Genomic DNA, 84,081 nt, shown 5'->3' on the forward strand with positions numbered 1-84,081 from the left:
TCCGCCCGATCCCACGCCGATCTGCGCCGCCGTCACTGGACCGAAACGCCTACCGCCGCCGCAACCGGATCGAGCGCTTCTTCTCAAAACTCAAGCATTACAGGGCGGTCGCGACCAGATACGAGAAACACGACGCCAACTTCCTCGCCCTCGTCAAACTCGCCGCCACTCGCATCTGGTTGCGCGTTTATGAGTCGGTGGCCTAGCCCTTTGACGGGCGGAACCAACACACTGCTCGGCCGGGAAATGGATCNGCCATGGCGCGCAATCGGGGAAGCCCTGCCCTTGCGAAACGGTCTCAGATCGCCTACATCCCGAGTCGAGAGGTTGGCGCGGGCAAGCGCCTCGCCAACCTGGTCAGGACCGGAAGGTAGCAGCCACAACGAGCCCCGCTTGGGTCGATGTCCAGCCTCTCACCAACACACCAGCCACCGGAGGATTCATGGATATTGTCACATCCCTCCGGGCCCGCGCTGCCTGACCCGTCAGACGATCTGACCCAGGCACCGTCCGCCCGGCCGTAAAGCGAACCGCCCCTTGGGGCTTTTCTTACGTGTGTTCCGGGAACCAGACCATTGAAACACCTGACTCTTGCCGACCTCGGATGGTCGGCCCATTTCACCGCGCAGATCGCCGATGATCCTGCGCACTCCACCCATGCCTGTCGCCTGTCCTCGGTCGCGCGCGACCGGTTGACGGGGCTATCCCCGGAGGGGGAGCACCTTCTGGTGCCGCCCTCAGACAAGACCACCGGCCAGTTCGCCGTTGGCGATTGGGTGCTGACCGACCCGACCGGCCAGAAGGTGACCCGCCGCCTCGATCCGCTGACGGAACTGACCCGGCGTGCGGCAGGCACCGGGGCGGAAAGGCAGCTGATTGCCGCCAATGTCGATACGCTCGGCATCGTCAGCTCCTGCAATGACGATTTCAACGAGGCCCGGCTGGAACGGTATCTGGCGCTTGCCGCCAGTGCCGGGTGCCTGCCGCTGGTGATCCTGACCAAGGCCGATCAGACGGACGACCCGCGCAGCTATGTCCGTCGGGCGGAACGTCTGTCCCCGCTCGTGACGGCACTGGCGCTGAACGCCACGGACCCGGAAGATGCCACGCTTCTGGCGCCATGGTGCAAGGGCGGGCAGACGCTGGCTTTGGTTGGGTCCTCGGGCGTTGGAAAATCCACCCTGTCCAATGCGCTGACCGGCAGCGACGTTGCCACCGCAGGCATTCGCGAGGACGACGCCAAGGGCCGTCACACAACCACCGCGCGGGGCTTGCATCGAACTCGCGCAGGCGGCTGGTTGATCGACACGCCCGGCATGCGTGCCTTGCGCCTGTCGGATGCGCGCGAAGGCGTGGATTCGGTGTTTTCTGATCTGGACGATCTGGCGCAGAGCTGCCGTTTCTCCGATTGCGCGCATGAGACCGAACCGGGTTGCGCCATCCGCGCGGCCATCGAGGCGAGGCAAGTGGATGCGGACCGGTTGAATCGCTGGCGCAAGCTGCAAGCCGAGGACGCCCGCAATTCTCGAACGCTGGCTGAGGCCCGCGCACGGGACAAAAGCTTCGCCAAGCTCATCAAGAGCGTGAAGCAGGACAAGGACCGCTACCGGCGCTGACCTGGGTCAGAGCACAACGGAGGAGGCTGCAAGGTACATCGCCACGAAGGCCAGCACCTGCGCCCCCGCCACAAGGGCCGGCACCAGCGCAAGCCAGCGCAGGGGTCGGCCCCGGTCCACCGCTGCACGCAGGAACAGGCAAACAAGCGCCAGAACGAGCCCCGCGATTTGCCAGCTGAGGAAACTGACCACCCTGTTCATACCGCGCGCGAACCCGTCGCCCTCAGGGTCGGTCAACGCGTAGCCGAACACCGAGATACCCATGATGATCGCCCAGATCAGCAACAGAAGTTTCAGGGCAATGTGGCGGTCCGGTGTGGTCATGCAAGAAGCCTAGCGCATCTTTCCAGCAAAAGCCCACTCCATCTGCGCTTGCGTTTCCACCGCGCAGGGACGCACTTCACGCAACCGGTTCAGGGCCTCCGGTCCTGTTTCACCCGCTTCGACCATGATCCGCAGCAGCGCCATGCCGGACCGCCCGCAGCCGCCATAGCAATGGGCCAGCACCCGGCCGCCCCGCGCCAGCAAAGGCACAAGATCTGGCCAAGCAGCCTCCACCTCACCGGAAGGACTCCCGAAATCCTCCACCGGCAGAGGGTGCCATGCCACCCCATGCCCCGCCAGATCCTGACCGAGCCGAGCCGCCCCGTGACGCTCCAGTTCCGCCAAAGTGGTCATCGTCAGGACAACGTCGGGTCGCCAGGCCAGCACGGTGGCCAGATCAGTCCCATAGTCACGGAACCGGCCCGGCAGGGGACAGATGCCAAGCATCCCTCCCCCGAGAGTCATGTCAGCAATCGCGAAGTCCGACATCGTTCAGAACGCTCCGTAATCCACCACCGCACCGGGATGATCTTCGGCCCAACTTTCCAGAAAATCCGCGATCTCATCCTCATTGGCAAAGTCTATGGCCGCACGCGGCAGGGCAACCCCCTGTTCCAGCGCCAGCGTCAGGCATCCGATATAGTCCCTTTCAGCGCGGTCCGGACAGTTGTCGGCCCCGTGCAGGATGGTCGACAGAAGCGTGCCCCCATAGCCATTCACATGGGACAGGTCTGGTTTGAGCGACAAAAGATAGCCCATCACCTCGGGCAGCCCTTCCCACCCTGCGACCTGAACCGGGGTCAGCCCCTCGGAATCGGGGCGGTCATATTCCACCCCCATGGCAACCAGCCGCTTCACATGGTCCAACTTGCCCGGAAGGTGCAGAATCATGCGGATGATGTTGCGATAGGCCTCTGGCAGCTTCGCCGGGTCGATGTAGACGCCCGCGGGCACCTGCCCGTCCACCGCCATGGCAAGCAGCTTTTCCTCCGCCGTCAGCTCAGGCACCTCGCCCCGCGCCTCAATGGCCCGTGCCAGACCGACATTGCCGAACACCCGCGCGTAGCCATAGGCGGTGCAGCCCTCGAACACCCGGCCCGGATCGGCACCTGCCTCCAACAGCAGGTCGATCATCTCCGCATCGCACATCCGCCGCGCCGCCTGATGCAGGGCCGGAACCACCCAGGGCGCTTCGCCCCCCACATGGGTGCCATCGAAATCATCGGCCCTTCCGCCGTGATCAAGCAGCATCCGCACCGCCTGATGGTCGTTGAAGTCCATGGCCCTGAGCAGCGCATTGGTGCCCTTCGGATCGGCCCCGGCCTCCAGCAACATCCTGAGCCCGTCGTGATGCCCAAGCTCGGTCGCATGGTAAAGCGACTCGCCATCATTTGGATCGGCCCCGTTGTCCAGCAGCCACCGCCCCAGAACCATGTTATCCGCATGACCAATAGCCCCATAAAGCACCGACAGGCGGTGATCGCTATCCGGGCTGACCGGGCGGCCATCGTTCACATCGGCCCCATGAGCCAAAAGCATCTCGGCAATGGCGAGCATATCGCTGACACGGTCGGGCTGCGCCTGCAACCGCTTTGAAAAAGCCAGGAAACACAGGGGCGACTGATGCGCCACGACCCGTGTCGCGCGGTCTGGGTCTTCGGCAAGCATGCGTTCCACGGCCTCGCGGTTCAGCAGCGCCACCTGCAACCCGAAGACCCCATCCGCGAGGTCCGGCGTGTCCGCCAGCAACCGGTCCACCCGGGCATTCTGTCCATGGGCCAGCGCGATCTTCAGCTTCTGCAGCTTCGCGGCCCGATCGAGCCCCTGCATCTCCTGCGCGTCCTTCAGCGCGGGCCAGCTGGCAAAGCCGGTTTCCCGGGCAATAACATGCAGATAGTCGGCATGTTTCAGGTCAGAGCCGTCACTGCGCGGCGGATGCACTTTCAGCCGTTGCAGGGCCAGCGGATCATTGGCCTTATGGGCCTTGCGCAACGCCTTGGCGTCACGGCGCAACTGGTCGAGGGATTTCATCGTCGGTTTCCTCACGATAACGCCCGCCGGTCCGCTGATCCGGGCATGAGAAAATCCGATATGCTCGGTCTTCCGATCATTGAGGGGCGCCGATGACGGCTTTCCGCGGACCTGGATGCCGCCCCTTGCGGCAGGACAACCCTAGCTCACAGCGTCCGCCTCGCCAAGCCCATCATGGTTACCAAACCACAACTCCCTATCCGTTAACCTTAACGCGGCACCCTGCCCCTTCTTCTTGGCCCAAATACTCCCGCCGGAGGCGTCCTGCCCTCTCCACACGCACAAGGGCAAACTCGCTGTTCACCCCCCGGACAAAACCCTCTAACCTGCCCAGGATCCATCCCGACGCGAGGCACCATGTCCGAGACCAAAAGCACAGGCTATCAGGTTCTGGCCCGCAAATACCGGCCCGCCAGCTTTGCCGATCTGATCGGGCAGGAGGCGATGGTGCGCACCCTGAAGAACGCCTTCGCGGCGGACCGGATCGCGCAGGCCTTCATCCTGACGGGCATTCGCGGCACCGGCAAAACCACGACGGCGCGGATCGTAGCCAAGGGTCTGAATTGTATTGGCCCCGACGGCACCGGCACCCCCACCACCGACCCTTGCGGCACCTGCGAACATTGCAAGGCCATTGCCGAAGGCCGCCATGTGGACGTGATCGAAATGGACGCCGCCAGCCATACCGGCGTGGGCGACATCCGCGAGATCATCGAAAGCGTGCATTACCGGGCCGCCTCGGCGCGCTACAAGGTCTATATCATCGACGAGGTTCACATGCTCTCGAACAGCGCTTTCAACGCGCTCTTGAAGACGCTGGAAGAACCGCCCGCCCATGTGAAGTTCATTTTCGCCACTACCGAGATTCGCAAGGTTCCGGTCACGGTCCTGTCGCGCTGCCAGCGCTTCGACCTGCGCCGGATCGAGCCAGAGGTGATGATCGCCCATCTTCAGGGCGTGGCACAGAAGGAAGGCGCCGAGATCAACGAGGATGCGCTGGCGCTGATCACGCGGGCTGCCGAAGGCTCGGTCCGCGATGCGATGAGCCTGATGGACCAGGCGATTTCCCATGGCGCGGGCGAAACCACCGCCGACCAGGTCCGCGCCATGCTGGGGCTGGCGGATCGCGGCCGGGTCATGGACCTGTTTGAAAAGGTCATGTCGGGCGATGCGGCCGGCGCGCTCGATGAACTGGGCGCGCAATATGCCGACGGGGCCGACCCGATGGCGGTGCTGCGCGATCTGGCGGAACTGACCCATTGGCTGTCAGTCATCAACATCACACCCGAGGCGGTGAACGATCCCACCATCGGCCCCGATGAACGCACCCGCGGACAGGCGCTGGCGCAGAAGCTGTCGATGCGGGTGCTGGCGCGGGCCTGGCAGATGCTGCTGAAGGCGCTGGAGGAGGTCTCGCTCGCCCCAAACGCGATGATGGCTGCCGAAATGGCGATCATCCGCCTGACCCATGTGGCCGATCTGCCCCCGCCGGAAGACCTTGTGCGCAAGCTCAAGGACATGACCCCGCCGCCCTCAGGTGGCGTTGGCGGCCATGCGCATGCCCCGCAGGGTGGCAGCACCCCCGCGCCCCGTGCATCTGCCCCGCGTGGCCCGTCCGGTGGCGCAGTGACGGCGCTGGCCGAGGCCCCGGAAACCGCGCTCGCCCACTACCACAATTTCGATACGGTCGTGGCGTTGATCGAGTCGAACCGCGATATCAAACTGCTGATCGAGGTAAAGACCTGCGTCCGCCTCGTGTCCTATGCGCCCGGTCGCATCACATTTCAACCGACGGACCGCGCGCCCAGAGATCTCGCCCCCCGGCTCGCGCAAAGCCTCAAGAACTGGACCGGCGCGCGCTGGACGGTGACACTGGCCAATGAGGGCGGTGGCGAAACCATCGAAGAGGTGGAGAACGCCAAGACCCGCGAACTGGAAGACGCGGCGCGGCAGCATCCGATGATGCAGGCGGTTCTGGCGGCCTTCCCGCAGGCGAAGATCACCGAAATCCGCAGCCGGGCGGAGCTGGATGCAGAGGCCGAACTGCAAGCGCTGCCCGAGGTCGAGGACGAATGGGACCCGTTCGAAGAGGATTGAGAGCCACCTTGCCTGCCACGACCGCCGACCGTATCTAGGCGGGAACCGATGATAACTCCGTAGGAGAGACGTTATGCTGAAAGGATTGGGCCAGCTTGGCGATATGGCCAAGATCATGAAACAGGCGCAGGAAATGCAGGGCAAGATGGCCGAGATGCAGGAAAGCCTCGCCACCATGACCGTCGAAGGCGAATCCGGCGCGGGACTGGTGCGGGCAACCGCGACCTGCAAGGGTGAACTGACGGCACTGAATATCGACCCCTCGATTTTCGATCCCAATGAAAAGGAAGTGGTCGAAGACCTGATCCTTGCCGCGATCAAGGACGCGCAGGCCAAGGCCGCTGACCGCAGCCAGCGGGAGATGGCCAAGTTGACCGAAGGGCTGAACCTGCCCGAAGGCATGAAGCTGCCCTTCTGAGGGCGCCCCCGGCGCATGGCAGGCGGCACCGAAGATATCGAGGCCCTGATCGACATCATGGCCAAGCTGCCGGGGCTCGGTCCCCGGTCGGCCCGTCGTGCTGTGCTGCACCTGATCAAGAAACGTGCCCTGCTGATGCAGCCGCTGGCCGATGCCATGACGGGCGTCGCAGCCACGGCGCGCGAATGCCTGACCTGTGGCAATATCGGCACGTCTGACACCTGCTCGATCTGCTCTAACAGCGAGCGTGCAAATGGGCAGATTTGCGTGGTCGAGGATGTGGCGGATCTTTGGGCCATGGAGCGCGGCCATGCGTTCAAGGGCCGCTATCACGTGCTGGGCGGCACCCTGTCGGCGCTGGATGACGTGGGCCCTGACGAGCTGCGCATTCCCAAACTGCTCGACCGGATCCGGTCAGATGGCGTCAGCGAAATCATCCTCGCGCTCAACGCAACCGTGGATGGTCAGACAACGGCCCACTATATCGCCGGAGAGCTGGAGGGCAGCGGTGTTACTGTCTCTTCTCTGGCGCAGGGCGTGCCCGTGGGCGGAGAACTGGACTATCTCGACGACGGAACCATCTCGGCCGCGCTGCGCGCCCGAAAGGCGTTTTGAAACTCGCCAATGGCAGGGCCTGTTACGGGGCGCCAGAAACAGGAAAAGGCTCAGCGATCAGTCGCTGAGCCTTTTCAATGGCGCGCTGGGGAGGATTCGAACCCCCGACCCCTTGATTCGTAGTCAAGTACTCTATCCAACTGAGCTACCAGCGCGTGAGGGCGGTGTTTAGACATGTCCTCGGACCGGTGCAAGTACGAAATCAGACTTTTTGCCCGGCAGGCAGATGGATTTCGAAGACGGTTCCCTCCGGGCTGGTCTGCTTCAAGTCCAGCCGTCCGCCATGGCCGCGGATCAGCTCGGCCGCAATGGCCAGCCCCAACCCGCTGCCACCTTTGCGCGTGCCGCCCTGAAAGGGCTGGAACAGATGGTCGAGCGCCCGTTTCGGCAGGCCCGGGCCGGTATCGGTGACGCGGATCACCCAGCCTTCGAGATCTTCAAAACCTTCCAGCGTGATCCGGCCCGGCTTGCCGCTGGTTGCGATCGCCTGCCGCGCGTTGCGCAAGAGATTGCCAAGCACGCGATACAGCTGCTCGGAATCGGCACGCACGATCATCCCATGCGCGCAGCTGGCTTCAATCTGTACCGCATCATCAGGAACGGCCAATTGCTCCTGCTCGACAACATCCTGCAGAAGCGGGCCAAGCTCGAACCGGGACAGCGCCGGTGGCGGCTCTTCGGCGCGGCCAAAGGCCAGAGTGCCTTCGCACAGGTTCACCGCGCGGGCCAACGACGACAACAGCTTGGGCGCGGTGCGTTGCACGGTCGGGTCGTCCGAGCCCTCCAGCCGGTCCGCCATCAGAGTGGCGACCGTCAGGATATTGCGCAGGTCATGGCTGATCTTGGCCACAGCCTCGCCCAGTTGCGCCAGACGCTCGCGTTGTTTCAGCGATGCGGTCAACTGGGTTTGCAGCTTTTGCAGTGTCTCCTCTGCGGTGTGGAGTTCCGTCACGCCGGCTGACGGCTGGATGATCCGGGTCGCGTCCTCCGGCTTCTCGGAATAGGCACGCATCGAATCGATCACCCGCTGGATCGGCATCACGATGGCATGGCGGGCCGCGAAGAACAGCATCATCGCGGTGATGACCGAGATCACGGCCGACAGCAGCAGAATGCGCAGCCCGTAGTCGATCATCGCATCCCGCATCGGCGCGGTGTAGAGCGTCACGTCAATCAGCATGCCCGCATCCTGCACCGGGTTGCCATAGACACGGATCACCTGGTTTTCAGGCTCTGCCAGCCGCAGCATGGCGTCACGGATCAGCACCCAGGCCGATGCATCGCGCAGGTCATACTGCCCGGCAATCGGCGGGATGCGGTCCACCGACAGAACCAGCTGGCTGACCGCATCGCGCCTCAGAACCACGTTCAGGACGCCCGCATTGTCCAGCAGCTCCTGCTCCAGCGCCTCGTCGATCATCATCGCGTCGTCGGCCAGCAGCGCCAGAGAGGCGATCTGCGCCCGTTCGATCCGCGCGAGCAGGTAGTCTTCCCGGAACCGCGCGATGGATGGCACGAAGATCATGATCTCTGCCAGCATCACGAAGATGACGGTCAGGATCAGCAATCGGCCTGAGAGCGAATTGAGCACGCGGTTTGTCTACCTTCCCTCGTCGCCGGGCTCAGAACCGCTGCACAAGGCGCACGATCCGCTTGACCCAGGGACTGCCGAACAGTTTGAGGCTAAAATAGGCGCCCGCGGCCCGTTTGTTAATCTCTCCCAGTGTCGGATAGGGGGCAACCATCGCGGCAATAGCGCCCATTTTCAGCTTGTTGGCAATGGCGATCGCCCAGAGCTGGATCAACTCGCCCGCCTGCGCGCCGACGATAGAGGCCCCGACGGGCCGCCCCTTGACCACCATGACCTTGATCAGCCCGGTGGTCTGGCCGGTGGCAATCGCGCGGTCATTGCCGGAATAGGGGACGCGGACAACGGTCAGCTTCTTGCCATGGGCCTCGCGGGCCTCGGCCTCGGTCAGACCGACCTGCGCCAGTTCCGGGTCCGTATAGGTGGCCCAGGGGATATGGTCAGTCCGCGCCCTGGACGGCAGCGCCATCAGCATCTGCCGGATGATCACACCTGCGTGGTAGCCCGCGACATGGGTGAATTGCAGGCCACCGGCGGCATCCCCGATGGCATATACCCTGCGGTTGGTGGGGGAGCGGAGAGAGGCATCGACCTTCACCCCGCCGCCTGCGCTCTCCACCCCGGCCTTGTGCAGGTCGAGCTGGTCGATATTGACCGTGCGTCCAACGGCAACCAGTAGATGGGTGCCTTCGTGCCGAGTGCCGTCTTCGGTAGTGACGGCTATTGTGCCTTCGCTGCCCGAAACCTCCGACACCATCGCGCCTTCGATGATCCGGATACCCTCGGCCCGCAGGGTTTCCAGCGCAATCGCCGCCAGTTCCGGGTCATCCTTGCCCAGCGCTTTGACTCCTTCCAGAACCGTCACCTCGCACCCGAGCCGCCGATGCGCCTGAGCCAGTTCCATCCCGATGGGACCGCCGCCAATGACGATCAGATGTTCGGGCTTGTCGCGCAGCTCGAAGATGGTTTCATTGGTCAGGTAAGGCACGTCCGCAAGCCCCGGAATCGGAGGCACGAAAGGGCGCGAGCCCGTGGCGATGACAAAGCGGCGCGCGGTGATCTCGGTTTCGCCTGCCTGCACCGTGTCATGACCGGTGAAACGGCCAAATTCGCGGATGACCTTGACGCCAAGTCCTTCGAACCGCTCCTGACTGTCATGGGGTTCAATGGCGGCGATGGTCGCCGCGACATGATCCTTGGCGGCGGCATAGTCGGCCGAAACCGCCCCCGCCGTCACACCGAACGCCCCCTGCCCCATCACATGGGCCTTGTGCCCCGCTGCCAGCAGCGCCTTGGAGGGCACACAGCCATAGTTCAGGCAGTCGCCACCCATCTTGTGGCCCTCCAGCAGCACCACATCAGCGCCCATCTGGACAGCGCCCGCAGCCACTGACAGCCCGCCGCTGCCCGCCCCGATCACGCAGATATCGGTCTTGATCCGGTTCATGGGTCAGAGCCCTTTCTGGCCGCGCAGGGCCTTGATGAGAATGGGAAGCGCCGCGAGGGCACAAAGCCCCAGAATGGGGCCGAGGATTGACGGGTCGAAGATGATCGACAGGTTCGGTGTTTCACCACGGGCAAAGACCTCGCCCAGACCTGCCCCTACCCATGTATAGACCGCCGTGCCCGGCATAATCCCGAAGAAGGTGGTGAAGACATAGCGATGCAGGCTGACGCCAACCATCGCAGGCAACAGATTGGCCACGAAGAAGGGCACCACCGGCACCAGCCGGATCAGGAACAGCATCGACAGCTCGTTTTCATGGATGCCCTCGCTGATCCGCCGAACGAGGCCGGAGGACGTATCCATCCGCGCCGACAATGCGCTGCCAAAGCCAAGCCGTGCGGCGAGGAAGATGATCGTTGCGCCAAAGGTGGCAGAGAACAGGACGAAAATCACACCGGGGAAGAGGCCGAACAGAAACCCGCCCGTCAGCGTGGCGGGCGTCGCACCCGGCAATGAGAACGCCACGATCAGGACATAGATCACCATATAGGCCGCCACCATTGCCCCATAATGCGAATCGCGGAAAGCGAGCAGCGCTTCGCGGTTGTGGCGCAGCGCCTCGAAGCTCAGGTAGTCCCGAAAGAAGTAGAAACCGGTAGCAAACCCGAGGATCAGGACAAGAATGGGCAGAAGGCGGCTGACCTTCGATCCGGGTTCTGTTGTTGCTTGGCTCATGTCAGGTCCGATCTGCGTGGCTGACCTCAACATGCGTGCTCCCCTCGCGCAGCAACAGCCCCTTCACGCGGCGTTGATCGCGCGTGACGGAAACGGGGGAAATATGTCATGATAAGGCGCGGCTTGAAGGAATCTGCACCCCCGATGTTTCAAACCGGGTTTTCAGGGCCTCGGACTTGTTGACATGGGGGGCATGAGGGCCTATTGCCCGGGCCTCATACGGATTCTCCGGCTGTCGATGCATGGGCCTTGCCTGCATCCGGCCTTGATGACAAGGAAACGAGACAGATGAAACGCACCTACCAGCCGTCGAACCTGGTCCGCAAGCGTCGCCACGGCTTTCGCGCCCGCATGGCCACCAAAGCCGGCCGCAAGATCCTGAACGCCCGCCGCGCCCGCGGCCGGAAGTCGCTCAGCGCATAATCGCGTGATGCAGCGCCGGGTCTTCGGGCCCGGTTGATGAGCCCCCTTCGGCCCCAGGCCCCGGGGGCTTTTCGTGTTTGAGGGACCGCCCTTGCCCACTGTCGAGATCCTGACCAAACGCCCCGATTTCCTGCGCGCCGCGCGGGCTGCCCGCGCGCCCGCGCCCGCCTTTCTGGTGCAGGCCCGGTTGAGGCGGGACGATGAGGGCGTGCCGCCCGATCTGGTGCGCGTGGGGTTCACCTGTTCCAAGAAGGTCGGCAATGCGGTCGCCCGCAACCGGGCCAAACGCCGCCTACGCGAAATCGCCCGTGCCATCCTGCCGCTTGAAGGGCGGCCCGGCTGGGATTACGTGTTGATTGGCCGCGCCAATGAAACCGCCGCCCGCCCTATGGAAGACATGGTCAAGGACCTGTCCCGCGCGTTGAGGAAGATCCACAAGTGACCCCGCTGGCCCATCTCTTCGCTTTGCCTATCCGGACCTACCGGCTGATCTTCAGCCCATGGGTGGGATTCAACTGCCGCTATCAGCCTACCTGTTCGGCCTACGCGCTGGAGGCCCTGCAAAAGCATGGGGCGATCAAGGGTTCATGGCTCGCTGCCAAACGGATTGGCCGCTGCCATCCCTGGGGTTCGGATGGCTATGACCCGGTCCCGAGACCCGGTGGTCCCGACGCCTGCTGCAAGCCTCGGGACGCCGATCAATAGGGCGCGACCTACCCGATCAGCGCCTGATTGCCCTCGTTCGTCGGCGCGCGCGTCGGCATGGTTGCCGCCGGATGGCCCGCCAACACAAGGGCAGCATCGCGGTAAAACTGATCGTCCAGGAAGTGCCAGTTGTGCGAGATCGAGGGCGTGTTCGGCCAGTCATGCTTATGCGCGTTGTAGTAGTGCTGCACATACACATCCGCATGGCCCGGCGGCACACTGTCCGGCATCCCCTCGAACCCCAGCCTCTGCGCCTGAAACAGCCTGTACCATTGCGACAGGCTCAACACCTCGTCGGCGCGGCTATAGTAGTTGGTGATCCGGTCTGCGTGGGCATAGAGCGCTGCGGATTTCTTTGCACCGATCTTCATGGACTTGGCCGCAATATCGGCCGCAACCAGCAGAACCTGACCGACCGAGATATCGACTGCCCCGGCCTTGCCCAGCTCCACCACCCGATGGAACGCGTGACGCGTCACCAGTGACCCCATGGAATGGGCCATGATGTCGAGGCTAATCCCCGGCGCGGCCATGCGCAGCACGGCGATGCCATCCAGCACCAGTTGCGGCGCCACCGTGTGGGCATCCGCCCGATCCTGCCGGTAGTCGAACAGTGCACCGTTGGTGGGCCAGTCGAAACTGACCACGACGCCGCCAAATCCATGCTGCGCCAGCCCGGCGGCGATCAGTTCATGTCGGGTGAGCGTCTCATGCTGTTCCAGATTGAAGCCATGGACATGCAGCAGCACGCCATGTCCACCCGCCACCGCCAGCACCTCGGCCAGCCATGTGTCCAACGGCAGGATCTGCACCGCGTAACCCGCCCCGATCTTCTCGACTTTCAGATAGCGCGTCACACCGGGCTTTCTGGTGAAGGCTCCATCCACGTAGCTGCGGGTGGTCATGGCGTAAATCATCAGGCGTCCTTGAATGGCAAACTGGTCAATCAGCCAATCATGCACCCGAATCGCCCAGATGCCAAAATCATTGCCTGTCCGGGGCATTCCGCGTAGATGCGGACCCGCAACCGGAGGCCCCCGATGCTAGACGAATCCGACGACATCCACCCGCTGTTCAACGGCGCGCCGAACACGACCGAGTTCAAGAAGCTGCGCAAGCGGATCATCCGCGAGACCCGCGAAGCGATCGACCGCTACGGCATGATCGAACGCGGCGCACGCTGGTTGGTGTGTCTGTCGGGCGGCAAGGACAGCTACACGCTGCTCGCGGCCTTGACCGAGCTGAAATGGCGCGGGCTGCTGCCGGTCGACCTGCTGGCCTGCAATCTGGATCAGGGCCAGCCGGGCTTCCCCGCGACGGTGCTGCCAGAGTTCCTGTCAAAAATGGGCGTGGAGCACCGGATCGAATATCAGGACACCTATTCCATCGTCATGGACAAGGTGCCCGCCGGACGGACCTATTGCGCGCTCTGTTCTCGCCTGCGGCGCGGCAACCTTTATCGAATCGCACGTGAGGAAGGCTGCTCCGCCGTGGTTCTGGGCCATCACCGCGACGATATTCTGGAGACATTTTTCCTCAATCTCTTCCATGGTGGCAAGCTGGCGACGATGCCGCCGAAGCTATTGAACGACGAGGGCGATCTTTTCGTCTATCGCCCACTGGCCCATGTGGCCGAGGCCGATTGCGAGAAATTCGCCACCGCCATGAACTACCCCATCATCCCCTGTGATCTGTGTGGATCGCAGGACGGGTTGCAGCGCCAGCAAATCAAGAAGCTGCTGGACGAATGGGAAACCCGCAGCCCCGGACGGCGCGGCAAGATGTTCTCGGCGCTGATGAATGCGCGGCCCTCGCATCTGCTCGATCCGGCGTTGTTCGACTTCGCCGGACTGACGCGTTCGGAACAAGTCGACACAAATCCGAAGGACTGAGCGCGGGGTGTTAACAGCCTGTCAGGCAGTTTGGCGTAGCGGTGAAGGCACCGTTGACCGAATTGCCAGGTTGAGAGGCTGCCATGAATGTCCCGATGTTTCCCCGGTTGGATTCCCTTGCCCAGAACATTCGCAGGGGCCTGTCGCGGATCGAAGTGCTGGCGGTTTTCCCGGCGCTGGCTTTGCTGGCCTTCTGGATGGGCGCGCCGGAGGTGATTTTCGCTACCTCCTTCCTGCTGCCCGGTCTGCTGGCTTTGCAGGCGATGCGCCCGCATGGAAAGGGCGCGGGCGATGATGTTCCACTGGACGGAAAGACCGGGTTGCCAATGCGCGAATCTTTTCTTGTCGCGTTGGAAACCACGCTGAGCGAAGCCGAGGCAAAAGCGCATTCCACGGCGTGCCTTGTAGCCGAGATCGACGATTTCCCCGACCTCGCGGCCCGTTGGGGCAGCGAGGCCAGCGACCGCATTCTGCGCCGCACGGCGGATCGGGTTCTGACGACGGTGCGCCGGGGCGACATCGTTGCCTGTATCGGTGAAGGCAGGTTCGCGATCACTCTGCACCCGGTTGCCTCCGTAAAGCTCGATATCGTGATGTCGCTTGTGGATCGGTTGCAGAAGGCGCTGTCTGAACCGATTGCCATCGCCGGGGCCGCCGCGCACCCCACGGTATCCGTCGGCTTCGCGACCCCGGCGCAAGCCGATTTCGGCGGCTCCACCTGCCTGCTTGACGCGGCGTTGACGGCCCTGATCGAGGCGCGGCGGCATGGCCCGGGGGGCGTGCGTGGCTATTCGGATCGGATCAAGTCCAGCTCTCAACTGCGCCACGGCTTGGCCGAAGATGTGGAAGAAGCCCTCGCTGCAGGCGATATCCGGCCCTGGTTTCAGCCACAGGTCAGCGCCGATACCGGCGCGGTGACCGGGTTCGAGGCCCTGGCGCGCTGGCACCATCCAGAGGCGGGTGTTCTGACCCCTGCCGATTTCCTGCCTGCGGTGGCGGATGCCGGCTGCATGGGGCGCTTGGGTGAATGCATCCTGGTGCAATCCCTGCGGGCGATCCAGGAATGGGACATGGCGGGCTGCGCGGTCCCCTCGGTGGCGGTCAATTTCTCGGCCGAAGAGTTGCGCGACCCGACGCTTGCCGACCGCCTGAAATGGGAGGCGGACCGGTTCGACCTGCGGCCCGCGCGCCTGACCGTCGAGATTCTCGAAACCGTGGCGGCCCAATCGGACGATGACGTGATCCTGCGCAATATCGAGCAGATGGGCGCGCATGGGTTCAATCTCGATCTCGATGATTTCGGCACCGGCCAAAGTTCCATCGCCAACATCCGCCGCTTTCGCGTGAACCGCATCAAGATCGACCGCAGTTTCGTCACCAGGCTGGATCAGGATTCCACGCAGCGCGCTGTTGTTGCGGGCATCCTCGCGCTGGCAGAGCGGTTGAACGTGGCCACCGTCGCCGAAGGCGTGGAAACCCCCGGGGAACGCAGCGTCGTCGCGCAACTTGGCTGCGATCACCTGCAAGGCTACATCATCGCCCGCCCGATGCCCTTCGAGGACACGGTCGCCTGGGTCCGGACCTATACCGCCGGGCTGGCCAAGACCCCCCGGATCGGTCGCCGCGCAGGGTAAATCACCGCGTCAATGCGGGGCCAAACCGCGCGGAAGGCCCAAAGAACCGGGAAAACCGCTTGACCTTTCCAGCCTCAGTCTGTTGAACCTGCGTGACTTCAACCAAGGCTGGATACGCGGGCATGCAAGATCAGAACCAGAACAAGAACCTCATTCTTGCAATGGCGCTCAGCATGGGTGTCATTCTGCTGTGGTCGATCATGTTCCCACCCGAGGAACCGGCCGTCGACCCTGCGGCCAATGATCCGGCTGCCGTTTCGATTGTCGATGAAAACGGCAACGAAGTCGCTCTGGTTCCGCCCGCCGCGGGCACCGCCGATGGCACCGTAGCCGAAGACGCCCCGGAGGCACTGGTTGAATCCCCGCGGATCGAAATCGACACCCCGTCGCTCTACGGCTCCATCGCGCTGACCGGTGGCCGCCTCGACGACCTGCTGCTGCGCAACTACCGCGAGACGCTGGACGAGACCTCCGACAATGTCCGGCTGCTGTCGCCCGTTGGCGAGGCCGGTGCCTATTACGCGCTCTATGGTTGGACCCCGGGCGGATCGCTCGATTACGATCAGGTGCCGGGATCGAACACGCCCTGGGAGCTGGAAGAGGGCCAATCGCTGACCGTCGAGACCCCTGTGACCCTGCGGTGGGACAATGGCAATGGTCTGATCTTCCGCCGCACCATCTCGGTCGATGAGGATTACCTGTTCACTGTCACCCAGACGGTGGAAAACACCGGCGATACGGATGTGCGCCTTGCACCCTATGGCATCGTTGCCCGCCATGGCCTGCCCGAAGACCTGCAGAATTTCTTCATTCTGCATGAAGGCGTCGTTCAGAACTCTGACGGCACCCTGAACGAGCTCGACTATGACGGCATGGCCGACATGGATTTCGTCCAGCGCGAAGGCGCGCAGGCCGAGGTGACGGAAGTGACCGAATCCGGCTGGATCGGCTTCACCGACAAATACTGGATGACCACGCTGGTCCCCGGATCCGGTCAGCCCTTCACCGCCGTCTCGCGCTATGTGCCCGGGTCCGAGATCTACCAGACCGAGGCGCGCCTGCCCGCCGTGACCGTCGCCCCGGGTGAAACCGCGGAATCCACCACGCGCCTCTTCGCCGGCGCCAAGGAATGGGAAACCATCCGCCGCTACGAAAACGAGGAAGGCATCGACGGGTTCCTCGATTCCATCGACTGGGGCTGGTTCTACTTCCTGACCAAGCCGATCTTCTGGCTGCTGCACAACCTGCACGCGCTGATCGGCAATATGGGCATCGCCATCATCGCGCTGACCCTGCTGATCAAGGCGATCCTCTTCCCGCTGGCGTATCGGTCCTATGTCTCGATGGCGAAGATGAAGGAACTTCAGCCAGAGATGGAAAAGCTGAAGGAACGCGCCGGCGACGACCGTGAGGCGATGCAGAAGGGGATGATGGAGCTCTACAAGAAGAACAAGGTGAACCCCGCCTCGGGCTGTTTGCCGATCCTTCTGCAGATCCCGATCTTCTTCTCGCTTTACAAGGTGATCTTCGTCACGCTGGAACTGCGCCATGCGCCGTTCTTCGGCTGGCTGAATGACCTGTCTGCCCCCGACACCAGTTCGATCTACAACCTCTTCGGCCTGCTGCCCTGGGGCACGCCGGAACCGGGCAGCATCATGGCGCTGATCTTCATCGGCATCCTGCCCATTCTGCTTGGCATCTCGATGTGGCTGCAGCAAAAGCTGAACCCGGCCCCCACCGACCCGACCCAGCAGATGATCTTTGCCTGGATGCCCTGGGTCTTCATGTTCATGCTTGGCAGCTTTGCCAGCGGGTTGATCGTCTACTGGATCACCAACAATACGATCACCTTCACTCAGCAATACATCATCATGCGCAGCCACGGGCATAAGCCGGACGTGTTCGGCAATATTCGCAAAAGCTTCAATCGCAAAAAGAAATCAGAGTGATGACAGCCAAGGTTGAGGCGCTCTGGCGTCACCCGATCAAGAGCCACGGGCGCGAAGCCCTGACACATGCCCGCCTGACCGCGGGCATGTGTTTTCCGTGGGACAGGGTCTGGGCCGTCGCCCATGACGCCGCCAAGACCGACGGCAGCGCATGGGCCTCTTTCGTGAATTTCTCGATCGGCGCGAAGCTGCCCGGGTTGATGGCCATCGAGGCGCGCCTCGATGAAGCAACCGAGACCGTCACTCTCACCCATCCCGACCTGCCCGACCTGACCTTTCGCCCGGATCAAGATCCGCAAGCGCTGATTGACTGGACCAAACCTCTGATGGATCCCAAGCGCGCGCAGTCGCAGCGGATCGTGCGGGTGCCCGGACGCGGCATGACCGACACCGATTTCCCCTCTGTCAGCATCGGCAACATGGCCTCGCACCGCGTTGTGGAACAGAAACTGGGTCAGAGCCTGTCGCCCCGCCGCTGGCGCGCCAATATCTGGGTGGATGGCTGGGCCCCGTGGGAAGAGTTGGACCTGATCGGCAAGACGATCCGCATTGGCAGCGCCGAGATTGCCATTCGCGAACCGGTGGTGCGCTGCATGGCCACCACGACGAACCCCGATACCGGCAAACGTGACGCCGATACGCTGAGCGTGCTGAACGACGACCGCGAATTCTGCGTCTATGGCGAGGTCGTGACCTCGGGCGATATCGCGCTTGGCGATCTGGCAGAGGTGATCTGAGAATGGAAATCCGCTTTCCCCTGGCCCCGAAACCCGAAACGGAAGAAGCCGAGAAGGGCCGTCTTCTGTTTGCAGCGGGGTCCGAGTTCCTCAAAGGTGTCGTCGCCATGGACGGCATGCCGCCCGGTGACAAGATCGAGGTCTGCTTCGCGGGTCGGTCCAACGTGGGCAAATCCACGCTGATCAACGCCGTGACGGGGCGCAAGGCCTTGGCCCGCGCCTCGAACACACCGGGCCGCACGCAGGAAATCAACTTCTTCACCATCGCCGACAGTCATTATCTGGTGGACCTGCCCGGCTATGGCTTCGCCAATGCGCCGGTGAAGGTGGTCGAGAAATGGCAGCGGCTGCTCAAGGCCTATCTGTCGGGCCGCGCCAATCTGCGCCGCGCCTTTGTACTGATCGACAGCCGTCACGGGGTGAAAGCCGTCGATGAAGAGATCATGGACCTGCTCGACCGCTCGGCCGTGCCCTTCCAGGTGGTGCTGACCAAGGCCGACAAGATCAAGCAGGCGGATATGCCCGGCCTGCTGGATCAGGTGCGCGGCGCGCTAGCCAAACATCCGGCGGCCTACCCCGAGATCGTGGCGACCTCGTCCGAAAAGGGCGTTGGCATCCCCACCTTGCGCGCCATTATCGCCGGCATCATCTGAAGCCCTTGAGCGACGCGCGCCCAAGCCCTAACAAGATGTGACCAGAGGGTCCGATCCATGAAGAAACAAGTGACCATGACCACCCGCGACTACGCTGCCACCGCCCGCACCCTGTCCGAAGCGCTGCCCTACATGCAGCGCTATAACGATGCGGTCGTGGTCATCAAGTTCGGCGGTCACGCCATGGGTGACGAAGACGCGATGGCCAGCTTTGCCCGCGATATGGTGCTGTTGCGCCAGGTGGGCATGAACCCGGTGATCGTCCATGGCGGCGGCCCGATGATCAACGAAATGCTGGCCAAGCTTGGCGTGAAATCGGAATTCGTCAAAGGCAAGCGGGTGACCGATGCCGCCACGGTGGACGTGGTCGAGATGGTGCTGTCGGGCATGGTCAACAAGCGCATCGTGCAGGCGATCAACGCGCAAGGTGGCCGCGCCGTGGGTCTGTCGGGCAAGGACGCGAACCTGATGATCTGCGATCCCTCCGACCCGGAACTGGGCTTCGTCGGTGAACCGGCAGAGGTCGATCCCGCCGTGCTGCTGAACCTTTTCGAGGACGATATGATCCCAGTCGTGGCCCCGCTTGGCGCGGGCCGCGCGGGCGAAACCTACAACATCAACGGTGACACGGCGGCGGGTGCCATCGCGGCGGCGCTGAAGGCCGACCGACTGCTGCTGCTGACCGATGTGGCGGGCGTCAAGAACGCGGCGGGCGAAGTGCTGACCCAGCTGTCCGCGACCGAGGTTGAACAGATGACAGCCGATGGCGTCATCGCGGGTGGCATGATCCCCAAGACCGAAACCGCCGTGAACGCAGTACGCAACGGCGTGCGCGCCTGCACCATCGTTGACGGGCGCGTCAACAACGCCGTTTTGCTGGAACTCTTTACCGCCCACGGCGCAGGCAGCATGATCCGCGCCTGACACTTGCCAAGTGCCCCGCGCGGACGCAGAGTTTCCCGCATGGACCTCACCGCGATTCAGGCGCTCGCCGCTCCGCATTTCCTGGATATCTTCGGCGCGTTCCACGCGACGCCTGAGGATGGCTGCGCCTCCGGCACCATGGTTCTGCTCTCGCCGCTGGAACCCGGCTTCTGGGCGCATTTTCAGAACCAGCCAGAGTTTTCCGGCCCCGATCCAATGGACCGCTGGTCCACCCGGGTCATCGGCGCGCTGGCAAGCACGCTTGGCGGCACCGCCCACTTCCCCTTTGGCGGCCCACCCTACGCCCCGTTCATCCGATGGGCCACCCGCACCGGCCGCGCCTGGCCCTCGCCCGTGGGGATGCTGGTGCATGACACCGCTGGCATGATGATTTCGATCCGAGGTGCGGTGCTGCTGCCCGGTCAACTTGACTTACCCGCCTTACAGGCCAGCTCCCCCTGCGCGGACTGCGCCCAACCCTGCCTGACCGCCTGCCCCGTCGGGGCGCTTGGGCCACAGCCCTATGACGTTCCGGCCTGTCACGCCCACCTGGACAGCCCCGAGGGTGCCGACTGCCTGACCCGCGGCTGCCTTGTGCGCCGCGCCTGCCCCATCAGCCAACGCTTTGGCCGAGACCCAGCCCAGACCGCCCATCACATGAGGCATTTTCACAAATGAGCCTGACCCTGATCCTGACCCGTCACGCAAAATCCGACTGGGGCGACCCGATGCTGGACGACCATGACCGCCCCCTTAACGCGCGCGGGCAGCGTGATGCGCCGCGGATCGGTCAGTGGCTGCAGGACAAGGGCTATGTGCCCGACAAGGTCACGGTGTCATCCGCGCGCCGGGCGCAGGAAACATGGCAAGGCATTGCGACAACCATTGGCGGGCGCCCCAAGGTCAACACCGCTGAAAAGCTCTATCATGCATCGGCAGATACGCTTCTGGCCTATACGCGCGGTTCTTACGCGATGACCCACATGATCATCGGCCATAACCCCGGTATGGCCGAGTTTGCCGAGAGGCTGCTGTTCAGCAAGCCAATGAACGCGCGGTTCGCCGACTTCCCGACCTGCGCCACGCTGGTGGTGGATTGCGACGAATCCGACTGGCGCGATGTTCAGTGGGGCAGTGGAAAGCTGCTGGACTTCGTTACACCCCACGACCTGCCCTGAACGAAAAAGGCCCCCGCGATCCACGGGGGCCTCTTTGAGTGCTGTCGGTCGGCTCAGTGGCCGAGGATCTGGCTGAGGAACAGCTTGGTCCGGTCAGACTGCGGATTGGTGAAGAACTCTTCCGGTTCGTTCTGTTCCACGATCTGGCCCGCGTCCATGAAGATGACCCGGTTGGCGACCTGCCGTGCGAAGCCCATCTCGTGGGTCACGCAGAGCATGGTCATGCCTTCCTCGGCCAGCTCGATCATGGTGTCGAGCACTTCCTTGATCATCTCGGGGTCAAGCGCCGAGGTGGGTTCGTCGAACAGCATGATGCGCGGACGCATGCAGAGCGAGCGGGCAATCGCCACACGCTGCTGCTGACCACCGGACAACTGGCCGGGGTACTTGTCGGCCTGTTCCGGGATCTTCACCTTTTCAAGGAAATGCATCGCCGTTTCCTCGGCTTCCTTCTTGGGCGTCTTGCGCACCCAGATCGGGGCCAGCGTGCAGTTTTCCAGGATCGTCAGGTGCGGGAACAGGTTGAAGTGCTGGAAGCACATGCCAACCTCGGACCGGATCTTGTCGATGTTCTTCAGGTCGTTCGACAGTTCGGTTCCGTCCACCACGATCTTGCCCTGCTGGTGTTCTTCCAGCGCGTTGATGCAGCGGATCAGGGTGGATTTGCCGGACCCCGAGGGACCACAGATCACGATCCGTTCGCCACGATACACCGTCAGGTCGATGTCGCGCAGCACGTGGAAAGTGCCGTACCACTTGTTCATCCCCGAGATGTCGATCGCGACCTCGTCAGAGACTTTCATATGGGACCGGTCGATTTCGCGGTTCTGGATAGCGGAAGTTTGAGCGTCAGTCATTTGGACGTCTCCTTAGCGATGCCCGGTGTTGAGCTTGCGCTCAAGCCACTGAGAGTAGCGGGACATGGAAAAACAGAAGATGAAGAAGCACAGGCCGATGAAGATGAACAGTTCCCAGTAGATACCGTTCCAGGCCGAGTCCGCGCGAATTGCGTTGGACAGGCCAATCGGGTCCAGAAGGCCGATGAACACCACAAGCGTGGTATCCTTGAACAGCCCGATGAAGGTGGACACGATCCCGGGGATGGAAATCTTCAGCGCCTGCGGCAGGATGATCAGCTGCATGGACTGCCAGTAGTCGAGCCCAAGGCTGTCGGCGCCCTCATACTGGCCGCGCGGCAGGGCGGCGAGCCCCCCACGGACCACCTCGGCGATATAGGCCGAGGAGAAGAGCGTCACCATGATGATCACCCGCAACATCAGGTCGAAGTTGGTTCCCGGCGGCAGGAAGTAGTTCAGCAGCAGCGATGCCGTGAACAGCCACACGATCAGGGGAACGCCCCGGATGACCTCGATGAAGATGACCGAGCACTTGTTGATGATGAACAGGTCAGACTGACGGCCAAGCGCCAGGAAGATGCCCAGAGGCAGCGACATGACGATACCTGCGACACCGATCACGATGGCCAGCATGAAGCCGCCGAAGCGATCGGAAGGCACCGCTTCGATCCCGATGGGAAGTGCGGCACCCAGAATGCCGCTCAGCGGACCGGCGACGAGCAGCCAGTACAGAAGCGGCACCACGATGGCCCCGATGGTTGCACCAAGCGCCCCGAGCGTGGCGGCGCCGTAGGTCAGAACCGCCCAACCGATGACGAACCCGAGGGCCGTCACAAGCGGACCCCAGATCGTGCCGCCCCACAGCAGCCAATAGGCCGCGAAGGGCATGATAGCCGTCACGATCAGCAGCTTGCGCGGGGCCGTGTCGAACAGGATCGGGGCAATGGCGACACCGAACAGGATCAGCGCCAGGATCGGACGCCAGTAGAGCTCTGACGGATAGAAGCCGAACAAGAGCTGATGCCAGCGATCCGCGATCACCGCCCAACAGGCCACGTCATATCCGATACCCGATGCATCGCGGATTTCACGGCATTCCGTCAGGGATTCCGCGTTCCAGATTCCACCGACCGACCAGGGCAGGATATGCGCCAGCACCCAGTAGATCACGTAAAGCGACACGATGGTCAGGATCGTGTTCAGCCAGCCCGAGAACAGGTTTTCCCTGATCCACTTCACCGCACCCTTCTCGGTGATCGGCGGATCCTTGGGGTCCAGCATCTGGGTGCGGACAAATGAAGGTGTATTTGTCATATCACCGCTCCTTCAGCTTGACGGAATTGTTGTAGATGTTCATCGCGCCCGAGATGACCAGCGAGGTCACAAGGTAGAACAGACCCAAAAGCAGCATGCCCTCCAGCTCTCGGCCGGTCTGGTTGATCGTGATCCCCCCGAGGGTGGAGCGAACATCCATGTAGCCCACGGCGATGGCGAGCGAGCTGTTCTTGGTCAGGTTCAGATATTGCGAGATGAGCGGTGGAATGATCACCCGCATCGCCTGCGGCAGGATCACCAGATTCATCGTCCGGTTCGGACGCAGGCCCAGGGCAAACGCCGCCTCGGTCTGGCCCCTGCTGACGGCCAGGATGCCCGCCCGGACAATCTCGGCGATGAATGCGCCAGTGTAAAGCGACAGCGCGAACCAAAGGGCAATCAGCGAGTTCCGCATATGGATGCCGCCAGAGAAGTTGAAGCCCCTTAGTTCGGGAAGATCCAGCGTTGCACCAAGGGCGATCATGACCAGAACAAACGGCCCGAGGATCACCCCGATCTGCATCCACAACGTGGCTGGTGGCCTGATGCCCGTCGCCTCCTGCGTCTTGGTGGCCCAACGTCCAATTGCCTTTGACGCAAGGACGCCGCCAACAAGCAGAACCAGTACAAGCAGCCAGTCCATCGCAACGGCCGACGGGATGATCGCAGCTTCGACGCCATCTGCCGCTTCGGTCATTTCATTGCCGCCAAGCGAGCGGGTAAAGACGACATTGGGCACATAGATCCCGCGGTTCGTGACAGCGACGCTGTCTCCGAGGATCATCGACGCTTCCGCATCCTCCCCGCGGAAGTCTCGCGGTTGCGGGGTGGCTTCGGTCATGACCGCGAAGATCAGGATGATCCACAGCAGCAGCGGGATGTTGCGGAAGCCTTCGACATAGACGGTCATCAGGCGGCCGACGATCCAGTTCTTCGACAGGCGCAGAACACCGGCGATGACGCCGAGGATGGTGGCCAGGATGCAGCCCAGAAAGGCAACAAGAAGCGTATTGAGAATACCGACAAGCGCGGCGCGCCCGTGGGTGGAGTCATTCGAGTATTCGATGAGGCGCTGGTTGATATCGTAACCGGCGCGAGAGTTCAGGAAGGCGAAGTTGAAATCTTTCCCGAGCTCTTCAAGATTGTGAACGATGTTCCGTCCCAGGAACCAGATCGCCGCAAGAATGAGGGCGAAGGCGACAACCTGAATGGTCATGGACCGATACCGGGTGTCGTAGATAAGTTGGCTAAGTCGGAAGGACTCGGCCGGTGGGTTTGTTGCTGATGACATGTTTGGCAACCCCGACTGTCGCTGGAGGAGCGACCCACGACCCCCCATTCACCTGTATGACAGGTGGTCCGGTCGCATGGTCAGTACTTGGTGAGGCGCAATTGGAAGAAGGGCGCGGCAATGCCGCGCCCCCCAATTCCGGCTATTCCTTAGCGGAACGGCGGCGAGTAGAGCAGACCGCCATCGGTCCACTGGGCGTTCAGACCACGCGCCAGACCGATCGGGGTGTTCTCACCGATGTTGCCTTCAAAGAGTTCACCGTAGTTGCCGACGGAGGAAATCGCGTTTGCCGCCCAGTCGGAGGACAGGCCGAGCATACCGCCCAGGTCGCCTTCGGAGCCGAGCAGACGGTTGATTTCCGGGTTCTCGGTGCCGGCGGCCAGTTCAGCCACGTTTGCCGAGGTCACGCCAAGTTCTTCTGCCGCGATCAGAGCGTTCAGCGTCCAGCGGACGATGTCGCCCCATTCGTTGTCACCATGACGGACGAGCGGGCCGAGCGGCTCTTTCGAGATGATTTCCGGCAGAACCACGTGTGCCGACGGATCTTCGAAAGTGGCGCGGGTTGCGGCCAGACCGGATGCGTCGGTGGTGTACACGTCGCAGGCGCCAGCCAGATACTGCTGCTGCGCTTCTGCGTTGGTTTCGATCGGAACCGGCTCGTAGCTCATGTTGTTGGAGCTGAAGAAGTCAGCCAGGTTGAGCTCGGTGGTGGTGCCGGTCTGGATACAAACGGTCGCGCCGTCCAGTTCCATGGCCGAGGACACGCCCAGTTCACGGGGAACCATGAAGCCCTGACCGTCATAGTAGTTGATGCCGGTGAATTCGAAACGCAGGTCGACGTCACGGCTGAAGGTCCAGGTGGTGTTCCGGGCCAGCATGTCAATTTCGCCGGAGGCCAGCGCGGTGAAGCGGGTCTGACCGGTGGTGGGGACGAAGTTCACAGCGGTGGAGTCGCCGAGAACGGCAGCGGCGACAGCGCGACAAACGCCAACGTCGAAGCCTTCCCATTCACCGTTTGCATCGGGCGCCGCGAAGCCGACGAGGCCAGTGGTCACGCCGCAGTTCAGTGCACCACGCGCGCGGACTTCGTCCAGCGTCTGCGCGGACACAGCACCAGCTGCAAGACCTGCCACGGCAAGCGTGCCGAGAAGAACGGATTTTTTCATGTTTACCTCTTCCTGATGGTTCGCCCTTTTGGGCGACTTGTTCGGCCATTGAGGCCCTTGAATTGGGAGGGGCAAACGCCATCGGCACCAGCCCCCGCCCTTTAATTGGGCAAATCTGGGTGATGAGGTCAAGGGTAGGGTTTGGTGAAACACACTGTTCCAAGGCTTACCTAGGGTAAATTTCCCAAGGTGCCCGCGCCCTGCGCAACAGCATTATCAATCTGCTTAGGGAAACATCACGTTCCTTGCGCAAGGCGCAGGAAATTCGCGGCATGCAAGAAAGCCCGGCGCTTGATCTCGGCGGCCTCGGTCGCTTCGTCGTCCTCGCCCCACTGCGAAATCTGCCAATCCTCATCGATTCGGCTCAGGCGCCAGGCCGTATCCGGCTCGATTTGCTCATTCGCGACACTCAACCCCAGCACAAGCGACCCCGACAGCGTCACAAGGTCATGCAAGGCGGTCAGGGAAAAGGGCCGATAGCCCGCCACGACACGGGCATAAACCGCAAGGCTTTCGTCAGGATGATCGGCGGGCAATATGCCAGACACCACCGCCAGCGGTGCAGAATAGGTCTTCTCCGCCCAGTCCAGAACCGGGTTCCAGCCCTTGTTTTGCTGATCTGCCAGCTCTTTGGGGGACTCTGCCCGATGACACAGCAGATCGGTCTCCGCATAGGCTGCCAGCATTGCGGCCACTTCCGCATGCTGGGTCGCCACCTTGTCGATCGCCGCGTTTGCCGAGCGCGTGAAAGGCATCGACAGCGGGTCGATCACACCCTCCTGTGCGGCCCATTCGGTGGCCACGGCGTCGGCCATGTCACGCGTCGGCAGCGCCATTGCGGATTTCAGCGGGGTGCGCACCGGGCGTCCGTCCAGCAGAACCTGCCAGCCGCCCTCGGCCTCGGCCACGCGGGTGTCCTTCCAAAAACGCCTCGCCTTCCATTCGCTCATTGCTCAGCCCCAGATCTCGTTCAGTGCATTGTCCAACTGGTCGAAATGAGTCAGCACTTTCATCGCCCCTGCGGTCACCAGATTTTCTGCCGGGTGATAGCCCCAGTTGACACCGATCGCGGGGATTCCGGCATTGCGGCCCATTTCCATGTCGAAAACCGTGTCCCCGAGAATCACCGCATGTGTAGTATCTACCCCGGTTTCGGACAGGCAAGCCGCGACCATCGAGGGGTTCGGTTTCGACGGGTGATCGTCAGCCACCTGCACGGTCTGAAACAGGCGCCGAAGCCCATGCATCTCCATCAGGTGATCCATCCCGCGACGGGATTTCCCGGTGGCGATGCCAAGCAGCAGATCGTCTTGCGCGGCCAGCCGGTCCAGAGCCTCGCGCGCCCCGGGATAGAAGGGCGACAACGCCTCGTCGTCTTCCGTGCGCATCCGCATGAAGCCCTGCTTGTACCCTTCGACCAGCGCCGATTGCGTTGCGGCATCGGCCTCCGGCATCAACCGATCCATCGCCACTTGCAGCGACAGCCCGACAATGGACAGGGTCTGCTCACGCGACGGCGGGGTCAGGCCAAGCCCGTCGAAGGCGGCATTCATCGCCCCGACGATATGCGCCTGACTGTCGATCAGCGTGCCGTCGACATCGAAGATGACCAGTTTCAGGGTCATTTCACCCCTTCGAACGGGTCTTCGGCGGCAAGGCTTTCATCCCAGCCGAACGTGTCCCAGCTTTGCGCCATATGTTCGGGCAAGGGGGCGGTGATCGTGATCTCTTTATGCGTGACCGGATGCTCGAACCGCATCATCCGCGCATGCAGGTGCAGTTTCTTCGAGATGATCCCGCCAAGCTGAGCGCCCCATCCGTCCCCCAGATTTTCCTGACCCGAGCCGCCATATTTCCCGTCACCGATAATCGGGTGCCCGATCTCGGCCATATGTGCGCGCAGCTGATGGGTCCGGCCCGTGATCGGCTCCATGGCCACCCAGGCCGCGCGCGAGGCGACACGATAGAGCGTGGCGTAGAGCGTATGGGCGCGCTTGGCGTCTGGATTCTGGTCCATGTCGCGCGGATGGATGGCGATCATTTTCTCGCCCTCGCCCTTGCGGCCATGGCCGGGCGCTTTCATCAGGCCGAAGCGGATCTCGCCCAGATAGGGCGTCGGCACACCGGCAACCAAAGCCCAGTAGATTTTCCGCGTCTCACGGTGGCGCATTGCGGCGGTCAGGGCCTTCGCGGCCTCGCGCGTGCGGGCCAGCAGAAGAACGCCCGAGGTGTCCTTGTCCAGCCGATGCACCAGCCGCGGCTTGTCCTCAAACCCGAATTTCAGCGCCTCGGCCAGCCCGTCCACATGGCGGGTCTGCTTGCTGCCACCCTGCGTGGGCAGGCCCGGCGGCTTGTTCAGCGCGATGATATGCTCATCCCGGTAAATCACCGCGTTCTGGATCATCCTGGCATCGGCGTCCGACACCTGTTCACGCTTGATAAAGGGTTTGGGCGCGGCCTCATCGGGCAGTGGCGGAATGCGCACAGTCTGCCCCGCTTCCAGGCGGGTCGCGGGTTTCACCCGGCCACCGTTCACGCGGATTTCGCCCTTGCGGCACAGCTTCTCGATCTGCACTTGACCGATATGGGGAAACTGCCGCCGGAACCAGCGATCCAACCGCTGATCGCCCTCGTCAGGACCAATTTCCAATGTCTGAACACCACTCATACGAACATCCCCCGTGCCAGCCACAGGCCCAGAAGCAGCCCGAAAATCGAACAGACGACGGAGGCCACGACATACAGAACTGCCCCGCTCATATCGCCGCGTTCATAAAGCGTCACGGCCTCCAGCGAGAAGGCCGAGAAAGTGGTGAAGCCGCCCAGGATCCCCGTCATCACGAAGGGCGACAGATGCGTCAGCCCGCGATGCGCCGCCGCCACCACGAAAACTCCCATCAGGAACGAGCCAATGATATTGACCGTGATCACGCCAAGCGGAAAGGCTCCGTGCCCCACCAGCCGGACGATTCCGACCCCGGCCGCAAAGCGCGCCGAGGCCCCGATAGCGCCGCCAAGGGCGACCTGAAGAAGCGTTGCAAACATGGGCGGGGTTTGTGGCTTTGGCCCACCGATGTCAATGGCTCAGCCGGTTCTGCCATAGAAGGTCATGCGCGCGGTTTCAGACAGTGCGACACCGGGTTTCGAATTATAGGCCAACACCGCCAGCATCCGTGTCCGCGCGCCTTCATTCGGCGCAACCCGGTGCATGGAATTGCGGCCCCGAAAGAACACCAGCGTTCCCGCCGCAGCATCCAGCACGTCAACCTGCGCATCGCCATCCAGCACGCTGGCGACGGTTTCAAACCCCATATCCCCGGCATCCGCATCGCGAATATCGGTCACATACTCGAATTGCCCGCCCTTTTCGGGGGCCTGCACCATCAGCGTGATCGAGAAAGAGGAATTGTCGAAATGCCAACCCAGTTCCTGCCCGGTTTCGTGGAAATGCAGGTTGATCGACGACAGCGGGTCGGCATATTCGAACAGCTGCCGCTCCCCCAGAACGTGACACAGAAACTCGCGGAACGCCGGGTCGTCGTAAAGCGCCCGCAAAGGGGAATCCGCCCCGATCTGATCATCGGTCAGGCACCCCTTGGACGAGGTCACCAACCGGTTGCGCGGATGGTCCGGGGCAAATTCCGGGTCGGGCTTGCTGAGATAGACCGTATGCGTTTCGGGCTTGGTATAGACGCGGTCGCGCCCGGCCTCTCCCTCGGCGCGCATCGCCTCCACCGCATCGGGTCGAACGAACCCCTCCATGACGAACACGCCAGAGGCATCGAACGCCGCTTTCGCAGCCGCGCGAAATGCCTCATCCGAAATCGGGTATTGCTCAAGATCGACGATATCCTGCAAGTCCATGTACGGCGTCCCTATCCTTGTCGTTTCGCGCGCTGGCGGGCGAACCAGTCCAGCCGTTTCCTGAGATCCCGTTCAAATCCACGTTCGACCGGCTGATAGAAATCAGCACGCTTCATGCCGTCGGGGAAGTAGTTTTGTCCCGAGAATCCGTCCTCGGCATCGTGATCGTAAGCATATCCGTCGCCGTATCCCTGATCCTTCATCAACCCCGTGGGCGCGTTCAGGATGTGTTTGGGCGGCGGGGCGGACCCGGTTTTTGCAGCCGATTTTCGCGCCGCCTTATAGGCCACATAGATCGCGTTCGATTTCGGCGCCAGCGCCAGATAGGCCACCGCCTGCGCCAGTGCCAATTCCCCTTCCGGGCTGCCAAGCCGTTCATAGGTCTGCCAGGCATCGAGGCAAAGCCGCTGCGCCTGCGGGTCGGCAAGGCCGATATCCTCCACCGCCATCCGGGTAATGCGCCGGGCCAGAAAACGCGGGTCTTCGCCCCCCTCCAGCATCCGCGCAAACCAGTAGAGCGCCGCATCCGGGTCGGACCCGCGCACCGATTTATGCAGGGCGGAGATCAGGTTGTAATGGGCATCGCCCGATTTGTCATATTGCGCCGCGCGGCGGCTGAGCCGCTGGCCAAGCGCCTTGGGGTCCAGCGGCGTATCCACTTTCCATGCCGCCACCTGCTCCACCAGGTTCAGCATCGCCCGCCCGTCGCCATCGGCCATTTCGCGCAAGGAAGCGCGGGCATCTTCGGTCAGGGGCAGCGTTGTGTTCAGCTCCGCCTCGGCCCGGGCGATCAGCTGATCGAGGTCATCCTCGCTCAGACGTTCCAGCACCAGGACCTGCGACCGGCTGAGAACAGCGGCATTCAATTCAAATGAGGGGTTTTCGGTCGTCGCGCCAACCAGAAGGATCGTGCCATCTTCCATATGCGGCAGAAAGCCATCCTGTTGGGCTTTGTTGAACCGGTGGATCTCATCCACAAACAGCAGCGTACCGCCGCCATTGGCGCGGCGATGCTTGGCGGCCTCGAAGACCTTCCGCAGATCCGGCACACCGGTGAAAATCGCGCTGATTTGCACGAAACTCAGATCCGTTTCCTGCGCCAGAAGACGCGCAATGGTCGTCTTGCCGACACCGGGCGGCCCCCAGAAAATCAGTGACCCGAGCGAGCCTGCATCCAGCATCACCCGCAGGCTGCCATCGGGGCCAAGCAGATGGCCCTGCCCGATCACCTCGGACAAGGCACGGGGGCGCAGCCGGTCGGCCAGGGGCCTTGGTCCGGCTGCGTTGGTGTCGGCGGATGGGGCATGTGCGAATAGATCGGCCATGCCCGCACCCTATGTCTGGATACGGTTGGGGAAAAGCCATTCCGGTATGCACCAGCCGATCAATGCATCTTGGTGGCCATGCTGATCGAGACCGCCACGCTTTTCTCGCCATCGAAATCCAGCTCGCGACCGGCGGGAACACAATCAAGCCCGACCCGGCGGGCAAGACGCGGTGAATTCGCGGGAATGATGCCAATCAGCTCGGACGCCCCCAGATCCCGCGCCGAGCTGACCATTTCCGAAATCAGCTGCATCTGCACCCGGAAGCGCAGTTTCGCCGGAACCTCTCGGCTGACGAAGACACGGCTCGACTCCCAGATATGGCTGGCGACGGGTGCTTTCCGATCCAGCAGATCCGCCGGAATCGACTCCAGCAACCCGCGCTGTGCGTCGCGGATCATATAGGTGTAGATGCCGCAACGATGGGTGGTCGGCGTCAGCCGAACCCCGGCCATGACATGGCCGTCTTCATGGACCGTGACCCACCGGCTGGCCGGCGTGTCGTATTGATCGAACTCCATTCCGTTGGCCTCTGGAAGATCCCAGCGGTTCTGGACAATGAACGTCTGGTGACGCGCACGGAGCATGTTCGCGAACAGCTCACCATGGTTGTGCATGTTCTCGAAAGACAGTGTAGTGACTTGCATTGAGGTGCCTCCTGGTTGGCGGTTGGTAAAACCTGAACCGCGAGGCAACTGCCTTTGCTGTCATAGTAATCGGAATTCCCGCGCTTTTTTGAGTGCTTCGGCCGTGGTTCGCGCACCCAAGCGAACGCGGGCGGACGACAGGCGCGCTTTCAACGCGCTCTCGGAAATACCCAGCTTGGCAGCCGCTGCGGTATGTCTGTCTCCATCGGCGATCAGGCGAAGCGCCTCGATCTGCGCCTTGGTAAGTTCGGTGGGTGGGGCAGCGGCCTCGTGAAGCGCGCGGGATACCACTGCAATCGCGTCAAGTTCGTCATCCGTGAATTCACGGTCCGAACGCGCGCACCCGATGATTGACCGAGACGTGATCGGCCCGCAGGACACCACCGCACCATAAAGCAGGCCATGGCGTTTGGCCTTCTGCATGATGCTGAACGGATCCGGCAGGCGGATTTCACTCCACCTGGTCTGTCCACTGATGCCGATCCCCCAGAATACCAGCGGGTCACGCAAAGCGTAGGCATTGTCCTGATACTCCTGCTGCCAGTCCGGCGGATAGGTGCTTTTCAGAATCATTGGCGACGCAAAACGGATGTGCAGCCCCACGGTATACCCCATTGGGGCAAGGGCTTTCAGCTGATCCAGCAAGGATATGAGTACTCTACTATTGGACATGTCTTTTTCGACAGGTTGTCGGAATTCGGGTGCTCCGTAAAGTCATATTATGACGAATGATGTTGTGTGTCGAATGGCTGAAAAGGTAAATCCGCATCTTTTTGCGCGGATCATGGGGCTTCCGGGGCCCATTCGCAGGGATATTCTGGAATTCATGGGGCAAACTCCTGTTTGTGAACGGGAATTGGAACGTCTTGTCGCAGTTGCTGCGGATCAGAATGGAAACGCAATATCGAAAGCGTCTTAACGGATCTTCAATTCGCATCAAGCACAACAAAAAAACCCCGCCACAATCGGCGGGGTTTCGTCGTTTAGATCCGGCCAAGCGGCCAGCTATCAATCTTCGGCGGCTTCTTCGGCCTCGACGCGGGCGCGATCGGCGGCGCCTTTGGCGTCAACATCGCGGTCCACGAATTCGATGATCGCCATCGGCGCCATGTCGCCATAGCGGAAGCCGGCCTTCAGGACGCGGACATAACCGCCCTGACGCTCCGCGTAGCGAGGGCCGAGCACCTCGAACAGTTTCGCAACATAGGCGTCCTGCTTCAGCTGAGCAGCAGCCTGACGGCGGGCGTGCAGATCGCCGCGCTTGGCAAGCGTGATCATCTTCTCGATGATCGGGCGCAGTTCCTTGGCCTTGGGCAGGGTGGTCTTGATCTGCTCGTGTTCAATAAGCGAACCGGCCATGTTGGCGAACATCGCCTTGCGGTGTTCGTGGGTGCGGTTGAGGCGGCGATAGCCACGTGCGTGACGCATGATGAGGTCTCCTGACTTTGTGCTTTGTCCGGGGCCGGTGCGTGCCGGTCCCTCCTTGGTGGGGCAGGATTGCCCGTGTTTTCCCCGCCATCGCGGGCATTTTTTGGGAAGGTGGGCAAACTGCCCACCTTCAAATCAAAAGTTGTCTTCGAACTTCTTGGCCAGATCCTCGATGTTGTCGGGGGGCCAGTCGATGATGTCCATGCCCAGGTGCAGACCCATGCCGGACAGCACTTCCTTGATCTCGTTCAGCGACTTGCGGCCGAAGTTCGGGGTGCGCAGCATCTCGGCTTCGGTCTTCTGGATCAGGTCGCCGATATAGACGATGTTGTCGTTCTTCAGGCAGTTGGCGGACCGCACCGACAGTTCCAGCTCGTCCACCTTCTTCAGAAGCAGCGGGTTGAACTCCAGATCGTCATCGTCGTCCGCGCGTCCTGCGGCCTCGGGCTCGTCGAAGTTGACGAAGATCGACAGCTGGTCCTGCAGGATGCGCGCAGCATAGGCCACCGCGTCATCCGGGGTCACGGACCCGTCGGTTTCCAGCTTCAGCGTCAGCTTGTCATAGTCCAGAACCTGACCTTCGCGGGTCGGCTGCACGTCATAGGACACTTTCTTGACCGGCGAATAGATCGCGTCGATCGAGATCAGGCCAATGGGCGCATCCTCGGGGCGGTTCTTTTCCGCCGCGACATAACCCTTGCCGGTATTCACGGTCAGTTCCATGAACAGGTCGGCCCCCTCGTCGAGGTGGCAGATCACGTGATCGCGGTTCAGGATCTCGATACCGGCGGATTCCGAGATGTCACCGGCGGTGACGACCTTGGGGCCCTTGGCCGAGATGGAAATACGCTTGGGGCCTTCCACATCCATGCGGATGGAAACGCCTTTCAGGTTCAGAACCACGTCGGTCACGTCTTCACGAACGCCCGCAATGGACGAGAACTCGTGCAGCACGTTGTCGATCTGGACCGACGTGATGGCCGCGCCTTGCAGCGACGACATCAGAACGCGGCGCAGCGCGTTGCCAAGCGTCAGACCAAAGCCGCGTTCCAGCGGTTCGGCGATGACCGTGGCCTGACGGGCCGGGTCGTTGCCGGGGTTAACCACCAGTTGCGTGGGCTTGATCAGCTCTTGCCAATTCTTATGGATCATGTGTCGCCTCCATTCTTGTTCGCGGGCGGATCCCTTGCCCGGAACGCTCGAGGATCAAAATGACAAACCTGCGGGCCGTGTGGGATTCACACGGCCCGCAGGCAAGTAGACATAATCAGACGCGGCGGCGCTTCGGGGGGCGGCAGCCGTTATGCGCGATCGGGGTCACATCACGGATCGAGGTGATGTTGAAACCGACAGCGGCCAGGGCGCGCAGCGCGCTTTCACGGCCGGAACCGGGGCCCTGAACTTCCACTTCCAGCGTCTTGACGCCGTGTTCCTGTGCCTTGCGGCCCGCATCTTCTGCGGCCATCTGCGCGGCATAGGGGGTGGATTTCCGCGACCCCTTGAAGCCCATCGTACCGGCGGACGACCACGAAATGGCGTTGCCCTGCACGTCGGAAATCAGGATCTTGGTGTTGTTGAAAGAGCTGTTCACATGCGCCACGCCAGCGGCGATGTTCTTGCGCTCTTTACGCTTCGGGGATCTTTTGTCACGAGCCATTATGCGAACCCTCCCTTATTTCTTCTTACCGGCAATGGCCTTTGCGGGGCCTTTGCGGGTACGAGCATTGGTGTGGGTACGCTGACCGCGAACGGGCAGGTTGCGGCGATGACGCAGACCACGATAGCAACCCAGATCCATCAGACGCTTGATGTTCATCTGGGTTTCGCGGCGCAGGTCGCCTTCAACGGTGAAGTTGGCGTCGATATGCTCGCGGATGGCCAGAACCTCGGCATCCGACAGCTCGTTCACGCGACGGGTTTCGTCGATGTTCACGGCTTCACAGATGGATTTCGCGGAGGAGGGGCCAATCCCGGTGATATAGGTCAGCGCGATCGGAACGCGCTTGGCGGTGGGGATGTTTACCCCGGCAATACGTGCCACGTAGTCTTCCTTTTCCGTTGCGGTTCCGTAGCTCCAGAACCTTTTTTCACAACCGAAAGCCCGAGGCGGTCAGCCTGCGGGCCATCGAACAATTCGGTACGAGGGGGATGCAGGACTGATTCCCGCAAGTCTCGCGATTCCCGGATGGGAAGCCTGCTGTTAGGCGGATTTCCCCACCGGGTCAAGGGCGTTCGGCTTTTGTCAAGAACTTTCTGGAAAGCCCCTGCCCAGCCCGGTCAGATGTCGCACAGATCGAGCGTCGCCATCTCTTCCCCGCCGCGCATCACGGCCACCTCGTCGGGATGTTCCGGGTCGAGAAGGAAGGCCGTTTCGCCGTCCACGCCCTGCCAGCGGCAACTGCCCAGCTCGGCACCGGTCTCCGGCACGTCCATCCCCGGCAGATCGAGCTGAAATACGCAATGGCTGGACTCGGCATTGTCCGGTTGCTCCAGGGCCTCGAACGCCTCGATCAGCAGATCTTCCAGATCCCACTGAGAGAACGCCGCACGGCAACTTTCCTGCGCCAGCACGCTTGAGGGGCCTGCGATCAGGACCGCGGTCAGGGTCAGCACCACGGCCCGCATCGGGATCACGCGTCCAGAACGGTACGGATCGCGCCCGCGACCTCGTCGATCTCGCCCAGGCCATCGACCACCGACAGATCGCCCTTGGCATAGTAATAGCCAATCAGCGGCGAGGTCTTCTTGTAATATTCCATCAGGCGCTGCTTGAGGCTGTCCTCATTGTCATCGGCCCGGCGCTTGAACTCGGTGCCACCGCAATTGACGCATTTGCCATCGGCGGGGATCGGCTTGGTGATGTCGTTGTAAACCTCACCGCAATCGCCACAGGTCGACCGCGCCGTGATCCGCGCAACCAGCGCCTCGTCATCGACGCGCATCTCGATCACGGCATCCAGGCCCTGACCGGTCTTCGCCAGCAGCGCGCCAAGCGCATCGGCCTGCGCCAGCGTGCGCGGGAACCCGTCGAAGATGAACCCGTCCGCCTGTACCGTGGTCAGCTGTTCCTCGATCAGCCCGATCACGATCTCGTCGGTCACCAGTTCCCCTCGGGCCATCACATCGGCCACGCGCTTGCCCATCTCGGTGCCCGAGCTTTGGGCGGCGCGCAGCATGTCTCCGGTCGACAGCTGGACCATGTTGCGCTCATCCACCAGGATCCGCGCTTGTGTGCCTTTGCCGGCCCCCGGGGGCCCGAGTAGAATCAGGTTCATCGGCGCGCGGGTCCTTTCCGTTTGGCGCGGCCACCGCCGGACTTGCGTCCGCGCAGCTGCGATTTCTCGATCAGCCCTTCATACTGGTGCGCCAGCAGATGCGACTGCACCTGTTGCACCGTATCCATGCCCACCGACACGATGATCAGGATCGAGGTGCCGCCGAAATAGGCGGTGATCGACAGCTGAGTTCGGACGATCTCGGGCAGCAGCACCACCAGTGCCAGGTATCCCGAGCCAAGAACCAGGATGCGGTTGGTCACGTATTCCAGGTATTCGGCAGTCTTCGGACCGGGGCGAATGCCGGGAACGAACCCGTTCTGGTTCTTCAGGTTGTCGGCGACATCATCCACCTTGAACGACACGTTGAGCGTGTAGAAATAGGTGAAGAAGACGATCATCGCCGCGAAAAACAGCAGGTAAAGCGGCTGGCCGGGGCCGAACATCGCCAGGATCCAGGTCATCACCGGTCCCGCATTCTGGCCCGAGAAGGTCGAGATCGTCGTCGGCAGCAGCAGCAGCGACGAGGCAAAGATCGCCGGGATCACACCCGCCGGGTTCACCTTGATCGGCAGATGGCTGGACCCGCCGTCATACACCTTCATCCCCACCTGACGGCGCGGATACTGGATGTGGATCTTGCGCAGGCTGCGCTCCATGAACACCACGAAGGTCAGCGTGCCCAACAGCATCACGATGATGCCCAGAACGGTAAAGGTCTGCAGATCGCCCGACCGGCCAAGGGTAAAGAACTGCGCCAGCGCACCGGGGATCTCGGCGATGATGCCGACGAAGATGATCAGCGAGATGCCGTTGCCGATGCCGCGCTGCGTGATCTGTTCCCCCAGCCACATCAGGAACATGGTGCCGCCCACAAGGGTGATCACGCAGGCCGCGCGGAAGAACCAGCCCGGATCGGTGGCCAACTCGCCCGCTTCAAGGCTGACGGCCAGGCCATAGGCCTGAACCGTCGCCAGCAGCACCGTGCCATAGCGGGTGTACTGGTTGATCTTCTTGCGCCCCTGCTCGCCCTCTTTCTTCAGCTGCTCCAGCGCCGGAACCATGGCGGTCATCAGCTGCACGATGATCGAGGCCGAGATGTAGGGCATGATGCCAAGGGTAAAGACCCCCATCCGCCCAAGCGCACCGCCGGTGAACAGGTCGATCATGTCCCCGACACCGCCCGCGGCCTGTTCGAAGAAATCGCGCAGCGCCCCGCCGTCGATTCCGGGGACCGGGATATAGGTGCCGATACGGTAGATGATCAGAAGGCCGATGGTGAACAGGATACGCTGGCGCAGCTCGGTGGCTTTGCCGAAGGTGCGCCAGCTCAGGTTCGCGGCCATTTGCTCTGCAGCAGATGCCATTGGGTCTCTCTCATGCACAGCGCCGCGGGATCGGGGTCGACCACGCGGCGCGGGAAGAACTTGCCAAAGATGTAAGCGGTAAGGTTACCGCTCACAAGCGTTGATCGGGCTTTTGCCCGAAGGCCGAGTTATTCCGCCGCAGCCGCAGCCGCCACGGTCAGGCTGCCACCAGCCTTCTCGACGGCCTCGATGGCGGACTTGGAGGCACCGGTCACGGTCAGGTTCAGCTTGGCGGTCACATCGCCCTTGGCCAGAACCCGCACACCGTCCAGCTTGCGGCGCACCAGGCCGGACGCGACCAGCGCATCCTCTGTGATGGCAGCAGATGCGTCCAGCTTGCCCTCGTCCACGAATTTCTGGATCAGGCCCAGGTTCACGACGGCGAATGCCTTGCGGTTGGGCTTGTTGAAGCCACGCTTGGGCAGACGCTGGTAGAGCGGCATCTGGCCGCCTTCGTAGCCGTTCAGCGCAACACCGGAGCGGGATTTCTGACCCTTGATACCACGGCCAGCGGTCTTGCCCTTGCCCGAACCGGGGCCACGGCCGATACGCTTGGCTTTCTTGGTTGCGCCGGGATTGTCGCGCAGTTCATGCAGTTTCATGTCGCTTCTCCTTCGCCGGAACTGACCCCCGAAGCGATCACGGGGCCAAACACGGCATTTCTTGATTGTTGAGTCTCGGACCCCAGCAGGGCCACCGGGGGCGTATAGACTCGGGCCGTCGCTCTGGCAAGCCCCTCACCGCCGCCCATCCCCGCATCGCGCCGTCCGCTTTCATCTTGGCCCAAATACCTCCGCCGGAGGCATCCCGCTCTCACCACCGATCCAACCGCCAGATATGGCCGATCTCTCCTGTCCCGTCCGATCTGATGCGCCTGCCTCTCCCCGGCGCGGGGAAGGGCCTTCGAAGGCCCTTGTGAAGAGGTTTCGAAACCTCTTACCCCCGCAAGCGGCGATGTCTTGCGACCAGTCCGGCTGATCTCGGAAATCAAGGTTTCGTCTGTACGGGGGGTGTACAGGGGGTGTACGCCCGGTGCACGGGGGGCACCGGGGTGTTTTCACCCTTACCGCCGAAAATTGAACAGCTGCGTCAGCCGGGCGTGACGCTGGAACGGGCGCGGCTCCGAGGGCGGCTCCTGGCGCGAGATGACCCGCATCGCCAGCCATCCCGACCACAGCCCGAAGATCACCCCGCCAACCGCCTGCCCGATCAGCACCCCCGCCGCGCCGAACCACGCGGCGAAGATCATCACGAAGGGAATCGTGCCCAGCGTGTGACGGCCCCAATTGGTCCAGGTGGAATAGTAGGGATGCCCCAGATTGTTGAATCCTGCGTTCGAGACGAAGATCATCCCGTTGAAAAACCACGCCAAAGCCAGCGGACCACAGAACAGGTAGACGATCTCCTGCGAAAGCCCCTCCAGCGCGAAGAGCGCCCCGATCGGGCCGCGCAGGAGAAACAGCAGACCCGAGACGAGGATCACGACCAGCGCCGTGAACAGCAGCCCGTCCAGATAAGCGCGCCGTACCCGGCCATGTTTCTGCGCCCCGAAATTCTGGCCGATGATGGGCCCCACCGCCCCCGACAGGGCAAAGATCGTCCCGAAGGCCACCGGCGTCAGCCGGCCCACAATGGCCATACCCGCAACCGCTTCCTCGCCAAACTCCGCCATTGCCCGCGTCACATAGGCTTGCCCAATTGGCGTCGCCAGCTGGGTCAGGATCGCGGGCAGGGCAAGGGCGAATATCGGGCTGAAATCATTCATGAATTCGTCGCGAGTCGGGCGGGAAAACCCGCCGTAGTGGCGCAGGATCGGATAGAGCGCCGCACCGGCAATCGACACCCGCGCCGCCACGCTGGCCAGCGCCGCGCCGGTCAGTTCAAGATCCAGACCGAAGATCAGGATCGGGTCCAGAACCGCATTCACCAGCCCGCCGATGATCGTCGCATACATCGCCCGCCGCGCCGCGCCATGGGCGCGCAGGATCGCACCGCCGACCATGCCGATCAGCAGCAACGGAAGGCTCGGGATGATGATCTGCAGATAGCCGACCGCCAGATCATGCGTCTCGCCGCTGGCCCCCATCAATGTCACGAGGAACCCCAGATTGAACCAAACAATCGCAGCGAAAACGGCACCAAAAGCAAACCCGTAGGCCAGCGCCGTGGTTGCCTTCATCCGCGCGCCGTTCTCATCCCCGCCGCCGAGCGCCCGTGCAACAAGCGCGCCCGCGGCAATCGACATGCCAATTCCGAAGGACGAGGTGAAGAACAGGATCGCGCCCGCATAGCCAACAGCCGCCGCCAGTTCGGCCTTGCCCAGCATCGAGATGAAGATCATGTCGACGAAATCGACGAGGAAGACCGCCATCAGCCCCAGGGATGCCGTCAGGGACATCACCGAGATGTGGCGAAAGAGGTTGCCCTCCAGAAAGACTGCGTTTGACTTTGCCATCCGCCTTCCCTGCCACAGCCAACGCGCTGCGACCATTCCGTAATTCTGCACAGAGCGGACTCAGCTCCGCTCGATTGGGGGATTCACCCTAGGGCGCAAACGCGCCGCGCCGGGCAAAAGGGTGTCAGACAAACACAACAGCCAACCGGAGACAAACCAATGACCATCCTTCGCAGCACCGCCATCGCCCTGACCCTCGCAGCAACCTCTGCCGCCCTGCCCGCCTTTGCCGAAAACATCGAGGCCGGCCCGATCTGGAACCAGGGCCACGCCAATCAGGTCTGCCCTGCCGTTGCCCAGGCCCATGGCGGCGAATGGACCGGCCATTGGTGGACGACCGTCCCGAATGAAATGTCGGTCTGTCAGATCCAGATGCCTGCCCGCACCGTCGAAGCAGGCCCGATCTGGAACCAGCAGCATGCCGAACAGGTTTGCCCCGCCATCGCCCATTCCCACGGCGCCGAGTGGACCGGCCAGTGGTGGACCACCGTCTGGAACGAAATGTCCGTCTGCCAGATCCGCTGACCCCTCCAATTTTACCCAAACCATTTTCCATGACGCGCGCGCCCCGGTTACCCTGCCGGGGCGTTATTTTTTTCGGTCTTGGCGACGGATGGGGGATCGACCCCAGGGCTATACGGCAGCCATGCGGGCAGGATGATCTCAACAAAACACATGATCCAGGAGAAACCCGATGTTCCGCACCACCCTGACCACCGCCCTTATCGCCCTGACCCTTTCCGCCACCGCAGCCTCCGCCGAAATCCGCCGGGTCAATATCGAGGCCCTGAACGAGGTCGAGGCTCTGCTGACCTGCAATTGGCTGGCTGAACAGGAGGGCGCTACCGGGCGCGGCAGCGTCCGCAACGTGGATTATTTCCTCTACGAATGCCGGTTCGATGCGCCCGCGATGCGCAATATCACGGTCGAAGTCATGCCGCTGCTGCACGTGGCTCAGGCCCGCCCCGTCTGCAGGGATGCCGCCCGCGACCGGAATGGCACCTGGACCGGCGACTGGGACGGCAACGGAGCGTTTGCCCCCGGCACCTGCACCATTCGCGTGCCCGCAGGCTAAGTCAGAGCGCGGGCTTTTTCTGCAAAAGCTGCATCACGTCGGCCATTTCCGGCCCCCGTTCCAGCCCCGTCACCGCCTTGCGCAGCGGCATGAAGAGGCCCTTGCCCTTGCGGCCCGTGGCCTCTTTCACCGCGTCGGTCCAGCTTTTCCAGGTGTCGGCGGAATAGGGCGGTTCCGGCAGCATGTCGAAGGCCTGCGCCACGAACTCCCGGTCCTCATCGGCGACCAGAGGCGTCGCCCCATCACGGAACAGGTGCCACCAGCCTGCAATGTCCTTGCGGGTGGTGATGTTGGCGCGGGCGACGTTCCAGAAGGTCTCGGCCAGATCATCCGGCACACCGATTTCTGCAACCTGTTCCGAAACAGAAGACAGCGGCCGCGTATGCAGGAAACGGGCGGTCAGCGGATAAAGGTCATCCACGTCGAACTTGGTAGGCGCGGATCCGAAATGATTGAGGTCGAACCCGTCCGCCAGTTGATCCAGCGTCTCGCACAACTCAATCGGCTGCGAGGAGCCGAGCCGTGCCATGTGGGACAAAAGCGCCATGGCCTCCACCCCGTTGTCGCGCAGATCCTTCAGCGCCAGCGTGCCAAGCCGCTTGGACAGCGCCTCGCCCTGCGGGCCGGTCAGCAGCGAATGATGCGCGAAGGACGGCGCGGAGAACCCGAGCGCTTCCATGATCTGGATCTGCGTCGCGGTGTTGGTCACGTGGTCGGACCCGCGCACCACATGGGTCACGCCCATGTCCGTGTCATCCACCACCGACGCGATGGTATAGAGCACCTGCCCGTCCTGACGGATCAGCACCGGGTCAGAGACGGAGGCCGCATCAATCGACAGATCGCCCAGAATGCCATCGGTCCATTCAATCCGTTCCTGATTGAGCTTGAAGCGCCAGACGCCTTGCCCACGCTCGGCCCGCATCTTGGCCTGTTCGTCGTCGGACAGGTTCAGCGCAGCGCGGTCATAGACCGGAGGCAGGCCCATGTTGAGCTGCTTCTTGCGCTTGAGGTCAAGTTCCGTGGGCGTTTCCCACGCCTCATAGAATCGACCCTTTTCGCGCAGTTCATCTGCGGCGGTGGCGTAGCGGTCCAGCCGCTCGGACTGTTTTTCGATCCGGTCCCAGGTCAGCCCCAGCCATTCCAGATCGCGCTGGATCTGGTCGGCATATTCCTGCTTGGACCGCTCCGGGTCGGTGTCATCGAGGCGGAGGATGAACTGCCCCCCGGCCTTCTTGGCAATCAGGAAGTTGAACAGCGCGGTGCGCAGGTTCCCGACATGCAGGTATCCGGTGGGGGACGGGGCGAAACGGGTGACGGTCATGGATCTCGGACTCCTTCGGATCGGGCTGATCCTGTTTCACAGACGGGCCCGTTTGTCCATAAGCCGTGGCTCAGCGGTCTGGCGGGGTCCAGCTTGCAGGGGGCGCATCCCGACGACGCAGGCGCATCGCCAGCCCAAGGGCCACGCCCACGCCGATCGCGATGGTCAGGTCCGTCAGAACGGTCAGTACCAGCGTCAGGGACAGCAGCAGCACATCCTGCCGGGGTTGGGCCAGATAGCCCTTCCAATGCTGCGGTTCGCTCATGTTCCAGGCGGTCAGCAGCAACAGCCCGGCCAATGCGGGCATGGCGAGGTAGCCTGCAAGCGGGGCGGCCACCAGCATCACCAGAAGGATCGTCAGCGCATGGACAAGCCCCGCCACCGGCGTCTTGCCACCGGCCCGGACATTCGTCGCGGTGCGCGCGATGGCCCCCGTGGCTGGCAGACCGCCGAAGAGCGCCGAACCGATATTGGCCGCCCCCTGCGCCAGCACTTCGGCATTCGATCTGTGACGCCCGCCGATCATCCGGTCGGCCACCATCGCCGACAGCAGCGACTCGACCCCGGCAAGAAAGGCAATGACCATGGCAGAGGGCAGAAGCTCCACGATCCGGGCATAGCTGATGTCGGGAAGCTGCGGCACGGGCAGGGTCGCGGGCAAGTCGCCGAAGCGAGACCGGATCGTATCGACCGGAAGATCGAACACCGCCACGGCCGCCGAACTGGCCGCAACGGCCAGGATCAGCCCAGGAAAGCGTGGAAACCCGCGACGCATAGCCACGATCATCACCATGGTGGCCAGCGTGACGGCCACGGCAGCGGGGCTGAAACTGTCCCTTGCACCCCACAGCGCCGCGATCTTCTCGACGAAATCGGCAGGCAGATGATCGGGTGTCAGGCCAAGCGCATCTTTCAGCTGACTGGCCCCAATGATGACCGCGATGCCGATGGTGAACCCGTTGATCACCGGTTCTGGAACGTAGGAAATCAGGCTGCCCGCCCGCAACACCCCGGCCACGACCAGCATGATCCCCGCCATTAGCGTCGCCAGCACCAGCCCGTCATAGCCATGCGTTGCGATCGCTCCGTAGACCACCACGATGAACGCCCCGGTTGGCCCGCCGATCTGCACCCGGCTGCCCCCAAGCAATGAAATCAGGAAGCCGCCGACAATCGCCGTGATCAAACCGGTCGCGGGATCGGCCCCCGAGGCAATGGCGATGGCAAGGCTGAGGGGAATGGCCACCATGGCCACGGTCAATCCTGCCAGCAGGTCGCTCAGCAGCAGGGCGGCCGTGTAGGATCGAAGTGTCGTCAGCAGCTTGGGTGTCATGGCACAAGTATTCCGCTACCGGGCGCACCAGCAAGCGGATTCCACCACACACGGTGTCGCGGATCAAATTTGCGTTATACCCTCCCGCCGCCTTGGATCCGGGCTATCCTTCAACCGAAATCACACCTGAGGGAGCCTACGATGACTGCCATGAAACGCCGGTCCATACTTAAACTGTCCCTTGCAGCCCCGTTCCTGTCGCTCGGTGCGACTGCGCTGCGCGCAGAGGCGCCCGCAATGGGGGCGTCCTTCGCACGTCACCGGCGCTTCACGCTCGGGCAGTTCGAAGTCACCACCCTGCTGGCCGGAACCACCCCGCGTGAGAACCCGCAAGGGATATTTGGCACGAATGTATCGCCCGAGGAATTCTCTGAGGTCAGCGCCGCGAATTTCCTGTCGACGGAGGTCTCGCAGTTCTTCTTCACGCCCGTCGTCGTCAATACCGGCGCGCAGCTGGTGCTGTTCGACACCGGGTTGAACCCGGCGGGCATCACCGATGCCTTGGCGGGGGCGGGCTACAGCCCCGATCAGGTGGATATCGTCGTGATCACGCATATGCATGGCGACCATATCGGCGGGCTGTCCGATGGCGCGACCCCGACCTTTCCCAATGCCCGCTATGTAACGGGACAGGCCGAATTCGACCATTGGGACATGGCAGGCAATGAAGGCTTTGAAGGCAAGGTACGCCCGCTGGCCGAGAACATGACCTTTCTCGACCCGGATCAGGACGTGGTTTCAGGCATCACATCCGTTGCCGCCTATGGCCATACACCCGGCCATATGGGCTATCACATCGAAAGCGATGGCGCGCGGCTGATGCTGTTTGCCGATCTCGCCAATCACCCCGTCTGGTCTCTGGCCCGCCCTGACTGGGAGGTGCGCTTCGACATGGACAAGGCGATGGCCGCCGAAAGCCGCCGCCGCGTGCTTGGCATGATCGCCGCCGATCGGATCCCGGCCGTGGGCTACCACATGCCCTTCCCGGCGCTTGGCTTCGTCGAGGCCAATGGCGACGGGTTCCGGTGGGTGCCGGAACAGGGGCAGTTCATGGGTTAATCGGTGATCGGGCCGTCGCCCACCCTCGGGTGCACGCGCGGCCCGTCCGCCACGCCCATCACCAGCACGATTTCATCGGGGCGCGGCGCGTCGGCGACGCCCACGCTCATCGTGTCGAAATGGGCGAAGGACCAGGCTTCGTCCTTGTGGCCGAGCGGCAGGTCGATCTGCGCGCCGAGCGGGGCCACCTTGGCATTCGACGGGATCAGCGCCTTTCCGCCGCCAACAGCCGCGCGCATGGGCTTGCCAAGCTTGGGGTGGATCATCGCCGCCCCGTGCTCCATCTCTCCGGCCACGCCGATGATCGCGGCCTTGCCATAGCTGACCGGGGCCGCGCCAAGCTGTGCGACCGCCTCGGCCATCAACTCTGCTCCGAGCGCACCACCCAGATCGAAGAGTTGCGACAGGTCGGTCCCGTGCTGGCCCGCGAAGGGGTTCTTGACCACCGCCAGCACCGCAACCCGAGTGATCGGCTCGCAAGGCTCGCCCGACCCGTCCGCGCGGATGACCTCTCGGATGAAGACGGTTTTTCGGCTGTTCATCTGCGCTCCTCTGCTGCTGCCCGCCAGTCTAGACAGAATTTCGGCAAACCGTCACCAATCCCCTTCCCATTCCTCCCGCAACGGCACATCTAGACTCCATGACCGACTGGAGCCCCCTGACCCCGCCCGACCTTGCCGCCTTCGAGCAGATGGCGGAACAGGCTCTGTTGGCCCTGCCAGAGCCCTACCGGCGCGCGGCCATGCAGGTGGCGCTGAGGGTCGAGGATTTCGCCAGCGACGAGATGCTGGACGCGTTGGAGATCGAGAACCCGTATGAGCTGACCGGGCTCTATGAAGGCATCCCGCTGACCGAGAAATCGGTGATGGATCAACCGATGAGGCCCGACGTGATCTGGCTTTTTCGCCGCGCGATCCTGGAGGAATGGGCGGATCGGGGCGATATCCCGCTTGGCCACCTGATTGGCCATGTGCTGGTGCATGAGCTGGCCCATCACTTCGGCTGGTCCGACGCGGATATCGCCGAAATTGACCCCTGGTGGGAGTAACACTTGACCCGCGCGGCACGGCGCGCAAGCTGGCCTCATGCGTATTCTGTTCTGCCTTTTCCTGATGACTGGCGCGGCCCTGGCCGACCCCTGCACACAGTCGCCCCGCGCTTTCTGGTCCCAAGCCTGTTCCGATCCGCTGACCCGCGCCGTCACGCTGGAGATGGAGGCGCTGATAACTGAGGTTCGCGAAACGCCCGGTCTGCATCCCGGCACCTGGGCCGCGCTCGGGTTGCGGGCCGAGATGGTATACGGGCAGCTCGATGATTGTCTGGGAACGGATGCGCCACCCGCCTGCATGCTGCCCATTGCAGCGGGTTACGCAGCGGAGCTTCTGGAAGGCCCCTATCTGAACGGCGAACGAGAGGGGCTGGCGCGCGGGCCGGTCGATCTTCTCTGCCCCCAATTCGCCCGCCCCTTCCACTTGACCCGCTTCGATACCGACCCTGCCTTGATCTGGATCTCTCCCGGCTATGCGCTGCTGACGCAGGATATCGACGCATGGAACGTGGTCTTTGGCGGCGACGGACCGGAGGGCACGATCGACCTGGGTATTACCCCCGCCGGGCAGGTGGTGCTGACCGGGCTGAGCAACCGGCCCATGCCCTGCATGATCGCGGATGAAACGGTGCTGCGCTAGCTCGCCCGGACGGGCCAGCGTTTGCCCAGATCGTCCAGACCCGCGCGAACAAGCTCCTCAAGCACGGTCAGGTGGATATCGGCCAGCTTGTTCACATAGAGGCAGGATTTGCCGATCCTGTGCTTGCCAAGCCGGTCAAGGATCGACCCGAAATCTGCATAACCCGGCAGGATGTAGATCGACAGGTTGGCCTTGCGGGGGCTGAAGCCGGTGGCGAGGAAATCGCCCTCACGCCCGCTGTCATAGGTGTAGTGATACTGGCCGTAGCCGATGATGGTGGGTCCCCACATGCGGGGCTGAAATCCCGTCACCCGCCGGAACAGCCCGTCGAGAACCAAAGAATCGGCCCGGCGGGTCGGATGGTCGAGCGCTGCGATGAAGTCAGCGGGATCGACCGGCGTGACCGTAGTTTTGTTCTCTGCCTTGGACATGGGCGGGCCTCCTGCCACGGGAGAGTAGCAGCAGATGGCCCGCCAGCGAAGGGTCAGGCGTAGCTGACCACCTCGATCTCGATATTGTCGGGGCCGTCGAAATAGAACCGGCGGCCAGGTTCATAGTCGCCGTGGTTATGCGGGTGGTAGCCTGCGGCTTTCACCTTCGCCTCGACCGCATCAAGGTCTTCGACCACCACGCCGATATGGTTCAGCCCGCCCGGTGTGCGGTAGCGGTCGGGGGCCTTCATCTGGCCACCCTGGCTATAGGCCACGACGTAGCTGTCCTCGTTGCCCACATGGATGGAATGCCCTCCTCCCTTGCCCTCACCCTGCCAGCGGATGCGCCAGCCAAAGAGATCGACCAGCAGGTCGGCCATCGCCTGCGGGTCGCTGACGGTTACGTTCACATGTTCCAGAAAGGCTGCGGTCATATCGGGTCTCCTTCACGGTTGATTCGCTTTCCGGTTTCATGGTGTAATTGCTAAAGTTCACTTTAGCTCAAGGAATTTCTTCATGCGCCGCCCCGGGGATATGCTGCCGATTGGCCGGATTGCCGAACGGACCGGCATGGCCGTGTCCGCCATCCGCTATTACGAGGCCGAGGGGCTGGTGCATCCGATCCGCACCGCCGCCGGGCAACGGCAGTTCCGGCGGTCGGACATTCGGCGGCTCAGCTTCGTCAAGATCGCACAGGAACTGGGGTTTTCGCTGAGCGAGATCCGCGAGGAGATGGCCAGGCTGCCCGAGGGGCGCACCCCCACCAAGGCCGATTGGGAACGGATCAGCCGCCGCTTCCGCGCGGTGCTGGACGAGCGCATCGACCGGCTGCAACGCACCCGGGACAAGCTGGATGGCTGCATCGGCTGCGGCTGCCTGAGCCTGAAGAGCTGCGCGCTCTACAATCCCGACGATGAGAAGGGCGCACGCGGGGCGGGGCCGCGCAACATCATCGACGGCTAGCGGAAGGCCGGTCCATGGCACCAGATGGTGAGCGAACGGCGTTCACCCTCGGTCACCGGTGTCACCCGATGCAGCACAAAAGAGGGGAAGAGCGTTGCCGCACCCTGCGCGGTATCGGCGGTGACGATCCCCGCCCCCGGCATCAGTTCGAGCATTCCGCCCGCATAGTCGGACGGCTCCGACAGTTGCACGACCATCGTGAGCTTGCGTTTCGAGGCGAACCGCCCGTCACCGATATCGGAATGCCAATCGAAATGCCCCTGCCGGTCGGCCCCATAGCGGGCGACCTGTGCGGATTCCGAAAAATCGGTCAGATCATAGCCATAGACCTGCCGGTTGGCATCCCGCACCAGTGCGATGATCTTGTCCATCACCCAATCGGCTTCTGCCACCTCATCCAGCCAGACCAGGTCGGCCCGGCGCAGATTGTGGTCGGTGGCGTTGCGGGTGAGGCCCGCATCCTGCGCAGGGGCAGATTCGGCCAAGGTGGTGATATGAGCGCAATCCTCCGGGGTGAAGGCTGCGCGGACGGTGTGGATCTGGATCATGGGAAGGAGGCGGTCCGAATAATGATCCTCGCGGATGGCAGATGTCACGTGATCCGTCGCGCCGGAAAGCGACCGGAGGGGCGGATTGCGACGGGTTTTTCGCCGTGCCTTCGGCACGTCGACCCGCGCGCGGCTGCGCCGCGCGATGAGTGGCTTAGGGGAAAGAAAGGGGGCGCTGCCCCCGTCGCCTATCGGCGACTCCCCCGAGGTACTTGGACCAAGATGAAAGGGTCTAGCTCGGGTCGCGCCAGCGGTTCACGATCGGGTAGCGGCGGTCGAGCCAGAAGGCGCGTTCGGTCAGGCGGGCACCGGGGGCGGACTGGAAGCGTTTGTATTCCGAGATGTAGATCAGGCTTTCGACCTTCTTCACCGTCTCGCGGTCATAGCCCATGGCGACGACGTCAGCGACCGAGGCTTCCTTGTCGATCAGCATCTCGAGGATCACGTCGAGCACTTCATAGGGTGGTAGGCTGTCCTCGTCCTTCTGATCCTCGCGCAACTCGGCGGTCGGGGGCTTGTCGATGACGCGGGGTGGGATGACCTCGCCTGCGGGGGCCAGCATCCAAGGGCGATGATTGGCGTTGCGCCAGCGGCAGGTTTCGAAGACGCGGGTTTTATACATGTCCTTGATCGGGTTGTAGCCACCCGCCATGTCGCCATAGATCGTGGCGTAGCCCACGGCGACCTCGGACTTGTTGCCGGTGGTCAGCAGCATTTCCCCGAACTTGTTGGACAACGCCATCAGGATCACGCCGCGCAGGCGGCTTTGGATGTTTTCCTCGGTGAGGTCCGGGTTCATCCCGGCGAAGAGCGGCGCCAGCGCCTCCGTCATCGCGGCGCGGGGGCCAGAGATGGGCACGGTATCGAGCCGTGTGCCAAGCGCCTTTGCCACGGCGGCGGCATCTTCGAGCGACTCGGTCGAGGTATATTCGGACGGCAGCATCACGCAGCGGACATTCTCGGGCCCGAGCGCATCGGCGGCGATGGTCGCCACGATGGCGGAATCGATGCCGCCTGACAGCCCCAGAAGCACCTTCCTGAACCCGGTCTTGCCGAGATAATCGCGGACCGATTCGACCATGCAGCGGTAATCGGCCTCCCATTCATCGGGCAGATGCGCCTTGACGCCCTCCACCGCGCGCCAGCCTTCATCGCCGCGCTCGAAATCCACATGGGTCAGAACCTCATCCATGAAGGGCATCTGCACGGCCAGCGCCCCGCCGGGGTTCAGCACGAAGCTCGCCCCGTCAAAGATCTGATCGTCCTGCGCGCCGGTGAGGTTGAGATAGGCCAGAGGCAGGCCGGTTTCGATCACGCGCGCCACGGTCACGGCCTGGCGGATGTTCATCTTGCCGCGATGATAGGGCGAGCCATTGGGGGAAATCAGGATCTCGGCCCCGGTTTCTTCCAGCGTTTCGCAGACATCCTCGAACCAGCAATCCTCGCAGATGGGGAAGCCGATGCGCACCGGACCGATCTGAACCGGCCCCTGCATCTCACCCGCATGGTAATAACGCTTTTCGTCGAAGACGTTGTAATTGGGCAGGTGATGCTTGAGAACTGTCGCCTGCACCTTGCCGCCCTGAAGAATGAAATAGGCGTTGAAGGGCTTGTCGCCACCGGGCCAGGGCCCGCCGATTCCAATGGCGGGGCCATCGGCACAATCGGCGGCCAGCTTTTCCACCACGCGGGCCACATCGGCGGCGAAGGCGGGTTTGCGCACAAGGTCCTGCAACTGGTAGCCGGTCACGAACATCTCGGGGAAAGCGACCAGGTCCGCTCCGGCGGCTCTTGCCTCGGCCCATGCATCTCGCGCCTTTGCGGTATTGGCCTCCAGCGCGCCGACGGTGGCGTTGAGCTGCGCGAGCGTTACTCGGAATCTGTCGGACATGGGGCCTCGCCTCGGGTCGGTATCAAGCCGCCTTTTAGCAGATCACCGCCCGCCGCCAAGCCACCCGGGCCAAAAGACATTGCGAGGTTAATCCCCCTCCACTAGGTTTATCGGCGACACGGGCAACGAAAACCTCAAAGGGGGCACATGGTGGGCCAAGCAGGTAAGGGCTTCCTACACCGCGTTTTCATGGCAGGCAGCACCGCGCTGTTGCTGTCCGGTGCCGCTTGGGCGCAAGAGAGCGGTGAAGTCGAGATCCACATGTACGAAGGTGGCGGGATCTACGAGGGCACGTTCCGCAACGGGGTCCAGCATGGCACCGGCACCTACCGCCTGCCCAATGGCTATGAATATACCGGCGAATGGGTCGATGGCGAAATTCGCGGCCAGGGCCGCGCGGTGTTCCCCGATGGCTCGATCTATGAAGGGGCCTTTGCCGAAGGGCGTCCCCATGGTTTTGGCTCGATCACCTTCGCCGATGGCTCGACCTATGAGGGCGAATGGTCCGAGGGCCGCATCAACGGCCAGGGCGTGGCGCTCTATGCCAATGGCGTGCGCTACGAGGGCGGCTTCCGCAATGCGCTGCATCACGGCACCGGCACGATGGATAGCCCCAATGGCTATCGCTACGAAGGCCAGTGGGTGAACGGGCTGAAACAGGGCGCGGGCCGCATCACCTACCCCGATGGCGCGGTGTATGAGGGCAATTTCGAAAACGGCCAGCGTCAGGGCCAGGGCCGGCTGGAGATGCCCGATGGCGTCATCTACGAAGGCCAGTGGCAGGCGGGCCAGATCAACGGCACCGGCACGCTGACGCAACCCAATGGCGATGTCTACGAAGGCCAGCTCGTGAACGGCCAGCGGCAGGGGCAGGGCGTGGTGCGCTATGCCAATGGCGACCGCTACGAGGGCGCGTTCGCCAATGATCGCCGCCATGGGCAGGGCGAGTTCCGCGGCGCTGACGGATACCTCTATGTCGGCCAGTGGATCGACGGGCGGATCGAGGGCACCGGCACGGTCACCTATCCCGATGGCTCTGTCTACGAAGGCGCGTTCCGCAATGACCTCGCCCATGGGCGCGGGATGATCACCTATGCCGACGAATCCACCTATGACGGCGAATGGGTCGAAGGGGTGATTCAGGGCTTTGGCGTCGCACGCTATGCCAACGGGCTGGTCTATGAAGGCCAGTTCCTGAACGCCCGCCAGCACGGTCAGGGCGTCATGACCTACACCGACGGCTACCGCTACGAGGGCGCGTGGCAGGACGGGTTACGCCACGGGCAGGGCATTGCCACCTATGCCGATGGCACGGTCTACGAGGGCGGCTTCGTCGCGGGCCAGCGCGAGGGCGAGGGCACGCTGACCATGCCCGACGGCTTCACCTATACCGGCGAATGGCAGGGCGGAGAGATCAACGGCACCGGCCGCGCCACCTATGCCAATGGCGATGTCTATCAGGGCCGCTTCGTGAACGGTACGCGGCAGGGCGCGGGCACCATGACCTACGCCGCCACCGAGGATCAGGAAGCGCGCGTCGTACAAGGCATGTGGGAAGAGGGCCGTCTCGTGGTCGATGCCGATCCAGACGCGGATGCGACCGAAGAGGACACCACGACGTCAGATGAAGCGACACCCGAGCCCCCGACCGAGGCAACCGGCAACGGGGAACCCGCAAGCGAGTGACGAGCACCGGGCAGAGCCTGCCCCATCAGACAGGCTCACCTGCATCCAGACTGGAAAGCAGGGCGTCCGCGTCGCTCAGGATCTCGGATTGTCGGGATGACTCCATCCGGTCCCAGGTGCGATACATCTGCGCCATGCGCGGATTCTGCGCGAACCGGTCGCGGTGGCGGCCAAGGAAGTGCCAATAGAGCAGGTTGAACGGACAGGCATCGGGACCGGTCTTGACCTTCACGCCATAGGCGCAGGTCTTGCAGTAATCCGACATCTTCGAAATGTAATTGCCGGATGAGACATAGGGTTTCGACCCCACCACACCGCCATCGGCGAACTGGCTCATGCCCACGGTATTGGGCGCTTCCACCCATTCATAGGCGTCGGCGTAGACGGCCAGATACCACTCATGGACCTCGCCCGGGTCGATCCCGGCCAGCAGGGCGAAATTGCCGGTCACCATCAGCCGCTGGATATGGTGGGCGTAGGCCTCGCGCCGGGTGACGCCAACGGCCTCTTTCATGCAGCGCATGCGGGTCTCTCCGCCCCAGTAGACCGGCGGCAGTTTGCGGCTGTGGTCCAGCGCGTTGCGCTGTGCGTAGTCCGGCCCCTCGTGAAAGTAGATCCCCCGCACAAACTCGCGCCAGCCGATGATCTGGCGGATGAACCCCTCAACGGCATTCAGCGGCGCGACGCCCGCGCGATAGGCGGCTTCCGCCCGGCGGCAGACCTCCAGCGGGTCCAGTAGCCCGGCATTGATGTAGACGGACAGGACCGAATGAAAGAGGAAATCCTGCCCCCTCACCATCGCATCCTGGTAATCGCCAAAACGCGGCAGGGCGTGGGCGATGAAGTGATCGAGCGCCTGCTCCGCCTGCGCAGGCTCGGTGGCGAACCAGAAGGGCCGCAGATCGCCGAAATGGGTGTCGAACCGTGTCTCGACGAGGTTCAGCACCTCCTCCGTCACGTCGTCGGGCTCGAACCGGGGTGGCACCGGGCCGGAAAGCCCCTTGGGCGGCCCCTTGCGGTTGTCGTGGTCGAAATTCCACTGCCCGCCTTCGGGCTGGACGCCGTCCATCAACAAACCTGTTTTGCGCCGCATCTCGCGGTAGAAGAACTCCATCCGCAGCGCCTTGCGGCCCTTAGCCCAGACATCGAATTCCGCATGTGTGCAAAGGAACCGGTCATCTTCCAGCAGGTGAACGGTCAGCGGATGATCCCGCAGCGCTTCGATCAGGCGCCATTCGCCGGGTTCCGTGGCGAGAACCTCAGACGCCCCGACCTCTTCCGCCCGCCGCAGCAACTCCGCCCCGATGGACCCCGCATTGTCCGGGTCATCCAGCCGCGTATAGGCGACGCGCCAGCCGTCCTCCTGCAAGCGCGAAGCGAATTTGCGCATGGCGGCAAAGAGGAACGCGATCTTCTTGGGGTGGTGCGCGACATAGTCCGTTTCCGCCGCGACCTCCGCCATGACCACCACATCGCGCGCCCGGTCAGCCGCTTTCAGCGCCGCCACCGTGAGCGTCAGCTGATCGCCCAGAACCAGCACGAGGCGCGGGCTCACCACGGCACCGCCTTGCCCGCCCAATCGAAGAACTGGCCACTGTCAGCGGGCGACAGCCCGTCGATGACACGAATGAGGTTCTGCGCGGCCTCCTCGGGTGTCACCGATCCGTGCCGCGCCAGGTAAGGGCCGGTCAGCCGCGTCTGCACCGTGCCCGGATGCAAAGACACGAGGATCGCCTGTTTGCGCAGCCGCCCGTATTCGATGGCCGAGGTCCGCAGGATCTGGTTCACCGCCGCCTTGGCCGCGCGGTAGCTGATCCAGCCGCCAAGCCGGTTATCCCCGATCGACCCCACCCGCGCCGACAGAACGGCGACCACGGACCGCCGGTCACGCGGCACCAGCGGCAACAGGTGTTTCAGCACCAACGCCGGACCGATCGCGTTCAACGCGAACTGTGCGGCCATGTCGGCGGGGTCCAGCGTGCGGATGGTCTTCTCCGGCTCCGCCCCGTCGATCTGCAGCGCGCCAGTCGTGACCAGCACCCGGTCGAACGTGCCCTCCTGCGCGCCCAGAACCCGCGCGATGCTGGCCTCGTCCGTCAGGTCCAGCCCGTCCGCACTGCGCGACAGGCGCACGACCTCACCGCGCGGTTCCAGCGCGTCCGCCAGTGCCGCGCCGATCCCGCCCGAGGCGCCGATGATGAGTGTTCTGTCCTGTGTCATGGGACGGGAGCTAATGCGCCCGACGCTCTGGTCAATCGCGCCATGCCCCGGCATTCTGGGCGAACCGGAAAAGGACGCGCCCATGACCAAGCCCATCATCTACCACATCCCCGTCTGCCCCTTCTCGCAGCGCATCGAGATCCTGTTGGAACTGAAGGGCCTGCGCGACGCGGTGGAGTTTCGCGTGGTCGACATCACCAAACCCCGCGACCCGGAATTGCTGGCCAAGACCCGTGGCACCACCGCCCTGCCGGTTCTGGAAACCGAGGACGGGCGCATCCTGAAGGAAAGCCTTGTGATCATGCGCTATGTGGAGGAACGGTTTGCCGACACCCCGGTGGCCCGCAGCGACCCCTATGAGCGCGCCGTGGAACGGATGATGATCACCCGCGAGGGGCCGTTCACCATGACCGGCTACATGATGGTGATGAACCGCGACCGGGCGAAGGCCGAGGATTTCAGGGCAAAGATGCTGGATCACTACGCGTGGCTGTCGGATTTTCTCGACCACCACAATCCCGGCGGGCTGTGGCTGGTCGACGATTTCGGGCTGGCCGAGCTGGTCTTCACCCCGATGATGATGCGCTTCTGGTTTCTCGACTATTACGAGGGCTTCGAGATCCCCGACGAGCCGCGCTTCGCCCGCGTGCGCCGCTGGCGCGACGCCTGCCTCGCCCACCCCGCCGCGCAGCAGGTGTGCTACGACGAGATCGTGAAGCTCTACTACGACTACGCCATCGGGGCGGGGAATGGCGCGCTTCCCGAGGGGCGGCAGGTTTCCAGCTTCACCTTCACGCCAGACTGGCCGGACCGCCCGATGCCACCGAGAGACAAATACGACCGGATCGCCTCGGACGCAGAGCTCGGGCTGGAGTGAAAAAAGGGGGTTCCCATCCCGCTTCCCGCACGTAATATGCCCGCCATGACGACGCACAGCCATATCACGACCCTGACTGCCCCCACGGGCGGCCTAGACCTGTGCGCTCTTCTTCTCCTTAGCCGCCTCTGAGCGTGCCTTTCGGCGCGACCGCTCAGGGGGGAACCAGCGCCGAAACGACACAAGACAATCTGGCTAAGACCAAGGATACCCCCATGACCATCGACAAAGATCGTGTGTTGATCTTCGACACCACCTTGCGTGACGGCGAACAATCGCCCGGCGCCACCATGAGCCATGACGAGAAGCTGGAGATCGCAGCCCTTCTGGACGAGATGGGCGTCGACATCATCGAGGCGGGCTTTCCCATTGCCTCTGAAGGAGATTTCGCCGCCGTGTCCGAGATTGCCAAGCTGGCGAAATCCGCCACGATCTGCGGTCTCGCGCGCGCCAATTACAAGGATATCGACCGCTGTTGGGAGGCCGTGAAACACGCCGTTTCCCCGCGTATCCATACCTTCATCGGCACCTCTCCGCAGCACCGCGCCATTCCGAACCTGACCATGGACGAAATGGCCGACCGCATCCATGAAACCGTGACCCATGCCCGCAATCTCTGCGACAACGTGCAGTGGTCGCCGATGGACGCGACGCGGACCGAATGGGACTATCTGGCGCGTGTGGTGGAGATTGCCATCAAGGCGGGTGCCACCACCATCAACATCCCCGATACCGTGGGCTACACCGCGCCAGTGGAATCGGCTGACCTGATCCGCCGCCTGATCGCAGAGGTGCCGGGCGCCGATGACGTGATCTTCGCCACCCATTGCCACAATGACCTCGGCATGGCGACGGCGAACGCGCTTGGGGCCGTGGCGGGCGGCGCGCGGCAGATCGAATGCACCATCAACGGTCTGGGCGAACGCGCGGGCAATACCGCTCTGGAAGAGGTGGTGATGGCGCTGAAGGTCCGGCACGACATCATGCCGTGGCACACCAATATCGACACCCGCAAGATCATGCATATCTCGCGCCGGGTCTCGACCGTGTCGGGCTTCGCGGTGCAGCCCAACAAGGCCATCGTGGGCAAGAACGCCTTCGCCCATGAAAGCGGCATCCACCAGGACGGGATGCTGAAAAGCGCCGATACGTTCGAGATCATGCGGCCAGAGGATGTGGGCCTCGCAGGCACCTCTCTGCCGCTCGGCAAGCATTCGGGCCGCGCGGCGCTGCGCGCCAAGCTCAAGGACCTCGGTTTCGACATGGTCGACAACCAGTTGAATGACCTCTTCGTGCGGTTCAAGGCGCTGGCCGACCGCAAGAAAGAGGTTTTCGACGACGACCTCATTGCGCTCGTCACCGATGCCGCCGCCGCAGGTACCGAGGATCATCTGGAGCTGAAGTTCCTGCGCGTGATCTGCGGCACCGAGGCCCCCCAATCCGCCGACATCACCCTGCGCGTGGGCGACAAGGACCATCAGGCAACGGCGCAGGGCGACGGCCCGGTCGATGCGGCTTTCAACGCGGTCAAGGCGCTCTACCCGAACGAAGCGGCCTTGCAACTCTATCAGGTCAGCGCTGTGACCGAAGGCATGGACGCGCAGGCCACAGTGACCGTCCGGATCGAGGAAGACGGGCGCATCGCGACCGGCCAGTCGGCGGATACCGATACCGTGGTCGCCAGCGTCAAGGCTTACGTCAACGCGCTCAACCGCCTGATCGTCCGGCGCGAGAAGCTGGGTGAAGGTAGCGACAAGCGCGAAGTCTCCTACAAGGACGTGAACTGATCACATAAACGGCCGCCCCGCAAAGGCGGCCGTTTTCATCCCGGCTCCGCACCCATCTCTCGTGCCATCTCCTCGATCGCGGCCCAGATCCTGCCCGGCACCATCAGCGGCTTGCCCTGCGCAGTCGCGTGCAGATCGCGCTCCCGCTCACCCGGAACCTGCACCGGCCCGCGCCCTTCCGCCGGGGCGGAGACCCGGATTTCCGCCAGAATTTCTTCCGCCACCACCTGCATCGCCGGGGCCTCGTGATAGCGGCGGCAGTCCAATGCCAGCACCAGCCAGTTGATTTCCCCCTTCAGGACGGGCCCCAGCATCGCCTCGCCCACCAGTTCCGCAATCAGCGCGAGGCCATAGCCCAAAGGCCCGCCCTTGGGTAGGATCGCACCACCATTGAAATAATCCTCCGGATCGCGGGAGGGCGCGCCAGTGCGGTCGACGATCAGCCCCTCGGGCAGGTCCACCCCCGCCGCGCGGGCCGCATAGATCCAGCCACCAGCCGCCTGCGACGTGGCGATGTCGATCACCACCGGCCCCCGGTCACCGCCCGGCATGGCGATGCAAAACGGATTGGTCGGCAACAGCGCCTCGCGCCCGCCATAGGGCGCCACCATCCGCCAGCGCTTGCGATTGCCGCCGCCAAGCGCGATGGACAGGCAGCCGCGCCGCGCCGCAATCTCTCCGAAGGCCCCAAGCCGCCCGGTATGACCCGCCCCCAGAACGCCCACGGCAGAAATGCCGTTTTCAAGCGCGGCCTCGGCGGCGGCTTCATGGGCGATGCGCATTGCCGGGATGCCGATCGCGCCATGGGCCTGCACCGTCAGCCGCCCGCCATCCTGCCGCAGAATCTCGGGCCGCGCCTTGGGGTCGAGCGTGCCGTCCAGCATTTCCCGCGTGTATTGCAACGTGCGCACGATGCCATGGGACTCGACCCCGCATTGATCCGCCTCGACCAGGTGATCGGCCACCTCGCGCGCCACCTCAGGCGCGGCACCTGCCGCCCGGAAAAGCCCGCAGGCCACGCGCGCCGCCACCTCGGGCGCCACGGCGACCCGATCCAATACATTGAGCTTTCCGTGCTTTTCCGACTTTTGGGCCATGCGCCTGCCTCTTTGACATCTCCGATCCGGACGGTGTCACAGCCGCACGGCTTGCGCAGCAGCTTTTTTGCGCGGTCAGGGAAGAATTCGAAGGCGCTGCCCGATCCACATCCAGACAGGTGCAAGGGCGAAGGTCAGGGCAAAAGTGCCAATCGTCAGCGGCACCGGTCCCCATCCCGTCAACTCGCGCAGCGGCAGCAGATACAGCGGGTGGCTGAGATAGACGACCATCGAGATTCGCCGGGGGTCGAACCCCGGCAGGGACAGGGGCAGATCGCGGACCGAAATAAACAGAACCGGCGTCAGCACGAAGGCCGAGAAGGTGAGGTCATAGAAGCCATCGGGATCTAGGCTGCGATATTCCAGCGTGGTTTCGACGATCATCATCGCCACCGCCAGAATCAGGAACGCAAATCGCCGCCTTGGGCCGATCCCGGCAAGCAGCCGCCCCCGCGCGATCAGCAGACCGAGCGCGAGGAAGGGGAAGCCGTAGAACAGGAAATTCCGGGTCAGAACCAGCAGATCATAGGGATTCCGCATCGCGGACAGGTCGAGGAAGATGTTTTCTGCATATTGCACCGTCCCACCTATGCAGAACAGAACCGCCGCCAGCGCCATCAGTGCCCCGTCGGACAGGTTTCGTGCGGCATGAAGCAGGATCATCCCACCGATCAGCGCCGGCAGGTACCACAGGTGGAAAAAGCCGAAGAACAGTGTCAATCCCAGCCGGTACAGGCTGATTTCCTGATAGAACAGGATGAAGGGCAGAAAGACCAGGCTCCAACCCAGGTAGACGCGCATCACGCGCCAGACCCAGGGGCCAATACCCTTCGCCATCTGCCGGTCAAAGAAATAACCCGTGGTCAGCAGGAAGAACGGCACGATCACCCGCGCGAACCCATTGTTGAAATAGAAATGCGCCGCCGGGCTGACCGCCTGAAGACTGGCGCAATGGGCCATGACGACCATCAACGCCAGCACCAGCCGGGCGGCGTCGATGCCCCCATTCCTCAGGCCTCCTGCCGTGCTGGCGGCGGTTATCTGCAACTGTTCAGACGCGGTCATGACTGCCATGATCCTCGATTCATCCATGTCTGCTCAAGATCGGGGTTCACCCCTAGGGCCCAAGTTTGCTTTCATTGTCCCGAAATGTGGAATTATTCATGGCCATCTCTGGACGGCCTACGGCGGAAATGCGCTGATTTCTTTCAAAGCAAGCCTTTACCTGCCCTACCCCACCGGCCTATATGCGATGCGGTCTGCGGGACCGATTGCGCCCGAGTCTCTCGCAGGTGCCATAAATCACATCGCGCGCATAGAAGCAGGATCTCCTCAACCATGTTCGGACTTTTCGGCAGCCTCTTTTCCGCGGACATGGCCATTGACCTCGGAACCGCGAATACGCTGGTCTACGTCAAGGGTAAGGGCGTGGTCCTGAATGAACCTTCCGTTGTGGCCTATCAGATCAAGGACGGGGTCAAGAAGGCGCTGGCCTTCGGCGAGGATGCCAAGCTGATGCTTGGCCGGACGCCCGGCTCCATCCAGGCCATCCGGCCGATGCGCGAAGGCGTGATCGCCGACTTCGACGTGGCCGAAGAGATGATCAAGCACTTCATCCGCAAGGTCCACAAGCGCACCACCTTCACCAAGCCCAAGATCATCGTCTGCGTGCCGCATGGCGCGACCCCGGTCGAAAAGCGGGCCATTCGTCAATCCGTGCTGTCCGCCGGCGCGCGCAAGGCCGGCCTGATCGCGGAACCGATTGCCGCTGCCATCGGCGCGGGCATGCCGATCACCGACCCGACCGGCTCCATGGTCGTCGATATCGGCGGCGGGACGACCGAGGTGGCGGTTCTGTCGCTGGCCGATATCGTTTACGCGCGCTCCGTCCGCGTCGGGGGCGACCGCATGGACGAGGCGATCATCAGCTATCTGCGCCGTCAGCAGAACCTTCTGATCGGCGAGGCCACGGCCGAACGCATCAAGACCTCCATCGGCACCGCGCGGATGCCCGATGACGGGCGCGGCGCGTCGATGCAGATCCGGGGCCGCGACCTTCTGAACGGGGTGCCCAAGGAAACCGAGATCAGCCAGGCCCAGGTGGCCGAGGCGCTGGCCGAACCCGTGCAGCAGATTTGCGAGGCGGTGATGGGCGCGCTGGAAGCCACCCCGCCCGACCTTGCCGCCGATATCGTCGATCGCGGCGTGATGCTGACCGGGGGTGGTGCGCTCCTGGGTGAACTTGACCTCGCCCTGCGCGAACAGACGGGGCTGGCCATTTCGGTTGCCGACGAAAGTCTCAACTGCGTGGCTCTGGGAACCGGCAAGGCACTGGAATACGAAAACCTTCTGCGTCACGCTATCGACTACGACAGCTGATCCGCCGCCAGTCGCGGCCCCGATAAAAGGATCCCATGGCCCGAGAGCGTTCCGACAGCAGCCACATCAGACCCGTCCGGCGCCTGCTGCTGGCGGTCCTGTTCCTGTGTCTGGCGGTCATGGTCCTGATCTGGCGGATCGACAATCCCCGCGTCGAACGGCTGCGCAGTGCCATCACCGACCGGATCGTGCCGAATCTGGAATGGGTCATGGCCCCGGTCACCGCCTTTGGCCGGATGGTTGACGACTTCCAGTCCTACACACGGCTCTATCAGCAGAACGAGGAACTCAGACGCGAGTTGCAGCAGATGCGGTCCTGGCGCGAAGCCGCCTTGCAGCTGGAACAGGAAAACGCCCGCCTGCTCGATCTCAACCGGGTGCAGCTGGACCCGGAACTGACCTATGTGACCGGGCTGGTTCTGGCCGACAGTGGCAGCCCGTTCCGCCGGTCCGTTCTGCTGAATGTCGGCGCGCGCGATGGCATTCTGGACGGATGGGCCACGATGGATGGGCTCGGCGTCGTGGGGCGCATCTCGGGCGTGGGCCAGAACACCGCGCGTGTGGTGCTGCTGACCGACGCCGCCAGCCGCGTTCCGGTCACGGTCATGCCCTCCAGTCAGCAGGCGCTGTTGATGGGCGACAATACCGGCCTGCCGCTGTTGGAATTTCTGGAAGATATCGAAGACATCTCGCCCGGTGACCGGATTGTCACCTCCGGCGATGGCGGCGTCTTCCCGCCCGGCCTGCTGGTGGGCCATGTGGTGGTGGACCGCGACGGGCGATTGCGTGCCCGCCCCTCTGCCGATTTCTCGCGGCTGAACTTCCTGCGCGTCATGCGCAGCCATCCGGGCACCTCGCTGTCCGATCCCGGCGGGCTGATCGGCCCGCCCTGGCCGCTGCCGACGGCAGATGCGACCGCCCCTGACCCCGAGGCAACTGCCGAAACCGAAACCGCGGACGAGGCCACCGATGGGTGAGGACGCGCAAAGCCGGATCTGGGGCTACCGGGCCATCTATGTCCTGTTTGGTCTCGCCATCATCTTCTACCGCCTGTTGCCGCTGGAAACCGGCACGCCGGGCCTGCCCGGCCCCGACTTCATCCTCTGCCTCACGCTGGCCTGGGTGCTGCGCCAGCCCATGGCAGTTCCGGTCGGTTTGATCCTGCTTCTGATGCTGCTCGGCGATTTCCTGCTGCAACGCCCGCCGGGCCTGTGGACCGCGCTCGCCATCGGGGCCAGCGAATACCTGCGCAACCGCCGCGCGGGGATCGCGGAAACCCCGTTTCTCTTTGAATGGGGCATGGTTGCAGGCTGCATTCTGGCCATGGTTCTCGGGCAGCGGCTGATCCTGTGGGTGCTGCTGGCCGATCAGCCAAGCCTTGGCCTGGCGCTGATGGAAGGGCTTGCCACGATCGTGATCTACCCGTTGGTTGTCTTGGTCTCGAAATTCGCCTTGGGACTGGATAAGTTGCCGGTAGTGGAATCAGAGCCCGGGCGGCCATGAAACGATCCCAGAAAGAAGCCGAGGACAGCGCCCGCAAGATCACGCGGCGATCCATGATCATGGGCGGCTTCATGCTGCTGACGGGTGGCATCCTCGCCGCCCGGATGCGCTATCTTCAGGTGGAACGCGCCGATGATTTCCGCCTTCTGGCCGAGGAAAACCGCATCCGCATCGACCTGCTGCCACCCGCGCGCGGGCTGATCTATGACCGCTACGGGCAGCTTCTGGCAGACAATGAACAGAATTACACCGTGGTGATGGTGCGCGAGAATGTCGAGGATGTGGACGCGGTGCTGGACCGGCTGTCGCATATCATCAATATCGACATGGCCTCGCTGAACCGCGCCCGCGAAGACATGATGGCTCGCGCGCCGCATGTCCGCGTGACGCTGGCCGACCGGCTCAGTTGGGACGAATTCGCCTCGGTCGCCGTCAATGCGCCCGCCCTGCCCGGCATCACGCCCGAGGTGGGCCTGTCACGGGTCTACCCGTTCGGCGCCGATTTCGCCCATGTTGTCGGCTATGTGGGCCCGGTGTCGGATTACTATCTGGAAAGCACCGGCGACACCGACCCGATCCTGCAAACCCCCGATTTCCAGGTCGGTCGCTACGCGGTCGAGGCACGGATGGAACAGGATCTGCGCGGCGAGGCGGGAAATCTCTGGGTCGAGGTGAACTCCGCCGGGCGCGTCATGCGGGAACTGGACCGCGAAGCACCCGTTCCGGGCGATGATCTGCAACTGACCATCGACACCGGGTTGCAGAACTATGCACAGGCCCGGCTTGGCAACGAAAGCGCCTCAGCCGTGGTGATGGAGGTCGAGACCGGCGAGGTGCTGGCGCTGGCCTCCTCGCCCTCCTATGACCCCAATCTCTTCGTGCGCGGCATCTCGGTCGCCGAATACAGCAGCCTGACGGAAAACCCCTATCGCCCGCTGGCCAGCAAGACTGTGCAGGGTCTCTACCCGCCGGGATCCACTTTCAAGATGGTCACCGCGCTGGCCGGGCTGGAGGCCGGGCTGATCGAGCCCGAGGAAACCATCACCTGCAACGGGTTCGTGGAACTCGGCACTCGCCGCTTCCACTGCTGGCGCCGGGGCGGTCACGGGCGCATGAACATGGTCGACGGGCTGTCCCAGTCCTGTGACGTCTACTATTACGAACTGTCCCAGAGGGTCGGGATCGAGCGCATCGCCGCTATGGCCCGCCGTCTCGGACTTGGCGTGCGCCACGACCTGCCCCTGTCCGGTGTCGCGTCGGGGCTGATCCCGTCTCGGGAATGGAAACTGGCCAACCGGGGCAGCGAATGGGTGGTCGGCGATACGCTGAACACCTCGATCGGGCAGGGCCTGGTGCTCAGCTCACCCCTGGAACTTGCGGTCATGACCAGCCGCCTGGCCACCGGGCGGCAGATTCTGCCGCAACTGGTCCGCACCCTGAACGGCGTCAATCAGCGTGTCGATTCCTTCGCTGAAGTCGACATTCCCGCCGCGCATCTGGATGTGATCCGGCAAGGCATGTGGTCGGTGACCAATTTCCGCCGGGGGACGGCCTTTGGCGCCCGCGTCACCGAAGAGGGATACGAGATCGCCGGCAAGACCGGCACCAGCCAGGTCCGCAACATCACCGCCGCCGAACGGGAGGCCGGCGTCACCGCCAACGAGGATCTGCCCTGGGACCGGCGCGACCATGCGCTCTTCGTGGGCTACGCGCCTGCCGACAATCCGCGCTACGCGGTCAGCGTGGTAGTGGAACATGGCGGCGGCGGGTCGGCCGTCGCAGCCCCCATTGCCCGCGATCTGCTGCTGCGTGCCATGTATGGCGAGCTGCCGCCGCTGTCTGCCTACCCGGTCGGCCTGCGGCGCGACATCGAAGAGATGCATGACAACATGGACCTGCTGCCGCTGGAGATCCTGCGAAGCACGGGCCGGGTCCGGGCATGAGCTATCTTGAATACACCCAGAAGGCCACGCCCACGGGCTTACGCAAGGTGCTGTACCTGAACTGGGCGCTGATCATCCTGCTGACGGCGGTGGCCTGCGTGGGCTTCCTGATGCTCTATTCCGTTGCCGGTGGCTCCATGCGTCCCTGGGCCGGGCCGCAGATGCAGCGCTTTACGCTCGGCCTCACCGCCATGATGATCGTCGCCTTCACCCCCATCTGGTTCTGGCGCAATGTTTCGGCGCTGGCCTATGGCCTGTCGCTGATCCTGCTTCTGCTGGTGGAGTTCTTCGGCACCGTCGGCATGGGTGCACAGCGCTGGATCGACCTCGGTTTCATGCGCCTGCAACCGTCCGAGCTGACAAAGATCACCGTGGTGATGCTGCTGGCCGCCTATTACGACTGGCTCGATATCCGCAAGGTCTCGCGCCCGCTCTTCGTGCTGATTCCGGTCGCGATCATCCTCGTACCCGCCTTCCTGACCTTCATTCAGCCGGACCTCGGCACCGCTTTGCTGATCCTTGTGGGCGGCGCGGCGGTGATGTTCTGCGCAGGCGTCCACTGGGCCTATTTCGCGGCCGTCATCGCCTCGGCAGGCGGTATCGTGACGGCTGTCTTCGCCTCGCGGGGCACCGCGTGGCAGCTGTTGCAGGACTACCAGTACCGCCGCATCGACACATTCCTCGACCCGTCCTCGGACCCGCTTGGCGCGGGCTATCACATCACCCAAAGTCAGATTGCCCTTGGCTCCGGCGGCTGGACGGGCCGGGGTTTCATGCAGGGCACCCAGATCCGGGGCGATTTCCTGCCAGAGGCGCAGACCGATTTCATCTTTCCCACGCTGGCCGAAGAATTCGGCTTCGTCGGCGCGGCCTCGCTACTGGGGCTCTACCTGCTGATCCTGCTCTTCTGCATCGTCACCGCGATCCAGACAAAAGACCGTTTCAGCTCGCTGGTCACGCTTGGGGTGACGGCGACCTTCTTCCTCTACTTCGCCATCAACATGGCGATGGTGATGGGGCTGGTGCCCGTCGTGGGGGTGCCGCTGCCGCTGGTCAGCTATGGTGGCTCGGCGATGCTTGTGCTCATGGCTGCTTTCGGGTTGGTTCAGTCAGCACATGTGCACCGCCCCCGCTGAAGGACCCGACATGCTGACCATCCTCTTCGCCGCCCGCCCCGACCGTTGGGACGCCTATGAAGCCCCGCTCAACCGCGCCATCGCCGCCACTGGCTTGACCGATTTCCGCGTTGTGACAAAGGCCGCGCCGGAAGAGGTGGATTACATCGTCTACGCCCCCAACAGCGACGTGCAGGATTTTTCGATCTTCCCCAATCTCAAGGCGATCCTGAACCTCTGGGCCGGGGTGGAAACCATCGTCGGAAATTCCACGATCACCGTACCGCTTTGCAGGATGGTCGATACCGGCCTGCGCGAAGGAATGCGCGAATGGGTCACGGGCCACGTGCTGCGCCACCATCTGGGGATGGACGCGCAGATCAAGGGCACACCCGGCCTGTGGGAGCCCAGAATACCGCCGCTGGCCCGCAACCGGGCCGTCGCCATTCTGGGACTGGGAGAGCTGGGAACCGCCTGCGCCGAGACGCTGCTGGCGCTCGGGTTCACCGTCACGGGGTGGAGCCGCAGCCCCAAATCCATCCCCGGCGTGAACTGCTTTCATGGTGAAGACGGGCTGACAGAGTGTCTTGCAACCGCTGAAATTGTGGTGCTGCTGCTGCCGAACACACCGGCAACCGAAAATACCCTGAACGCCCGGACCCTGGCCGCAATGCCGCGCGGGGCCTTCGTGATCAATCCCGGACGCGGCCCGTTGATTGATGATGACGCGCTCTTGGCGGCGCTCGACGATGGCCAGATCGCCCACGCGACGCTCGATGTCTTCCGAGTGGAACCCTTGCCCGCGGATCACCCCTACTGGCACCATCCACAGGTCACCGTCACCCCGCATATCGCGTCGGAAACCCGGCCTGAAACGGCCGCCGAGGTCATCGCAGAGAATATTCGGCGGTCCGAATCCGGCGAGCCCCTTCTGCATCTCGTGGACAGGTCTGCGGGCTACTGAGCACGGCAAAACAGCGTGTCGTCTGCACGCAGGGTGTACGGGGGGTGTACAGGGGGTGTACGCAGGGTGACCGGCCAAATCCCCGGTATCAGCGCAGTTTCGGTGGCTTCCCCGGATCCATCCCCGGCGCGGTGCCCGGCACTTGTTCGGGTCTTTTTGGCTCCGGCAGATCAAAGCGAAGCCCTGTTTTCGCCAGCGATGCGCAAACCGGATCGGACGCCCGAAAGAAGCCCACATCCATCACCCCGGCCTCGATTCCAGAGAATGTCAAAGCCTCTCCCGCCGCCCGCGCCAAAGCCGGCTCCGCCCCCGGAACCGGATCGACAAAAGCCAGCAAATGCGATTTGCGACCGCCCGAATAGGTCACGCCACACAGGTATGCCAACCGCGCAAGCCCCTGAGCCGTAACAAGTTTTGCGTCCAACGCCGTGATCAGCGCCTCCGGCAATCCGACAGGCGCGCTGATTTCCTCAGGCGTTTCCTCGATCTCGTCCGGGGCTTCGGCAAGGGTCGCGGCAAGCCAGTCCACCGCCTCGGATGGCACGAGGATCGAGGCCTCGGCACCGGGGTTCACCGCCAGTCCAATGCCCTGCCCCGCCACCATCGCCGCCAAGCCCCGGCCCGACAGAACCGCATAGGGTGCGCTGCCCTCGGCAAACTCGGCAAGACGTTCTTCACGATCGAAAACAAGCACATAGCTGGCATCCTCAACGGGAAAGACCTGCGGGGTGATCTCATCACCCCCCGCTTCCCCCGCAAGGGCAAGGAACAGTTCGCTATCTGCCAACCGCTCGTAGAAGCGCAGCCGCAATGCGTCATCCTCGGGCGCGGCATTCATCGCGGTCAGGGCGGCGTCAATCGGGGTTGTCTCGGTCATGGCTTCAGCACCTCCTGGACGCGGGCGCGCAGGGCGGGCAGAAGCTCTGCCTCGAACCATGGGTTCCGCTTCATCCACGCGGTATTGCGCCAGGACGGGTGGGGCAAGGGGATCACGCGGGGCGCATGGTCGCGCCAGGCTGCAACGCGGGCGGTGACACCGGCCTTGCCCGGCAGGTGCCAGACCTGGGCATGGCCCCCGATCAGCAGCGTCAGCTCTATCTGCGGCAGCAGATCCAGCACCCGACCACGCCATGTCCTTGCGCAGATTGGCGGCGGTGGAAGATCCGAGCCCTTCGCGTCATATCCCGGGAAGCAGAAGGCCATGGGGACAATCGCGACCCGGTCGCGGTCGTAGAAGACGTCCTCATCCACCCCCATCCACTGGCGCAGCCGATCCCCTGACGGATCGGTGAAGGGCTTGCCTGACCGATGCACCCGCATCCCCGGTGCCTGCCCGGCAATCAAAAGCCGTGCGTCCGGCCCGGCCCAAAGCACCGGGCGGGGCGAATGGGCCGTTTGAGTTGCCGCGAAGCGGTCGATGCAAAGGCTGCAGCGGGTGATCTTTTGTGCCAGGTGATCGAAGCTCATACCGGCAGGAAAGCGTGATGCGCTCGGAAAGGAAAGGGATTGTCGCCATGAGGCACCCACCCGACGGCGTCCTTGGCTGGTTTTTGCCGGAGGCGTTCGGGAACACCGACGCCGGACAGTCACGCTCGCTTCGGGGTGGACAACATTTCGTTATTTCTATAATTATAGAATCATGAAGCAGAACAGCCCCCCCCCCGCCCTCATATTCGCGGCCTCCGCCTTTGCGGCGCTTGGGTCCGAGCAACGGCTATCCATCTTGCGGCGGCTTGTTCGCGCGGGGCCGGAGGGGCTGCCGATCGGGGAACTGGGGGATGCCGTGGGGATCACCGGTTCGGTGTTGACCCACCATCTTAAACAAATGGTGTCCGCCGGGCTGCTTCAGCAGCAGCGCGACGGACGCCGGATCATCTGCGCGGTGGATTACGACGAGATCCGCCGCCTCTCGGACTACCTGTTGCAAGAATGCTGCGCCGATCAGGGCGGCCATAGTCAAGGAGCCCATCATGGCTGATCTCACGCAATCCCCTGCCCCGCTGCGAGGTCTTTGGTCCCGCGTCGACAAGGTGCTGCTGACCTGCGCCGCTATCGCCCTGGCCATTTTCCTGCTGGATCGGGCGGCCTTCGTCCCCTCGATTGCCGAAGCTTTCACAAGCCTTGCCCATACCGGCCCGTTCATCCTGTTCGCCGTCGCCGCCATTGGCGTGATGCGGGCAACCGGGTCCGAGCGGCTGCTGGAAGGCGCGTTCGAGGGGCGCGAGGTCCGGATGATCGTTCTGGGGGCACTCGCAGGCGGGTTGTCGCCCTTCTGTTCCTGCGAGGTCATTCCGTTCGTCGCCGCCCTGCTGGCCGCCGGTGCGCCCCTGTCTGCGGTCATGGCCTTCTGGCTGGCCTCCCCCCTGATGGACCCGGCCATGTTCGCGATCACGGCGGGGGCGATCAGCTTTGATTTCGCGCTGGCCAAGACCGTGGCGGCCATTGCCATCGGCCTGTTCGGTGGCTTCAGCCTGATGATGCTCTCAGGCACCGCCCTGCTTGCGGACCCGCTGAAGGCTCAGACGCCAACGGGCTGCGGATCCTGCTGCGGCACGAAGAAGCTGAGCCTCAATTGGCGCTTCTGGCAGGAGGCAGAACGCAGGGCCCTGTTTGCCCGCGCTGCCTGGGACAACCTGCTGTTCCTCGGCAAGTGGTTGCTGCTGGCCTACCTGTTGCAGGCGCTACTGATCCGCTACGTGCCCGCCGAATGGATCGGCACCGCGCTTGGCGGCGACGGGATCGGCCCGATCCTGCTTGGCGCAATCCTTGGCGCACCAGCCTATCTGAACGGCTATGCCGCGGTTCCGCTGATCGCGGGCCTGTTGGAACAGGGAATGAGCCCCGGCGCGGCCATGGCCTTCGTGATCGCGGGTGGCGTCAGCTGTATCCCTGCGGCGGTGGCGGTCTGGGCACTGGTCAAGCCCAAGATCTTCGCGGCCTATCTGGGTTTTGCCGTGGTCGGGGCCATTCTTGCCGGTCTGAGCTGGGGTTTCATCGCTTGAGTGCCTGCGAAACGGTCCCTTCCGTGATCCGTTGCGCCCGTTCGCGCAGCGTATGGAAGGCGCCATCCGGCCTGCAAATGTTAAGAACAAGCCCCCATTGCCCCGGCCGTGGGGGGCATTTGTTAGGAGAAATGCCGCAATCCTGTCATATTTCCCCCGAAGAGCTTTGAAATCGTTGCTCTAACGGACATAATAGCGCCCAAATGGATAGATAGATTGTCCGAAAGAAGCCCTGAACTCTGGTATCGGGGCCGCACATGGCAGCAATACAGGGCAAACATGCTTGAGTTTTCGAATGTCTCAAAGTCCTTCTGGACGGGCACACAGCGCAAGGTCATCCTGGACCGGGCGTCTTTCCGTGTCGAACTGGGGCAATCGCTTGGCATTCTGGCCCCGAATGGAACCGGCAAGACGACGCTGATCAACATGATGGCCGGGCTGGAAAAACCCGATGAGGGCGAAATCACCCGTGGCTGCCGCATCTCCTTTCCGCTCGGCTTCATGGGTGGGGTCATTCCCAACCTGTCCGCCACGGAAAACAGCCGCTACATTGCGCAGCTCTACGGGCTGGATCCGGACTATGTAGAGGCGTTCTGCCGGTGGGTCTGCGATCTGGAGGAATATTTCGACCGCCCGCTCGGCACCTATTCCGCAGGCATGAAGGCCCGGTTCCAGTTTTCGCTGCTTCTGGCGCTGGAATTCGATATATACCTGATCGACGAAGGCATGCCCCGCACCACAGACGCCAATTTCAACCGCAAGGCGGGCACGATCCTTGCGGAACGCCTGAAATCGGCAACCGTCATCATCGTGTCCCACCAGGCGGAAACGCTGGAAAAATTCGCAAGACGTGCCGCCGTGTTGAAGGATGGCCAGTTTTACCAGTTCGACTCTCTCGAAGAGGCTAAGAGACTTTATGACTATGAAACCCAGGGGTAAGAAATTCCGCATCCGGCGCACCGGTCCGACGGCCCCCGCGGGGGAAACGCGCCGCGTGGCCGACGACTCGCTCGATGCACCGACGGATGACGGGTTCGGCAATATGCGGTTCCCAACGGCGGGCGCACCTGCCGGGCAGTCCGCGACCCCGCAACAACCCGCTCAGCGACAGACTCAAGGCATGTCCATCGAGGAAGAGCTTGCCGCGATCCGGTCAGAGGGGTTGACCGGGCGCCAACTGCGGATGGCCCGACGCACCGCGCAGAAACATGGGCTGCAACCGGCGTCGGATTTCGACGCGGTGCGGCTGTTGCGCCGCCAGGGGATCGACCCGTTCGAACGGTCCAACATGCTGGAACTTGTGGTCAATGACGGCCAGCAGCGCGCCGAGGCACAGCCCCGCCTGCCAGCCACCGTGCGCCAGCCGAGCGTTCCCGCCGCCGCCCCGCAGACCGCCCCGGCCATGGCCCCGCCGACGCTGGACGATGCCGCCCGCGCGCAGGAAATCCTGCGCATGCAGCGCGATATCGCCGCCCGTCGCCGCAAGCGGCTGCTCCTGCTGTTCGCGCGGCTGATGGCCTTCGTGATGCTGCCGACGATGTTGGTGGGCTATTACTATTACAATATCGCGACGCCGATGTACGCGACCACCACCCTGTTCCAGATCCAGAAGGCGGAAAGCGCCAGCCCGGCGGGCGGCCTTGGTGGGCTGCTCGGCGGCACCACCTTTGCCACGGTCCAGGATTCCATTGCGGTTCAAAGCTTCCTCGAAAGCCGCGAGGCGATGCTGCTGCTGGACGAGGAACTGGGCCTGCGGGAGCACTTCTCGGCCCCCGAGATCGACCCGCTGAACCGACTGGCTCCCGATGCCTCGACCGAAGACCTCTACGCGCTCTATTCGCGCAACCTGACCATCGGCTACGACCCGACCGAAGGCATGGTAAGGATGGAGGTTCTGGCAGCAGATCCGCAGCTTTCGGCGGCCTTCTCTCAGGCGCTTCTGCGCTATGCCGAGGAACGTGTCGACCAGATGTCGCACCGCCTGCGCGACGACCAGATGGCCGGGGCGCGCGAAAGCTATGACGCCGCCGAGGACGCGCTCGCCTCTGCGCAGCTTCGCGTGGTGAACCTTCAGGAACAGACAGGTATCCTGAGTTCGGAGGCGGAAGTGGGGGCCCTGTTCAACCAGATCTCCACCTTCGAGATCCAGTTGCAGAACGAACGTTTGCGCCTGGATGAACTGCTGTCGGTCGACCGCCCGAACCAGACCCGCGTGGAGGTGGCCGAACGCAACATTGCCCGGCTGGAGGCCCTGATCGACGAGTTGCGATCCTCGATGACCGAGGATGCTAGCAGCCAGGTATCGCTGGCGCGCATCAGCTCGGAACTTGCCGTGGCGCAGGCCGATCTGCAAACCCGCCAGCTGATGCTGAGCCAGGCGTTGCAGGCTCTTGAAGGGGCCCGGCTGGAAGCTGAGCGGCAGTCGCTCTACCTGACCATCAGCGTGAACCCGGTCGCCCCGGACGAGGCCGCATTCCCCCGCAAGCTGGAAAACACGCTGCTTGCCTTCCTGATCTTTTCTGGCATTTACCTGATGCTGTCGATGACGGCCTCCATCCTAAGAGAACAGGTATCCGCCTAGCCCATGAAACAAGTTTCGATCGGAAAGATCACAACCGGCAATGACCTTCCCCTGACGGTCATTGCCGGTCCGTGCCAACTGGAAACGCTGGACCACGCCCGGATGATTGCCGAGCAGATGGCCCAGGCCTGCGAGACAGCGGGCGCGCAATACGTCTTCAAGGCAAGCTACGACAAGGCCAACCGCACCAGCCTTGGCGGCAAACGCGGCGTCGGAATGGACGAGGGATTGACCATCCTGTCCAAGATCGGCGCGGAATTCGGCTGCCCGGTCCTGACCGACATCCATTCCGAGGCGCAATGCGCCCCCGTGGCCCAAGCCGTCGACATCCTGCAAATCCCTGCCTTCCTGTGCCGCCAGACCGACCTGCTGCTGGCCGCGGGCGAAACCGGGGCCGCGATCAACGTCAAGAAGGGGCAGTTCCTGGCGCCCTGGGACATGGCCAATGTGGTGAGCAAGCTGGAAAGCACCGGCAATACCCGCCTGCTGCTGACCGAGCGTGGCACCAGCTTCGGCTACAACACCCTGGTCGCCGATATGCGTGGCCTGCCGATCATGGCGCAATCCGGCTATCCGGTGGTGATGGACGCGACCCATTCGGTGCAGCAACCGGGTGGCCAGGGCGGATCGTCCGGCGGTCAGCGGGAATTTGCCCCGGTGATGGCGCGCGCCGCTGTGTCGCTTGGCATTGCTGCGGTTTTCATCGAAACCCACGAAGACCCAGACAATGCCCCCTCTGACGGGCCGAATATGATCCCATTGACCCAGATGCAGACCCTTGTGAACAGTTTGATGCAGTTCGATCGGCTGGCAAAAGCCGATCCGATACGACTCTAAGATCTTACGGAGCCTTTCATGACCAAACCCCATTCCGTCGTCACCCAGAACACCTGGGCCTTTCTGCGCGACCCGATGATCACGCCGACCGGATTCCGCGAATATGATGCCCGCTGGAAATTCCCCGATGAGATCAACCTGCCCGGCATCACTGCGCTTGGTCTCGGCCTTGGCACCCAGATGCATGAAGCTGGGATTGATCCGGTCATCGCCGTGGGCAACGACTACCGCGACTATTCGCTGTCGGTGAAGAATGCGCTGATCCTCGGGCTGATGCAGGCGGGCATCCATGTGAAGGATATCGGCCCTGCCCTGTCTCCCATGGCCTATTTCAGCCAGTTCCATCTTGACGCGCCCGCCGTGGCCATGGTCACGGCCAGCCACAACCCCAATGGCTGGACCGGGGTCAAGATGGGCTTTCAGCGCCCGCTGACCCACGGCCCGGTGGAAATGGCCCGGCTGCGTGACATCGTCTTGGGCGGCGAAGGCGTGGCGCGGCCTGGTGGTGCATATGAATTCGTCGAGGGCGTGCGCGAAGCCTATCTCGATGACCTCGTGGGTGATTTCAAGATGACCCGCAAACTGCGCGTAGTCTGCGCGACCGGAAACGGCACCGCCTCGGCCTTCGCACCGGAGCTGTTCGAGCGTTTGGGGGTAGAGGTCATCCCCTCTCACAACGCGCTTGACTACACCTTCCCCAACTACAACCCAAACCCCGAGGCGATGGAGATGCTGCATGACATGTCCGCCACGGTGAAAGACAGCGGCGCAGATCTCGCGCTCGGCTTCGACGGGGATGGCGACCGCTGTGGTGTAGTGGACAATGAGGGCGAGGAGATCTTTGCTGACAAGGTGGGCGTCATCATGGCCCGCGATCTGGCCAAGCTCTACCCCGGATCGACCTTCGTGGCCGATGTGAAATCGACGGGGCTCTATGCCTCGGACCCGGAACTGAAAGCCCATGGGGCCAAGGCAGACTACTGGAAGACCGGTCACAGCCACATGAAACGCCGCGTGCATGAACTGGGCGCACTGGCGGGGTTCGAGAAGTCGGGGCACTACTTCCTGGCGGAACCCATTGGGCGTGGATATGATTGCGGGATGCGCGTCGCGGTGGAAATCTGCAAGCTACTCGACCGCAACCCGGACATGTCCATGGCCGATCTGCGCCGCGCCCTGCCCGTCACCTATTCCTCGCCCACCATGTCGCCCTGGTGCGCGGATACCGAGAAATACGATGTGCTGGACCGGCTGGTCGCGAAACTGGTGGACCGCCATGCGGAGGGCGGCTCGCTCGGCGGGCAGAAAATCGTCGACGTGGTCACGGTAAACGGCGCGCGGGTGATGCTGGAAAACGGCGGGTGGGGGCTGGTTCGGGCGTCATCCAATACGCCCAACCTCGTGGTGGTCTGCGAAAGCCCCGAAAGCGAGGCGGAACTGCGCGCCATCTTCCAAGACCTCGATGCGGTGATCCGCACGGAACCCGGCGTCGGCGCGTACGACCAGACCCTCTGAGACGGGCGCGGGGAAGGATCTTGCAAGATCCTTGGAAAATCCTTGCAAGGATTTTCGCCCGCCCCGCCGCAATGTCACGCTTTCTTGGGCTGCCGAAGCGCACTACGCTTTCGGCAGCCCTTTCCATTCGAGATATGCCATGCGCCTTTTCCTGATCCTGCTGTTCCTCGCCATGCCCCTGATCTCCCAAGCGCAGGAGGCTACGCAACCGGACACCACCATTTCCGTCGAAAACTCCGCGCAACAGGATGCCGCCATCGCCGTGCGTATCCGAGAGATCATCCATCAGCTCGACGGCTACGAAAACGTCGCGGTCTATGTCTCGGACGGCATCGTCACGCTGCGTGGCACCACGCTGGATGCAGCCACGGCTGACGCGTTGACCGGCCTTGTGGCGCGGGTCGAGGGCGTTGTCGCCATCGAGAATGAGGTCGCCGAGACAACCGACATCGTGGAACGGCTGACACCTGCGGTACAACGGCTTTGGAACAGGGTTGCGCAGACTCTCGCCTTCCTTCCCTTGCTGCTTGTGGCGGTTCTGGCCGGGCTGCTGGTTGTCTGGGCGGGCTATCTGGTCGCGCGCCTGAAAAACCCGTGGGACCGCATGGCCCCAAATGCTTTCATCGCCGATATCTACCGCCAGATCGTGCGTCTGTTCTTCGTCGTTCTCGGTGTGGTTCTGGCGCTGGACCTGCTGAACCTGACGGCGCTTCTCTCCACTATTCTTGGCGCTGCGGGGATCGTGGGCCTTGCCATCGGCTTCGCCGTCCGGGACACCGTGGAAAACTTCATCGCCTCCATCATGCTGTCCATGCGCCAGCCCTTCCGTCCCAAGGATCTGGTGGAAATCGAGGGCGATACCGGCCACGTCATCCGCCTGACAAGCCGCGCCACGATCCTGCTGTCACCCGATGGCAACCACATCCGCATCCCCAATTCCAAGGTCTTCAGTTCCCGGATCGTGAACTACACCCGCAACGATGAACGCCGCTTCACCTTCACCCTCGGGGTCGACGCGAACGCCGATATCGCCGAAGCGCAGGAGATCATCCTGGGCGCGCTGCAGGAACTGCCCTACCTGCTGGAAACCCCAGGCCCCTCGACCTGGGTCGAGGAGGTGGGTGACAGCAACATCACCATCACCGCCGCCGGATGGGTCAAGCAACACGAGACCGGCCTGTTCATGGCACGGGGCGAGGCAATCCGGCTGGCCAAGGCACGGCTGGAAGAGGCCGGCATCACGCTGCCAGAACCGACCTACCGCCTGATCACCGATTCAACGATTCGCCCCGCCCCGGCCCGAAGCACCAAAGCCTCTGGCGACGCTCAGGACGAGGTCGCACCGGTTGTTGCCATGCCGGTTCACGCCGAGGATATGCAGGAATTGCAACGGATTGTAGACGCCGAACGGGCCGAAACGGCGCACGACGATCTTCTGACCCGAGAGGCCCCCCAGGAATAGTCGGAAGGGAACGGTTTTTTTGCCCGAAGGGTCTTGATCCCGCGCGGCGAGCGGCGTAACTAGCGCGTCACGGTTGGGGTGTAGCCAAGCGGTAAGGCAGCGGTTTTTGGTACCGTGTACCGTAGGTTCGAATCCTACCACCCCAGCCAATCACTTACCGAAATCGAGACGGTCCCGTGTGCGGTGCAGATTGTGCCGCCTTTTCCGCGGGTTCTCGGGTTTCCGTTTTATCGCAGACCGAGATGGACCCCATAAACACGGCCCGAACAGGCCAAAGTCTGCACTCGGCATTTCCATGGTACGAGGTGTGGGTGCGGGCGGTTATAGAGTCGCGAGCAGGGCGCGCTGATCGCTCCAGTCGGACGGCAGGTCATGCGTCTTGCACCAGTCCGATGTGAACCCCGTGGGCTGCTTACCGTCGAGGACATCCTGCACGATATCCGGCGCGAGGAAGGCGAGGCCGATCATCTGCTGGACGCGTCGCCTGGAGGTCCCCTCGGCAGCGACGATCTGCGCGAAGGTCGACCCTGCCTTGATCCTTTCAAACCACGCATGGGCTCGGGCGATGTTGCGAATGAGCGTCTCGTCCTGCCTGGCTGGGGCATCTGCCAAAATGATCCTGGCCTCAACACCGCGCTTGCGCAGCTGGAACGGATGGCAGGATGCGAGCTGGCTCGTGTCGATCGCATCGACCTCGATGCAGAAGCGCTCCGCCAGTTTCGACGCGTCGAGGTGAAGCGTCATCGATCCGGGCGCGATGTCGATACGCTCGACCAGAGCAAGCAGATCGTCGGGCCTGGCATCTGAAAGCCAGGCCCTAGCGGCAGCCGAGGCCCGGGCGATGGCATCGGCTCCCTCTCCCAGCATCACCGATGGGACAAATCCATTTCTCAAGATTGTACCACGAACGAGATCCGTGATGCGTGCTTCCAGATCACATGCTGGCAAACGCCAGGCTCCGGGATGTGCTTCGCCACTTCGCGCTACGAGCCGGTGAGAGATGTAGTAGCGTAGGCGTGTGCCGTTCTTTGTCTTCGAATGCGACGGTGTCAGACGATCGCCAGTCTCGTCGAAAAGCTTTCCACACAGGAGGGATATCCGACCCGCTGATGACATATGCCTCCGCCTCGCAGCCCCATCCTGAAGCCGATCCTGAATCGCGTCCCAACGGTCGGGGTTGATGATCGCCGGGTGCTGCCCATCGTAAACCTGACGGCGATGCCGGATGCGACCGGCATAGATTGGATTGGTCAGGATGTAGTGGATGTGCCCCCGGTCAAAGGGACCGCCTCCCGAGGTCGTTCCATCTCCCTCTTTGCGGTGCCTGCTGCGAAGGCCCAGGCGGTCGGCTGCATCCTTTACTTGCCTTACTGTGCCGAGCTCCTCGTAGAGGCTGTAGAGCGCGCGGATGGTTTTGGCCTCGCTCTCGTTGATCCTGAGCGTGCGCCCGTCGGGATCGTAGCCCAGTGGGACCTTGCCCCCCATCCAGAGCCCTTTGCGCTTCGAAGCCGTGATCTTGTCCCGGATGCGTTCTGCGGTGACCTCCCGTTCGAACTGTGCGAACGACAGAAGCATGTTCAGCGTCAGTCGACCCATGCTGGTCGCCGTGTTGAAGGATTGTGTAACCGAGACGAAGGAGGCACCGGCCACATCCAGCACATCCACGATCTTCGAAAAATCCGCGAGGGAGCGTGTGAGCCGGTCGATCTTGTAGACCACGATCTGATCGACGCGACCGCCTTTGACCTCTTTGAGGAGGTGTTGCAGCGCCGGTCGTTCCAGGCTGCCGCCAGACAGGCCGCCATCGTCATATTGCTCCGGAAGCATCACCCAACCTTCGTGCTTCTGGCTGGCGATGTAGGCGGCGCAGGCATCGCGCTGAGCGTGGAGCGAATTGAACTCCTGCTCCAGTCCATCTTCTGAGCTCTTCCGTGTGTAGATGGCACAGCGGATCTTCCTCACGAAGGGCTCCCTGATCTGTCAGTGAGGCCAAAAAAACGCGGGCCCGACCATGTGGTTCCGGTGATATGCTTCGCGATCGCAGAGAGGGATGGCCACTCGCGGCCGTCCATTTGGAAGCCCTTTGGCAACACCTCTACCTGGTAGGTCCGACCGTTCCATTCGCGCACGAGATGGGCGCCGGGGCGTGTCACCATCTTCGTACTTTCCGTGATCGAATATGCTTCGTGGGCAAAATCAAAGAGTAGCGATCACCTTCTCAAAACCCTCAACTGCAGGGGGGATTTGGATTTCGAGCACCCGCAAGGCAGGTCAACATTGTTGTTGACAGCGCGACTTGTGCTCGGGCAGCATTTCCTGAATTTGGAAAGAACGGAAGCTGCCGAATATGGCGCATTGCATGATAAAGGATCTGGGACGCCGGACAACCGGCTGTGATCTCGTCGTCTGACGCAACGCTGGTTTTTGTCGGATCAAAACCCGGCACTTGAACCCCGTGCAATGCTTCTGCTCTTTCTGGTTTCTTCACATGCAAAACAACAATGGGTTACGCCTTGCTGTCGATATTGGCGGCACTTTCACGGATACTGTTCTGATAGATGGGCAAGGGGAAATCCTTGGCACTACAAAAACTCCGACCACGCCCGAAAACCCGACCCTTGGCGCGCTCGCGGGCACCAAACATGTGTTGGCCGAGGCTGGGGCGGGCTGGCCGCAGATCGGAGGTTTCATCCATGGGACCACACTGGCCACCAACGCTTTGATAGAGCGGCGCGGAGCCGTTGTGGCCACGGTGACAAGCGAGGGGTTTCGCGACATTCTAGAAATTGCCTATGAACGCCGCTACAGCCAATATGACATCAACCTCGTCAAACCTGATCTTATCGTACCGCGGTCGCGCGCCTTTACCATAGGTGGGCGCATGGATGCGGGCGGGCGGGAGTTGCATCCGCTTGATGAGACGGCCACTCACCAATTGGCCGCAGAATTGGCGGCTTGCGGCGCTGAGGCCGTTGCCGTTTGCTTGATGCATGCCTATGCCAATCCGGCCCATGAACTTAAGCTACGCGATCTTCTTCTGGCGTGTCTGCCTGATCTGGTCATCTCGCTGTCCCATGAGGTCAGCCCCGAAGCGCGTGAATTCGACCGGCTCTCAACGACAATCGCCAACGCCTATATCCAGCCGCAGATGGCCAGCTACCTTAACGATTTTCAGGCGTGTTTTTCCGAACAGGGGCTGACCTGTCCGATCCTGATGATGACCGCAGGTGGTGGCATGACGACAATGGAAACCGCCGCGCGCCTTCCAATCCGGCTGGTGGAATCCGGCCCGGCCGGTGGCGCAATTCTTGCTGCACGCATCGCCGCAGAGACGGGCGAGCCGGAGGTGCTCAGTTTCGATATGGGCGGCACCACGGCCAAGCTGTGCCTGATTGACAGGTTTCGCCCACAAACAGCGCGCAAGTTTGAAATCGCGCGGGCGGCACGGTTTATCAAAGGCTCAGGCATGCCGGTGCGCATTCCGGTGATCGAGATGATCGAGATCGGGGCCGGTGGCGGCTCGATCGCGCAAGTGGATCGGCTGGGCCGTTTACAGGTTGGCCCTGAAAGTGCCGGGTCCGAGCCGGGGCCTGCGGCCTTTGCCAAGGGTGGAACCAGACCAACTGTGACCGATGCGGATGCAGCGCAGGGGCTGATTGAGCCTGGGCGCTTTGCAGAAGGACGGCTCAGGATCGACGTTGAGGCAGCTGAAACAGCGCTCGCATCAGATGTCGGGCAGGCATTGAAGATCGAGGTTTCAGAGGCTGCTCAAGGAGTGAGCGAGATCGTTGATGAGAACATGGCCGCCGCCGGTCGGATGCATGCAGTGGAATCAGGCAAAGACTTGGCCGCGCGCGTGATGATCGCCTTTGGCGGCAATGGCCCGCTGCACGCAACCCGTGTGGCGCGGCGCGCGCAGGTTGATCGCATACTGATCCCGCGTGATCCGGGCGTGGGATCGGCAGTGGGGTTCCTCTTTGCGCCGGTATCGTTCGAAATCATCCGCTCGCGCTATTGCACGCTTGAGATGCTTGATGTGGATGGTCTCAACGCCTTTTTCGGCGCCATGATCAAAGACGCAGAAGCGGTGGTGCGCGCCGGTGCACAAGAGGGCCAGTTGAAACGGAGGCGTCAGGCGTTCATGCGGTATCACGGGCAGGGCCACGAGATAGAAATACAGCTGCCTGATCGAGACCTGGGAGCGGAGGATATTCCCGCCCTGCGCCAGGCATTTGAGGAAGAGTACAGCCGCCAGTTCAGCCGAGCGGTTCCCGGCATGACTATCGAGATATTGAATTGGGCGCTTGAGGTCTCCTCGGTGCCACCAGCACTGAAAACCTATCCGGAGCCGCCCGCAGCGCAGCGGGTTCAGCCCACGGGGCATCGCTCCATCTTGTGCGAAGTCACTGGAAAGTGGCGCGAAGCAGGCATCCATGAACGCGCTGCGCTCAACCCAGGTGATCATCTTGACGGACCGGCTCTGATTATTGAGCCGCAAACCACGACATTCGTCAGCGCAGATTTCAAAGCCCAGGTGGATGGTGGCAGAAACATCTGGCTCACCCGCAAAAGGGAGGGAGTGCAGTGAGAATGACCGATACTAAACTGCAGGTCATGTGGAACCGGCTGCTTGCCGTGGTCGAGGAGCAGGGACAGGCTTTGATCCGGGCGGCGTTCAGCCCCATCGTGCGCGAATGCGGTGACATTTCTGCGGGCATCTTTGACCTTCAGGGCCGGATGCTCGCACAGGCAGTGACTGGCACGCCAGGCCATATCAACACCATGGCCGAGGCGGTGAAGACCCTGCGCGGGCGCTTTGAGCTTCAGGACATGACGCCCGGTGACATTTATATGACCAACGATCCCTGGATCGCCGCAGGGCACTTGAATGATTTCCTGCTGATGATGCCGGTTTTCTTAAAGGGGCGCGTGGTCGGGTTCACCTCTTGCACCTCTCATCTGGTTGATCTGGGAGGGCTGGGTATGGGGCCTGAAGGGGCCGATATCTTCGACGAAGGCCTGCTAATTCCGCCCTGCAAGCTGATGGATGGCGGCGTTTTGAACACGTTCCTGATGGAGATCGTCAAGGCCAATTCGCGTGAGCCCATCGCCAATGAGGGCGACATCTATGCGCTGATCGCCTGTTGCGAGGCTGGGGCCGAGCGGCTTTCGGGCATGATGGCGGAGTTTGGCATCGACCATCTTGATGACCTGGCTGACTATATCATCGACACGTCCTATCGCGGCACCGTCGAGGCCATTGCGGAGCTTCCCAAGGGAACCTGGCGCAACGTGCTGAAGGTGGATGGCTATGAGCAGGAGATCGACCTGCACGCAGCCCTGACCATTGGTGACGACCGTGTTGAGCTCGATTTCACCGGCACATCGGGCCTCTCGAGCAAGGGCATCAACGTGCCGCTCAATTATGCCACCGCCTATTCTGTCTTTGCACTGCGCTGCATCATCGGGCCGGATATTCCCAACAACGCAGGCTCACTGGCCCCGTTTCACGTCACCGGGCCAAAGAACTGCATCCTGAACGCCCAGCCTCCCGCCCCGGTGGCCATGCGCCATACGCTCGGGCAGATGACGCCTGATCTGGTCTATGGCTGCCTGTCGCAGGTCCTGCCGGATATGGTTCCGGCCGAAGGGGCATCCTGCATGTATGACCTGCCTTTGCGTCATACGCCCGAGGCGGTGTCGCGGGGCGATGAGCAGTTTGCGCTGGAGCTTGTGTTCAGTGGCGGAACCGGCGCGCGACCCGGCCTTGACGGGCTGTCGGCCACCGCCTTCCCCTCGGGCGTCTGGGGCAGCCAGGTTGAAACCACCGAGGCGGTCGCGCCGGTCCTGATCACCCGGCGTGAACTCAGGCAAGACAGTGGCGGGCCGGGGCGGACTCGCGGCGGGTTGGGGCAGCATATCGAAATGCGCTCTTCGAAAGATGAGGATTTCATGCTGTTTCTGTCGGTTGAACGGGTTCTGAACCCCGCGCAAGGGCGGTTCGGTGGAGGAGAGGGCGCGCCCGGGCGCATCCGTATCACCGAGGATGGGCCTGATCTGCCGGGCAAGGGCGAGGTTCGGGTAAAGGCCGGCGACACCCTGATCTTCGAAACCCCGGGCGGGGGCGGCTTTGGCAATCCACAGGATCGCCCGAGGGCGGATGTTCAGCGTGACCTTGACGAAGGATTGATAAGCCCGAAGGCGGCGCATGAGATCTACGGGATGAAGCCATGATCAGGCCGGTTGCCCATGTCGCCACCATGTCGCCCTATGCATTGGCTCAGCTGATCGCACCTGACGGCAAGCGCCTGGTTTCGCTGTCTCAAAACGAAAGCCTGCGCCCACCCAGCCCTCTGGCGATTGCCGCTGCCGCGAAAGCGCTGGCGGCAGGGCATCTCTATCCCGATCCGGACTGGGGCGAGCTGCGCGCGGCGCTGTCCGGGCTGCATGGTATCCCCGCCGAGGGCATTCTGTGCGGCAACGGCTCAATGGAGCTGATCGCCTGCCTCACTCAGGCCTTTGCCGATGAGCGACGCGCGGTGCTGGCCCCGGTCCATGCCTACCCGTTCTTCCGAACCGCTGCGCAATTGGCTCGAGCGCGCTTTGATACCGCACCGGAAATAGATGGGCGCGTTTCGGTTGATGCTCTGCTGCAACGGGTTCGGCCTGATACTGGCATCGTATTCGTTGCAAACCCGGGCAATCCGACTGGCACACGCCTTTCACGTGACGAACTGTTGCGCCTTCGTAAGGGGCTTCGGAAAGACATCCTGTTGGTGATCGATGAAGCCTATGGCGAGTTTGCAGATCACCTCGATGAGCCAATGTTTGATCTGGCCGAGAGCGGCGACACTATTATTCTGCGCACCTTCTCAAAGGCCTACGGGCTGGCGGGAATGCGCGTGGGTTGGGGGTTGTTTCCTGGCGAAATCGCTGAAGAGCTTCGCAAGGTGATGAACCCCAACAACATCTCGGTCGCCGGGCAGGCCGCAGCCACCGCAGCGCTGGCGGATCAGGACTATATGGTTGAGACCTGTCGCCAGACGGCTGTTCTTCGTGACGGATTGCAAAGACGATTGCAGCTGGCGGGGTACGATGTGTCCGAAAGTTTCACAAACTTCGTGCTCATACGAATGGGAAGCCCTGACACTGCACGCCGCGCAGACGAAGCCCTCCGCGCTGAGGGTGTATTTCTGCGCCCGCAGGGTGGAGTTGGCCTGGCCGATTGCCTGCGTGTGACCATTGGTGCCGCAGAGAACATCAACCTCGCTGCCAGGCTTCTGGAACGCTGGGCAGAGAAGGAAAAGACATGACACAATCTCGCGGACGTGCCCGCTTTGGCATTCTTGTTCCCTTTACCAACACCAATCTCGAACCCGATATGGCACTTTTGACCCCTAAGGGTGTGTCGATGCATTTCGCGCGTTTGGGCGGCTATGATCAGGATGAAATCCCGGATGCAGACCAAATGCACGGGCTGGGCGCGGCCGATCTGGATGAACCGTTGCGCTTGCTTCAAGGTGTGCGCCCCGATGTGATCCTCTACGGCTGCACCTCGGCCACACTCACGCATGGTCCTGCGTTTGACCGAGAACTTGCAGAACGGATCAAGGCGGAAAGTGGGGCCGAGACTGTCACAGCAGCGGGAGCGCTGGTGCATGCACTGCGCACGTTGGGCGTGACCCGCATCGGCTTTGCCTCACCCTATGTCTCAAAGATCAACGACATGGCAGTGGAATTTCTGGCGAAGACAGGGTTCGAAACCGTAGCACGCTCTGAGGTAGGCGAAGAGCTGGACAACTATGGACAGGGCGAGATGGACCCAAGGGCTGTTTATGAGTTGAGCCTTGCTGCCAATCACCAAGAGGCCGAAGTGATCGTCTTGTCCTGCACTGACATGCGGAGCGTTGAGACAATCGCGCGTCTGGAGGCTGAGCTAGACAAGCCGGTGATCAGTTCCAATCAGGCCATGGTGTTTCAGGCCATGCAGCTAGCAGGCATCAAAGAGCCACTGGCAGGCTACGGCCAACTATTGGAAGGGAGACTGCCATGAATCTTAGGGTCTGGACCAATTGATTTCTGAGCTGAGCCTCCCCATCTGAACTGGTCCGACGTTATGTTTAGGAAACGGAGGACAGAGAATGGCGCACAAGCGACACAATCCAGAGGAAATAATTCAGAAGCTGCGGCAGGTTGACGTTCTTGTCGGTCAAGGCATGGCGCGTGTGGATGCGATCCGCGAGGTTCGCATAACCGATTCATCCTGCGCGGACCACCGGCATTCGTGCGAAGCGACAACGGCCCTGAGTTCGTGGCCAAGGATGTCCGGGCCTGGATCGAGGCCGTCGGTGCCAAGACGGCATTCATTGAGCCAGGCAGCCCCTGGGAGAACGGCTACGTCGAGAGCTTCAACGCCCGGTTCCGGGACGAATTGCTGAACAGGGAAATCTTCTATTCACTCAGGGAGGCGCAAATCATCATCGAAGGCTGGAGAAAGCACTACAACACGAAGAGGCCCCACAGTGCTTTGGGCTACCGCCCACCAGCTCCCGAGGCCATCGTCCAGATGGACCTGAGACCAGTCATGCACTAACAATCAAGCCGGACCAGTCAGATCAGGCCACCCAGTCAATCCGAATGGATTCCGGACCGAAGATTTCGCTCAAAAATGACTTGAGTTCGTCAACTCTAAAAATCTCATGTGGGATGATGTGATGGACATCAAACGCGTATTCGCCTCTGGGCATTCCTGAAACTCCCCGTAACTGGTAAGCAAATACAAAGTTTTAGTTTGTGATTTTTATTGTTGTGCCTGCGGATGGGCGTTGTTGCAGAACTCTCACAGT

General features: G+C 62.8%; 85 protein-coding genes, 2 tRNA genes, 1 other RNA gene and 1 pseudogene. 45 read left to right on the forward strand and 44 right to left on the reverse strand.

Annotation, left to right across the window (positions count from 1 at the left end; all coding sequences use genetic code 11):
- The 3 genes from EP237_RS16385 to rsgA all read left to right on the forward strand — a co-directional run.
- Positions 1-206, forward strand: a 206-nt coding sequence (locus EP237_RS16385; RefSeq protein ID WP_164744738.1) for a transposase, incomplete at its 5' end; no start/stop codon positions are given.
- 114 nt (positions 207-320) lie between these two features.
- An RNA gene (gene ffs, locus EP237_RS16390) (signal recognition particle sRNA small type) lies at positions 321-419 on the forward strand.
- A gap of 156 nt (positions 420-575) precedes the next feature.
- Positions 576-1,616, forward strand: coding sequence for a ribosome small subunit-dependent GTPase A (rsgA, locus tag EP237_RS16395; RefSeq protein WP_127561988.1), 1,041 nt, complete (start codon positions 576-578; stop codon positions 1,614-1,616).
- Positions 1,617-1,622: 6 nt separating this feature from the next.
- Here the strand turns inward: rsgA and EP237_RS16400 are convergent, their stop codons facing one another.
- The 3 genes from EP237_RS16400 to EP237_RS16410 are packed head-to-tail and all read right to left on the reverse strand — an operon-like array spanning position 1,623 to position 3,971.
- Entirely contained in the window at positions 1,623-1,940 is a 318-nt protein-coding gene (locus tag EP237_RS16400; protein WP_127561989.1) for a hypothetical protein, read from the reverse strand.
- Positions 1,941-1,949: 9 nt separating this feature from the next.
- The gene (locus EP237_RS16405) at positions 1,950-2,405 is read right to left on the reverse strand and encodes a protein-tyrosine phosphatase family protein (protein ID WP_240661673.1); all 456 of its coding nucleotides are present in this window, start codon (positions 2,403-2,405) and stop codon (positions 1,950-1,952) included.
- 27 nt (positions 2,406-2,432) lie between these two features.
- Positions 2,433-3,971, reverse strand: a complete 1,539-nt coding sequence (locus EP237_RS16410) for an ankyrin repeat domain-containing protein (RefSeq protein WP_127561991.1) — start codon at positions 3,969-3,971, stop codon at positions 2,433-2,435.
- Positions 3,972-4,328: 357 nt separating this feature from the next.
- Between EP237_RS16410 and EP237_RS16415 the strand changes: the two genes are divergently transcribed.
- The 3 genes from EP237_RS16415 (at position 4,329) to recR (ending at position 7,101) form a co-directional block, all read left to right on the forward strand.
- Positions 4,329-6,068, forward strand: a complete 1,740-nt coding sequence (locus EP237_RS16415; RefSeq protein WP_127561992.1) for a DNA polymerase III subunit gamma/tau — start codon at positions 4,329-4,331, stop codon at positions 6,066-6,068.
- Positions 6,069-6,141: 73 nt separating this feature from the next.
- Positions 6,142-6,486 carry a YbaB/EbfC family nucleoid-associated protein gene (locus EP237_RS16420; protein ID WP_127561993.1) on the forward strand — a complete coding sequence of 115 codons (345 nt, stop codon included), beginning with the start codon at positions 6,142-6,144 and terminating at the stop codon, positions 6,484-6,486.
- Positions 6,487-6,501: 15 nt separating this feature from the next.
- Positions 6,502-7,101, forward strand: a complete 600-nt coding sequence (recR, locus tag EP237_RS16425) for a recombination mediator RecR (protein WP_127561994.1) — start codon at positions 6,502-6,504, stop codon at positions 7,099-7,101.
- Positions 7,102-7,179: 78 nt separating this feature from the next.
- Here recR and EP237_RS16430 read toward each other — a convergent pair.
- From EP237_RS16430 to EP237_RS16445, 4 genes are all read right to left on the reverse strand, one after another.
- A tRNA-Arg gene (locus EP237_RS16430) sits at positions 7,180-7,256 on the reverse strand.
- A gap of 47 nt (positions 7,257-7,303) precedes the next feature.
- Entirely contained in the window at positions 7,304-8,692 is a 1,389-nt protein-coding gene (locus tag EP237_RS16435) for a sensor histidine kinase (RefSeq protein ID WP_127561995.1), read from the reverse strand.
- 31 nt (positions 8,693-8,723) lie between these two features.
- Positions 8,724-10,136 carry a dihydrolipoyl dehydrogenase family protein gene (locus EP237_RS16440; protein ID WP_127561996.1) on the reverse strand — a complete coding sequence of 471 codons (1,413 nt, stop codon included), beginning with the start codon at positions 10,134-10,136 and terminating at the stop codon, positions 8,724-8,726.
- Positions 10,137-10,139: 3 nt separating this feature from the next.
- Positions 10,140-10,871 carry a TVP38/TMEM64 family protein gene (locus EP237_RS16445; protein WP_127561997.1) on the reverse strand — a complete coding sequence of 244 codons (732 nt, stop codon included), beginning with the start codon at positions 10,869-10,871 and terminating at the stop codon, positions 10,140-10,142.
- A gap of 288 nt (positions 10,872-11,159) precedes the next feature.
- Here EP237_RS16445 and rpmH point away from each other — a divergent pair, with 288 nt between their 5' ends.
- The 3 genes from rpmH to yidD all read left to right on the forward strand — a co-directional run bounded on the left by rpmH (position 11,160) and on the right by yidD (position 11,999).
- On the forward strand, positions 11,160-11,294 hold the full coding sequence (gene rpmH / locus EP237_RS16450; protein ID WP_005980833.1) for a 50S ribosomal protein L34: 135 nt from the start codon (positions 11,160-11,162) through the stop codon (positions 11,292-11,294).
- Positions 11,295-11,385: 91 nt separating this feature from the next.
- Positions 11,386-11,736 carry a ribonuclease P protein component gene (gene rnpA / locus EP237_RS16455; RefSeq protein ID WP_127562065.1) on the forward strand — a complete coding sequence of 117 codons (351 nt, stop codon included), beginning with the start codon at positions 11,386-11,388 and terminating at the stop codon, positions 11,734-11,736.
- Positions 11,733-11,999 (forward strand): membrane protein insertion efficiency factor YidD, encoded by a 267-nt coding sequence (yidD, locus tag EP237_RS16460; RefSeq protein ID WP_127561998.1) that lies wholly within the window; start codon positions 11,733-11,735, stop codon positions 11,997-11,999. The genes rnpA and yidD overlap by 4 nt, the downstream gene beginning before the upstream one ends.
- Positions 12,000-12,007: 8 nt before the next feature.
- Here yidD and EP237_RS16465 read toward each other — a convergent pair whose 3' ends face one another.
- Positions 12,008-13,003, reverse strand: a complete 996-nt coding sequence (locus EP237_RS16465) for an alpha/beta hydrolase (protein WP_127561999.1) — start codon at positions 13,001-13,003, stop codon at positions 12,008-12,010.
- 36 nt (positions 13,004-13,039) lie between these two features.
- On the opposite strand from EP237_RS16465, the gene ttcA reads away from it, so the two are divergent.
- The 8 genes from ttcA (at position 13,040) to EP237_RS16505 (ending at position 20,966) form a co-directional block, all read left to right on the forward strand.
- On the forward strand, positions 13,040-13,891 hold the full coding sequence (gene ttcA / locus EP237_RS16470; protein WP_127562000.1) for a tRNA 2-thiocytidine(32) synthetase TtcA: 852 nt from the start codon (positions 13,040-13,042) through the stop codon (positions 13,889-13,891).
- Between the two features lie 83 nt (positions 13,892-13,974).
- The gene (locus tag EP237_RS16475; protein ID WP_127562001.1) at positions 13,975-15,525 is read left to right on the forward strand and encodes a putative bifunctional diguanylate cyclase/phosphodiesterase; all 1,551 of its coding nucleotides are present in this window, start codon (positions 13,975-13,977) and stop codon (positions 15,523-15,525) included.
- A gap of 122 nt (positions 15,526-15,647) precedes the next feature.
- Positions 15,648-17,474, forward strand: coding sequence for a membrane protein insertase YidC (gene yidC / locus EP237_RS16480; protein WP_127562002.1), 1,827 nt, complete (start codon positions 15,648-15,650; stop codon positions 17,472-17,474).
- Positions 17,474-18,211: an MOSC domain-containing protein gene (locus tag EP237_RS16485; RefSeq protein WP_127562003.1), complete on the forward strand. Its 738-nt coding sequence runs from the start codon at positions 17,474-17,476 to the stop codon at positions 18,209-18,211. Before yidC ends, EP237_RS16485 begins: the two co-directional genes overlap by 1 nt.
- 2 nt (positions 18,212-18,213) lie before the next feature.
- On the forward strand, positions 18,214-18,864 hold the full coding sequence (yihA, locus tag EP237_RS16490) for a ribosome biogenesis GTP-binding protein YihA/YsxC (protein ID WP_127562004.1): 651 nt from the start codon (positions 18,214-18,216) through the stop codon (positions 18,862-18,864).
- Between the two features lie 57 nt (positions 18,865-18,921).
- Positions 18,922-19,788: an acetylglutamate kinase gene (argB, locus tag EP237_RS16495; protein ID WP_127562005.1), complete on the forward strand. Its 867-nt coding sequence runs from the start codon at positions 18,922-18,924 to the stop codon at positions 19,786-19,788.
- Positions 19,789-19,827: 39 nt separating this feature from the next.
- Positions 19,828-20,466, forward strand: coding sequence for a ferredoxin (locus EP237_RS16500; RefSeq protein WP_127562006.1), 639 nt, complete (start codon positions 19,828-19,830; stop codon positions 20,464-20,466).
- Entirely contained in the window at positions 20,463-20,966 is a 504-nt protein-coding gene (locus EP237_RS16505) for a SixA phosphatase family protein (RefSeq protein ID WP_127562007.1), read from the forward strand. Before EP237_RS16500 ends, EP237_RS16505 begins: the two co-directional genes overlap by 4 nt.
- Before the next feature lie 53 nt (positions 20,967-21,019).
- Here the strand turns inward: EP237_RS16505 and EP237_RS16510 are convergent, their stop codons facing one another.
- The 21 genes from EP237_RS16510 to EP237_RS16610 form a co-directional block, all read right to left on the reverse strand.
- Positions 21,020-21,823: an amino acid ABC transporter ATP-binding protein gene (locus EP237_RS16510; RefSeq protein WP_127562008.1), complete on the reverse strand. Its 804-nt coding sequence runs from the start codon at positions 21,821-21,823 to the stop codon at positions 21,020-21,022.
- A gap of 12 nt (positions 21,824-21,835) precedes the next feature.
- Positions 21,836-23,137, reverse strand: coding sequence for an amino acid ABC transporter permease (locus tag EP237_RS16515; RefSeq protein ID WP_127562009.1), 1,302 nt, complete (start codon positions 23,135-23,137; stop codon positions 21,836-21,838).
- Between the two features lies 1 nt (position 23,138).
- On the reverse strand, positions 23,139-24,428 hold the full coding sequence (locus tag EP237_RS16520) for an amino acid ABC transporter permease (protein WP_127562010.1): 1,290 nt from the start codon (positions 24,426-24,428) through the stop codon (positions 23,139-23,141).
- 149 nt (positions 24,429-24,577) lie between these two features.
- Positions 24,578-25,594, reverse strand: a complete 1,017-nt coding sequence (locus EP237_RS16525) for an amino acid ABC transporter substrate-binding protein (protein WP_127562011.1) — start codon at positions 25,592-25,594, stop codon at positions 24,578-24,580.
- Between the two features lie 236 nt (positions 25,595-25,830).
- Positions 25,831-26,544: an ATP12 family chaperone protein gene (locus EP237_RS16530; protein ID WP_127562012.1), complete on the reverse strand. Its 714-nt coding sequence runs from the start codon at positions 26,542-26,544 to the stop codon at positions 25,831-25,833.
- A gap of 3 nt (positions 26,545-26,547) precedes the next feature.
- Entirely contained in the window at positions 26,548-27,219 is a 672-nt protein-coding gene (locus tag EP237_RS16535; RefSeq protein WP_127562013.1) for an HAD-IA family hydrolase, read from the reverse strand.
- On the reverse strand, positions 27,216-28,262 hold the full coding sequence (locus EP237_RS16540) for an RluA family pseudouridine synthase (protein ID WP_127562014.1): 1,047 nt from the start codon (positions 28,260-28,262) through the stop codon (positions 27,216-27,218). Before EP237_RS16540 ends, EP237_RS16535 begins: the two co-directional genes overlap by 4 nt.
- Positions 28,259-28,639 (reverse strand): fluoride efflux transporter CrcB, encoded by a 381-nt coding sequence (gene crcB, locus EP237_RS16545; RefSeq protein ID WP_127562015.1) that lies wholly within the window; start codon positions 28,637-28,639, stop codon positions 28,259-28,261. The genes EP237_RS16540 and crcB overlap by 4 nt, the downstream gene beginning before the upstream one ends.
- A gap of 39 nt (positions 28,640-28,678) precedes the next feature.
- Complete coding sequence (locus EP237_RS16550) at positions 28,679-29,458, reverse strand: HalD/BesD family halogenase (RefSeq protein WP_127562016.1); 780 nt, start codon at positions 29,456-29,458, stop codon at positions 28,679-28,681.
- Between the two features lie 11 nt (positions 29,459-29,469).
- Positions 29,470-30,783 carry a replication-associated recombination protein A gene (locus EP237_RS16555; protein WP_127562017.1) on the reverse strand — a complete coding sequence of 438 codons (1,314 nt, stop codon included), beginning with the start codon at positions 30,781-30,783 and terminating at the stop codon, positions 29,470-29,472.
- Between the two features lie 59 nt (positions 30,784-30,842).
- On the reverse strand, positions 30,843-31,430 hold the full coding sequence (locus EP237_RS16560; protein ID WP_071689293.1) for an acyl-homoserine-lactone synthase: 588 nt from the start codon (positions 31,428-31,430) through the stop codon (positions 30,843-30,845).
- A 60-nt stretch (positions 31,431-31,490) separates the two neighbouring features.
- The gene (locus EP237_RS16565) at positions 31,491-32,102 is read right to left on the reverse strand and encodes an autoinducer binding domain-containing protein (protein WP_127562018.1); all 612 of its coding nucleotides are present in this window, start codon (positions 32,100-32,102) and stop codon (positions 31,491-31,493) included.
- 336 nt (positions 32,103-32,438) lie between these two features.
- A complete protein-coding gene (gene rplQ / locus EP237_RS16570; RefSeq protein WP_127562019.1) occupies positions 32,439-32,858 on the reverse strand; it encodes a 50S ribosomal protein L17 in 420 nt (139 codons plus the stop codon).
- A 135-nt stretch (positions 32,859-32,993) separates the two neighbouring features.
- Positions 32,994-34,010 (reverse strand): DNA-directed RNA polymerase subunit alpha, encoded by a 1,017-nt coding sequence (locus EP237_RS16575; protein ID WP_127562020.1) that lies wholly within the window; start codon positions 34,008-34,010, stop codon positions 32,994-32,996.
- 115 nt (positions 34,011-34,125) lie between these two features.
- Positions 34,126-34,515, reverse strand: a complete 390-nt coding sequence (rpsK, locus tag EP237_RS16580; protein WP_071689297.1) for a 30S ribosomal protein S11 — start codon at positions 34,513-34,515, stop codon at positions 34,126-34,128.
- 15 nt (positions 34,516-34,530) lie between these two features.
- Positions 34,531-34,899 carry a 30S ribosomal protein S13 gene (gene rpsM, locus EP237_RS16585; protein WP_127562021.1) on the reverse strand — a complete coding sequence of 123 codons (369 nt, stop codon included), beginning with the start codon at positions 34,897-34,899 and terminating at the stop codon, positions 34,531-34,533.
- 236 nt (positions 34,900-35,135) lie between these two features.
- Entirely contained in the window at positions 35,136-35,492 is a 357-nt protein-coding gene (locus EP237_RS16590) for a hypothetical protein (protein ID WP_127562022.1), read from the reverse strand.
- Positions 35,489-36,133 carry an adenylate kinase gene (locus tag EP237_RS16595; RefSeq protein WP_127562023.1) on the reverse strand — a complete coding sequence of 215 codons (645 nt, stop codon included), beginning with the start codon at positions 36,131-36,133 and terminating at the stop codon, positions 35,489-35,491. The genes EP237_RS16590 and EP237_RS16595 overlap by 4 nt, the downstream gene beginning before the upstream one ends.
- On the reverse strand, positions 36,130-37,500 hold the full coding sequence (gene secY / locus EP237_RS16600) for a preprotein translocase subunit SecY (RefSeq protein ID WP_127562024.1): 1,371 nt from the start codon (positions 37,498-37,500) through the stop codon (positions 36,130-36,132). Before secY ends, EP237_RS16595 begins: the two co-directional genes overlap by 4 nt.
- 128 nt (positions 37,501-37,628) lie before the next feature.
- Complete coding sequence (gene rplO, locus EP237_RS16605) at positions 37,629-38,102, reverse strand: 50S ribosomal protein L15 (protein ID WP_071689302.1); 474 nt, start codon at positions 38,100-38,102, stop codon at positions 37,629-37,631.
- Between the two features lie 461 nt (positions 38,103-38,563).
- Positions 38,564-39,955, reverse strand: coding sequence for an MATE family efflux transporter (locus EP237_RS16610; RefSeq protein WP_127562025.1), 1,392 nt, complete (start codon positions 39,953-39,955; stop codon positions 38,564-38,566).
- Between the two features lie 159 nt (positions 39,956-40,114).
- Here EP237_RS16610 and EP237_RS16615 point away from each other — a divergent pair, with 159 nt between their 5' ends.
- Together EP237_RS16615 and EP237_RS16620 are read left to right on the forward strand one after the other, a co-directional pair.
- Positions 40,115-40,480 carry a mannan-binding lectin gene (locus EP237_RS16615; protein WP_127562026.1) on the forward strand — a complete coding sequence of 122 codons (366 nt, stop codon included), beginning with the start codon at positions 40,115-40,117 and terminating at the stop codon, positions 40,478-40,480.
- Positions 40,481-40,649: 169 nt separating this feature from the next.
- The gene (locus tag EP237_RS16620) at positions 40,650-41,030 is read left to right on the forward strand and encodes a hypothetical protein (RefSeq protein ID WP_127562027.1); all 381 of its coding nucleotides are present in this window, start codon (positions 40,650-40,652) and stop codon (positions 41,028-41,030) included.
- A 1-nt stretch (position 41,031) separates the two neighbouring features.
- On the opposite strand, the gene gltX is transcribed toward EP237_RS16620, so the two are convergent.
- Together gltX and EP237_RS16630 are read right to left on the reverse strand one after the other, a co-directional pair.
- Positions 41,032-42,354 carry a glutamate--tRNA ligase gene (gene gltX, locus EP237_RS16625; protein ID WP_127562028.1) on the reverse strand — a complete coding sequence of 441 codons (1,323 nt, stop codon included), beginning with the start codon at positions 42,352-42,354 and terminating at the stop codon, positions 41,032-41,034.
- 70 nt (positions 42,355-42,424) lie between these two features.
- Complete coding sequence (locus EP237_RS16630) at positions 42,425-43,687, reverse strand: SulP family inorganic anion transporter (protein ID WP_127562029.1); 1,263 nt, start codon at positions 43,685-43,687, stop codon at positions 42,425-42,427.
- Between the two features lie 141 nt (positions 43,688-43,828).
- Between EP237_RS16630 and EP237_RS16635 the strand changes: the two genes are divergently transcribed.
- Positions 43,829-44,746 (forward strand): MBL fold metallo-hydrolase, encoded by a 918-nt coding sequence (locus EP237_RS16635; RefSeq protein WP_127562030.1) that lies wholly within the window; start codon positions 43,829-43,831, stop codon positions 44,744-44,746.
- On the opposite strand, the gene EP237_RS16640 is transcribed toward EP237_RS16635, so the two are convergent.
- Positions 44,743-45,288 carry an amino acid synthesis family protein gene (locus EP237_RS16640; protein WP_127562031.1) on the reverse strand — a complete coding sequence of 182 codons (546 nt, stop codon included), beginning with the start codon at positions 45,286-45,288 and terminating at the stop codon, positions 44,743-44,745. The two genes, EP237_RS16635 and EP237_RS16640, sit on opposite strands and share 4 nt — an antisense overlap.
- A gap of 98 nt (positions 45,289-45,386) precedes the next feature.
- Between EP237_RS16640 and EP237_RS16645 the strand changes: the two genes are divergently transcribed.
- Together EP237_RS16645 and EP237_RS16650 are read left to right on the forward strand one after the other, a co-directional pair.
- Positions 45,387-45,794: a metallopeptidase family protein gene (locus tag EP237_RS16645; RefSeq protein ID WP_127562032.1), complete on the forward strand. Its 408-nt coding sequence runs from the start codon at positions 45,387-45,389 to the stop codon at positions 45,792-45,794.
- Positions 45,795-45,831: 37 nt separating this feature from the next.
- The gene (locus EP237_RS16650; RefSeq protein ID WP_127562033.1) at positions 45,832-46,434 is read left to right on the forward strand and encodes a hypothetical protein; all 603 of its coding nucleotides are present in this window, start codon (positions 45,832-45,834) and stop codon (positions 46,432-46,434) included.
- Here the strand turns inward: EP237_RS16650 and EP237_RS16655 are convergent.
- Together EP237_RS16655 and EP237_RS16660 are read right to left on the reverse strand one after the other, a co-directional pair.
- Entirely contained in the window at positions 46,431-46,865 is a 435-nt protein-coding gene (locus EP237_RS16655) for a DUF1801 domain-containing protein (RefSeq protein ID WP_127562034.1), read from the reverse strand. The genes EP237_RS16650 and EP237_RS16655 overlap by 4 nt on opposite strands.
- Before the next feature lie 53 nt (positions 46,866-46,918).
- Positions 46,919-47,299, reverse strand: a complete 381-nt coding sequence (locus EP237_RS16660) for a VOC family protein (protein WP_127562035.1) — start codon at positions 47,297-47,299, stop codon at positions 46,919-46,921.
- An 82-nt stretch (positions 47,300-47,381) separates the two neighbouring features.
- Between EP237_RS16660 and soxR the strand changes: the two genes are divergently transcribed.
- On the forward strand, positions 47,382-47,828 hold the full coding sequence (gene soxR / locus EP237_RS16665) for a redox-sensitive transcriptional activator SoxR (protein ID WP_127562036.1): 447 nt from the start codon (positions 47,382-47,384) through the stop codon (positions 47,826-47,828).
- Here the strand turns inward: soxR and EP237_RS16670 are convergent.
- Positions 47,825-48,376: a 2OG-Fe(II) oxygenase gene (locus EP237_RS16670; protein WP_127562066.1), complete on the reverse strand. Its 552-nt coding sequence runs from the start codon at positions 48,374-48,376 to the stop codon at positions 47,825-47,827. The genes soxR and EP237_RS16670 overlap by 4 nt on opposite strands.
- Positions 48,377-48,608: 232 nt before the next feature.
- Positions 48,609-50,267 (reverse strand): NAD+ synthase, encoded by a 1,659-nt coding sequence (locus EP237_RS16675; RefSeq protein WP_127562037.1) that lies wholly within the window; start codon positions 50,265-50,267, stop codon positions 48,609-48,611.
- Positions 50,268-50,456: 189 nt separating this feature from the next.
- On the opposite strand from EP237_RS16675, the gene EP237_RS16680 reads away from it, so the two are divergent.
- The gene (locus EP237_RS16680; protein ID WP_127562038.1) at positions 50,457-51,953 is read left to right on the forward strand and encodes a 2-isopropylmalate synthase; all 1,497 of its coding nucleotides are present in this window, start codon (positions 50,457-50,459) and stop codon (positions 51,951-51,953) included.
- Between the two features lie 25 nt (positions 51,954-51,978).
- Here the strand turns inward: EP237_RS16680 and EP237_RS16685 are convergent, their stop codons facing one another.
- Together EP237_RS16685 and EP237_RS16690 are read right to left on the reverse strand one after the other, a co-directional pair.
- Positions 51,979-53,508 (reverse strand): cryptochrome/photolyase family protein, encoded by a 1,530-nt coding sequence (locus tag EP237_RS16685; RefSeq protein ID WP_127562039.1) that lies wholly within the window; start codon positions 53,506-53,508, stop codon positions 51,979-51,981.
- The gene (locus EP237_RS16690; protein WP_127562040.1) at positions 53,505-54,173 is read right to left on the reverse strand and encodes an SDR family NAD(P)-dependent oxidoreductase; all 669 of its coding nucleotides are present in this window, start codon (positions 54,171-54,173) and stop codon (positions 53,505-53,507) included. Before EP237_RS16690 ends, EP237_RS16685 begins: the two co-directional genes overlap by 4 nt.
- A gap of 82 nt (positions 54,174-54,255) precedes the next feature.
- Between EP237_RS16690 and EP237_RS16695 the strand changes: the two genes are divergently transcribed.
- A complete protein-coding gene (locus EP237_RS16695; RefSeq protein WP_127562041.1) occupies positions 54,256-55,050 on the forward strand; it encodes a glutathione S-transferase family protein in 795 nt (264 codons plus the stop codon).
- A 215-nt stretch (positions 55,051-55,265) separates the two neighbouring features.
- Positions 55,266-56,837: a 2-isopropylmalate synthase gene (locus EP237_RS16700; protein ID WP_127562042.1), complete on the forward strand. Its 1,572-nt coding sequence runs from the start codon at positions 55,266-55,268 to the stop codon at positions 56,835-56,837.
- Between the two features lie 35 nt (positions 56,838-56,872).
- On the opposite strand, the gene EP237_RS16705 is transcribed toward EP237_RS16700, so the two are convergent.
- Together EP237_RS16705 and EP237_RS16710 are read right to left on the reverse strand one after the other, a co-directional pair.
- A complete protein-coding gene (locus EP237_RS16705) occupies positions 56,873-57,934 on the reverse strand; it encodes an Ldh family oxidoreductase (RefSeq protein WP_127562043.1) in 1,062 nt (353 codons plus the stop codon).
- A 75-nt stretch (positions 57,935-58,009) separates the two neighbouring features.
- Complete coding sequence (locus tag EP237_RS16710; RefSeq protein ID WP_164744739.1) at positions 58,010-59,008, reverse strand: acyltransferase family protein; 999 nt, start codon at positions 59,006-59,008, stop codon at positions 58,010-58,012.
- Between the two features lie 264 nt (positions 59,009-59,272).
- Here EP237_RS16710 and EP237_RS16715 point away from each other — a divergent pair, with 264 nt between their 5' ends.
- The 6 genes from EP237_RS16715 to EP237_RS16740 are packed head-to-tail and all read left to right on the forward strand — an operon-like array spanning position 59,273 to position 65,838.
- Entirely contained in the window at positions 59,273-60,313 is a 1,041-nt protein-coding gene (locus EP237_RS16715; RefSeq protein ID WP_071689319.1) for a rod shape-determining protein, read from the forward strand.
- A gap of 35 nt (positions 60,314-60,348) precedes the next feature.
- Positions 60,349-61,290 (forward strand): rod shape-determining protein MreC, encoded by a 942-nt coding sequence (gene mreC / locus EP237_RS16720; RefSeq protein WP_127562045.1) that lies wholly within the window; start codon positions 60,349-60,351, stop codon positions 61,288-61,290.
- Entirely contained in the window at positions 61,283-61,816 is a 534-nt protein-coding gene (locus EP237_RS16725) for a rod shape-determining protein MreD (protein WP_127562046.1), read from the forward strand. Before mreC ends, EP237_RS16725 begins: the two co-directional genes overlap by 8 nt.
- Complete coding sequence (gene mrdA / locus EP237_RS16730; RefSeq protein ID WP_127562047.1) at positions 61,813-63,759, forward strand: penicillin-binding protein 2; 1,947 nt, start codon at positions 61,813-61,815, stop codon at positions 63,757-63,759. Before EP237_RS16725 ends, mrdA begins: the two co-directional genes overlap by 4 nt.
- On the forward strand, positions 63,756-64,895 hold the full coding sequence (gene rodA, locus EP237_RS16735; protein WP_127562048.1) for a rod shape-determining protein RodA: 1,140 nt from the start codon (positions 63,756-63,758) through the stop codon (positions 64,893-64,895). Before mrdA ends, rodA begins: the two co-directional genes overlap by 4 nt.
- Before the next feature lie 10 nt (positions 64,896-64,905).
- Positions 64,906-65,838: a 2-hydroxyacid dehydrogenase gene (locus EP237_RS16740; RefSeq protein ID WP_127562049.1), complete on the forward strand. Its 933-nt coding sequence runs from the start codon at positions 64,906-64,908 to the stop codon at positions 65,836-65,838.
- A gap of 88 nt (positions 65,839-65,926) precedes the next feature.
- On the opposite strand, the gene EP237_RS16745 is transcribed toward EP237_RS16740, so the two are convergent.
- Positions 65,927-66,715 (reverse strand): SseB family protein, encoded by a 789-nt coding sequence (locus EP237_RS16745; RefSeq protein ID WP_127562050.1) that lies wholly within the window; start codon positions 66,713-66,715, stop codon positions 65,927-65,929.
- Positions 66,712-67,305 (reverse strand): uracil-DNA glycosylase family protein, encoded by a 594-nt coding sequence (locus tag EP237_RS16750; protein WP_127562051.1) that lies wholly within the window; start codon positions 67,303-67,305, stop codon positions 66,712-66,714. The genes EP237_RS16745 and EP237_RS16750 overlap by 4 nt, the downstream gene beginning before the upstream one ends.
- Positions 67,306-67,477: 172 nt before the next feature.
- On the opposite strand from EP237_RS16750, the gene EP237_RS16755 reads away from it, so the two are divergent.
- The 8 genes from EP237_RS16755 (at position 67,478) to EP237_RS16790 (ending at position 75,384) form a co-directional block, all read left to right on the forward strand.
- Positions 67,478-67,816: an ArsR/SmtB family transcription factor gene (locus EP237_RS16755; protein WP_127562052.1), complete on the forward strand. Its 339-nt coding sequence runs from the start codon at positions 67,478-67,480 to the stop codon at positions 67,814-67,816.
- Positions 67,809-68,840, forward strand: a complete 1,032-nt coding sequence (locus EP237_RS16760) for a permease (RefSeq protein WP_127562053.1) — start codon at positions 67,809-67,811, stop codon at positions 68,838-68,840. Before EP237_RS16755 ends, EP237_RS16760 begins: the two co-directional genes overlap by 8 nt.
- A gap of 279 nt (positions 68,841-69,119) precedes the next feature.
- Positions 69,120-69,779 carry an ABC transporter ATP-binding protein gene (locus tag EP237_RS16765; RefSeq protein ID WP_127562054.1) on the forward strand — a complete coding sequence of 220 codons (660 nt, stop codon included), beginning with the start codon at positions 69,120-69,122 and terminating at the stop codon, positions 69,777-69,779.
- Positions 69,757-71,421: a KpsE/RkpR family capsule polysaccharide export protein gene (locus tag EP237_RS16770; RefSeq protein ID WP_127562055.1), complete on the forward strand. Its 1,665-nt coding sequence runs from the start codon at positions 69,757-69,759 to the stop codon at positions 71,419-71,421. Before EP237_RS16765 ends, EP237_RS16770 begins: the two co-directional genes overlap by 23 nt.
- 3 nt (positions 71,422-71,424) lie before the next feature.
- Complete coding sequence (gene kdsA / locus EP237_RS16775) at positions 71,425-72,258, forward strand: 3-deoxy-8-phosphooctulonate synthase (RefSeq protein WP_127562056.1); 834 nt, start codon at positions 71,425-71,427, stop codon at positions 72,256-72,258.
- 18 nt (positions 72,259-72,276) lie between these two features.
- Positions 72,277-73,773, forward strand: coding sequence for a phosphomannomutase/phosphoglucomutase (locus tag EP237_RS16780; RefSeq protein ID WP_127562057.1), 1,497 nt, complete (start codon positions 72,277-72,279; stop codon positions 73,771-73,773).
- A 139-nt stretch (positions 73,774-73,912) separates the two neighbouring features.
- The gene (locus tag EP237_RS16785; protein ID WP_127562058.1) at positions 73,913-75,235 is read left to right on the forward strand and encodes a mechanosensitive ion channel family protein; all 1,323 of its coding nucleotides are present in this window, start codon (positions 73,913-73,915) and stop codon (positions 75,233-75,235) included.
- Between the two features lie 74 nt (positions 75,236-75,309).
- Positions 75,310-75,384: transfer RNA gene (locus tag EP237_RS16790), tRNA-Gln, on the forward strand.
- Positions 75,385-75,556: 172 nt separating this feature from the next.
- Here EP237_RS16790 and EP237_RS16795 read toward each other — a convergent pair.
- A complete protein-coding gene (locus EP237_RS16795; protein ID WP_127562059.1) occupies positions 75,557-77,197 on the reverse strand; it encodes a recombinase family protein in 1,641 nt (546 codons plus the stop codon).
- The gene (locus EP237_RS16800) at positions 77,194-77,409 is read right to left on the reverse strand and encodes a DUF2924 domain-containing protein (protein WP_276317007.1); all 216 of its coding nucleotides are present in this window, start codon (positions 77,407-77,409) and stop codon (positions 77,194-77,196) included. Before EP237_RS16800 ends, EP237_RS16795 begins: the two co-directional genes overlap by 4 nt.
- Before the next feature lie 314 nt (positions 77,410-77,723).
- Here EP237_RS16800 and EP237_RS16805 point away from each other — a divergent pair, with 314 nt between their 5' ends.
- The 5 genes and pseudogenes from EP237_RS16805 to EP237_RS16825 all read left to right on the forward strand — a co-directional run.
- Entirely contained in the window at positions 77,724-79,823 is a 2,100-nt protein-coding gene (locus tag EP237_RS16805; RefSeq protein WP_127562061.1) for a hydantoinase/oxoprolinase family protein, read from the forward strand.
- Positions 79,824-79,825: 2 nt separating this feature from the next.
- Positions 79,826-81,469: a hydantoinase B/oxoprolinase family protein gene (locus EP237_RS16810; RefSeq protein WP_164744740.1), complete on the forward strand. Its 1,644-nt coding sequence runs from the start codon at positions 79,826-79,828 to the stop codon at positions 81,467-81,469.
- 26 nt (positions 81,470-81,495) lie between these two features.
- Positions 81,496-82,548 (forward strand): pyridoxal phosphate-dependent aminotransferase, encoded by a 1,053-nt coding sequence (locus EP237_RS16815; RefSeq protein WP_240661674.1) that lies wholly within the window; start codon positions 81,496-81,498, stop codon positions 82,546-82,548.
- Positions 82,545-83,288 carry a maleate cis-trans isomerase family protein gene (locus tag EP237_RS16820; protein WP_127562064.1) on the forward strand — a complete coding sequence of 248 codons (744 nt, stop codon included), beginning with the start codon at positions 82,545-82,547 and terminating at the stop codon, positions 83,286-83,288. Before EP237_RS16815 ends, EP237_RS16820 begins: the two co-directional genes overlap by 4 nt.
- A 204-nt stretch (positions 83,289-83,492) precedes the next feature.
- A pseudogene (locus EP237_RS16825) lies at positions 83,493-83,828 on the forward strand (integrase core domain-containing protein); the annotation flags it as partial.
- Between the last annotated feature and the right edge of the window lie 253 nt (positions 83,829-84,081).

Origin of the sequence: Nioella ostreopsis (assembly GCF_004000255.1) — a bacterium.
Taxonomy (GTDB): domain Bacteria; phylum Pseudomonadota; class Alphaproteobacteria; order Rhodobacterales; family Rhodobacteraceae; genus Nioella; species Nioella ostreopsis.

Coding starts and splice junctions, on each gene's coding strand:
- EP237_RS16400 (WP_127561989.1), bottom strand. CDS start 1,940: ATGACCACACCGGACCGCCACATTGCCCTGAAACTTCTGTTGCTGATC.
- EP237_RS16405 (WP_240661673.1), bottom strand. CDS start 2,405: ATGACTCTCGGGGGAGGGATGCTTGGCATCTGTCCCCTGCCGGGCCGG.
- EP237_RS16410 (WP_127561991.1), bottom strand. CDS start 3,971: ATGAAATCCCTCGACCAGTTGCGCCGTGACGCCAAGGCGTTGCGCAAG.
- EP237_RS16415 (WP_127561992.1), top strand. CDS start 4,329: ATGTCCGAGACCAAAAGCACAGGCTATCAGGTTCTGGCCCGCAAATAC.
- EP237_RS16420 (WP_127561993.1), top strand. CDS start 6,142: ATGCTGAAAGGATTGGGCCAGCTTGGCGATATGGCCAAGATCATGAAA.
- recR (WP_127561994.1), top strand. CDS start 6,502: ATGGCAGGCGGCACCGAAGATATCGAGGCCCTGATCGACATCATGGCC.
- EP237_RS16440 (WP_127561996.1), bottom strand. CDS start 10,136: ATGAACCGGATCAAGACCGATATCTGCGTGATCGGGGCGGGCAGCGGC.
- EP237_RS16445 (WP_127561997.1), bottom strand. CDS start 10,871: ATGAGCCAAGCAACAACAGAACCCGGATCGAAGGTCAGCCGCCTTCTG.
- rpmH (WP_005980833.1), top strand. CDS start 11,160: ATGAAACGCACCTACCAGCCGTCGAACCTGGTCCGCAAGCGTCGCCAC.
- EP237_RS16465 (WP_127561999.1), bottom strand. CDS start 13,003: ATGCCCCGGACAGGCAATGATTTTGGCATCTGGGCGATTCGGGTGCAT.
- ttcA (WP_127562000.1), top strand. CDS start 13,040: ATGCTAGACGAATCCGACGACATCCACCCGCTGTTCAACGGCGCGCCG.
- EP237_RS16475 (WP_127562001.1), top strand. CDS start 13,975: ATGAATGTCCCGATGTTTCCCCGGTTGGATTCCCTTGCCCAGAACATT.
- yidC (WP_127562002.1), top strand. CDS start 15,648: ATGCAAGATCAGAACCAGAACAAGAACCTCATTCTTGCAATGGCGCTC.
- EP237_RS16485 (WP_127562003.1), top strand. CDS start 17,474: ATGACAGCCAAGGTTGAGGCGCTCTGGCGTCACCCGATCAAGAGCCAC.
- yihA (WP_127562004.1), top strand. CDS start 18,214: ATGGAAATCCGCTTTCCCCTGGCCCCGAAACCCGAAACGGAAGAAGCC.
- argB (WP_127562005.1), top strand. CDS start 18,922: ATGAAGAAACAAGTGACCATGACCACCCGCGACTACGCTGCCACCGCC.
- EP237_RS16500 (WP_127562006.1), top strand. CDS start 19,828: ATGGACCTCACCGCGATTCAGGCGCTCGCCGCTCCGCATTTCCTGGAT.
- EP237_RS16505 (WP_127562007.1), top strand. CDS start 20,463: ATGAGCCTGACCCTGATCCTGACCCGTCACGCAAAATCCGACTGGGGC.
- EP237_RS16510 (WP_127562008.1), bottom strand. CDS start 21,823: ATGACTGACGCTCAAACTTCCGCTATCCAGAACCGCGAAATCGACCGG.
- EP237_RS16515 (WP_127562009.1), bottom strand. CDS start 23,137: ATGACAAATACACCTTCATTTGTCCGCACCCAGATGCTGGACCCCAAG.
- EP237_RS16520 (WP_127562010.1), bottom strand. CDS start 24,428: ATGTCATCAGCAACAAACCCACCGGCCGAGTCCTTCCGACTTAGCCAA.
- EP237_RS16525 (WP_127562011.1), bottom strand. CDS start 25,594: ATGAAAAAATCCGTTCTTCTCGGCACGCTTGCCGTGGCAGGTCTTGCA.
- EP237_RS16530 (WP_127562012.1), bottom strand. CDS start 26,544: ATGAGCGAATGGAAGGCGAGGCGTTTTTGGAAGGACACCCGCGTGGCC.
- EP237_RS16535 (WP_127562013.1), bottom strand. CDS start 27,219: ATGACCCTGAAACTGGTCATCTTCGATGTCGACGGCACGCTGATCGAC.
- EP237_RS16540 (WP_127562014.1), bottom strand. CDS start 28,262: ATGAGTGGTGTTCAGACATTGGAAATTGGTCCTGACGAGGGCGATCAG.
- crcB (WP_127562015.1), bottom strand. CDS start 28,639: ATGTTTGCAACGCTTCTTCAGGTCGCCCTTGGCGGCGCTATCGGGGCC.
- EP237_RS16550 (WP_127562016.1), bottom strand. CDS start 29,458: ATGGACTTGCAGGATATCGTCGATCTTGAGCAATACCCGATTTCGGAT.
- EP237_RS16555 (WP_127562017.1), bottom strand. CDS start 30,783: ATGGCCGATCTATTCGCACATGCCCCATCCGCCGACACCAACGCAGCC.
- EP237_RS16560 (WP_071689293.1), bottom strand. CDS start 31,430: ATGCAAGTCACTACACTGTCTTTCGAGAACATGCACAACCATGGTGAG.
- EP237_RS16565 (WP_127562018.1), bottom strand. CDS start 32,102: ATGTCCAATAGTAGAGTACTCATATCCTTGCTGGATCAGCTGAAAGCC.
- rplQ (WP_127562019.1), bottom strand. CDS start 32,858: ATGCGTCACGCACGTGGCTATCGCCGCCTCAACCGCACCCACGAACAC.
- EP237_RS16575 (WP_127562020.1), bottom strand. CDS start 34,010: ATGATCCATAAGAATTGGCAAGAGCTGATCAAGCCCACGCAACTGGTG.
- rpsK (WP_071689297.1), bottom strand. CDS start 34,515: ATGGCTCGTGACAAAAGATCCCCGAAGCGTAAAGAGCGCAAGAACATC.
- EP237_RS16595 (WP_127562023.1), bottom strand. CDS start 36,133: ATGAACCTGATTCTACTCGGGCCCCCGGGGGCCGGCAAAGGCACACAA.
- secY (WP_127562024.1), bottom strand. CDS start 37,500: ATGGCATCTGCTGCAGAGCAAATGGCCGCGAACCTGAGCTGGCGCACC.
- rplO (WP_071689302.1), bottom strand. CDS start 38,102: ATGAAACTGCATGAACTGCGCGACAATCCCGGCGCAACCAAGAAAGCC.
- EP237_RS16610 (WP_127562025.1), bottom strand. CDS start 39,955: ATGGCAAAGTCAAACGCAGTCTTTCTGGAGGGCAACCTCTTTCGCCAC.
- EP237_RS16615 (WP_127562026.1), top strand. CDS start 40,115: ATGACCATCCTTCGCAGCACCGCCATCGCCCTGACCCTCGCAGCAACC.
- EP237_RS16620 (WP_127562027.1), top strand. CDS start 40,650: ATGTTCCGCACCACCCTGACCACCGCCCTTATCGCCCTGACCCTTTCC.
- gltX (WP_127562028.1), bottom strand. CDS start 42,354: ATGACCGTCACCCGTTTCGCCCCGTCCCCCACCGGATACCTGCATGTC.
- EP237_RS16630 (WP_127562029.1), bottom strand. CDS start 43,687: ATGACACCCAAGCTGCTGACGACACTTCGATCCTACACGGCCGCCCTG.
- EP237_RS16635 (WP_127562030.1), top strand. CDS start 43,829: ATGACTGCCATGAAACGCCGGTCCATACTTAAACTGTCCCTTGCAGCC.
- EP237_RS16640 (WP_127562031.1), bottom strand. CDS start 45,288: ATGAACAGCCGAAAAACCGTCTTCATCCGAGAGGTCATCCGCGCGGAC.
- EP237_RS16645 (WP_127562032.1), top strand. CDS start 45,387: ATGACCGACTGGAGCCCCCTGACCCCGCCCGACCTTGCCGCCTTCGAG.
- EP237_RS16650 (WP_127562033.1), top strand. CDS start 45,832: ATGCGTATTCTGTTCTGCCTTTTCCTGATGACTGGCGCGGCCCTGGCC.
- EP237_RS16655 (WP_127562034.1), bottom strand. CDS start 46,865: ATGTCCAAGGCAGAGAACAAAACTACGGTCACGCCGGTCGATCCCGCT.
- EP237_RS16660 (WP_127562035.1), bottom strand. CDS start 47,299: ATGACCGCAGCCTTTCTGGAACATGTGAACGTAACCGTCAGCGACCCG.
- soxR (WP_127562036.1), top strand. CDS start 47,382: ATGCGCCGCCCCGGGGATATGCTGCCGATTGGCCGGATTGCCGAACGG.
- EP237_RS16670 (WP_127562066.1), bottom strand. CDS start 48,376: ATGATCCAGATCCACACCGTCCGCGCAGCCTTCACCCCGGAGGATTGC.
- EP237_RS16675 (WP_127562037.1), bottom strand. CDS start 50,267: ATGTCCGACAGATTCCGAGTAACGCTCGCGCAGCTCAACGCCACCGTC.
- EP237_RS16680 (WP_127562038.1), top strand. CDS start 50,457: ATGGCAGGCAGCACCGCGCTGTTGCTGTCCGGTGCCGCTTGGGCGCAA.
- EP237_RS16690 (WP_127562040.1), bottom strand. CDS start 54,173: ATGACACAGGACAGAACACTCATCATCGGCGCCTCGGGCGGGATCGGC.
- EP237_RS16695 (WP_127562041.1), top strand. CDS start 54,256: ATGACCAAGCCCATCATCTACCACATCCCCGTCTGCCCCTTCTCGCAG.
- EP237_RS16700 (WP_127562042.1), top strand. CDS start 55,266: ATGACCATCGACAAAGATCGTGTGTTGATCTTCGACACCACCTTGCGT.
- EP237_RS16705 (WP_127562043.1), bottom strand. CDS start 57,934: ATGGCCCAAAAGTCGGAAAAGCACGGAAAGCTCAATGTATTGGATCGG.
- EP237_RS16710 (WP_164744739.1), bottom strand. CDS start 59,008: ATGGCAGTCATGACCGCGTCTGAACAGTTGCAGATAACCGCCGCCAGC.
- EP237_RS16715 (WP_071689319.1), top strand. CDS start 59,273: ATGTTCGGACTTTTCGGCAGCCTCTTTTCCGCGGACATGGCCATTGAC.
- mreC (WP_127562045.1), top strand. CDS start 60,349: ATGGCCCGAGAGCGTTCCGACAGCAGCCACATCAGACCCGTCCGGCGC.
- EP237_RS16725 (WP_127562046.1), top strand. CDS start 61,283: ATGGGTGAGGACGCGCAAAGCCGGATCTGGGGCTACCGGGCCATCTAT.
- mrdA (WP_127562047.1), top strand. CDS start 61,813: ATGAAACGATCCCAGAAAGAAGCCGAGGACAGCGCCCGCAAGATCACG.
- rodA (WP_127562048.1), top strand. CDS start 63,756: ATGAGCTATCTTGAATACACCCAGAAGGCCACGCCCACGGGCTTACGC.
- EP237_RS16740 (WP_127562049.1), top strand. CDS start 64,906: ATGCTGACCATCCTCTTCGCCGCCCGCCCCGACCGTTGGGACGCCTAT.
- EP237_RS16745 (WP_127562050.1), bottom strand. CDS start 66,715: ATGACCGAGACAACCCCGATTGACGCCGCCCTGACCGCGATGAATGCC.
- EP237_RS16750 (WP_127562051.1), bottom strand. CDS start 67,305: ATGAGCTTCGATCACCTGGCACAAAAGATCACCCGCTGCAGCCTTTGC.
- EP237_RS16755 (WP_127562052.1), top strand. CDS start 67,478: ATGAAGCAGAACAGCCCCCCCCCCGCCCTCATATTCGCGGCCTCCGCC.
- EP237_RS16760 (WP_127562053.1), top strand. CDS start 67,809: ATGGCTGATCTCACGCAATCCCCTGCCCCGCTGCGAGGTCTTTGGTCC.
- EP237_RS16765 (WP_127562054.1), top strand. CDS start 69,120: ATGCTTGAGTTTTCGAATGTCTCAAAGTCCTTCTGGACGGGCACACAG.
- EP237_RS16770 (WP_127562055.1), top strand. CDS start 69,757: ATGACTATGAAACCCAGGGGTAAGAAATTCCGCATCCGGCGCACCGGT.
- kdsA (WP_127562056.1), top strand. CDS start 71,425: ATGAAACAAGTTTCGATCGGAAAGATCACAACCGGCAATGACCTTCCC.
- EP237_RS16780 (WP_127562057.1), top strand. CDS start 72,277: ATGACCAAACCCCATTCCGTCGTCACCCAGAACACCTGGGCCTTTCTG.
- EP237_RS16785 (WP_127562058.1), top strand. CDS start 73,913: ATGCGCCTTTTCCTGATCCTGCTGTTCCTCGCCATGCCCCTGATCTCC.
- EP237_RS16805 (WP_127562061.1), top strand. CDS start 77,724: ATGCAAAACAACAATGGGTTACGCCTTGCTGTCGATATTGGCGGCACT.
- EP237_RS16810 (WP_164744740.1), top strand. CDS start 79,826: ATGACCGATACTAAACTGCAGGTCATGTGGAACCGGCTGCTTGCCGTG.
- EP237_RS16815 (WP_240661674.1), top strand. CDS start 81,496: ATGTCGCCCTATGCATTGGCTCAGCTGATCGCACCTGACGGCAAGCGC.
- EP237_RS16820 (WP_127562064.1), top strand. CDS start 82,545: ATGACACAATCTCGCGGACGTGCCCGCTTTGGCATTCTTGTTCCCTTT.